This window comes from Acidovorax sp. BL-A-41-H1, from assembly GCF_051942715.1.
This window is the reverse complement of the sequence record NZ_JBPVJQ010000012.1, coordinates 1-115,343: the sequence shown is the minus strand read 5'-3', so window position 1 is coordinate 115,343 and position 115,343 is coordinate 1. Positions and strand designations below refer to the sequence as shown.

At 65.5% G+C, this 115,343-nt stretch carries 97 protein-coding genes, 1 tRNA gene and 1 pseudogene (1 of these 99 running past the window's edge); 51 read left to right on the top strand and 48 right to left on the bottom strand.

What is annotated here, in order from left to right; all coding sequences use genetic code 11:
- The 3 genes from ACTPOI_RS24980 to ACTPOI_RS24970 form a co-directional block, all read left to right on the top strand.
- A protein-coding gene (locus ACTPOI_RS24980) for a LytR/AlgR family response regulator transcription factor (RefSeq protein ID WP_440114135.1) crosses the window boundary here: on the top strand, nt 1–511 show its 3' portion. The gene continues 239 nt to the left of window position 1, outside the view; 511 of the gene's 750 nt are visible here — the last part of the coding sequence; its start codon lies beyond the left edge, outside the window; its stop codon occupies nt 509–511.
- Nucleotides 512–772: 261 nt separating this feature from the next.
- Nucleotides 773–1,828: a tripartite tricarboxylate transporter substrate-binding protein gene (locus ACTPOI_RS24975; RefSeq protein ID WP_440114132.1), complete on the top strand. Its 1,056-nt coding sequence runs from the start codon at nt 773–775 to the stop codon at nt 1,826–1,828.
- A gap of 62 nt (nt 1,829–1,890) precedes the next feature.
- On the top strand, nt 1,891–2,409 hold the full coding sequence (locus ACTPOI_RS24970; protein WP_440114129.1) for a hypothetical protein: 519 nt from the start codon (nt 1,891–1,893) through the stop codon (nt 2,407–2,409).
- 34 nt (nt 2,410–2,443) lie between these two features.
- Here ACTPOI_RS24970 and ACTPOI_RS24965 read toward each other — a convergent pair whose 3' ends face one another.
- Together ACTPOI_RS24965 and ACTPOI_RS24960 are read right to left on the bottom strand one after the other, a co-directional pair.
- The gene (locus ACTPOI_RS24965; protein ID WP_440114126.1) at nt 2,444–3,298 is read right to left on the bottom strand and encodes a ZIP family metal transporter; all 855 of its coding nucleotides are present in this window, start codon (nt 3,296–3,298) and stop codon (nt 2,444–2,446) included.
- A gap of 146 nt (nt 3,299–3,444) precedes the next feature.
- On the bottom strand, nt 3,445–4,341 hold the full coding sequence (locus tag ACTPOI_RS24960) for a dienelactone hydrolase family protein (protein WP_094285434.1): 897 nt from the start codon (nt 4,339–4,341) through the stop codon (nt 3,445–3,447).
- Nucleotides 4,342–4,630: 289 nt separating this feature from the next.
- Here ACTPOI_RS24960 and ACTPOI_RS24955 point away from each other — a divergent pair, with 289 nt between their 5' ends.
- Nucleotides 4,631–7,021: a PAS-domain containing protein gene (locus tag ACTPOI_RS24955; RefSeq protein WP_440114122.1), complete on the top strand. Its 2,391-nt coding sequence runs from the start codon at nt 4,631–4,633 to the stop codon at nt 7,019–7,021.
- A 67-nt stretch (nt 7,022–7,088) separates the two neighbouring features.
- On the opposite strand, the gene ACTPOI_RS24950 is transcribed toward ACTPOI_RS24955, so the two are convergent.
- Entirely contained in the window at nt 7,089–7,877 is a 789-nt protein-coding gene (locus ACTPOI_RS24950; RefSeq protein ID WP_440114119.1) for an aspartate/glutamate racemase family protein, read from the bottom strand.
- Nucleotides 7,878–7,889: 12 nt separating this feature from the next.
- On the bottom strand, nt 7,890–8,780 hold the full coding sequence (locus ACTPOI_RS24945) for an amino acid ABC transporter substrate-binding protein (protein ID WP_440114116.1): 891 nt from the start codon (nt 8,778–8,780) through the stop codon (nt 7,890–7,892).
- A 329-nt stretch (nt 8,781–9,109) separates the two neighbouring features.
- Here ACTPOI_RS24945 and ACTPOI_RS24940 point away from each other — a divergent pair, with 329 nt between their 5' ends.
- The gene (locus ACTPOI_RS24940; protein ID WP_440114113.1) at nt 9,110–10,324 is read left to right on the top strand and encodes a D-amino acid dehydrogenase; all 1,215 of its coding nucleotides are present in this window, start codon (nt 9,110–9,112) and stop codon (nt 10,322–10,324) included.
- Between the two features lie 27 nt (nt 10,325–10,351).
- Here ACTPOI_RS24940 and ACTPOI_RS24935 read toward each other — a convergent pair whose 3' ends face one another.
- From ACTPOI_RS24935 to ACTPOI_RS24920, 4 genes are all read right to left on the bottom strand, one after another.
- A complete protein-coding gene (locus tag ACTPOI_RS24935) occupies nt 10,352–11,278 on the bottom strand; it encodes a LysR family transcriptional regulator (protein ID WP_094285429.1) in 927 nt (308 codons plus the stop codon).
- Nucleotides 11,279–11,347: 69 nt separating this feature from the next.
- Entirely contained in the window at nt 11,348–11,980 is a 633-nt protein-coding gene (locus tag ACTPOI_RS24930) for a glutathione S-transferase family protein (protein WP_440114110.1), read from the bottom strand.
- 21 nt (nt 11,981–12,001) lie between these two features.
- Entirely contained in the window at nt 12,002–12,904 is a 903-nt protein-coding gene (gene yghU, locus ACTPOI_RS24925) for a glutathione-dependent disulfide-bond oxidoreductase (protein ID WP_440114107.1), read from the bottom strand.
- A gap of 256 nt (nt 12,905–13,160) precedes the next feature.
- Nucleotides 13,161–13,457, bottom strand: a complete 297-nt coding sequence (locus ACTPOI_RS24920; RefSeq protein WP_172727764.1) for an antibiotic biosynthesis monooxygenase — start codon at nt 13,455–13,457, stop codon at nt 13,161–13,163.
- Between the two features lie 288 nt (nt 13,458–13,745).
- On the opposite strand from ACTPOI_RS24920, the gene ACTPOI_RS24915 reads away from it, so the two are divergent.
- Both ACTPOI_RS24915 and ACTPOI_RS24910 read left to right on the top strand, forming a co-directional pair.
- Nucleotides 13,746–14,546, top strand: coding sequence for an isocitrate lyase/PEP mutase family protein (locus ACTPOI_RS24915; protein WP_440114103.1), 801 nt, complete (start codon nt 13,746–13,748; stop codon nt 14,544–14,546).
- An 89-nt stretch (nt 14,547–14,635) separates the two neighbouring features.
- Nucleotides 14,636–14,986, top strand: a complete 351-nt coding sequence (locus tag ACTPOI_RS24910) for an NIPSNAP family protein (protein ID WP_440114100.1) — start codon at nt 14,636–14,638, stop codon at nt 14,984–14,986.
- Nucleotides 14,987–14,996: 10 nt separating this feature from the next.
- Here the strand turns inward: ACTPOI_RS24910 and polA are convergent, their stop codons facing one another.
- The gene (gene polA / locus ACTPOI_RS24905) at nt 14,997–17,795 is read right to left on the bottom strand and encodes a DNA polymerase I (RefSeq protein WP_440114097.1); all 2,799 of its coding nucleotides are present in this window, start codon (nt 17,793–17,795) and stop codon (nt 14,997–14,999) included.
- A 64-nt stretch (nt 17,796–17,859) separates the two neighbouring features.
- Between polA and ACTPOI_RS24900 the strand changes: the two genes are divergently transcribed.
- From ACTPOI_RS24900 to ACTPOI_RS24885, 4 genes are all read left to right on the top strand, one after another.
- A complete protein-coding gene (locus ACTPOI_RS24900) occupies nt 17,860–18,219 on the top strand; it encodes a hypothetical protein (RefSeq protein WP_440114094.1) in 360 nt (119 codons plus the stop codon).
- 107 nt (nt 18,220–18,326) lie between these two features.
- Nucleotides 18,327–19,277 (top strand): homoserine kinase, encoded by a 951-nt coding sequence (locus ACTPOI_RS24895; RefSeq protein WP_440114091.1) that lies wholly within the window; start codon nt 18,327–18,329, stop codon nt 19,275–19,277.
- 191 nt (nt 19,278–19,468) lie between these two features.
- Nucleotides 19,469–20,317 carry a BPSS1780 family membrane protein gene (locus ACTPOI_RS24890; RefSeq protein WP_252657722.1) on the top strand — a complete coding sequence of 283 codons (849 nt, stop codon included), beginning with the start codon at nt 19,469–19,471 and terminating at the stop codon, nt 20,315–20,317.
- Nucleotides 20,271–21,155 carry an iron dicitrate transport regulator FecR gene (locus ACTPOI_RS24885; protein WP_440114088.1) on the top strand — a complete coding sequence of 295 codons (885 nt, stop codon included), beginning with the start codon at nt 20,271–20,273 and terminating at the stop codon, nt 21,153–21,155. Before ACTPOI_RS24890 ends, ACTPOI_RS24885 begins: the two co-directional genes overlap by 47 nt.
- A gap of 134 nt (nt 21,156–21,289) precedes the next feature.
- Here ACTPOI_RS24885 and ACTPOI_RS24880 read toward each other — a convergent pair.
- Nucleotides 21,290–23,508: pseudogene (locus ACTPOI_RS24880) on the bottom strand (PhoX family protein).
- A 325-nt stretch (nt 23,509–23,833) separates the two neighbouring features.
- Between ACTPOI_RS24880 and ACTPOI_RS24875 the strand changes: the two are divergent.
- From ACTPOI_RS24875 to ACTPOI_RS24860, 4 genes are read left to right on the top strand one after another with little or no spacing between them, the layout of a single operon-like run.
- Complete coding sequence (locus tag ACTPOI_RS24875; protein WP_440114085.1) at nt 23,834–25,048, top strand: imelysin family protein; 1,215 nt, start codon at nt 23,834–23,836, stop codon at nt 25,046–25,048.
- Nucleotides 25,049–25,050: 2 nt separating this feature from the next.
- Complete coding sequence (locus tag ACTPOI_RS24870; protein WP_440114082.1) at nt 25,051–26,532, top strand: di-heme oxidoreductase family protein; 1,482 nt, start codon at nt 25,051–25,053, stop codon at nt 26,530–26,532.
- Entirely contained in the window at nt 26,529–27,620 is a 1,092-nt protein-coding gene (locus tag ACTPOI_RS24865) for an imelysin family protein (protein WP_440114079.1), read from the top strand. The genes ACTPOI_RS24870 and ACTPOI_RS24865 overlap by 4 nt, the downstream gene beginning before the upstream one ends.
- Nucleotides 27,610–28,746, top strand: a complete 1,137-nt coding sequence (locus ACTPOI_RS24860) for a DUF1513 domain-containing protein (protein WP_440114076.1) — start codon at nt 27,610–27,612, stop codon at nt 28,744–28,746. The genes ACTPOI_RS24865 and ACTPOI_RS24860 overlap by 11 nt, the downstream gene beginning before the upstream one ends.
- Before the next feature lie 169 nt (nt 28,747–28,915).
- Here ACTPOI_RS24860 and ACTPOI_RS24855 read toward each other — a convergent pair whose 3' ends face one another.
- Both ACTPOI_RS24855 and ACTPOI_RS24850 read right to left on the bottom strand, forming a co-directional pair.
- The gene (locus ACTPOI_RS24855; RefSeq protein ID WP_440114073.1) at nt 28,916–29,461 is read right to left on the bottom strand and encodes an AAA family ATPase; all 546 of its coding nucleotides are present in this window, start codon (nt 29,459–29,461) and stop codon (nt 28,916–28,918) included.
- Nucleotides 29,462–31,915, bottom strand: coding sequence for a UvrD-helicase domain-containing protein (locus tag ACTPOI_RS24850; protein ID WP_440114070.1), 2,454 nt, complete (start codon nt 31,913–31,915; stop codon nt 29,462–29,464).
- 43 nt (nt 31,916–31,958) lie between these two features.
- Here ACTPOI_RS24850 and ACTPOI_RS24845 point away from each other — a divergent pair, with 43 nt between their 5' ends.
- Together ACTPOI_RS24845 and ACTPOI_RS24840 are read left to right on the top strand one after the other, a co-directional pair.
- On the top strand, nt 31,959–32,666 hold the full coding sequence (locus tag ACTPOI_RS24845; RefSeq protein WP_440114067.1) for a hypothetical protein: 708 nt from the start codon (nt 31,959–31,961) through the stop codon (nt 32,664–32,666).
- A 243-nt stretch (nt 32,667–32,909) separates the two neighbouring features.
- Nucleotides 32,910–33,887: a GMP reductase gene (locus tag ACTPOI_RS24840; protein WP_094285413.1), complete on the top strand. Its 978-nt coding sequence runs from the start codon at nt 32,910–32,912 to the stop codon at nt 33,885–33,887.
- A gap of 48 nt (nt 33,888–33,935) precedes the next feature.
- Here ACTPOI_RS24840 and ACTPOI_RS24835 read toward each other — a convergent pair whose 3' ends face one another.
- Nucleotides 33,936–34,817 carry an alpha/beta hydrolase gene (locus ACTPOI_RS24835; protein ID WP_440114063.1) on the bottom strand — a complete coding sequence of 294 codons (882 nt, stop codon included), beginning with the start codon at nt 34,815–34,817 and terminating at the stop codon, nt 33,936–33,938.
- 99 nt (nt 34,818–34,916) lie between these two features.
- Between ACTPOI_RS24835 and ACTPOI_RS24830 the strand changes: the two genes are divergently transcribed.
- The 11 genes from ACTPOI_RS24830 to ACTPOI_RS24780 all read left to right on the top strand — a co-directional run bounded on the left by ACTPOI_RS24830 (nt 34,917) and on the right by ACTPOI_RS24780 (nt 52,191).
- Complete coding sequence (locus tag ACTPOI_RS24830) at nt 34,917–35,846, top strand: NAD(P)-dependent oxidoreductase (protein ID WP_440114060.1); 930 nt, start codon at nt 34,917–34,919, stop codon at nt 35,844–35,846.
- 87 nt (nt 35,847–35,933) lie between these two features.
- Nucleotides 35,934–36,009, top strand: a tRNA-Lys gene (locus ACTPOI_RS24825).
- 469 nt (nt 36,010–36,478) lie between these two features.
- A complete protein-coding gene (gene bcsB, locus ACTPOI_RS24820; RefSeq protein WP_440114057.1) occupies nt 36,479–38,869 on the top strand; it encodes a cellulose biosynthesis cyclic di-GMP-binding regulatory protein BcsB in 2,391 nt (796 codons plus the stop codon).
- Nucleotides 38,862–40,019: a cellulose synthase complex periplasmic endoglucanase BcsZ gene (bcsZ, locus tag ACTPOI_RS24815; protein WP_440114054.1), complete on the top strand. Its 1,158-nt coding sequence runs from the start codon at nt 38,862–38,864 to the stop codon at nt 40,017–40,019. The genes bcsB and bcsZ overlap by 8 nt, the downstream gene beginning before the upstream one ends.
- On the top strand, nt 40,016–43,936 hold the full coding sequence (locus ACTPOI_RS24810) for a cellulose synthase subunit BcsC-related outer membrane protein (protein WP_440114051.1): 3,921 nt from the start codon (nt 40,016–40,018) through the stop codon (nt 43,934–43,936). Before bcsZ ends, ACTPOI_RS24810 begins: the two co-directional genes overlap by 4 nt.
- Before the next feature lie 118 nt (nt 43,937–44,054).
- Nucleotides 44,055–45,743, top strand: coding sequence for a cellulose biosynthesis protein BcsE (bcsE, locus tag ACTPOI_RS24805; protein ID WP_440114048.1), 1,689 nt, complete (start codon nt 44,055–44,057; stop codon nt 45,741–45,743).
- Entirely contained in the window at nt 45,740–45,919 is a 180-nt protein-coding gene (locus ACTPOI_RS24800; RefSeq protein WP_440114045.1) for a hypothetical protein, read from the top strand. The genes bcsE and ACTPOI_RS24800 overlap by 4 nt, the downstream gene beginning before the upstream one ends.
- A 25-nt stretch (nt 45,920–45,944) precedes the next feature.
- Nucleotides 45,945–46,733, top strand: coding sequence for a cellulose biosynthesis protein BcsQ (bcsQ, locus tag ACTPOI_RS24795; protein ID WP_440114042.1), 789 nt, complete (start codon nt 45,945–45,947; stop codon nt 46,731–46,733).
- An 89-nt stretch (nt 46,734–46,822) separates the two neighbouring features.
- Nucleotides 46,823–49,261: a UDP-forming cellulose synthase catalytic subunit gene (gene bcsA, locus ACTPOI_RS24790; protein ID WP_440114039.1), complete on the top strand. Its 2,439-nt coding sequence runs from the start codon at nt 46,823–46,825 to the stop codon at nt 49,259–49,261.
- Nucleotides 49,258–50,838 (top strand): cellulose biosynthesis protein BcsG, encoded by a 1,581-nt coding sequence (bcsG, locus tag ACTPOI_RS24785; protein ID WP_440114036.1) that lies wholly within the window; start codon nt 49,258–49,260, stop codon nt 50,836–50,838. Before bcsA ends, bcsG begins: the two co-directional genes overlap by 4 nt.
- A gap of 120 nt (nt 50,839–50,958) precedes the next feature.
- Nucleotides 50,959–52,191, top strand: a complete 1,233-nt coding sequence (locus ACTPOI_RS24780; RefSeq protein ID WP_252657653.1) for a multidrug effflux MFS transporter — start codon at nt 50,959–50,961, stop codon at nt 52,189–52,191.
- A gap of 102 nt (nt 52,192–52,293) precedes the next feature.
- Here the strand turns inward: ACTPOI_RS24780 and ACTPOI_RS24775 are convergent, their stop codons facing one another.
- From ACTPOI_RS24775 to orn, 3 genes are all read right to left on the bottom strand, one after another.
- Nucleotides 52,294–53,766, bottom strand: coding sequence for a sensor domain-containing diguanylate cyclase (locus ACTPOI_RS24775; RefSeq protein ID WP_205734069.1), 1,473 nt, complete (start codon nt 53,764–53,766; stop codon nt 52,294–52,296).
- Between the two features lie 147 nt (nt 53,767–53,913).
- Nucleotides 53,914–55,764, bottom strand: a complete 1,851-nt coding sequence (locus ACTPOI_RS24770) for a DEAD/DEAH box helicase (RefSeq protein WP_094285402.1) — start codon at nt 55,762–55,764, stop codon at nt 53,914–53,916.
- 397 nt (nt 55,765–56,161) lie between these two features.
- Nucleotides 56,162–56,755 (bottom strand): oligoribonuclease, encoded by a 594-nt coding sequence (gene orn / locus ACTPOI_RS24765; RefSeq protein WP_094285863.1) that lies wholly within the window; start codon nt 56,753–56,755, stop codon nt 56,162–56,164.
- A 37-nt stretch (nt 56,756–56,792) separates the two neighbouring features.
- Between orn and ACTPOI_RS24760 the strand changes: the two genes are divergently transcribed.
- Genes ACTPOI_RS24760 through rsgA form a run of 3 tightly spaced genes read left to right on the top strand, consistent with a single transcriptional unit; the run spans nt 56,793 to nt 59,398 of the window.
- Entirely contained in the window at nt 56,793–58,103 is a 1,311-nt protein-coding gene (locus ACTPOI_RS24760) for a M48 family metallopeptidase (protein WP_440114030.1), read from the top strand.
- Nucleotides 58,100–58,441 carry a 4a-hydroxytetrahydrobiopterin dehydratase gene (locus ACTPOI_RS24755; protein ID WP_440114027.1) on the top strand — a complete coding sequence of 114 codons (342 nt, stop codon included), beginning with the start codon at nt 58,100–58,102 and terminating at the stop codon, nt 58,439–58,441. The genes ACTPOI_RS24760 and ACTPOI_RS24755 overlap by 4 nt, the downstream gene beginning before the upstream one ends.
- Nucleotides 58,442–58,453: 12 nt before the next feature.
- Nucleotides 58,454–59,398, top strand: a complete 945-nt coding sequence (gene rsgA / locus ACTPOI_RS24750) for a ribosome small subunit-dependent GTPase A (RefSeq protein WP_440114024.1) — start codon at nt 58,454–58,456, stop codon at nt 59,396–59,398.
- A gap of 29 nt (nt 59,399–59,427) precedes the next feature.
- Here rsgA and ACTPOI_RS24745 read toward each other — a convergent pair whose 3' ends face one another.
- From ACTPOI_RS24745 to rpsP, 6 genes are all read right to left on the bottom strand, one after another.
- Nucleotides 59,428–60,414: a CobD/CbiB family protein gene (locus ACTPOI_RS24745; protein WP_094285399.1), complete on the bottom strand. Its 987-nt coding sequence runs from the start codon at nt 60,412–60,414 to the stop codon at nt 59,428–59,430.
- 55 nt (nt 60,415–60,469) lie between these two features.
- A complete protein-coding gene (locus ACTPOI_RS24740; protein WP_252657648.1) occupies nt 60,470–61,192 on the bottom strand; it encodes a CoA pyrophosphatase in 723 nt (240 codons plus the stop codon).
- A gap of 112 nt (nt 61,193–61,304) precedes the next feature.
- Nucleotides 61,305–61,688 carry a 50S ribosomal protein L19 gene (gene rplS / locus ACTPOI_RS24735; protein ID WP_056061081.1) on the bottom strand — a complete coding sequence of 128 codons (384 nt, stop codon included), beginning with the start codon at nt 61,686–61,688 and terminating at the stop codon, nt 61,305–61,307.
- 128 nt (nt 61,689–61,816) lie between these two features.
- Nucleotides 61,817–62,575: a tRNA (guanosine(37)-N1)-methyltransferase TrmD gene (trmD, locus tag ACTPOI_RS24730; protein ID WP_440114019.1), complete on the bottom strand. Its 759-nt coding sequence runs from the start codon at nt 62,573–62,575 to the stop codon at nt 61,817–61,819.
- A gap of 33 nt (nt 62,576–62,608) precedes the next feature.
- Nucleotides 62,609–63,181 carry a ribosome maturation factor RimM gene (gene rimM / locus ACTPOI_RS24725; protein WP_440114016.1) on the bottom strand — a complete coding sequence of 191 codons (573 nt, stop codon included), beginning with the start codon at nt 63,179–63,181 and terminating at the stop codon, nt 62,609–62,611.
- Nucleotides 63,182–63,257: 76 nt separating this feature from the next.
- Complete coding sequence (rpsP, locus tag ACTPOI_RS24720; protein WP_063461301.1) at nt 63,258–63,509, bottom strand: 30S ribosomal protein S16; 252 nt, start codon at nt 63,507–63,509, stop codon at nt 63,258–63,260.
- 146 nt (nt 63,510–63,655) lie between these two features.
- On the opposite strand from rpsP, the gene ACTPOI_RS24715 reads away from it, so the two are divergent.
- Entirely contained in the window at nt 63,656–64,177 is a 522-nt protein-coding gene (locus tag ACTPOI_RS24715) for an N-acetyltransferase family protein (protein WP_440114013.1), read from the top strand.
- Nucleotides 64,178–64,190: 13 nt separating this feature from the next.
- The gene (locus ACTPOI_RS24710) at nt 64,191–64,637 is read left to right on the top strand and encodes a TM2 domain-containing protein (RefSeq protein ID WP_063461303.1); all 447 of its coding nucleotides are present in this window, start codon (nt 64,191–64,193) and stop codon (nt 64,635–64,637) included.
- Between the two features lie 108 nt (nt 64,638–64,745).
- Here the strand turns inward: ACTPOI_RS24710 and ACTPOI_RS24705 are convergent, their stop codons facing one another.
- From ACTPOI_RS24705 to ACTPOI_RS24655, 11 genes are all read right to left on the bottom strand, one after another.
- Entirely contained in the window at nt 64,746–65,756 is a 1,011-nt protein-coding gene (locus ACTPOI_RS24705; RefSeq protein ID WP_094285395.1) for an inorganic phosphate transporter, read from the bottom strand.
- A gap of 19 nt (nt 65,757–65,775) precedes the next feature.
- Nucleotides 65,776–66,423, bottom strand: a complete 648-nt coding sequence (locus ACTPOI_RS24700) for a DUF47 domain-containing protein (RefSeq protein WP_055403060.1) — start codon at nt 66,421–66,423, stop codon at nt 65,776–65,778.
- Between the two features lie 165 nt (nt 66,424–66,588).
- A complete protein-coding gene (locus ACTPOI_RS24695; protein ID WP_094285394.1) occupies nt 66,589–66,951 on the bottom strand; it encodes a DMT family protein in 363 nt (120 codons plus the stop codon).
- A 232-nt stretch (nt 66,952–67,183) separates the two neighbouring features.
- A complete protein-coding gene (locus ACTPOI_RS24690) occupies nt 67,184–67,912 on the bottom strand; it encodes an ABC transporter ATP-binding protein (RefSeq protein WP_094285393.1) in 729 nt (242 codons plus the stop codon).
- Nucleotides 67,913–67,914: 2 nt separating this feature from the next.
- On the bottom strand, nt 67,915–68,697 hold the full coding sequence (locus tag ACTPOI_RS24685) for an ABC transporter ATP-binding protein (protein WP_015013097.1): 783 nt from the start codon (nt 68,695–68,697) through the stop codon (nt 67,915–67,917).
- Between the two features lie 25 nt (nt 68,698–68,722).
- On the bottom strand, nt 68,723–69,799 hold the full coding sequence (locus ACTPOI_RS24680; protein WP_094285859.1) for an ABC transporter permease subunit: 1,077 nt from the start codon (nt 69,797–69,799) through the stop codon (nt 68,723–68,725).
- Nucleotides 69,800–69,812: 13 nt separating this feature from the next.
- On the bottom strand, nt 69,813–70,742 hold the full coding sequence (locus tag ACTPOI_RS24675) for a branched-chain amino acid ABC transporter permease (protein WP_094285392.1): 930 nt from the start codon (nt 70,740–70,742) through the stop codon (nt 69,813–69,815).
- 327 nt (nt 70,743–71,069) lie between these two features.
- Nucleotides 71,070–72,419: a replication-associated recombination protein A gene (locus ACTPOI_RS24670; protein ID WP_440114004.1), complete on the bottom strand. Its 1,350-nt coding sequence runs from the start codon at nt 72,417–72,419 to the stop codon at nt 71,070–71,072.
- Between the two features lie 94 nt (nt 72,420–72,513).
- Nucleotides 72,514–73,146, bottom strand: coding sequence for an outer membrane lipoprotein chaperone LolA (lolA, locus tag ACTPOI_RS24665; RefSeq protein WP_440114001.1), 633 nt, complete (start codon nt 73,144–73,146; stop codon nt 72,514–72,516).
- 44 nt (nt 73,147–73,190) lie between these two features.
- Nucleotides 73,191–75,527 carry a DNA translocase FtsK gene (locus tag ACTPOI_RS24660; RefSeq protein WP_440113998.1) on the bottom strand — a complete coding sequence of 779 codons (2,337 nt, stop codon included), beginning with the start codon at nt 75,525–75,527 and terminating at the stop codon, nt 73,191–73,193.
- A 69-nt stretch (nt 75,528–75,596) separates the two neighbouring features.
- A complete protein-coding gene (locus ACTPOI_RS24655) occupies nt 75,597–76,274 on the bottom strand; it encodes a Crp/Fnr family transcriptional regulator (protein WP_063461312.1) in 678 nt (225 codons plus the stop codon).
- 186 nt (nt 76,275–76,460) lie between these two features.
- Between ACTPOI_RS24655 and trxB the strand changes: the two genes are divergently transcribed.
- From trxB to rpmG, 3 genes are all read left to right on the top strand, one after another.
- A complete protein-coding gene (trxB, locus tag ACTPOI_RS24650) occupies nt 76,461–77,414 on the top strand; it encodes a thioredoxin-disulfide reductase (protein ID WP_063461313.1) in 954 nt (317 codons plus the stop codon).
- A gap of 182 nt (nt 77,415–77,596) precedes the next feature.
- Nucleotides 77,597–77,830, top strand: a complete 234-nt coding sequence (gene rpmB, locus ACTPOI_RS24645) for a 50S ribosomal protein L28 (RefSeq protein ID WP_015013086.1) — start codon at nt 77,597–77,599, stop codon at nt 77,828–77,830.
- An 11-nt stretch (nt 77,831–77,841) separates the two neighbouring features.
- Nucleotides 77,842–78,012: a 50S ribosomal protein L33 gene (gene rpmG / locus ACTPOI_RS24640; RefSeq protein WP_063461314.1), complete on the top strand. Its 171-nt coding sequence runs from the start codon at nt 77,842–77,844 to the stop codon at nt 78,010–78,012.
- Between the two features lie 94 nt (nt 78,013–78,106).
- Here the strand turns inward: rpmG and ACTPOI_RS24635 are convergent, their stop codons facing one another.
- A complete protein-coding gene (locus ACTPOI_RS24635) occupies nt 78,107–79,612 on the bottom strand; it encodes a PLP-dependent aminotransferase family protein (RefSeq protein WP_440113993.1) in 1,506 nt (501 codons plus the stop codon).
- A 232-nt stretch (nt 79,613–79,844) separates the two neighbouring features.
- Here ACTPOI_RS24635 and ACTPOI_RS24630 point away from each other — a divergent pair, with 232 nt between their 5' ends.
- A complete protein-coding gene (locus ACTPOI_RS24630; protein ID WP_440113990.1) occupies nt 79,845–80,237 on the top strand; it encodes a hypothetical protein in 393 nt (130 codons plus the stop codon).
- A 67-nt stretch (nt 80,238–80,304) separates the two neighbouring features.
- On the opposite strand, the gene ACTPOI_RS24625 is transcribed toward ACTPOI_RS24630, so the two are convergent.
- The 3 genes from ACTPOI_RS24625 to ACTPOI_RS24615 form a co-directional block, all read right to left on the bottom strand.
- Complete coding sequence (locus ACTPOI_RS24625; RefSeq protein WP_094285386.1) at nt 80,305–81,519, bottom strand: DesA family fatty acid desaturase; 1,215 nt, start codon at nt 81,517–81,519, stop codon at nt 80,305–80,307.
- Nucleotides 81,520–81,699: 180 nt separating this feature from the next.
- Nucleotides 81,700–82,974, bottom strand: coding sequence for an RsmB/NOP family class I SAM-dependent RNA methyltransferase (locus tag ACTPOI_RS24620; RefSeq protein ID WP_440113987.1), 1,275 nt, complete (start codon nt 82,972–82,974; stop codon nt 81,700–81,702).
- A gap of 104 nt (nt 82,975–83,078) precedes the next feature.
- Nucleotides 83,079–84,932: a M48 family metalloprotease gene (locus tag ACTPOI_RS24615; RefSeq protein WP_440113984.1), complete on the bottom strand. Its 1,854-nt coding sequence runs from the start codon at nt 84,930–84,932 to the stop codon at nt 83,079–83,081.
- Nucleotides 84,933–85,002: 70 nt separating this feature from the next.
- Between ACTPOI_RS24615 and ACTPOI_RS24610 the strand changes: the two genes are divergently transcribed.
- Nucleotides 85,003–85,257 (top strand): DUF1653 domain-containing protein, encoded by a 255-nt coding sequence (locus ACTPOI_RS24610; protein ID WP_440113981.1) that lies wholly within the window; start codon nt 85,003–85,005, stop codon nt 85,255–85,257.
- A gap of 12 nt (nt 85,258–85,269) precedes the next feature.
- Here ACTPOI_RS24610 and ACTPOI_RS24605 read toward each other — a convergent pair whose 3' ends face one another.
- Entirely contained in the window at nt 85,270–86,394 is a 1,125-nt protein-coding gene (locus ACTPOI_RS24605; protein ID WP_440113979.1) for an ATP-binding protein, read from the bottom strand.
- On the bottom strand, nt 86,394–87,122 hold the full coding sequence (locus ACTPOI_RS24600; RefSeq protein WP_094285382.1) for a response regulator: 729 nt from the start codon (nt 87,120–87,122) through the stop codon (nt 86,394–86,396). The genes ACTPOI_RS24605 and ACTPOI_RS24600 overlap by 1 nt, the downstream gene beginning before the upstream one ends.
- Nucleotides 87,123–87,373: 251 nt before the next feature.
- Here ACTPOI_RS24600 and xopAW point away from each other — a divergent pair, with 251 nt between their 5' ends.
- Complete coding sequence (gene xopAW, locus ACTPOI_RS24595) at nt 87,374–88,357, top strand: XopAW family type III secretion system calcium-binding effector (protein WP_440113976.1); 984 nt, start codon at nt 87,374–87,376, stop codon at nt 88,355–88,357.
- Nucleotides 88,358–88,554: 197 nt separating this feature from the next.
- On the opposite strand, the gene purN is transcribed toward xopAW, so the two are convergent.
- Nucleotides 88,555–89,136 carry a phosphoribosylglycinamide formyltransferase gene (gene purN / locus ACTPOI_RS24590; RefSeq protein WP_094285380.1) on the bottom strand — a complete coding sequence of 194 codons (582 nt, stop codon included), beginning with the start codon at nt 89,134–89,136 and terminating at the stop codon, nt 88,555–88,557.
- Between the two features lie 24 nt (nt 89,137–89,160).
- Here purN and ACTPOI_RS24585 point away from each other — a divergent pair, with 24 nt between their 5' ends.
- The 4 genes from ACTPOI_RS24585 (at nt 89,161) to ACTPOI_RS24570 (ending at nt 93,705) form a co-directional block, all read left to right on the top strand.
- Nucleotides 89,161–89,865: a YceH family protein gene (locus tag ACTPOI_RS24585; RefSeq protein ID WP_440113973.1), complete on the top strand. Its 705-nt coding sequence runs from the start codon at nt 89,161–89,163 to the stop codon at nt 89,863–89,865.
- Between the two features lie 46 nt (nt 89,866–89,911).
- Nucleotides 89,912–91,093, top strand: coding sequence for an acyl-CoA dehydrogenase family protein (locus ACTPOI_RS24580; RefSeq protein WP_094285378.1), 1,182 nt, complete (start codon nt 89,912–89,914; stop codon nt 91,091–91,093).
- A 23-nt stretch (nt 91,094–91,116) separates the two neighbouring features.
- The gene (locus ACTPOI_RS24575; protein WP_440113970.1) at nt 91,117–92,232 is read left to right on the top strand and encodes an acyl-CoA dehydrogenase family protein; all 1,116 of its coding nucleotides are present in this window, start codon (nt 91,117–91,119) and stop codon (nt 92,230–92,232) included.
- Between the two features lie 78 nt (nt 92,233–92,310).
- Nucleotides 92,311–93,705: an alpha/beta fold hydrolase gene (locus ACTPOI_RS24570; protein ID WP_440113967.1), complete on the top strand. Its 1,395-nt coding sequence runs from the start codon at nt 92,311–92,313 to the stop codon at nt 93,703–93,705.
- 119 nt (nt 93,706–93,824) lie between these two features.
- Here ACTPOI_RS24570 and ACTPOI_RS24565 read toward each other — a convergent pair whose 3' ends face one another.
- The 3 genes from ACTPOI_RS24565 to ACTPOI_RS24555 form a co-directional block, all read right to left on the bottom strand.
- On the bottom strand, nt 93,825–94,379 hold the full coding sequence (locus ACTPOI_RS24565; protein ID WP_440113964.1) for a DUF3617 domain-containing protein: 555 nt from the start codon (nt 94,377–94,379) through the stop codon (nt 93,825–93,827).
- A 99-nt stretch (nt 94,380–94,478) separates the two neighbouring features.
- Nucleotides 94,479–96,695, bottom strand: coding sequence for an IPTL-CTERM sorting domain-containing protein (locus ACTPOI_RS24560; RefSeq protein ID WP_440113961.1), 2,217 nt, complete (start codon nt 96,693–96,695; stop codon nt 94,479–94,481).
- 366 nt (nt 96,696–97,061) lie between these two features.
- Nucleotides 97,062–97,745, bottom strand: a complete 684-nt coding sequence (locus ACTPOI_RS24555; RefSeq protein ID WP_094285853.1) for a response regulator transcription factor — start codon at nt 97,743–97,745, stop codon at nt 97,062–97,064.
- 70 nt (nt 97,746–97,815) lie between these two features.
- Between ACTPOI_RS24555 and ACTPOI_RS24550 the strand changes: the two genes are divergently transcribed.
- Nucleotides 97,816–99,876 carry an ATP-binding protein gene (locus tag ACTPOI_RS24550; protein WP_440113958.1) on the top strand — a complete coding sequence of 687 codons (2,061 nt, stop codon included), beginning with the start codon at nt 97,816–97,818 and terminating at the stop codon, nt 99,874–99,876.
- Nucleotides 99,877–100,013: 137 nt separating this feature from the next.
- On the top strand, nt 100,014–101,324 hold the full coding sequence (locus ACTPOI_RS24545) for a tetratricopeptide repeat protein (protein WP_440113955.1): 1,311 nt from the start codon (nt 100,014–100,016) through the stop codon (nt 101,322–101,324).
- Between the two features lie 56 nt (nt 101,325–101,380).
- On the opposite strand, the gene ACTPOI_RS24540 is transcribed toward ACTPOI_RS24545, so the two are convergent.
- A complete protein-coding gene (locus tag ACTPOI_RS24540) occupies nt 101,381–101,938 on the bottom strand; it encodes an HNH endonuclease (protein ID WP_094285371.1) in 558 nt (185 codons plus the stop codon).
- A 257-nt stretch (nt 101,939–102,195) separates the two neighbouring features.
- Here ACTPOI_RS24540 and ACTPOI_RS24535 point away from each other — a divergent pair, with 257 nt between their 5' ends.
- The 4 genes from ACTPOI_RS24535 to ACTPOI_RS24520 all read left to right on the top strand — a co-directional run bounded on the left by ACTPOI_RS24535 (nt 102,196) and on the right by ACTPOI_RS24520 (nt 108,761).
- Entirely contained in the window at nt 102,196–103,245 is a 1,050-nt protein-coding gene (locus tag ACTPOI_RS24535) for a bifunctional riboflavin kinase/FAD synthetase (protein WP_440113952.1), read from the top strand.
- 109 nt (nt 103,246–103,354) lie between these two features.
- The gene (gene ileS, locus ACTPOI_RS24530) at nt 103,355–106,234 is read left to right on the top strand and encodes an isoleucine--tRNA ligase (RefSeq protein WP_440113949.1); all 2,880 of its coding nucleotides are present in this window, start codon (nt 103,355–103,357) and stop codon (nt 106,232–106,234) included.
- The gene (lspA, locus tag ACTPOI_RS24525; protein ID WP_252657615.1) at nt 106,234–106,752 is read left to right on the top strand and encodes a signal peptidase II; all 519 of its coding nucleotides are present in this window, start codon (nt 106,234–106,236) and stop codon (nt 106,750–106,752) included. Before ileS ends, lspA begins: the two co-directional genes overlap by 1 nt.
- Nucleotides 106,753–107,105: 353 nt before the next feature.
- Complete coding sequence (locus ACTPOI_RS24520) at nt 107,106–108,761, top strand: Na/Pi cotransporter family protein (RefSeq protein WP_094285367.1); 1,656 nt, start codon at nt 107,106–107,108, stop codon at nt 108,759–108,761.
- 67 nt (nt 108,762–108,828) lie between these two features.
- Here ACTPOI_RS24520 and ACTPOI_RS24515 read toward each other — a convergent pair whose 3' ends face one another.
- The gene (locus ACTPOI_RS24515; RefSeq protein WP_440113944.1) at nt 108,829–110,316 is read right to left on the bottom strand and encodes a flagellin N-terminal helical domain-containing protein; all 1,488 of its coding nucleotides are present in this window, start codon (nt 110,314–110,316) and stop codon (nt 108,829–108,831) included.
- A 192-nt stretch (nt 110,317–110,508) separates the two neighbouring features.
- Nucleotides 110,509–111,438, bottom strand: a complete 930-nt coding sequence (locus ACTPOI_RS24510) for a LysR family transcriptional regulator (RefSeq protein ID WP_440113940.1) — start codon at nt 111,436–111,438, stop codon at nt 110,509–110,511.
- Between the two features lie 118 nt (nt 111,439–111,556).
- Here ACTPOI_RS24510 and ACTPOI_RS24505 point away from each other — a divergent pair, with 118 nt between their 5' ends.
- Nucleotides 111,557–112,597, top strand: a complete 1,041-nt coding sequence (locus ACTPOI_RS24505) for an NAD(P)H-binding protein (protein ID WP_440113937.1) — start codon at nt 111,557–111,559, stop codon at nt 112,595–112,597.
- Here the strand turns inward: ACTPOI_RS24505 and ACTPOI_RS24500 are convergent.
- Both ACTPOI_RS24500 and ACTPOI_RS24495 read right to left on the bottom strand, forming a co-directional pair.
- The gene (locus ACTPOI_RS24500) at nt 112,551–113,384 is read right to left on the bottom strand and encodes an NUDIX hydrolase (protein WP_440113934.1); all 834 of its coding nucleotides are present in this window, start codon (nt 113,382–113,384) and stop codon (nt 112,551–112,553) included. The two genes, ACTPOI_RS24505 and ACTPOI_RS24500, sit on opposite strands and share 47 nt — an antisense overlap.
- Nucleotides 113,381–114,364, bottom strand: a complete 984-nt coding sequence (locus ACTPOI_RS24495) for a quinone oxidoreductase family protein (RefSeq protein WP_440113931.1) — start codon at nt 114,362–114,364, stop codon at nt 113,381–113,383. Before ACTPOI_RS24495 ends, ACTPOI_RS24500 begins: the two co-directional genes overlap by 4 nt.
- 164 nt (nt 114,365–114,528) lie before the next feature.
- On the opposite strand from ACTPOI_RS24495, the gene ACTPOI_RS24490 reads away from it, so the two are divergent.
- The coding region (locus tag ACTPOI_RS24490) for a DMT family transporter (protein WP_440113928.1) at nt 114,529–115,343 on the top strand (815 nt) is incomplete at its 3' end.

The following is a 115,343-nucleotide window of genomic DNA, read 5'->3' as shown; positions in this document are numbered from 1 at the left end:
GGCGGTGGTGTTTGTGACGGCCCATGCCGACCACGCGGTGAGCGCGTTCGAACTGGACGCCGTGGACTACCTCACCAAGCCCGTGCGCCGTGAGCGCCTGCAGCAGGCGCTGGCCAAGGTGCAGCGCAATGCCCGCGCCCCGGTACCAGTGGCTGCGCCCAGCGTGCCCGAAGGCGAAACCCTGCTGATCCAGGACCGGGGCCGCACCGAGCGCCTGCCCCTGGCCGAGGTGCTGTACTTCAAGGCCGAACAAAAGTACGTGACGGTGCGCACCCCCACCCGCAGCTACATCATGGACGGCTCGCTCAGCGAGATCGAAGCCAAGTTCGCCCCCCGTTTCATGCGCATCCACCGCAACGCCCTGGTGGCCCGCCGCGCCGTGCGGGCGCTGGAGAAACACTACGACCCCGAGGAGGGCGAGGGCTGGGCCGTGCGCCTGCAAGGCTCCACCGAACTGCTGGCAGTGTCGCGCAGGCAGGTGGCGGCGGTGCGGGAAGAGCTGGCGCGCTGAACCAGCGCTGCTGGGCCTACACCGCACTTTTCTGCTGCGGCATGGGCAGCGCTCACGGAGCGCGCCCTCTGCACCACCCATGGCCTGCGCGCCTCGCCCAGAAGCCCTTGCGCAAATGGAGCACCACCGGCACGCTGCAGGCGCTGATTGGGGCACCAATTCAACACAAAGTGTGAATAACGACTTCACAGTCAGCAGATTGTTTCCGCAATACCTGAGCCAGATACTCCGGCGAACCTCTTCACCGTTCCAAGGAGCACCATGCGCAACCCCCTCCCCCGGCCCATTGCCCTCGCCGCAGGCGCCACCACAACTGCCGCCGTGCCGCAACGAGCGGCCTTCTTGCGGCACTGCGTCTTGGCGCTGGTGGCGGCCGTCGCGGCCGTGGGTTCCTTCGGCGCACATGCACAAGCTTTTCCTACCAAGCCCGTCACCTTGGTGATCCCGTTTGCGGCCGGTGGCCCGACGGACCTGTTGGGGCGCGCATTGGCGCAGTCCATGGGCGCAAGCCTGGGACAGACGGTGATCGTGGAAAACCGCGCAGGCGCAGGCGGAACGGTGGCATCTGCCTCGGTGGCGCGCGCTGCCAAGGACGGCTACACGCTGCTGTTGCACCACATCGGCATGTCCACTGCGCCCAGCCTCTACCGCAAACTGTCTTTCGACCCGCTGAAGGATTTCGAATACCTTGGCCAGGTGGCCGATGTGCCCATGACGGTCATCGGACGCCCCGACCTGCCCGCCAAAACCCCGCAGGAGTTGATCAGCTACCTCAAACGGGAAGGAAAGGCCGTCAACCTTTCACATGCAGGGCTGGGTGCTGCGTCGCAGTTGTGCGGCATGCTGTTGCAGCAGGCGGTGGGCGTCGAGAGCACGACCGTGCCTTTCCAGGGGACCGCGCCTGCGTTGACCGCCCTGATCGGCGGGCAGGTGGACCTCATGTGCGACCAGTCGATGCAGACGGTTCAGCACATCAAGTCGGGCAAGGTCAAGCTCTACGGCGTCACCACCCGCGAACGGCTCAAGCCCCTGCCGGATGCGCCGACGCTGCGCGAGGCCGGACTGAAAGACTTCGAGGTGGTGGTCTGGCACGGCCTCTATGCCCCCAAGGCCACACCCGCCCCGGTGCTGGCAACCCTCAACACGGCGCTGAAAGCCGCGTTGAAAGACCCTGCGCTCATCAAGCGGCTGGATGACGTGGGGGTGGTGGTCGTCAAACCAGAACTGCAAACGCCAGAGGGCCTGCGCACTCAGCTGTCTTCCGAGGTGGACCGCTGGGGCGCATTGATCCGGCAGGCAGGGACTTACGCTGACTGACCTGCATCACTCCCCCTGGCCCCAAGCACAAGAGCGTGCCAGCCACTGCGAACCTATTTGAAATGCAGCATCTCCCATCCACCAACCCCGGGCAGGCCGCCGCGAACCGCCGGTCCGCAGCTCCGCTGCAGCGCCATAGCGCCTGGTCATGGGCTTGCGCAGCCCTGGTGGGTCTGGTGGCCTGTGGCCAGCCCACCGTGTCTGACCGCATTGGCGAGCAGGCCCGCAACAGCGGCATGGTGGACATGGCCCGGGCGGCCGAATTTGCGTGGACGCAGGTGCGTATCTACACCCCCTACAGTGCCTGGCACGCTGTCTGCAAAGACCTGGGTGAATTGGCACCTGACTGCCTGCAAGAATCCCCCGCCAGCGTAGCGGAAGGCGAGTTTCTCCTCGTGTTCATCAACGAGGGGAAAGGGGCACGGTACGAATCACACCGCCGCAGCAATGGCCATTTTCTGCACCACACCGGCGTTCTGGCCTTGCAGCGCCACGCGGCCGTGCTGGATGTGGTGCCGTACAGATCGGCGCGTCAGGGCAGCGCCTTCTACCTCAAACCCAGGCGCCCCGCCCCACGCTAACGGGGGCTGCGCATTGCGCAGTGGCGATTCACCGTCAATGCGCATGCGCCGCCCCGCTCACCAGCGTGACGATCACCATGCCTGCGATCAGCCAGGCGATCTGCGCGATGGTCTCGCGTGCCGTGAGGCGCTTTTGCAGCTGGGGAATCAGGTCGGCCAGCGCAACATACACAAAACTGCTCGACGCCACAGCCAGGAAATACGGCAAGAAGTCCTGCAGCTGCCCCACCAGGAAGTAGCCCACCACCCCGCCCAGCGCCGTCACCGCGCCCGCCAGCGACACCTTGACCAAGGCCATGCGGCGGTTGGGGCTGGTCTGGCGCAGCACCACCAGGTCGCCCATGTGGTGCGGCACCTCGTGCGCCAGCACCGACACAGCAGCGATCACCCCCAGGCGGATGTCGGCCAGGAACGCCGAGGCGATGAGGATGCCGTCGCCAAAACAATGCACGCTGTCGCCGGTCAACACGGCCCAGCCGCCCGAGCGCGGGCCATGGTGGTGGTGCGCATGGCTATGGCCATGGTCATGGCCGTGGTGGGCATCGTCGGAATGCCCATGGCCGTGGGCATGGTCCTGCGCGGCAGGCGCAGAGTGGCTGTGCTCATGCCCGTGGTGCCACAGCTCGGCCTTGTCGAGCAAAAAGAAGAACACCACGCCCACCAGCAAGGTGGCAAACAGGTCGTGCGCGCCCGCCTGACTCTCGAACGCCTCGGGCAGCAGGTGCATGAAGGCCGTGGCCAGCAGGGCCCCCGCCGCCAGGCTGAGCAGGTGTTGCGGGCCCACACCATCGGCCCGACCGCCCAGGCCCAGCCGCATGAGCAGTGCGGCCAGCCACACGCTGCCAATGCCTGCGGCCAGCGTGGCCAGAATGATTGCTATCAAAGTCATAGCTTATTGCGCTTTATAGACAGGCGCCAGGGCCTATTTTCTTTCAAAAAACCATACCCGAAATCGCGATAAAAAAGCCGCCCCCGTTGGGGGGGCGGCTGCAGTCGGCCCACCGGCACAGGGCCGGATCCGGTCGCACAGGAGGGTCAGACCACGCCCTGCGCCTTGAACCAGGCCAGCGCGCGCTTCCAGCCATCCTCGGCCGCTTCCTTGCGATAGCTCGCGCGGTAGTCGGCATGGAAGGCATGGGGCGCGTCGGGGTACACCACAAATTCCGATGCCTTGGCCTGCGGCGAGCCACCGGCCAGGGCAGCTTTCATCTTATCAACCGTGTCAAGGGGGATGCCGGTGTCTTTTTCACCATACAGGCCCAGCACGGGCGCCTTGAGGATGGGGGCGATGTCCACAGGGTGCTTGGGCGTGAGTTCGCTCGCCTGGCCCACCAGGCGCCCGTACCAGGCCACACCAGCCCTGACGGGGCCATGCGCGGCATACAGCCAGGTGATGCGGCCGCCCCAGCAAAAACCGGTGATGCCCACCCGCGCAGCGTCGCCACCGTTGGCGGCGGCCCACTGCACGGCGCCGTCCAGGTCGGCCATCACCTGGGCGTCGGGCACCTTGGAAACCACCTCGGCCATGAGCTTGGCGATCTCGGTGTACTGCGAGGGGTCGCCCTGGCGCGCGTACAGCTGGGGCGCAATGGCCAGGTAGCCCGCCTTGGCGAACCGGCGGCAGGTGTCGGCAATGTATTCGTGCACACCAAAAATTTCCTGGATCACCAGCACCACCGGCAGGCCTGTCTTGCCCGCTGGTGCCGCGCGGTAGGCGGGCACCTTGAAGCCATTGACCGTGAAGCTCACCTCGCCCGCCGTCAGCCCATCGGCCGGTGTGGCAATGGCCGTCTGGGCCATGATGGGTGCGGCAGCAGCCGCGTAGCCCAGGCCCAGCGCCGCCTGCAGAGCGGTGCGGCGGGTGGCGCCCGCATCGGTGGTGCGGCCCGGCAGCAGGGCATGGGCGTCGGTGTGGAGGTCGTCATTGAGCATGGGGTTCTCCGAAAAAGGGGGGCCAAGAAAGGGACGAGCCCCGCAGTCTAGGGCTTGTTGCGGGGTTTTGCAGGCCGCCTGGCGGCAGCCCCCGGGGCGTGCCTGCGGGCTGCACCAACCGCCCCGCTGGGGTTTACCGCAGGGCGGCATTTTCGGGTATCGAAATTGGGGCAGCACTGCTAGACTTTCTTCGAACCGCCCGGCACCTGCCGCGTGCGCCCCCACCAACCCACCCCGTGCCCCCCCAGGTAGCCCAGCCCCTCAGCCCCTCGCCGCGACTGCCCACCGCATGCACCGCACCACGCCACCCACCCTGCCGCGCGGACACCTGCTGGCGTTGCTGGTGGCGGGGGTTTGTGGTGCTGGCGGCCTGGCCCTGCTGACCTGGGCACTGGCCAGCCGGTCCATGGACCTCGCAACCCGCATTGCATCCACGGCCGCCGGGGCCGGGCTGGTGGCCAGCGCATTGCTGTCATGGTGGCTGGTGCGGCAGGTGTTGGCACTGCGCGACACGGCCAGCGAGGCCCAGGCAGCCGCCCGGCGCGCCAGTACCCAGCTGTCGGCCACGCTCGACATCCTGCCGGACGGACTGGCCATCTACGACGCTGACGACCGCCTGGTGCTGTGCAACGCCCAGTACCGCGAGGTGAACACGGGCACCTCGATGGCCGTCGAATACGGCACGCTGTTCGAGGATGTGCTGCGCCGCGCCGCACGCTCGGGCCACATTGTGGACGCGCGGCCCGACGTGGACACCTGGCTTGCCCACCGCATGGCCCGCCATCGCGCCCCCGAGCTGCCTGAAGTGCAGGAGGTCGAGGGCGACCGCTGGATGCGGATCACCGAACGCCTCACCGAAGGAGGCGGCGTGGTGGTGCTGCGCGCCGACATCACCGATGTTGTGCACAAGGAGCGCGCCCTCAAGCAGGCGCTGCACGATGCCGAGCGCGCCGAACGCAGCCTGCGCGAGGCCGTCAATGCCATGCCCGCCGGGCTCGAAATCTACGACGAGAACGACCGCCTGGTGCTGTGCAACGACCAGATGGCACGCCTGCGCCCGCACCTGCCGGTGGCGGAGTCGCTGGGCAAGACCTACGAAGAGCTGCTGCGCGCGGGACTGCGCCATGGCATCCCCCAGGAGGCCAGCGGCCAGGAAGAGCTGTGGCTGGCGCACGAAATGGCGCTTCGTGGCCACCGGCCCGGCCCGGAGGTGCGCCACTACCCGAATGGAGCCTGGATGCACATGCACGAAAGCCGCACGCCCTCGGGCATGACGGTGGTGGTGCGTCTGGACATCAGCGACCTGATCGAGCAGCGCCACAAGGTCGATGCCGCCCGGCAAGAGAACCAGCGCATCCGGCAGCTGCTGGAGCGTGCGGTCGAGGCACTGCCCGTGAGCATCGAGATCTTTGACGAGCAGGACCGCCTGGTGCTTTTCAACCAGCAGCTCTCACGCATGTACCCGCACATGAACTACGCAGAGCATCTTGGCAAGAGCTTTGCCGACATCCTGCGCTACTCGGTGGAGCGGGGCCTGATCCCCTCGGCCCAGGGCCGCGAGGAAGCCTGGATCGCCGAGCGCCTGTCCGAGCACGGCAGCCGCACGTCCACCCTGGTGCAGCGCCTGGCCGACGGGCGCTGGATCAACATCTACGAAACCCGCACCCCCGAGAACTACGTGGTGGCGGTGCGCCTGGACATCACCGACCTCATTGAGCAGCGCCAGGCCCTGGAGAGCGCCCAGGAGGCCGCACAGCAGGCGCGCCAGCTGCTGCAGGACGCGGTGGAATCCCTGCCCGAAGGGTTCGCGCTGTTCGATGCCGACGACAGACTGGTGGTGTGCAACACACAGTACCGCAGGCTCTACCCCATCTCGGCGCCGGTGATCGTTCCGGGCAGCACGTTCGAGCAGATTGCTCGTTATGGCGCCGAGCGGGGCCAGTACCTGGACGCCGTGGGCAACGAAGAGAAATGGGTCGCCCAGCGCGTGGCTGACCACCGCGCGGCCAACCAGGCCGTGCTGCAGCGCCTGCCCGAGGGCCGCTGGCTGCAGGCCGATGAACGGCGCACGCCCCAGGGCGGCATTGCCGGTGTGCGCACCGACGTGACCCAGCTGGTGCGCAAGGAGCAGGAACTGGCCGCTGCCAACGCCAAGCTCGCCCTGCTGTCCACCACCGACGGCGTGACCGGCATCAGCAACCGGCGCCGCTTTGACGAACGGCTGGCCGCCGAGTGGATGCGCTGCGGCCGCCACCACCTGCCGCTGGCCGTGGTGCTGATCGACATCGACCATTTCAAGCTCTACAACGACCACTATGGCCACCTGGCGGGCGATGAATGCCTGCGCCGCGTGGCCCAGCTGCTGCAGGGCAACATCCGCCGCGCAGACGAAATTGCCGCCCGCTATGGCGGCGAAGAATTTGTGCTGCTGCTACCCGACGCCACCGTGGCCGACGCGGTGACGGCTGCCCAGCGCTGCATGGACAGCCTGCGCGAAGCCGCCCTGCAGCATCCCCGCTCGCCCACGGCGCCCATCGTCACGCTCAGCGCGGGCGTGGCCAGCATGGTGCCGCGCCCCGGAGCCCAGCCAGACAGCCTGGTGCAGGCCGCCGACGCAGCCCTGTACCACGCCAAACATGGCGGCCGCAACCGGCTGGAGGTGTTCGACGAGGCGGGCTGACACTGGGGGCCCAGTGCGCGAGACACGCCGCCTGCAGTGACTCTCAAGGCTCCCAGCCTGGAACTTTTCAGGCCTGGGCCATGCCCTCGGTGGGCATATCGCAGTAGGCATGCCGGGCCAGTGCCGAGGCCAGCACCACCGAGGGGTTCACCAGCGAGATCCCTTCCAGCCGGGGGTGCTCCGACAGCGCCAGCGGAATCTCGGTACAGCCCATGATCAGCGTGGACACGCTGTAGCGCTCCTGCAGCGCAATCGATACGGCTTCAAAGCGCTGGCGCGCCAGCGGGTAGTTGCCCGCTTTCACACCCTCGTAGATGCCCTGCATCAGCTGCTCGCGTTCATGGTCGTCGGGCACAGAGCAGGCAATGTGCGCCCGCTCCAGCTCACGCTGGTAAAGGCCTGCGTCGTAGGCGCCGCGCGTGGCCAGCAGCCCCACGCCCTGCACCTCGCGCGCCGACAGCTCGGCCACCACCTCCTGCACGCCGTGCAAGACCACCATCTGCGGAAACCGCTGCTGCAGGATGCCGTGCCACGCGTGGGCTGTGTTGCAGGCAATCGCCACCACCCGCGCCCCCAGCGCAGCCAGCCGCCCGGTGGCCTGCAGCATCGGGTCTGCGGGCTGGTGCGCGCCGGGGCGCGTGTCGTTCAGCGCGGCCGTGCGGTCCGGGATGGGCACCTGCGCCAGCCAGTGCTCGGGGTAGGCCTGATCACGCACCGGAATGCCCAGCACCTCCATGCGTGTTGTGCAGGCCTGCACGAACAGGCGCACAAAATCCGCCCCGGCAGCCGGGCCCATCCCGCCCAGAATGCCCACCACCTGCGGTGTGTGTGGGGGGCTTGCAGACACCAAAGACATGCGCGCTCCGGCTTACTGGGCGGGCTTGTCGCTCTGCGCCACCAGGTTCTCGCGCAGTTCCTTGCTCATGGCCAGGTTCAGGTTCTGGTTGCGCGGTGGCAAGGGCGACATGAACCACTTGGTATAGAGCTTGTCGAATTCGCCGGACTTCATCATCCCGCCGATCACGCCGTTGACCAGCGCCTGGAACTGCGGGTCGTCCTTGCGCAGCATGCAGGCGTAAGGCTCCACCTGCAACGAATCACCCACCACCGTCCAATCGGCCGGGTTGCGCTGGTTGCCCATCAGGCCAAACAGCAGGATGTCGTCCATCGCAAACGCCTCGGCCCGGCCACTGTCCACCAGCAGCACGGCATCGTCATGGTCCTTGCCCAGCACGATGTCCAGGTCCAGGTTGTTGTCGCGGCTGTACTTGCGGATCACCTGGGCATTGGTGGTGCCCGATGTGCTGGCCACCTTCTTCCTGGCCAGGTCGGCGTAGTTCTTGACACCCGAGGTCTTCTTGGTCAGCAGCCGGGTGCCGGTGTAGAAGTGGTTGATGGCGAACTGCACATCCTTGGCCCGTGCCGTGTTGTTGGTGGTGGAGCCACACTCCAGATCGATGGTGCCGTTGGTCAGCAGCGGAATGCGGTTCTGCGAGGTCACCGCCTGCAGCTCCACCTTGATGGCCGGGTTGTTCAGGCGCTTCTTCACCGCATCCACCACCGCGTTGGAAATATCCACCGAGAACCCCACGGGCACGCCCGGGCCCGCCAGGTAGCTGAAGGGCACCGACGACTCGCGGTAGGCCAGCGTGATCTTGCCCGTATCGGCAATCTTCTTGAGGGTGTCGGCACTGGCCACGGTGCAGGCCAGCAGGCCGACCGCCACCAGGGCAGCAGAAGTGACGGCGGAGAGCTTCATGGGGATCCCTTTGCAAAAAAGCAGGTAAACGGGTGAATGAAAAAGCAGAACGCAGGGGCACTGTAAAAACTCGCGGCGCCGTTGAACAATTCATTCGCGGGGGTGCGTCATGATGAAAAGTTATGGCCCTTTTGCGGTGCACAACACTGCACCAAATTGCTTCAGCGCGCACCATTTGCGCCATGCCTGCATGCAAGGGGCAGGCCTGGGGTGACTGGGGCTGAAGCACATAACTTACCGGCATAGGCAGGCACGGCATTGGCATTGTTCAAAGCGCAGCCCTCGCCCTACATTGGCCTGCCATCAGTCAACCATCCATTCCCCACAAGATGCAGGTATGTGTATTGGGCGCAGGCATCGTCGGCCTGGCCACGGCGTATGAACTCCAGCAGCGCGGCCTGCAAGTCACCGTCATCGACCAGGCCCAGCCGGGCACCGGCGCCAGCGGTGGCAACGGCGCCCAGCTCAGCTACAGCTACGTGCAGCCCCTGGCCGATGCCAGCATCTGGCGCCAGCTGCCCCGCCTGTTGCTGTCGCCCAGCTCCCCGCTCAAGCTGCGCCCGCAATGGGACACCCACCAATGGCACTGGGGCCTTGCGTTTCTGCGCGCCTGCAACCGACACACGTCCGAGCGCAGCACCGAGCGCCTGCTGGCCCTGGCCGCGCTGAGCCGCCACCGGCTTGAAGCCATGCTGCAGTCCGAATCCATCGACTGCGACTTCTCCCGCACCGGGAAGCTGGTGCTGTACGACACGCAAGCAGGCCTGGCATCCGCCCAGCGGCAGATGGAGCTGCAGCGGTCCTGGGGCAGCCAGCAGCAGGCCGTGTCGGCGGCGCGCTGTGCCGAGATCGAACCCGCCCTGCAGCACTACCAGCACCGGATCGCGGGCGCCATCTACACCCCCAGCGAATGCGCAGCCGATTGCCTCAAGCTGTGCCAGGGCCTGCAGGCCGTGCTCGCCGCACGCGGCGTGCGCTTTCTGCTGGGCACCCAGGTACAGGGCTTTGTGCGCCAGGGCCGGCGCATCGCCGCCGTGCGGACCAGCGCCGGTGCGGTTGAGGCCCAGCAGTTTGTGCTGGCCCTGGGCAGCCACAGCCACCCGGTGGCCCGCACGCTGGGGCTTCGCCTGCCGGTCTATCCACTCAAGGGCTACAGCATCACGCTCGACACCACCGAAGCGTCCGCAACCGTGCCCCGCGTCAACGTGACCGACGCCGCCCGCAAGGTGGTCTTTGCACGCATCGGCCACCGGCTGCGTGTGGCTGGCATGGCCGAGCTGGTGGGGCACGATGCCCGCATCCCCCCCGCACGCATTGAAAGCCTGTGCCAGGCCACGCGCGCTTTGTTCCCGGGCTGCAGCCAGTTTGAAGAACTGCGCCCCTGGACCGGCATGCGCCCCGCCACGCCCACTGGCCTGCCTGTGGTGGGCCCACACGCCAGCGGCCCCGCCAACCTGCTGCTCAATACGGGCCATGGCTCGCTGGGCTTCACGCTGGCGTTTGGCACGGCCGCGCAGGTCGCGGAGCTGCTGGCTCCCGCCTGAGCCACCGTGCAGCCTCGGCCCTGCGCGCTACTCCACGTCGGGCAAATCCACAGAGGCCATGGTCTCGCCCACGGCCTGGCGCATGCACTGCGTCATGGCACTGGCCAGCAGCGAGCTGGGCCGGTTCACGGTGCGCAATGACTTGATGGGCACGGCAATGTGGGGCGCCAGCGCCATCACGTCCACCTTGCTGCGGTCGGCCGATGCGGCCGTGCAGCTGTCCACCACCGCCACCGCATGGCCGTGGTGTGCCAAAGCCAGCGCAGCGTGGTAGGTCTGCACCGTGATCGCCGTCTGCAGCCCCACACCCGCTTCACGGCAGGCATGGTTGACCACCGTGCCGATGGGGTCGCGCACATCGAGCCGCACCACGGGCGTCTCCGCCAGGTCAGACAGGTGCACCACGCCCGCCGCCACCAGCGCAGCACCCAGCATGCCCTTGGGCGCCACACACACCATGCGCCCATCGGCCAGGTGCTCTTGCGTGAGCGCGGGGTGGGCAATGGCGCTGAACACAAAGCCCACATCCGCCTCCTGCAGCACCAGGGCCGAGACGATCTGGGGCGAGTGCAATGCATCGATGGTGACCTTCACATCCGGGTGCTTCTGCCGAAAGAACCGCAGCGCGCGCGGCAGCACCTCGTAGCTCAGTGCCAGCACGCTCAGGATGTGCAGTTCGCCCTCACGTTGGTCATTTTTGAGACTGTTGGCCAGGCGCTGCACATCGTCCAGCTGGGTGAACAGGCGCTCGATGTGCGGGTACAGGGTCTGTGCCTCGGTGGTGGGCACCAGCTTGCCCTTTAGCCGGTGGAACAACGGAAAGCCCAGCTGCAGTTCAGCATGCGCCAGGATGCGGCTGACCGCAGGCTGCGTGACGTTGATGAGGCGGGCCGCCGCGCTCACGCTGCCGGTGAGCATGACGGCGTTGAAAACTTCTATGTGGCGAAGGCGCATCAAATAACAATGCAAGGAACAGGCCCGATGCGCAATCCTTGCATCCACCCATTGCGACTCAAACGGGGATTAGAGCGACATCGACGGCCGCTGCGCCATGACCGCACGCCAGCGCAGCAAGTGCGGGTGCTGCTCGCCGGGCTTGTGCTTGACCACCCGCGCAAAGTCCACGGCCACCACGGCCGTGATGTCGGCCACGCTGAAGCGGTCGGTGGCAATGAAGTCGCGGCCTGCCAATCGATCATTCAACAGATTGAAAAACTGCCCCACACGCACCAGCCCGCGCTCCGCCAGCGCCGGGATCTGTGGGTAATCCACTGCGCCGGGCAGCGCCCGGTTGGCCATGGCGGGCGCGCTGTTGCGCAGCGCCTCGGCAATGGCCAACAGGCCCTCGAACTCCATGCGCCAGTTCCAGCTGGCGATCTCCGCCTTTTCTGCGGGCGTTTCGCCCAGCAGTGCGGGCTGCGGGTAGCGCGCTTCGAGATACGCCGCGATCGCCGCGTTGTCGGTCAGCAGCAAACCGTCGTCCGTGCGCAACGCAGGTACCGTGCACTGCGGGTTGATCTGGCGATACGCCTCGCCCAGTTGCTCGCCATTGCGCAGGTCCACCTGCACGGTGTCGTGGACCACACCCTTTTCTGCCAGCAGGATGCGCGCGCGGCGCGGGCTGGGCGCCGTGGCGCAGTCGTACAAAGTGATCATGGTGACGCCTTGCAAAAACACTCAACGTGCAGGCGAAGAAGCTGCTGCTGCAGCCTCGATCTTGTCCTGCGTCTTGGTGTCAAAGTCGCTGGCGTCATGCCGCTCACGCAATTGACTGGCCAGGTCGCCACTGACACGGTTGACCTTGCGCCCGCGCTGCACCGCCGGACGCTTGGCGATTTGCTCGGCCCAGCGCACCACATGCGTGTATTCATGCACCTGCAAAAACTCGCCTGCGTTGTAGGCCTGCCCCTTCACCATCAGGCCGTACCAGGGCCAGATCGCCATATCGGCCACCGTGTACTCATCGCCCGCCACGTACTCGGTCACGGCCAGGCGCTGGTTCAGCACATCGAGCTGGCGCTTCGCCTCCATGGCATAGCGGTCGATCGCGTACTCGATCTTGACCGGCGCATAGGCATAAAAATGCCCGAAGCCCCCGCCCACAAACGGCGCACTACCCATCTGCCAGAACAGCCACGACAGGCACTCGGCGCGCGCAGCGCCGTCTTTGGGCAAGAAGGCGCTACCGAACTTCTCGGCCAGGTACATCAGGATCGCGCCGGACTCGAACACCCGCACAGGGTTGGCGGGGTCGGTGCGGTCCAGCAGCGCAGGGATCTTGGAGTTGGGATTCACCGCAACAAACCCGCTGCCAAACTGCTCGCCCTCATTGATGCGGATCAGCCACGCGTCGTACTCCGCACCGCTGTGGCCCAGCGCCAGCAGCTCTTCCAGCATCACCGTCACCTTCACGCCATTGGGCGTGCCCAGCGAATAGAGCTGTAGCGGGTGCTTGCCCACGGGCAGCTCTTTATCGTGCGTAGCCCCGGCAACGGGCCGGTTGATGCTGGCGAAATGGCCGCCGTTTGCTTTGTTCCATTGCCAGATGGCGGGAGGGGTGTAGGGGGTGGAATCGGGCATGCACAGCTCCAGGCAAATGGGATGGAAAGTGGCGGGATCGCCAGCAGTTGCCTGGGGAGTTTAGCGACGCAATTTGTCCGTCGCTGGGCTGGGGCGAATACCACCGAAGCGCCTTGTCAAATTGCACCGCCAGTGCTCTGGCGATGCGACTAACCCCCAAAAGGCAAAAACCCCGAGTGGTCTCGAACCCGCATCAACCCGCCCAGCGCGGCACCCTGGAGAAGGTTGCTGAATAGAGCGCTCGGAGGTGCTGAATTCAAGGGCTCAGGACAGAACAGTGTTGGCGTGAGACCTTGGTGATCAACGGGCCTGCCTGCTCTTTGAACAGTGCCAAGCTGCCACCCGCATCGTGCGCCACCAGCGCCTCAGCGCTTGCATACAACTCGAACAGCACGACCGAATGGGTGTTTTCGGCAGGCGCTAGCACTTCAAACTGCAGGGTGCCCGGTTCATCTGCCAAGCAGCGCTGCTTGTGATCCAGCAAAGATTGCAGAAATGACGCTTTTGACTCAGGTTTGAATTCAATTGTTACGACGAGAGCGATTTTTTGCATGGGTTGCATTGATAGTTGATCGTCAACCTTTGACGGCTTGCCCAACGAGCCCTAGACCGCAAGCCGGCCCAGTACGCTGGGCCCGGCATGGTACGGTGAACATGCAATTGACTGGAAACAGCTTGCAACTTCGAGCTGCAGTCGTGGGGCTTCTCAACCATTGATGGGGCATGGCCCGCGAATGCACTTGCACCGGGTGCCGCCCCCTGAGGGACAGGTCCGGATCTGGCCAGACATCCCCGCCCGCACACCCTAGCCTAGGCAATCCCCAACTTTCAGGAACCCACAATGCCCAGCCCCCTGGCCGCCCACTTTCGAGACCTTCACCACCGGCATGAAGTCCTTTTATTGCCCAACGCCTGGGATGCAGCAAGCGCCCACATTCAGGCGAGGGCGGGGGCCAAGGCAGTCGCCACGTCCAGCGCGGCCCTTTGCTGGGCCTTGGGCTACCAGGATGGCGGCGCGCTGCCTGTGGGCGAACTCCTGTCTGCCATACGCCGCATCGTGCGGACATTGGCCGTGCCGCTGACCGTGGACATCGAGGATGGGTACAGCGACAGCCCCGAGGAGGTGGCAGAGCTGGCGGCCGAAGTCCTCCGATGCGGGGCTGTAGGCATCAACATTGAAGATGGCACTGCACCCAGCGAAATCCTTGCAGAAAAGATTCAGGCCATCCGGTCGCGGACCGGCGCTGCTGAATTGTTCATCAACGCCCGCACCGATGTTTACCTGCGCTCCCTCGCCCCAGAGGGACCCGAGGCGATGGCCATGGTCAAGGCGCGGACCAAAGACTATGCGAGCGCTGGCGCAGATGGGCTTTTTGTTCCGGGCTTGGTGCAAACAGCAGACATTGAACAGATCGCCTCAGCAGCGCGGCTGCCGCTCAACCTGATGCTGCTGCCGGGGCTGCCGGATGCAGAAAAGCTGGGGCGGGCAGGCATGCGTCGCCTCAGTGCAGGCCCGGCTGTGTTCCTGTCTGCCTACGCACAACTGGAGGCGGACACCACCGCGCTCATGGCGGGCGAAGGTGAGAGAATTTTCAGCCGTGCGCTCCCCTTTGCAAGCGTCAACGCTCTCTTTGCGCAATAGCGTGCACCTCCATGCGCTGTGGCAATGCACCAGCGCCGGGCTGTACACAAGCTGCACCGGCCCTTTTTTCACCCGCCTCCAACACACCCATGCGACTCGTCGAAATCCGCTCCTACCAACTCAAGGCCCACACTGCAAAGGCCTTCCACCAGCTTGTGAGCGAGCAGTCCGTCCCCTTGCTGAGGCAGTGGGGGACCGACGTGGTGGCATACGGTATTTCTGCACACGAAGAGAATGGCTACTTCCTCATCCGCGCATACCAGGATCGGGCCGACCTGCAGCAAAGCCAGGACCAGTTCTACGCGTCCGAGGCGTGGCGCAGCGGGCCGCGTGAAGAGATCGTGGCAAAGATCGAAAGCTCCCTGAGCACCCAGGTCTGGCTTTCTGCTGCCGGGGTCGAGGATCTGCGGGCCTCCAACACCGGTACGCAGGGGGCCTGATCCACGCGGCTCAGTGTGCCTTGTCCCAGTTCGGCCCCACCCCCACCTCGGCCAGTAGCGGCACCTTCAGCGCCGCCACGTCCGCCATCAGGCGCGGGATGTGGGTCTTGAGCCAGTCCACCTCGCTCTCGGGCAGCTCAAACACCAGTTCATCGTGCACCTGCATGATCATTTGGATGTTCGGCTTGTGGGCGTCCAACTCCTTCTGCACGGCCACCATGGCCAGCTTGATCAAGTCAGCCGCCGTGCCCTGCATGGGGGCATTGATGGCGGCGCGCTCGGCCCCGGCGCGGCGGGGGCCGTTGGGGGAGTTGATTTCGGGCAGGTACAGGCGGCGGCCAAACACGGTTTCGACATAGCCCATGGATTTGGCGGCGGCCTTGGTGTCGTCCATGTACTGCTTTACGCCGGGGTAGCGCTGAAAGTATTTGTCGATGTAGGCCGCAGCGGCCTTGGTCTCGATGCCCAGGTTCTTGGCCAAGCCAAAGCTGCTCATGCCGTAGATGAGGCCAAAGTTGATGACCTTGGCGTAGCGGCGTTGCTCGTTGGTGACCTGATCGACCTCCACCCCAAACACCTCGGCAGCGGTGGCGCGGTGCACGTCCAGCCCGGCGTGGAAGGCGTGCAGCAGCGAGTGGTCGCCGCTCAGGTGGGCCATGATGCGCAGCTCGATCTGGGAGTAGTCGGCACTGGCAATCACGCGGCCTGCGGGGGCCACAAAGGCCTCGCGCACGCGGCGGCCTTCGGGGGTGCGGATGGGGATGTTCTGCAGGTTGGGGTCGTTGCTGGACAAGCGGCCTGTGACGGCCACGGCCTGGGCGTAGTGGGTGTGCACGCGGCCGGTGCGTGGCAAGGCCAATTGCGCGAGCTTGTCGGTGTAGGTGCCTTTGAGCTTGACCAGGCCCCGGTGCTCCAGCAGCTTGGCGGGCAGGGGGTAGTCCTCGGCCAGCTTTTCAAGCACTTCTTCGTCGGTGCTGCGGGCGCCGGTGGCGGTCTTTTTGACCACGGGCATGCCCAGCTTGTCGAAGAAAATTTCGCCCAGTTGCTTGGGGCTGCTCAGGTTGAAGGGCTGGCCTGCAATCTCGTACGCCTCGGTTTCAAGCTGCAAGATGCGCTGGCCCAGCTCGTGGCTTTGTGCGGCCAGCGTGGGCGCGTCAATCAGCACGCCGTTGCGTTCGATGCGGTACAGGGCTTCGCTGCTCTGCATCTCCAGCTCGTAGATGAAGCGCAGTTTGTCGTCGGCCTGCAGCAAGGGCCACAGGGCGTTGTGCACATCCAGGGTCTGGTCGGAGTCTTCGCACGAGTAGGCGGCGGCTTTGTCCACCGGCACCTGCGCAAACGGAATCTGGTGCGCGCCTTTGCCGCACAGGTCTTCGTAGGTGATGCCTTTGCGGCCGGTGTGGCGCTCGGCCAGGCTGGTCAGGTTGTGGGGCTTGTGCACTTCCAGCACGTAGCTTTGCAGCATGGTGTCGTGCGCGTAGCCCTGCACCTCGATGCCGTGGTTGGCGAACACATGGCGGTCGTACTTGATGTGCTGGCCCAGCTTGTGGTGCTTGGGGTTTTCCAACCAGGGCTTCAGGCGAACGAGGACTTCGTCGATGGGCAGCTGCGCGGGCGCATCGGGGCCTTCGTGGCGCAGGGGGATATAGGCGGCTTCGCCGGGCTGCACGCTGAAGCTGATGCCGACGATTTGCGCGCGCATTTCGTCGAGGGAGTCTGTCTCGGTGTCGATGGCCGTGAGCGGGGCCTTGTGCAGGCGCTCCAGCCACTGGTCAAAGTCAGCCCAGTTGAGGATGGTGTCGTACACCACCGTGCGGTGCTGGGCTTCTTCGGCCACGGTGCTGGCGGAATGGTCGGCAAACAGGTCGCCACTTTGGCCGGGCATGGCAACGGTGGGGGCCGTAGCCGCCGGAGCCGATGCACCTCTGATGGCGGCGGCCAGGCCCTTGAAGCCGTACTTTTCGTAAAAGGGCAGCAGGCCCTCGTTGTCGGGCGCATCGAGCGTGATGTCGTCAAACGCGGGCAGGCCGGGGATGTAGTCGGCCAGCGCGCAGTCGGTCTTCATGGTGACGAGCTGGCGGCTCAGGGCCAGTTGGCCGCTGGCAATGGCCTCGCGCAGGTTGTTGCCTGCCACACCTTTGATGGCGTCGGCGTTGGCAATCAGGTTGTCGAGCGAGCCATATTCTTCCAGCCACTTGGCGGCGGTCTTGGGGCCCACCTTGGTCACGCCGGGCACGTTGTCCACGGTGTCGCCCACCAGGGCCTGGTAGTCCACCATCAGCGCGGGTGGCACGCCAAACTCGGCCGTCACGCCCGCCACATCGCGGCGCTTGCCGCTCATGGTGTCGATGATGGTGATGTGCTCGTTGACCAGCTGGCTCAGGTCTTTGTCGCCGCTGGACACAATGACCTCGATGCCCTGCGCCGCGGCCGTGTGGGCCAGGGTGGCGATCACGTCATCGGCCTCCACGCCGGGCACGGCCACCACCTTCCAGCCCAGCAGGTCCACCACCTGGTGGATGGGCTCGATCTGGCTGCGCAGATCGTCGGGCATGGGCGAGCGCGTGGCCTTGTATTCGGTGTACAGGGCATCGCGGAAGGTGGGGCCCGAGGCGTCGAACACGCAGACGGCGTAGTCGGCAGTCACCTCTTTGCGCAGCGCCTGCATCATGTTGATCATGCCGCGAATGGCACCGGTGGCAGGGCTGCCAGGGTCGCCCGGTACGGCCCGCAGGTCGGGCATGGCATGGAAGGCGCGGTAGAGGTAGCTGGAGCCGTCCACCAGCACCAGGGTCTTTTTGTCAGTCATGCGGCAATTGTGCACGGCCGGGCCAGGCTGCAGCGCCTGCCAGGCAGCGCTCTACAATCGCCCGATGCGCGCTCTTCACCTTCTCTTGCTGCTGGGCATGGCCTGCGGCACCGCCCTGGCCCAGAATACAAGCCCAAACGCCCCTTCTGGCGCAATTGATAAGCGTGAAACGCTATCAAATCAAGAGCAACCAGCGGACCGCACCAACCAGCGCACCGAGCGCATCCAGGTCGAAGACGCGGGCAGCCGCGTCGATGAGCTGCGTGTGGGTGGCCAGACACAGACCATTTCCGTACAGCCCAAGACCGGCAACATGCCCGGCTACGAAGTGCAGTCGCCCGATGGCGCCCGCAGCCGTGCGGGCAGCAACAGCGGCGCCGAAACCACCACTGCCCCGCGTGTCTGGAACGTGCTGAAGTTCTAAGCCTGCGGCGGCCTCGCCGCCTGCCTGCAGCGGCAGCAAGCCGCCTTGCTCTGCCCTGCGTACGCCCCGCCAACCCTTCCCTCCTCTTTTTCGATACCTTCCGAGCGATGGCCGTTTTTACCGAAGTCTCCAACACCGAGGCGCGCGAGCTGCTGCGCCGTTTGCAACTGGGTGAGCTGGTAGAGCTGCGCGGCATTGAGGGGGGCATCGAGAACACCAACTACTTCCTCACCAGCGACCAGGGCGAGTTTGTGCTCACGCTGTTCGAGCGCCTCACGGCCGAGCAGCTGCCGTTCTACCTGTACCTGATGAAGCACCTGGCGCACGGCGGTGTGCCCGTGCCCGACCCGCGTGCCGACAAGAACGGCGACATCCTGCACACCGTGTGTGGCAAGCCCGCTGCGGTGGTGAACAAGCTGCGCGGTAAGAGCCAGCTGGCGCCACAGGGCGCGCATTGCGCGGCCGTGGGCACCATGCTGGCGCGCATGCACCTGGCGGGGCGCGACTTTGAGCGGCGCCAGCCCAACCTGCGCGGCCTGCCCTGGTGGAACGAAACCGTGCCCGTGGTGCTGCCGCACATTGGCGAGGCGCAATCGGCCCTGCTGCGCGCCGAACTTGCTTACCAGAACCATGTGGCGGCCAGCTCGACCTACGCGGCCCTGCCCTGCGGCCCCGTACATGCCGACCTGTTCCGCGACAACGTGATGTTCGAGGGCGAGGAGCTGACCGGCTTCTTCGACTTTTATTTTGCGGGCGTGGACACCTGGCTGTTCGACCTGGCCGTGTGCCTGAACGACTGGTGCATCGACCTGCCCACCGGCGCACACGATGCCGAACGCGCCACGCGCATGCTGGATGCCTACCAAGCCGTGCGCCCCCTGACTGCCGCAGAGCGCGAGCTGCTGCCCGCCATGCTGCGCGCAGGCGCGCTGCGGTTCTGGATCTCGCGGCTGTGGGACTTTTACCTGCCGCGCGAGGCCTCCATGCTCAAGCCACACGACCCCACGCACTTCGAGCGCGTGCTGCGCCACCGTGTGGCGCATCCGGTGCACGCCTGACCCCATCCCCACCAGACCACGGGGCATGGCGATGACGCTGCCCCTGCGCCGTGGCTGGAATGGGCTCCTGGGGTAAATTCCTGCCCATTGCTTCTTGCCTGTTGCCCGCAGCGCACCGCGCCAAGCCAGCGCCCCCGGCGCGGCGCGGCGAAGGCGGCGTGAACCGGCCCACCCTCTCCTGCACCCATTCAATGAAACTCCACATCGTCCCCGCCCGCACCGGCATGGCCTGGGTCAAGCTTGGCATCCGGGCGTTCTGGCGGCAGCCCATGGCGCTGGCAGCGCTGTTCTTCATGACCATGGCCTCCATGTCGGTGGCCACCATGGTGCCCCTGGTGGGCCCAGCCATTGCGCTCGCGCTGCTGCCGTCGGCCACGCTGGCCATGATGGTGGCTGCGGCCGAGGCCACGCAGGGGCGGTTTCCGATGCCCACGGTGCTGCTGGTGGCGTTTCGCACCGGCCGCCAGCGGCTGCGCGACATGCTGGTGCTGGGCGCGCTGTATGCGGTGGGTTTCCTGGGGGTGATGGGCCTGTCGGCCCTGATCGACGGCGGGCAGTTTGCCCAGGTGTACCTGGGTGGCGCCAAGCTGACCCAGGAGGTGGCGCAGGACCCGGCCTTCCAGAGCGCCATGTGGCTATCCATGGTGCTGTATTTGCCGCTGTCACTGCTGTTCTGGCATGCGCCGGGGCTGGTGCACTGGCACGGCGTGCCGCCGGTCAAGGCGCTGTTCTTCAGCATCGTGGCCTGCGTGCGCAATTTTGGCGCGTTTCTGGTCTACGGGCTGGGCTGGCTGGGGGTGTTCCTGCTGGGGGGCCTGGTGGTCAGCATCGTTTCAGCGCTGCTCGCAGTGGCGGGGCTTGCCGGTGCGGCGGCCGGTGGCATCATGGTGGGGGCGGCCATGATGATGGCGGCCATGTTCTTCACGTCGGTGGTGTTCACCTTCCGTGACTGCTTCGACCCCCCATCCACGGCCACCGTGCACGAGGCGCCCCATGACGAGCCACCGCAACCACCCCCATCAACTCCTGGGCCGCTCTGAACAAGAGCTGGCCTGGTTCCAGCGGCGCAGCCTGCTGCAGGCTGCCGCCCTGTGGATCACATCCGGCGGCTGGGCGGCAGCCCATGCGCAGGGCCGCAGCAACATCGTGGAGCTGCGCGGTGACGTGCTGCGCAATGGCGAGCCGCTGACCGCCCAGCACACCATCACCGCCAACGACCGCATCGAGACCGGCCCGGGCTCGACCGCCGTGTTCACCGTGGGCGACAGCGCCTTCATGGTGCGCCAGAACTCACGTGTGGCGCTGGAGAGCGACACCCCCACCGCCGTCAAGGTGCTGCGCGTGCTGGGCGGCGCCGTGGCCAGCGTGTGGGGCAAGGGCGCCGACCGCCAGATCGTGCTGCCCACCGCCACGGCCGGGATCCGGGGCACCGGAGTCTATGCCGAAGTGTTCCCGGACCAGGCCCTGCGCGGCTATTTCTGCAACTGCTACGGCACCGTGGACCTGGCGGCAGGCAGCGAGAGCCTGGTGAGCCAGTCGTCCTACCACCAGGCCTTCTGGGCCGAGCCTGCCCCCCGCAATGGCCGGCTGCTGACGCCTGCAGGCGCCATCAACCACACCGACGAAGAGCTGGAGTTTCTGGCGGGCCTGGTGAACCAGCGCACGGCCTGGCAGGTGGCCGGGCGCAAGGGGGTGAAGGACGGGCGCGGGCAGATGGACTATTCAGCCCCACCGGGCAGCGCTGGCAACACTGGCAGTGGTGGCGGTGCTGGCAGCGGCGCAGAACCCCCGCCCCCACCAGCTCCGGCTCCTGCGGCCCCCTCACCGGCCCCCGCGTCCCGCCCCCGGCCCGCATCACCTTACGGCCCGGACTACTGAGCGCGGCGGCAAGCTGCCGCTGCGGCCCTCTGCGCCAGCCTTGCCAAGCCGCGCACGTTAACCGCCCCAAAAACAAAAAGGCCGGCTCAAGAGCCGGCCCATGAACCGTGGGAGGCAACCCTCCCACCGCCGCATCAGGTCCCGATGGTGCCGCCATCGTTCTTGGTGATCACGATCGTGGCCGAGCGGGGGCGCTTGCCCGCGCCGTAGCCCGCATTGGAGGGCCACTGGCTGGTGTACTTGGCGGGGTCGCCCAGATTGGCCAGCGCGGTGGTCTCACCCGGGTGCTGGATGTTCACGAAGATGGCCTTGCCGTCGGGCGTTTCGGCCACACCGGTGATCTCGCTGCCGCTAGGGCCTACCAGGAAGCGCTTGAGCGTGCTCTCGGTCGCGGCCTTGCCCACGGGGGTCACGATATCCATCTTGGAGCCGTCAGCCTTGGTGTAGCTCAGCGTCTTCTTGCCGCCGTCACCCACCTGGCCGGGCACGGCGGCCAGCATCATGCAGTTGGTCACGTCGGTGTAGGCGCCGTCGTCGGTCTGGATCCAGCAGATGCCTGTGGCCTTGCTGAAGGCCAGGCCGTCGGGGCTGGAGAAGTCCTGGTCGGCCGTGAGCGACGAGATGTTGACCATCGTCTTGTCAGCACCGGCTTCGGCACCGAACAGGTACACGTCCCAGGTGAACGCCGACACGGATGCACCTTCCTTCAGGCGCACCATGTGGCCGTTGGGGTTGCCATCCTGCTTGGCCGTGCCCTTCATGTCGGTGTAGGCGCGGGGGTTGGCCGCGTCGGGCAGGTACTGGCTGCCGGTGGGGTTCACACTCCGGTTGCTGTTGTTGGTCAACGTGAAGTACACCTCGCCATTGGCGGGGTTCACCGCATTCCACTCGGGGCGGTCCATCTTGGTGGCACCCACGGCGTCGGCTGCGATGCGGGTGTTGATGGCGATGTCGGCCGCGTCGGCAAACTTGTAGGCCGCGTAGCCGCTGATGGCGGTGTTGGCCAGCGACAGCTCGATCCAGCTGCCCGTGCCGTCGGCGTTGAACTTGGCCACATAGAGCTTGCCGCTGTCCAGGTACTTGTCGCCCACGGCCATGCGGTCGGCGGCGTTGGCGTCGGCCGCGTTCCACAGCGCGGTGGAGACAAACTTGTAGATGTATTCGCCGCGCGAGTCGTCGCCCATGTACACGCTCAGGGGCTTGCCCGCTTCCACCTTGCACAAACGCTGCGCTTTCGTGCGCCGAAGCGGCCCAGGCCCGTGCGCTTCTTGGCCATGCGGGTCTTGTCGTAGGCGTCGATCTCGACGATGTAGCCCATGCCGTTCATCTCATTGCGGTAGTCGTCGCTGCCGTCGGCCGAGGTGCCGGTCTTGCTGTTGTTCCAGCGCTGGTACTGGTCGGCAGTGCCGCCGCTTTCCCAGCCGTGGCGCGATGCGGCGCCCTGGTTGCGGCCATAGCGCTTGAGGGCCGTCACGCTCTTGTCGTTGCCGCGTGCGGCATCGTCGGCGGCGCTGCGGGTGAAGTAGCCAAACCAGTTTTCCTCACCGGTCAGGAATGTGCCCCAGGGCGTCTTGCCCGTGCCGCAGTTGTTCAGCGTGCCACGCGTGGTGGTGCCGGTGGGCGAATACTTGGTGACCAGCTGCGCATTGCCGCGTGCGGGGCCCGAGATTTCGATGGGGCTGAGCGCCGTCAGGCGGAAGTTCAGCGCGGAGTTGGGCGTGTAGGCCCACTTGCCCGCCGTCTTGGCCACCTCGATCACGGCGATGCCGTGGGCAGCGGTCTCCTTGTCGATTTCCGACGCAGGGCGGGGCAAGGTGGTGGTGCCGCCATTGGCGTGCAGAAAGTGCGACGACAGCTTTTCGTCGGTGGTGGCTTCGTGGTTGATGGCCAGCAGGCCGCGCTCGGTAGCGTTGTCGTTGCGCTTGCCATCGGCGCCCAGGCCAAACCACTCCATGCCGTCGTGGTGGTCACCCGCACGCTTGTCGAAGTCGCCATCGGTGCCGTCGTTCTTGTAGGCAGGCACGCCAGCGGCGATGGGGTCGCCCAGCGCGAACAGCACGCTGGCGGTGTAGCCCGCAGGCACGGTCACCACGTCGGCCAGGCTCTTGGGCACAGCGCTAAAACCCAGCAGCTTGGGGCCAGCAGGCACGGCATCGTCGCTACCACCACCACAGGCGCTCACACCAAACCCGGCCAGCATGGCCGTGCCCACGGTGCCCACGCTGCCACGCAGCAGGCCGCGGCGCGACAGACGAGCCCCCAGCACCGCGTCGAACGTGGGGTTGGCGGAGGTGTTGGCGTTTTCGTTGTTGAAATCGATGGCCTGCTCGGGCGCATCCACACGGTGGGTCATGGGGTTCCTCGGGGGTTGTTGGTTACAAAGCCTGTGGAGCGTAGAAAAACCGGGTGACACCGCCGTGAAGCTTTTGCGTCGGTTTCGTGACATGCGATTCCAGGCTGCGCCCGAGGGATTGAACAAATACGAATAACTATCATTTGTATAATCCTCACCGCCCCAGACCGCCCAGCCAATCTCCGCGCGCCCCAGCCTTCCCAAGGCCTGTGCGCGGCCCCCACCAGCCAGTGCGGCCCCTCCGTTCCCACCCCGTCATCGCGGCGCCCCGCCCAGCCCCCGGCTGTCGGTGCAGCAGCCTGCGTGCCCCTTTGGAGACCCCTGCATGACCTCGCCCTTCCTGAAGACATCGCTGCTGGCAGCGGCCCTGTGCGCCACCACCCTCGCCTGCAGCACCGGCGCCGCAGCACAGACCCCGACAGCAGCCGCCCCCCAGGCCCAGGCCGCACAAGCGGTGACCTCGCAGGCCGTGGCAGCGCACTACGCCACCCTGGTGCATGCAAACTACGCCGACACCCTGGCCAGCGCCCAGGCGCTGCGCGAGGCGGTGCTGGCCTTCACTGCCAAGCCTTCGGCCGAGACCCTGGCCGAAGCCCGCAAGAAGTGGCTGGCTGCGCGCGAGTTCTATGGCCAGACCGAGGCCTTCCGCTTTTACGGTGGCCCCATCGACAACGACAACGGCCCCGAAGGCCGCATCAACGCCTGGCCCATGGACGAATCCTTTGTGGACAGCGTGCAGGGCAAACCCAGCGCTGGCCTGGTCAACAACCGCAAGTTCGCCATCACCAAGAAGAACCTCTCGGCCCAGAACGAGCGCGGCGGCGAGGAGAACATTGCCACCGGCTGGCACGCCATCGAGTTCTTCCTGTGGGGGCAGGATCTGTCCGAGACGGGCCCAGGCAACCGCAACTTTGAAGACTTCGTGGACGGCAAGGCCCCCAACGCCGACCGCCGCCGCCAATACCTGAACGTGGTGACCGACCTGCTGATTGACGATCTCACCGCGCTGGTGAAGGCCTGGGCGCCCGATGCGAAGAACAACTACCGCGCCAAGTTCGTGCGCGGCGGCAACGAGTCGATCCGCAAGATGCTCGTGGGCCTGGGCTCACTCTCTCGTGGCGAGCTGGCGGGCGAGCGACTGGAAGTGGCCCTGAACAGCCAGGACCAGGAAGACGAACATTCGTGCTTCTCCGACAACACGCACCGCGACGCGGTGACCAACGCGAAGGGCATCCAGAACGTGTGGCTGGGCCAGTACCAGCGCGCGGACGGCAGCCTGGTGAAGGGCCCATCGCTGCGTGACCTGGTGGCCGCCAAGGACGCCGCGCTGGCCGACAAGACCACGCAGCAGATCGCGGCCTCGGTGGCAGCCGCCGAAGGCATCCAGGCACCGTTCGACCGCGAGATCATCGGCGGCAAGGATGCCCCAGGCCGCCAGCGCATCCAGAAAACCATCGACAGCCTCACGCAGCAAAGCAAGGACCTGGTGGCCGCAGCCAACGCCATCGGCATCACCAAACTCACGCTGGTGCAGCCCTGAACATGCAGATTCCGCAAGCCACACGCCGCCAACGCGCCCTGCGCCTGGCGGCAGCCAGCATCGGCGTGATCGCCCTGGGAGGTATCGGGTTCAGCGCCCTGACGGCCGCCCCCGCGCCCGACCCGCTGGGCGAGAAGACCGGCGGCGACACCACCGTGTTCGCCACCGGGCGCAATGCCTTCTCGTTCCCGGCGGCCAACCTGAGCGATGAAGAGCGCACGCGCTTTGTCATTGGCAACTCGTTCTTCCGCCGCAACTGGGTCGAGGCCCCCGCCTCCACCAAGGCGCGCGATGGCCTGGGCCCGCATTTCATTGCACGATCCTGCGGTGGCTGCCATGTGCAGGACGGGCGCGGCGAGCCGCCAGCCATCTTCAACCGCCTGGGCGAGACCAAAGACCCGACCGTGGCCTTGCTGATCCGCCTGTCGATCCCCGGCACCGACGCGCACGGCGGGCCCCGGCCCGACCCGGTGTACGGCGATCAGTTCAACAATGCGGCTATTCAGGGCGTCCAACCCGAAGGGCGCGTCACGCTGCGCTACGAAACGATCAACGGCAAATTTGCCGACGGCACGCCCTACAGCCTGCAAAAGCCCGTGTACGGCTTTGCCGACCTGGGCTACGGCCCCATGCACCCTCAGGTGATGATCAGCCCGCGCATCGCACCGCAGATCATCGGCGTGGGCCTGCTGGAAGCCATTGCCGAGGCCGACATCCTTGCCAACGCCGCCGACCAGGCCGCCACCCCCGGCCCCATCAAGGGCGTGCCCAACCAGGTGTGGGATGCGCCATCAGGCCGCATGATGCTCGGGCGCTTTGGCTGGAAGGCCAATGTGGCCACGATTGCGCACCAGACCGGCGGCGCCTTCCTGGGCGACATGGGCATCACCTCACGCCAATTTGCACAGGAGGCCTGCACGCCCGCGCAGAAGGACTGCCTGGCCGCACCCAGCGGTCAAAGTGGCGGCGACCAGGGCCAGCCCGGCGTAGAAATCGACGACAAGACCCTGGCCGACGTGGTCTTCTACCAGGCCACGCTGGCACCGCCCGCGCGCCGCAGCATCAACGATGCGCAGGTGCTGCGCGGCCAGGCCCTGTTTGCGCAAGCCCAGTGCGCCACCTGCCACCGGCCGAGCTACGTCACCCAGGGCGGCCCCTTCCCGCAACTCACCAGCAAGGCGCTGAGCGGCCAGCGCATCTGGCCCTACACCGACCTGCTGCTGCACGACATGGGCGAGCGCCTGGCCGACAACCGCCCCGACTTTGGCGCCAACGGCCGCCAGTGGAAGACCCCGCCGCTGTGGGGCACGGGCCTGATCAAGGACGTGAACGGCCACACCCGCCTGCTGCACGACGGGCGTGCACGCAGCGTGCTGGAAGCCGTGCTGTGGCACGGCGGCGAGGCCGAGGCAGCCAAGGACCAGGTGCTGAAAATGAAGAAGGCCGACCGGGATGCGCTGGTGAAATTCGTGGAGTCACTATGACCATTAGAACCCTTGCCGCGCTGCTGCTGGCCCTGCCCCTGGCGGCCCCGGCGCAAACTGCCACCCTCGCCTGGCAGCGCAATGCCGTGCCCTTCTACGACACGGTGCACGCCCTGCAAGGCATCTACGGCCACTGGGCCCTGCCGCGCGCACAGGACTTCGACCGCAGCGCACGCGCCCTGGTGCCCGCCGTGGCGACGCTGTGCGAAGCGCCTGCAGCAGGCGGCAAGGCGGCGCTCGAATCCGCACGCACCGCCTGGCAGGCCACAACCCGCGCGTGGGAGCAGCTGTCTGCCGTGTCCGTGGGCCCCATCATCGCCCGCCGCAGCCAGCGCGCCATCGACTTCACGCCCACGCGCCCGGCCCTGATCGACAAAGCCATCGCCGCCCAGCCCCAGGGCGCCAAGGCGTTCGAGCGCATCGGCACGCCCGCCAAGGGCCTGCCCGCGCTGGAATGGCTGCTGTGGACACGCCCCGCCCAGCCCGGCAGCCCTGCCTGCAGCTACGCCCACGAGGTGGCGCAGGACGTGGCCCGCGAGTCCGCCGCGCTCGAAAAAGCCTTTGCCGACGCCTCGGGCACCGACTGGGGCGCCGAGGATGAGCAGGAGCAGTCCACCCAGGCCATCAGCGAGTTTGTGAACCAGTGGGTGGGCGGCATCGAACGCCTGCGCTGGGCGCAGATGGACAAGCCGCTGCGCGCCGCCGGATCGGGATCTGGCGCGCGCACGCCGGATTACCCCCGCACCGCCAGCGGCAGCACGCTGCCCGCCTGGGCCGCCACCTGGGGCGGGCTGCGCAGCCTGACCACCCTGCCCGCCCACGCCCACATCCCCGCCGCTGGCGAGGCGCTGGTGCCACTGGAGATGTACCTGCGCGGCAAGGGCCTGAACCCGCTGGCCGACAAACTGCGCCTTGCCACCGACAAGGTGGACGCATCGATGGCGCAGGTGCAAAAAAACGGCTTGCAGAACAAGGCGGCCATCCAGCAGACCGCGCGTGATCTGGCCGCACTGAAGTTCCTGGCCGAATCCGAAGTGGCGCCCGCGCTGCAGGTGAGCATTGGTTTCTCGGACGCCGATGGCGACTGACCTGCACCGCCGCCATGCCCTGGCCGCTCTCGCGGGTCTGGGCGCCTGCGTGCTCGCCCCCGGCGCGGCCTTCGCCACCGCCGGTGACCGCGTGTACCTGGCCGCCGCGTGGGAACACCGGGGCAGTTTCCATATCGGCGTGCTGTCCACGCACGAAGGCGCCGGGCAGGCGCTGCAGGTTCACGCCACGCTGGAGGTGCCGACCCGCGCGCACGGCCTGTGTGTGTTGCCCGACGGGTCGGTCATCGCCACGGCCCGCCGCCCCGGCGACTGGCTGGTGCGCTGGCGGCCCGGCGCAGGCGGCGAGCCCCAGTGGCTGTGGCAAGACGGCGAGCGATCCTTCAACGGCCATGTGCTGGCCAGCACCGATGGCCAGCGGCTGTACACCACCGAAACCGATGCCGAGACGGGCGCGAGCTGGGTTGTGGTGCGCGATGCCCGCACGCTCGCTACCACCGCCGCATGGCCCACCCATGGCATCGATGCACACGAGCTGGCCTGGGACATCCGGGGACGCAATGGCGGCGCCCCCACCCTCATCGTTGCCAACGGCGGCGTGCCCACCGCGCCCGAAACCGGCCGCGTCAAGCGCGACCTGGGCGCCATGGACTCATCGCTCGTGCGGCTTGACGCCCACACGGGCCGCCTGCTCGGCCAATGGCGCCTGCTGGACCCGCGCCTGAGCCTGCGCCACCTGGCCTGGAGCCCCGACGGCGCCCTGCTGGGCATCGCGCTGCAGGCCGAACACGACGATGCCGCCATCAAGAATGCCGCCCCCGTGCTCGCGCTGTTTGACGGCACCGCGCTGCGCGGGGTGGCGGCGCCAGAACCAATTGCCCAGCGCCTGCACGGCTACGGCGGCAGCATGGCCGCCACCCCCACCGGCTGGGCCGTGAGCTGCCCGCGCGCCCATCGCATCGCCCTGTTCTCCTTGCAGGGCGACTGGCACGGCCTGGTGCCGCTGCCCGAGGCATGCCCGCTGGCCGTGCGCGGCGGCGCGCTGTGGGCGGGCGGCCTCGCAAGCAGCCTGCAGAACGCGCAGGCTGCGGCACCGTTGGCACATCCGCATGGTGCGGGGTTGCAAGGCGCGCGGCTGGACAACCACTGGGTGGTGTTGAAGGGCTGAAAATTCAAGAAAAAACAGGCTTCCCCGCGCTATAGATAAGCGCTTTTAGCTATCAAAAGAGAAGCAAAACCTATCCAGCGCAACGCCCCGTAGGTCGGGTGAGCGCAGCGTAACCCGACACCACCGCTACACGTCCCCCAGTGTTCCGCCGGGTTGCACCCTGGCGGGCTTACTCGCCGGACAGCTCAAGCTGGCGCTGCCGCAACACGGCCAACACCTCAGCGGCAATCTGCTCCGGCGCCATGCGCGCAGTGTCCACCACCCTCCGCGCGGTCTGCGATGCAGGCCAGGGCTGGTAGTCATGCTGCTGCACGGCGTGCCAGCTGGGCGGCGTGAGCCCGGGGACGTCGCTGCTGCGGCTCTCGACGCGGCGCCGGTGTTCTGCCGCGTCCGAGCAGACCACCTCCACATCCAGCCACGGCACCGGCACGCCACGGGCCACGCCGTGCCAGGCATCACGCGTCACCGGCAAGGGGTTCACACAGTCCACCAGCACCGGCAGGCCCTGCGCCAACTGAGTGCGCGCCAGCGCGTAGGCGACCCGATAGCCTGCGGTGCCGACCTCGGCTCCGGCATCGCGCAGCGCCTGTTCGATGGTGTCGATGCGCAGGTACACCGCCTGCCACTGCGCCAGCAGTGCGCGGGCCACGGTGCTCTTGCCCACGCCGGGCAGTCCACCCAGCACCACCAAGGCTGCGGCGCCGGGCCCGCCCATTCAGTCCACCACCGTGAGCTTGGCCACTGACAGCGCCAGCCACTTGGTGCCATGGCGCGGAAAGCTGACCTGGGCGCGTGCATCGTCGCCCGTGCCTTCGATGGCCAGCACCTTGCCTTCGCCAAACTTGGTGTGGAACACGGCGATGCCCACGCGCAGGCCGTGCGAGGGCGCGGCCTTCTGCACGGGCACCGGGGGGCTGGCGAAGGTCTCTGACTTCAAGCCAAAACTGCCTCTTCCGCCTGCTGCATATGGGTTTGCAGCTCCCATATTAGGAGCATACGAGCCAAACCCCTGCTGCTTGGGCGTGATCCACTTGAGCGCGGCCTCGGGCAGCTCGTCAAAAAACCGGCTCTTGATGTTGTAGCGGGTCTGGCCGTGCAGCATGCGCGTTTGTGAGTGGCTCAGGTACAGGCGCTTGCGCGCGCGGGTGATGGCCACGTACATCAGGCGGCGCTCTTCCTCCAGGCCGTCACGGTCGCTGGCGGAGTTCTCGTGCGGGAACAGGCCCTCTTCCATACCGCCGATGAACACGCAGTCAAACTCCAGGCCCTTGCTCGCGTGCACGGTCATGAGCTGCACGGCGTCCTGTCCGGCCTGGGCCTGGTTGTCGCCCGCCTCCAGCGCGGCGTGGGTGAGGAAGGCTGCCAGCGGCGAGAGGGTTTCGCCGGTGTCGGCGTCCACGATGCCGGGCACGGCGGGTTTCAGGGGCTCGTCCAGCACCGGCGCATTGGGGTCCAGCCCTTGGCTGACCATGCTCTGGGTGAGCGGCGTGCCGTGCTCGTCCAGCGGCAGGGCCACGGCGTCGCGGCCAAAGCCCTCTTGCGTGACAAAACTCTCGGCGGCGTTGACCAGTTCCTGCAAGTTCTCGATGCGGTCGGCGCCTTCCTTTTCGGTGCGAAAGTGCTCCACCAGGCCCGTGGATTCGAGCATCTGCTCGATGATGCCGCGCAGGTTCAGGCCCTGGGTCTGCTCACGCAGCACATCCACCATGGCCACAAACGCGCCCAGGTTGGCGCCCGCCTTGCCGGGCACGGCGCTCACCGCGTCGTGCAGCGAGCAACCGGCAGCGCGGGCCGCGTCCTGCAGCACCTCAATGCTGCGCGCGCCAATGCCACGCGGCGGAAAGTTGACGACCCGGGTGAAGCTGGTGTCGTCGTGTGGGTTCTCCAGCAGGCGCAGATAGGCCAGTGCGTGCTTGATTTCGGCGCGCTCAAAAAACCGCAGGCCGCCGTACACGCGGTAGGGCACGCTGGCATTGAACAGCGCCGATTCGATCACCCGGCTTTGCGCATTGCTGCGGTAGAGCACGGCGATTTCCTTGCGCTCGAAACCGTCGCTGCGCACCAGCTGCTTGATCTCGTCCACCATCCACTGCGCCTCGGCCAGGTCGGAGCTGGCCTCGTACACACGCACGGGCTCACCCGCGCCCTGCGTGGTGCGCAGGTTCTTGCCCAGGCGGCGGCTGTTGTGGCTGATGAGGTGGTTGGCCGAGTCGAGGATGTTGCTGTAGCTGCGGTAGTTCTGCTCCAGCTTGATCTGCTGCCTGACATCAAACTCGCGCACGAAGTCGGTCATGTTGCCGACGCGCGCGCCGCGAAACGCGTAGATGCTCTGGTCGTCGTCGCCCACGGCGATCACACTGCCCCGCGCCTCGTAGTGCCCGTTCACCTCATTGCCCGCCAGTTGCTTGAGCCAGGCGTACTGCAGCTTGTTCGTGTCCTGAAACTCATCCACCAGGATGTGCGCAAAGCGGCGCTGGTAGTGCTCGCGGATCGGATCGTTGTCGCGCAGCAGCTCATAAGAGCGCAGCATCAGCTCGCCAAAGTCCACCACGCCTTCGCGCTGGCACTGTTCCTCGTACAGCTGGTAGATCTCGACCTTCTTGCGGCTGTCGCTGTCGTGCGTGGGCACGTCGCCCGGGCGCATGCCCTCTTCCTTGCAGCTGGCGATGAAGTACGACAGCTGCTTGGGCGGAAAGCGCTCCTCGTCCACGTTGTGCTGCTTGCACAGGCGCTTGATGGCCGAGAGCTGGTCTTGCGTGTCGAGAATCTGGAACGACTGCGGCAGCCCCGCCGCCTTGTGGTGCGCGCGCAGCAGGCGGTTGCACAGGCCGTGGAAGGTGCCGATCCACATGCCGCGCACGTTCACGGGCAGCATGGCCGACAGGCGGGCCACCATCTCCTTGGCGGCCTTGTTGGTGAAGGTGACGGCCAGGATGCCGCCGGGTGTGGCGTGGCCGTTTTGCAGCAGCCAGGCAATGCGGGTGGTGAGCACGCGGGTCTTGCCCGACCCCGCGCCCGCCAGGATGAGCGCATGGCCTGCGGGCAGGGTGACGGCGGCCAATTGCTCGTCGTTCAGGTTCTGCAGCAGGGGGGACAAAGGCGCGGGGGCCGGGGCGGCACCGGCGGGGGAAGGCGACGGCGCACCCGAAAACAGGTCTTGTGGGAACATCCGGCCATTGTAGAAAGCGCCCCCGCCCCTGCCCCGCCCCCCCATGAAAAACATTGCTCCTACCCTGGCCGGCCTGCTGCTGGCACTTTCTTACACCCCCGGCGCCTGGGCCCAGGCCAGTTGCAGCAGCGACGGCGTGCCCCGGCCCGTGGCGGTGTTCGAGCGCTTCATCAACGCCGACTGCGAGGCCTGCTGGACCGACCCGGCCACCCCCGCCCCGTCCGCCCGAGGCCAGGCCGTGGTGCTGGACTGGATCGTGCCCGGCGCCCTGGGCGACGACGCGCCCCTGTCAGCCGCCGCCAACGGCGATGCCCTGGTGCGCCTGGACACGCTGGCCCGCCCCGTGCCTGCACGCACCGACGTGCACATCGCAGCCCTTGAATCAGCAGCCCCTGCGCAACTGCGCGTGGCACAGGGCCCGCCGTTCAACGACTACATGGGCGCCGCCATCACCTTCACGCCGGCCCGCGCCGCGCGCCAGCACGGCCCCTGGCGTTTTCACCTGGCGCTGGTCGAATCCCTGCCTGCCGGAACCGATGGCACTGCAGTGCCCAGAAATGTGGTCAGAAACATGCTTCTCGGCGCATGGGATAAAGGCAAAAAGCTATCAAAAACAGAGCAATTCAAGCAGCAGGAGATGCGCCCGGTGCGCATCCCCGAGGGGGCGAAGCCAGAGCACCTGCGCCTGGTGGGCTGGGTGCAGGACGCCCAGGGCCGCGTGGTGGCCGCTGCGCAGTCCCGCTGCCAGTGACACCGGCCGCATCGGCGGTGCCCGTGATACCGCTCATACCATCAGTGTTATAGGGTCTGCCGCACAGGCGGGTAGAATCAATCACCGGGCCCAAGTTTCTTGTCGCCCGGTTTTTTGTGCCCGCGCATTGCGGGGCTCGGAGTGGCCACCACGGCCCCGCCCACAAACCAAGCCGGTCCCAAGCCAAGCGCCCCACGCTGCTGAAATGGTTTGGCAGCGCCTTTCAAAGGAGCTTGGAATCTCATGGAAATCTTCGACTACGACAACATCCTTTTGCTGCCGCGCAAGTGCCGGGTGGAAAGCCGCTCGGAATGCGATGCCAGCGTGGAGCTGGGCGGGCGCTCGTTCCGCCTGCCCGTGGTGCCGTCCAACATGAAAACGGTGGTGGACGAAAAAATCTGCACCTGGATGGCGAAGAACGGCTACTTCTACGTGATGCACCGCTTTGACCTGGACAACGTCCAGTTCGTGAAGGACATGCACGCACAGGGCTGCTACGCATCCATTTCGCTGGGCGTGAAGCAGCCCGACTACGACACCGTGGACCAGCTGGTGGCCCTGGGCCTCACGCCCGAGTACATCACCATCGACATCGCCCACGGCCATGCCGACAGCGTGAAGAACATGATCGGCTACCTGAAGGACAAGCTGCCCAAGTCCTTCGTGATTGCAGGCAATGTGGCCACCCCCGAGGCCGTGATCGACCTGGAAAACTGGGGCGCCGATGCCACCAAGGTGGGCGTGGGCCCGGGCAAGGTGTGCATCACCAAGCTCAAGACCGGTTTTGGCACGGGCGGCTGGCAGCTGTCGGCCCTGAAGTGGTGTGCGCGCGTGGCCACCAAGCCCATCATTGCCGACGGCGGCATCCGCAGCCACGGCGACATCGCCAAGAGCATTCGCTTTGGTGCCAGCATGGTGATGATCGGCTCGCTGTTTGCAGGCCACGAGGAATCGCCCGGCAAGACGGTGGAAGTGGACGGCGCGCTGTTCAAGGAGTACTACGGCTCGGCCAGCGACTTCAACAAGGGCGAATACAAGCATGTCGAAGGCAAGCGCATCCTGGAGCCCATCAAGGGCCAGCTCGCCAACACGCTCATCGAGATGGAGCAGGACGTGCAAAGCTCCATCAGCTATGCCGGGGGCAAGAAGCTGATGGACATCCGCAAGGTGAACTATGTGATCCTGGGCGGCGACAACGCAGGCGAACACCTGCTGATGTAGAGCCCGCGCTGCCGGGCGCCGTGCACCATGCCACGGCCTCGCGGCAGGCTACATCCGCAGCAGGTTCTGCGCCATGTGGTGCAAGTCCTTGCCGGGCTGGGCCAGGGTGTCGAGGATGCTGAAGTGGTTCAGCCCCGGCAGCACCTGGCAGCGCGGCACCGAGTGAACACCCCAGGCCTGCTGCACCAGGCCATTCTGGCGGTGGAATTCTTCGCTCTCATCCCCGCCCGCCACACAGTAAAGAATGCCGTGCTCGGGTGCCAGCAGGCGCGCGGGGCTGTCCTGCAGCACATGCTGGTCGGTCAGGTGCAGCGCCTCTTGCAGAAAAGGGGTGTGCATCAAAGGCTCCAGGTCGTGCAGCCCCGAGATCGACAGCGCGTTGCGCACCAGCCCATCCGGCAGGCCTGCACCGATCAGCGGCCACACACTCGTCAGCAACATGGCCGCCAGATGCCCGCCCGCCGAATGCCCGGCCACGGTGATGCGCCGCGCATCCCCGCCATGGGCCTCGATGTTGCGCGCCACCCAGGCAACCGCTTTTTCCATCTGCCGCACGATGTGCGGAATCGTGACCGGCGCCTCGGGCGTGCCCGGGCACAGCGCGTAGTTCACCACCACCACACAGAAGCCCGCCTGGTTGAACGGGGGTGCGATGAAGGAATGGTCGGATTTGTCGAGGGCCCGCCAGTAACCGCCGTGGATGAACACCAGCACCGGCACCGGGGCGCCGGCGGGGCGCGTGGAGGGGAAAACATCCAGGGTTTCCCCAGCACCCGCGCCATACGCCACATCCAGCACACAGGGCACCTGGGCACGCACCTGCGCGGAATCCCGGGCCCAGCGCTGCAGGTAGTCCATGTGGTCGGGAACCAGCGCGCGGTTGTTGTACATGCGCTCCAGCCAGGCCGGGTCGTTCAGGGGCAAGCTCATGGGCGATGTCTCCTTGGGCAAAACAGCTTCGGGCATCATCTTTCCATTCGCTCCAAGCTGCAAGCTCCGTGACAGGCTGGTGCACCAAAAAGGCACATGATGGCAGCAGAGACAGCCTTTCATCTCAGCAAAAAGAAGTACGCCATGACCACTACACCCCTGCGCATCGCCGTTCTCGGCATTGGCATGATGGGCCTGCCCATGGCCCGCCGCCTGAGCGAAGCGGGCCACCCGGTGCGGGCCTGGAACCGCACCCGTGCGAAGGCAGAGCCGCTGGCCCTGTATGGTGTCACCGTGAGCAATACGCCCGCAGAAGCCGTGCAGGACGCCGACATCGTGATCAGCCTGCTCGAAAACGGCCCCGTGGTCGGCCATGTACTGTTTGACCAGGGCGCCGCCCGGGCCATGCGCAAAGGCAGCCTGTTCATCGACATGGCCTCCATCCAGCCCAGCGAAGCGCGTGACCATGCCGCGCGCCTGGGCGAGCTGGGCGTGGCGCACCTGGACGCGCCAGTCTCCGGCGGCACCGTGGGTGCCGAAGCGGGCACCCTGGCCATCATGGTCGGCGGCCGCCCCGAAGATTTTCAGCGCGCACTGCCCGTGTTTACCTCGCTGGGCCGCGCCACCCATGTGGGGCCCCATGGTGCGGGACAGCTCGCCAAACTGGCCAACCAGATGATCGTGGGCATCACGATTGGCGCCGTGGCCGAAGCGCTGCTGTTTGCGGCCAAGGGCGGGGCCGACATGGCCAAGGTCCGCGAGGCCATCAGCGGTGGCTTTGCCGACAGCCGCATCCTGCAACTGCATGGCCAGCGCATGGTGGAGCGCGACTTCGCCCCCCGGGGCCGCATGGCCGTGCAGCTCAAGGACATGCGCAACGCCATGGCCACCGCCCATGAGACAGGCTTTGATGCCCCCATCACCGCACTGTTCGAAGCCCTGTATGCCGACGGTGTCGAGCATGGCCTGGGCGATCTGGACCACAGCGGCCTCTTTGTGGAACTGGCCAGCCGCAACGCGATGCAGTGAAATTTTTTGGCCCGACTTGCTAACAACCAAAAAATTAGTGCATAATTCGAGGCTCTGCAGCAACGCAGACAGATTTTAAAAAGATTTGGGTTCTTAGCTCAGTTGGTAGAGCAGCGGACTCTTAATCCGTAGGTCGAGTGTTCGAGTCACTCAGGACCCACCAAATCGAAGCCGCAAGGCACAAAAAGCCTGCTACCTATAAGTAGCAGGCTTTTTTGTTTTCAGAACAACTGCCCCACTCTTGCAGCCAGTACGCGCGCACCGCCCGGAAGCCTGCTGGTGCAGGCTCTGACCTCCGGGCCACACGGCCTTGGTGTCCGCCCTCCTCAGGCGGCAACGAATGCGTCTCCCCAGACGGCCACCATCCCACGATCCACATTGCCACCGCCAAAGGCTGAGGCAGTGTGATGGCGCGTGGTTCTGGCGGCCATTTTTTGACCCATGAATCCAAACGCACACCCGCCTCGTACCCATGGCAGGAACGCTCCCACCAGGCCTGGCGGCGATTGCAAACAAATGTCTCCCGACCATTTGCGGACGAAACGCGTGGCTACACTTTGTCAAACACATGACACACCGGTGAAGTAAGCCCACGACGCCATCCTCACCCGGAACGAGACACCCAGAACACCGTGACATCCAGCCCCCAAAAAACCGGCGCGCCCTCCATCCTGCTCGCACTCATCGCCGTCGGCCTGATCTCGCTGCCCCACCCTGTTGCCAATGCACAGTCCTCCAAATCGCGTGACGCCGGGGCCAAGGATCGCAACCAGGCCAGGGCAGAACGCGATGTGGTGCGCAGCAAGGTGGCACCCGCAGACACAGGAGCCAGTGCAGCCCATGCAACAGTGGCAACGCCCTCGCCACTGCCCTCCCGGCAGTGGAGGGTCAGCCTCAAGGATCTTGGCGTGGCGCGCCCCATCGCCCTGCGCGGCGTGGAGAGCGAGGCCAGCGTGGGCGTGGGCGTGCGGCGCGACGAAGCGGTGGAATCGGCCCGGCTGCGCCTGACCTTCACGCTGTCGCCGGCCTTGATCCCGGTGCTGTCGCACCTCAAGGTGATGCTCAACGACGAAACGCTGCAAACCCTTGTCCTCGACAAAGAGCGTCTGGGCACACCACAGACCGTCGAACTCAACATCGACCCACGCTACTTCACCGACTACAACCGTTTCCGCTTCCAGTTCATCGGCCACTACACGATGGAATGCGAAACGCCCAACCATTCGAGCTTGTGGGCCACCATCAGCAACGAAAGCCAGCTCGAACTCTCGCTGCGCCAGATCCCGCTGCGCGACGATCTGGCCCTGCTGCCCGCACCGTTCTTCGACCCACGTGACAACCGGCCCGTCAACCTGCCTTTTGTGTACGGCGACAAGCCCAGCATGGGCACACTCAAGGCGTCGGGCTCCGTCGCAAGCTGGATCGGCATGCTGGCAGGCTACCGTGGCAACCAGTTTCCGGTGTTTGAAAACCAGCTGCCCCGCCAGCACGCCGTGGTGCTGGCCACCAACAACAACCGCCCCGCCTTCCTGCAGACCCTTCCAGCGGTGGAAGAACCCACGCTGTCCGTCGTGCCACACCCCGACATGCCCGGCGCCAAGCTGCTGCTGGTGCTGGGCAAGGACGATGCGCAGCTGCAGATGGCGGCCGACGCGCTGGCCCTGGGCAAGGCCGCGCTCTCGGGGCAGAGCATCACCGTCAAGTCGCTGGAGTACCCGGCCCTGGCCAAGCCGTACGACGCACCCCGGTGGATCACGACCCAACGGCCTGTGAAGCTGGCAGAACTGGTGTCCAGCGCTTCGGAGCTTCAGCTGCGCGGCGCGGTGCTCAACGACACGGTGAACGTCTACACCCGCATGGCGCCTGACCTGTTCACCTGGAACGCCAAGGGTGTGCCGCTGGACCTGACCTACCGCTACACGCCCAACAGTGTCTCGGACCATGGGGCGCTCAATATCTCGATCAACAACCAGTTCATCCAGTCCTACCCGCTGCAGTCGCGCGAAGACCGCACCAGTGGCAAGAGCACCATCATGCTGCCGCTGTTCGACGATGGCAGTGCCCAGACCCGTTCGGACCTGAAGATCCCGGCCTTCATGATCGGTGGCGACAACCAGCTGCAGTTTGCCTTCCAGATCCCTCCCAACGATCTTGGCCGCTGTCGCTCGGCACCGCCCACCGAGTTGTTCGCAGCCATCGACCCGCATTCCACCATCGACCTCACGGCTTTCCGCCACTACCTGGCCATGCCCAATCTGGCGGCCTATGCCAACAGCGGTTTCCCGTTCACGCGGGTGCCCGATCTGGCGCAGACGTCCATCATCCTGCCGAACCGGCCGACGCCATCCGACGTGGAAGTGTTTCTCACGGCCGTGGGCCGCATGAGCGCGTCCACCGGCTATCCCGGTACGCGCTTCAAGTTGCTCAGCGCGGCCGAGGCCGACAAGGCGGCCGACACCGACATCCTGGTCATTTCCCAGGGTGACAGCGACGGACTGCTTGAAAAATGGAAGAGCCACCTGCCAGCCCTGCTGGCAGCGGGCGCACGTTCGGTGCAACCGCTGGAACGCGCGATGGGTTCATTCTTCGATCTTTTCAACCTGGAGCCCCACCAGCGCCTGTCGGCTTCGGGGGGCCAGGCCGTGTTGCAGGGCAAAGGCCCGCTGGCAGCCGTGACGGGCTTCGAATCGCCCCTGAGCAGCGGGCGCAGCGTGGTAGCCCTTACCGCCACCGACAAGGATGCCATGTCCCTCTTGAGCCAGGGCCTGAATGACGCGGGCAAAATCAAGAGCCTGCGTGGCGACCTGGGACTGATGCGCGGCGACGCCATCGAAAGCTTCCGCATCAAGCCGGTGTACTACGTAGGTGACCTGCCCTGGTGGCAGCGCCTGTGGTTCCACATGCACAGCCATCCGCTGCTGCTGGCCCTCGTGGGCATTGGCACTGGCCTGCTGCTGACTTTCATCGTCTACGCAGCGCTGCGCAGCATGGCGCGGCGCCGACTGGCTGCACACCATGACTAAGCCCGTTCATCGCCGCGCCGCCTTGCAGACCTGCGCCAGTGCCGCCCTGCTGGCCTGCTTACCGAGCGCACAGGCCCAGCCAGCCGCAGCGGGCGGAGGCCGCACCGCCTGGCCCGCCTGGGACGCTTTCAAAGCCCAATTCATCAACGAAGGCGGCCGTGTGGTCTCTGACGATGATGGGGGTGGCCAGACCTATTCCGAAGGCCAGTCCTACGCACTTTTCTTTGCACTGGTGGCAAACGATCGGCCCATGTTCGACAAGCTGTTGCGCTGGACCGAGAACAACCTCTGCGAAGGCGACATGACCGCGCGCCTGCCTGCATGGCTCTGGGGCCGCCGCCCCGACGGCACATGGGGTGTGATCGACAGCAACGCCGCATCGGATGCCGACCTGTGGATTGCCTATGCGCTGGGCGAGGCCGGCCGACTGTGGAACGAGCGCAGCTACCGCGCCCTTTCGGCCCTGCTGGCCGCACGTGTGCTGCGGGAGGAAACCGCCGACATCCCGGGCCTGGGCCCCACACTGCTGCCCGCGCCCAAGGGGTTCGTGCAGCCCAACGGCCGCTGGCGCCTGAACCCCAGCTACATGCCCATGCACCTGATGCACTGGCTGGCCGCCAGTGACTACGACCCGCAATGGAAAAAGCTGGTGGACAGCTCGCTCAAAGTCATCCGTGGCGCATCGCCTAAGGGCTTTACCCCCGACTGGACGGTGTACGACGCCAAACAGGGCTTTCTGGTCGATACAGAAGGCAAGGAAAAAGGCCAGGGCACCTACAACGCCATCCGTGTCTACCTGTGGGCCGGTGTGATGCATGCCGACGCGCCCGGGCGCAAAGCGCTGCTCGACACCCTGGCGCCCATGGCCCGCTATGTGCGCGAGCAGGGCTATCCGCCCGAATCCATCGACATCCTGACTGGGCAGGCCTCGGGCCCTGCGCCCTCGGGCTTTTCGGCCGCGATACTGCCCTTTCTGCGTGCCATGGGGGACGACAAGGCACTGCAGTCGCAGCGCATGCGCCTGGAGGCACGCCCCCTGCGGCCCAAGGCCTACTATGAGCAGGTGCTGGCCCTGTTTGGCCAGGGTGCATTCGAGGGGCAGTACCGCTTCACAGCAACGGGCCAGCTCCTGGCGCGGTGGAAACCGTGACCCGAGCCCCCCGCCGCCCCCGCCATTGGCTGCCTTCCATCACCCTGCTGGCCGCAGCCTGCCTGCCCCCAGTCCAGGGCGTGCACGCCAGCACGCCGTCGGCCGTCGAGGCCGAGCTGCTCAGCGGTGCCCGCATGTGGGCCTCCAAGAACCGCCCTGACATGGCGCGCCAGCTGGTGGACAAGGTCCTGGCCATGGACCCCTATTCGCCGCAGGGACTGGGCACGCTCGGCGACCTGGCGCTGCGCGAGAAAAAAATGGATGAAGCCAAGCGCATCCTCGACACCCTGCGCAGCCGCCACCCTGGCCACGCGGTGACTCAGGAGCTGGAGACCCTGGTGCGGGTCTATGGCAGCGAACGTGAAAAACTCTCGCAAATGCGGCTCATGGCGCGTGCAGGCCGCAAGGCCGAGGCCGCCGACCTGGCGCGCGAGCTGTTCCCGCAAGGCCCCCCTACCTTGGGTGGACTGGCGCTGGAATACCACCAGATCCTCGGCTCCAGCACCAAGCGCAATGCCGACTCCCTGCGCCAGCTGGGCAAGCTGTACCAGGAGACCGGTGAATCGCGCTACCGCCTGGCGCAGCTCGAAATGCGCATGTACCAGGGCGAGAACCCCACTACCGTGGTGCAGGAAATCGAATCGCTGGCCAAGCAACCCGATGTCAACGCCCAACAATTGCAGGACCTGTGGCGCCGTGCCATGGACCGGCTGGCCAACACCTCCGCCAACCTGCCCCGCGTGCGTGCCTTTCTGCAGCGCTACCCCGGCGACCAGGCCATGGAAGATCGCCTGGCCGCCATGCAACAGGCCGTGGAGCGCGCCGCCCGGGCAGCCCGCGACCCCGCCAACCTGGCGCGCAATGCCGCACGGGCAGCTTTGGACCAGGGCAACACCGAACTGGCCGAAGAACAGCTCCAGGCTGCACTGGCCTTGCGCCCCAGCGACGGTGACAGCCTGGGCAACCTCGGGCTCATCCGTCTGCGCCAGGGTGAACACGCCCAGGCCCAGGAGCTGTTTGGCCAGGCCTATGCGCTGACCCGCCAGGACAAATGGAAAGAACTGCAGGAGACGGCCCGGTTCTGGGGCTTTCTGCGACAGGCAGACCGGGCCATCGAGAAGAACGAACTATCTACGGCCGCTAGCCTGGCCGAGCGGGCGCTGGCCCTGCAACCCGGCAACACAGAGGCGCTGACCACACTGGCCAGCATCCGCGACCTGCAGGGAGACCACGCGCTGGCCGAAAACCTGTATCTGGACGCGCTGCGGCATGAGGCCAACAGCAGCGCTGCCGTCAAGGGGCTGGCCGGGTTGTATGCCCGCACCCAGCGCTCAGGCAAGGCGCTGGCCTTGCTGGCCGAGGCCGCCACCCGCGACGCTGCCCTGGGCGCAAAGCTCGCAGGCACGCAGGCCGACATCTTGGTCGCCCAGGCCGAAGAGCACCTGCAGGCGCAGCGTCTGAGTGCTGCATTGCGCGCCCTTGAATCTGCCGTGGTGCTGGCACCGGGCGACGCCTGGGTGCGACATCGCCTGGCACGGTTGTACCTGCGGCTGAACCTGCCCAAGGAAGCACTCAATGTCATGGACGAAGGCATGGCACGCGCCACAGCCAACCCACCGGGAGTGGCCAGCAGTGCCATGCTGTACGCGCGGGCGCTGATCCGCTCTGCGGTGGATGACGACCAGGGGGCGCTGGCCGATCTGGCGCAGATTCCATCCGGCGAGCGCACCGAATCGATGCAGGCTCTGAGCCAACGCTCCACCGTCAATGCGCTGGTGGCGCAGGCAGCCGCCAGCCGCCAGCCCGCCGAAGCGCAGGCACTGCTTGCCCGGGCCGAGCAGACCGCAGGCAACGATGCCGAGTTGCTCTACACCGTGGCCAATGCCTGGTTCCGCCGGGCACAGCCCCTGCAAGGCGTGGCAGTGTTCAACCGGTTGGCGGCGCGCACGCCCCGCATGGAGCCACAGACGCAGCTCGACCATGCCCAGTTGCTCAACCGCGCACAGGACGATGCCGCACTGGCCGAACACCTGCCTCGCCTGTTGCAATCACCGGGCTGGAGCGTCGAGCAAGAAGCGCGCCTCGTAGCCCTCTACACCGCCCACCGCGAGCGGCTCATCGAACAGCAGCGCCAGGCCGGTAACCTGACCGAAGCCGTGCGCATGGCACGCCAGCCACTGCAGCTGCCAGCCCCGGCTGCTTCTCCCGACGCGGTCCAGCAGCGTGCGCAAACGCAGGCCCGCCTGTTGATGGCGGCAGGCGAGTATGCCGACGCAGCCCAGCTGCTTGCACCACTGGTCACAGCGCAGCCCGACGGCCTGGACCTGCGCATGTCCCTGGCGGATGCGCTATCGCGGCTGGGCGATGCAAGGGGCGCCACCGAACACGCCCTGTGGCTGCAAGACCATCTGCCCCCGAACGACGCCGGACAGCAGCTGGCGCTGCTGCGCATCTGGCAACGCGCCGGCCGCATGGAAGAGGCCCGGGCACTTTCCACACGTTTGCTGCAGGCGTTTCCACAGGACAGCGACGTCCTGCTGCACGCTGCGCGGCTGGAACGCGCCAACCGCAACTATGCGCAGGCGCTGGTGTTTTTCCGCAGCGCTCTGATGCTGGAGACACACGGCGCAGCCCCTGCGACAGCCGAACCTCCCCCCGTCAGGACGATAGATGCCGAGCCCCCGCTGGCGCTGCAAAAGAGCTACGCGCTCTCGCAGCCCGTAGACCCGGCCGTGGTCGCCAAGATCCAGGGCGAAATCGATGCCATCGAGGCTCGCCGACAGGTCTGGATCGAGGCCGCGCACACCGGGCTGCGAAAGAATTCCACCGAGGGAATCTCCAGCCTGCGCGGCTGGGAGCGCCCCCTCGTCGCCTGGATGCCACGCGGCTACGACGGGCACTATTTTCTGCATGTGGACCGGGTCAAGCTCAACGCAGGGGACTTGCCTGCCGATGGCTCGGACCTGCTGGACTTTGGCCAGATGGCCGCTCTGCCCCCAGGCTCGCCCCTGACCTCCCGCCGCCAGCGTGGCGCAGGCACCAACCTGGGCTTTGGTTTTGTGGGCGACGACATCCAATGGGACATTGGAGCCACCGGCGTGGGCTTCCCGGTGACCAACGTGGTGGGGGGGCTGACCAAAACCGGCACCCTGGGCCGCTACGGCTACAAGCTCGAAGCTTTCCGTCGCCCCATCACAGGCAGCCTGCTGTCCTATGCCGGTGCCCGCGATCCCGTCTCCGGCGAGACCTGGGGTGGCGTGGTGGCCACCGGCGCCGCGGCGCGCCTGTCCACCGACTTCGGTCCCTACAGCGGCTCGGTGAGCCTGAATCTCGCAGCCCTGACCGGCAAGAACGTGGAAAACAACACCCGCGCCCAACTGCGCGTGGCTGTGGACCGCGACGTCTGGCGCAGCAGCCACAGCGTGGTCAACATGGGCGTGGCGTTTTCCGCCTGGCACTACAGCAAAGACTTGTCGGAGTACAGCTTTGGCCACGGTGGCTACTACAGTCCACGCAGCTACGCTTCCCTTGCACTGCCTGTGGAATGGAGCGGTCGCCACGGGGCCCTCACCTGGCTGGCGCGGGGTTCGGTATCGGTATCGCGCAGCAGCAGCGCCGACAGCGATTACTTCCCGCAGAGCGCGCTACTGCAGGCGCTGGCGCGTGCGCGCCTGGCGGAAAGTGGCAATGTCCCGGTGTACCCAGGCAGTTCAGGCTCAGGGGTTGGCCGGTCGTTCCGGGGCGTGCTGGAGTACCAGGTCACACGCAATCTTTCGCTCGGTGCCCAGCTGGAGCTGGACCGCTCCGCCTACTACGCCCCCACCAACCTCATGGTGTACGGCCGTTATCGCTTTGACCCGGTGCTGGCGCCGCTGGAAAACCGCCCGCGCCCCGTCCAGCCTTATTCGAGTTTCTGAGATGTCCACCGCCTCTTCTCCCCCGCGCAAAAGCCTTCTGCCTCCAGGGCGGGCGCGCACCTGGCTCCGGCGCCTGCGCCTTTCCCCTGGCCGTGGGCCTGACGGTGGCGCAACCCCCATGCACATCGGTATCCAAGGTCTGCCCGATGGCGTGAGCCAGTTGCCTGCGCATGTCCCTGTCTCCCTGGTCGCAGCCGATGCGCCCAGTGCTGCGCTGTGGTACCCCGCACTGCTGGAGGACGCCCTCGCTGCAGGCTCCGTGGGCCTGGTCGCATCCGACACGTCATGGGTGGACGGGCTGCTGCGGCGCCCAGCCCTGCAGGCCGCCTACCGCGCCGGCGGCTTGCAGCTGTGGGTGCTCTCGCCCGGCCTGCAGGCCGAGGTGCGGCGCCATGGGCTCCTATCCTTGATGCAGGAACTGGAGCGCACCGGCCTGAGCGATGCACATGCGCTGTTTGTCTGTGACGCCCAGGGCCTGCTGGCAGGCCTCAGCGTGGCGGAGCTGGCCCGGGTAAGCCGCCAGCTCAGCGTCCTGTGCCGCGAGCGTGCACGCCCTGTGGTGCTGGGGTTCTTCCCGCCGCTGGAGCCTGAAGTGCTTCTGCCCGCCTTGCGCAATCTGTGCCAGATGTCCATGCACATTGCCACCTTGCGCACCGATGCGGACCGCTGGAGCCTGGGCCTGGAGCGCTGGAATACCGATAGCGGCGCGCTCTTCCAGACGGCGTTCGGGCTGCTGCGCGACGACACAACGGGCCGCCTGGCTGCCGACGGCACGCGCACGCGGGGGGCCGCGCGCGAACTGGTCGAAGCGGCGGACCAGTCCGAGGTCATCGCCACGCGTGCTTCCATCGAAGGCCAGCGTGGCGTGCCCGGCCACTGGCGCATCGTCGAGGGCCTCGCCGACCTGGAGATAGCGGCCGCCGCCAGTGTGGCTGCCACCGTGCTCCTGGATGCGGGCCAGGCGTCAGACTTCGAATCCCGTGCACGCCTGGTGCATCAGCTGCGCCTGTCGCGCCCGCTCACGCTCAAGATCGTGGTGCGGGAAAACCTGGGAAAGCTGCGCACACACAGCGAGCAGGCCCTGCTGCAACTGGGCGCCAGTGCCGTGGTCTACAAGGAGGTGGGGTTTTCGCGGCTCCTGCAGCTGCTGCAGGACATCAACGCCCAAAGCCACACCCGCAAGGTGCACCCGGACTACGAGCAGGCGCTGGGCAGCTTCATGCCTGCACGCGAGCGGGGCTACCAGCCGCCGGCGCAGTTCTGTGCACTGGTGCGCAGCATGCTGGACCGCACACATGCGATTGGCCTGTCGCACAGCCTGGTGCGACTGAACGTGCTGGCGCAGATCCCGCACCTGGATGCGCTGCGCGCCTGCCACACCGCACGCGACGGCGACCTCTTCACCGCCGACCATGAGGCGGTGTACGTCTTCCTGTTCGCCTGCCGTGAACCCGATGTGGGTCTGGCGCTGCACCGACTTTTTGCACTGCCCTTGACCCAGTTGTTCTCATCCGAAGCCACCGACTGCTCGGACACAGGCATCCGAGCCATGACCGGCCACCTTCAAGAGGCCTCGCGCAAGGGCTTGCCCGACTACAGTGCGCTGCTCGGCCACACGCCAGCGGCGCCGGCAGTCGCCACTGCTGCGCCAGCTTTCATACCCCCCCTTCCCTCGTCCACACGGCCTGCATTGCCCGCATTGCCTGCGGACACCGGCGCCGTGCATGTCGCGGCAGGCCCCAGCGTGCAGCGCTGCCCCATTGCACGGCGTGCCGTGCCGCACCCTGCCGGGAGGTCCGTGGCATGACGCTGTTGATGCTGCTGCTCTACATGCTGCTGGGAGCCCTGCTGGCCTGGCCCTGCTGGTTGCTGCTGCGCCGTGCGCAACGGGCACGCCAGCCACTGCGCTGCGTGAGGCCCTACCGGCCCGAACTACCGCAAACGGATGCGGCCGGTGCGCCAACGCCACCTTCCACACCTTGAGTGAACGAATGAACAGAGACTTTGCATGCGTGTGATTGCCGTTGTATCGCCACTCGGAGGAGTGGGGCGAACCACCCTGACGGCCCATCTGGCCACGCTCCTGGCGCGCCAGGGCCAGAGCAGCCTGGCGGTGGAGCTGTGCGCCCAAAACCTGCTGGCGCGGCATCTGGGCATGCGCGAGGCCAGCACCACTGGATGGGCTCGCGCAGCGGCCAACGGGCAATGGTGGGCTGAAAACGGATTTGACAACTCGGATGGCGTGCGAGTCCTGCCTTTTGGAGCGGCTTCCCTGGAAACCATCAGCACCCTGCACCAGCTGCTGCAGGCGCAGCCGCGCTGGCTGCAGGACCAGATCGAACTGCTGGACATCCCCTCTGATTGCACCGTGCTGCTGGACACCCCCTTGTGGCCCTCACCCTGGGCCCAAGCCGCACTGCACTGCGCCGACACCGTGCTGGTGGCACTGGAAGCCTCTGCCCGCGCCTGCGCGGCCCTGAGCAGTGTGCAGACCCTGCTGCGCAGCGCTGCAGCAGCCCCCGGTGAGCAGGGTGTGCTTGTCACGCGTTTCGATCCGCGCCGGGTCTCCCACCGCGAGGCCTTGCAGACCCTGCGCGAACAATGGGGAGAGCGCCTCATCCCCTATACCTTGCACGAAGATGAGAACATCGCGCGCGCACTGGCCCGCGCCATGTGTGTGGGCAGCCTGGCGCCCCAGGCACAGTCCGCCCACGACCTGCAGGGTGTGTGCAACTGGCTGGTGGGCCAGCGTGCGGCCCCCGCGTCCATGCTGGTGTCCGGCGCCGCCCTGCCATGACCTATCTGCACGATACGGGCGTGGCACCCCGCGCAAACGCGCCATCCCCCCCTCAAGCGCCTGCGAACGAGGGCTCCGAGCCAGACCACATGAGCCTCTGGATACGCTGGCTTGCGCGGCAGTTGGAAGTGGCACCCGGTGCACCATGGTGGATGTGGCTGTGGCGCTGCGTCGTGCTGCCCGCCACGCCCGAGCGTGCACTGCTGCCTTGGCTCCTTCAGCCGGGGCGCTGGCTGCTCGCAGGACTGGTGTTTGTGCTGCGCTGGGGCTGGAAAGGCCTGGCCCTGCTTCTGAACGGGGTGTTCTGGCCCATACGCCTCTTCCTGCGCGCCATGGACCGGTTGGCCACCCATGTCAGCGTGGAGAAGGGCATGCGCCTGGCCGACCAGGTGCTGTCTCCCCTCATGGAAATTCCCGGGCTCCGGTGGGTGGTGCTGGCCGTGGGCCTTCTGGCCGGGCTGGTCGTCATGACGACCCCCTTCAACTGGCTCGGGCAGACACTGTTCATGCTGCTTTGCTGGGGCCTGTCGCTGGTGCTGCGCCGCCTGCCAGGGCGCTACCCCTCGCTGGCACTGGCGGCCATCAGCCTGCTGGCCATGGGGCGCTATGCCTGGTGGCGGGTGACCTCGTCCATCGAGTTCGAATCGGCCATTGAATCCTTCCTGGGCTACGGCCTGCTGGCCGCCGAAGCCTACACGTGGCTGGTGGTGGTGCTCGGATTCATCCAGACCGCCTGGCCCCTGCACCGCCGCCCGGCCGACCTGCAGGGCCAGCCTGCCTCCTGGCCTACCGTCGATGTCTACATTCCCACCTACAACGAACCCCTGAGCGTGGTGCGGACCACCGTGCTGGCGTCCATGGCACTGGACTGGCCCAAGGACAAGGTGAAGGTCTTCATCCTGGACGATGGTCGGCGCGAGGAATTCCGCGAGTTCGCTGAGTCCATGGGCGTGGGTTACATCGTGCGCCCCGACAACAACCACGCCAAGGCTGGCAACCTGAACCACGCGCTGGGCAAAACCGACGGCGAGCTGATCGCCATTTTCGATTGCGACCACATCCCCACACGCTCATTCCTGACCACGGCCGTGGGCTGGTTCCAGCGCGACCCGAAGTGCGCCATGCTGCAGACGCCGCATCACTTCTTCTCGCCCGACCCGTTTGAACGCAACCTGGGCACCTTCCGCCGCGTGCCCAACGAGGGCGCACTGTTCTACGGGCTGATCCAGGATGGCAACGATTTCTGGAACGCCACCTTCTTCTGCGGCTCCTGCGCCGTGATCCGCCGTGGCCCGCTGCTGGAGGTGGGTGGCATCGCCGTGGAAACCGTGACCGAGGACGCACACACGGCCCTCAAGCTGCACCGGCGCGGCTACACCACGGCCTACATCAACGAAACCCAGGCCGCGGGCCTCGCCACCGAGAGCCTGTCGGCCCATGTGGGGCAACGCATCCGTTGGGCGCGCGGCATGGCACAGATCTTCCGCGTAGACAACCCCTTCCTCGGCAAGGGCCTCACGCTGTGGCAGCGCATTTGTTATGCCAATGCCATGGTGCACTTCTTCTTCGGACTGCCGCGGTTGGTGTTCCTCACCGCGCCCATGGCCTTCCTGTTCTTCGAGTGGCACATCATCAACGCGGGCGCGATCATGATCGCGCTGTACGTTCTGCCCTACATCCTGCAATCCAACATCGCCAACGCACACGTGCAAGGCGAGCACCGACACACATTCTGGGCCGAGGTCTATGAGACCGTGCTGGCTTGGTACGTGGCACTGCCCACCACGGTGGCGCTGATCAACCCGCGCCTGGGCAAGTTCAACGTGACAGCCAAGGGCGGACTGGTGGATGAGCCCTACTTCGACTGGGCCATCTCGCGCCCTTACACCGTGCTGGTGCTGCTGAACTTCGCAGCCTTTGGCATGGGGATCATGCGCCTGTTCTTCTGGAACACGGAAGAAACGGCCACCGTGCTGCTGAACCTGCTGTGGACCGTTTACAGCATCCTCATGCTGGGGGCAGCGCTGGGCGTGGCCTCCGAGGCGCGCCAGGTGCGCCGCATGCACCGTGTGGCAACCCGGCTGCAGGCCACGCTGTACCAGGACGACGGTACGGTGCTCCAGGCCGTCTGCATCGACTTCTCCATGACAGGAGTGGGCCTGGAGCTGCCCGAAGGCATCCGACCGGCAGTGGGGGACAAGGTAAAGGTGGGCCTGTGGCGCGGCCATTCCGAATGCACCTTCCCCGCCACCATCATGCTGCACCGGGGCCAGGGCGCCACGGGCCTGCAATTCGACCCCATGACCCGCGAACAACAGATCGACCTGGTGCAATGCACCTTTGCCCGCCCCGACACCTGGCGGCAATGGAACGACAGCCATGACATCGACCGCCCCTTGCATGGCCTGCAGGAGATCGCCCAGCTCGGCGTGCTCGGCTACCGCAAGTTCTGGGAATCGCTGCTCGACGCTGCCCACACCCGCTGGCCCACCGGGAGACAACGCAGACAACAGGGACTGGGCGCATGAGCTACTGGAACCTGTACTTCCTGGCCAAGGTCGGCCTGTACTTCACGGGCTACATCGGTTTTAGCTGGTGGCTGAACCTTCTGCTGTGGCTGGCGCTGCTGCCCCCCATCGGCCACCGAATGCTGAGACGCACCCGCACCGTGCTGGCCTGGCCAGCGGCGATTGCCCTGCTGTACTACGACTCCTACCTGCCCACCCTGGGACGCGTGTTATCCCAGCTCAAGGCCCTGGCGGGTTTCAGCGCCGACTACTGGATGGAGTTGGCCGGGCGGCTGGTCAACCCCACGGCTGTGGCGATGGCTGTGGCCGGTGTCTTTCTCTATGCAGCATTGGCGCGACGCGTACGCTTTGCCACCTTGGCCCTTGTTGGCATCTTGAGCGTGCCAGTGGTGGCAGCCCTCCAGGAGCGGGAGGCTCAGATCACCGATGCCGGAAATGCCCAGGCCAACACTGGCGATGGCTCCTCCGTGGCGGGCGCCGACGCGGCAGACCCCGACGCCCTCCTGCAAAAGTTCTATGCCAGCGAAAGCCAGAAACGGATGCAGTTCAGCACCGCAGGCGGACCGCCCCCCTTCGACATCATTCTGCTGCACGTATGCTCACTGTCCTGGGACGACATGGAGTTTGTGGGCCAGCGCAACCACCCGCTGCTCCAACGCTTTGACGTGCTGTTCACCAACTTCAACAGCGCCGCCAGCTATAGCGGGCCGGCTTCGCTGCGCGTGCTGCACGGCTCGTGCGGACAAACACCCCACAACAAGCTGTACGATGGCATCGATCCACAGTGTTACGTGTTTCCCAACCTGGAGAAGGTGGGCTACCAGACAGCGGCTCTGCTCAACCACGATGGCGTGTACGAAGAGTACGCCCATGCGCTGGAGCAGCGCGGCGGTTTGGCGGGCAAGCTGCAGCCCAACCAGAGTGCGCCAGTACACATGCAGAACTTCGATGGCTCGCCGATCTACAACGACCACGCGCTGCTGTCGCAGTGGTGGAAGAAGCGCAGCAGCGAGCGGGGTGCCGCCCCCGTGGCGCTGTACTACAACAGCATCTCACTGCACGACGGCAACCGCGTGCCCGGCATGACCTCCCGCAGCAGCCTGGACACCTACAAGCCTCGCCTGGTGCAATTGATGGCTGATTTCGACAAATTCATTACGGAATTGGAAACGGCGGGTAAACCGGTGGTGGTAGTGCTCGTGCCTGAACACGGCGCATCGCTGCGCGGCGACAAGATACAGATTTCGGGCATGCGCGAGATTCCAGGCCCACGCATCACACTGGTGCCTGCTGGCGTAAAGCTCGTGGGCATGAAGAAAAAAGACCCTGCGGCCGAGTCCACAGCGCCGGTGGTGGTGAACCAGCCCATGAGCTACCTGGGCCTGTTCACCTTGCTTGGCGACCTGCTGAGCGACAGTCCCTATGCCGACTCAGCCCGCCCACTGACCGATCGCCTCCAGGCACCGGAGACCACGCCCTTCGTCTCGGAAAACGCCGACGTGATCGTGATGCGCAACGCGGCCGGCAAGTATCTGATGAAGTCGGGCAACGGAGAGTGGATTCCTTACAGCTATTGATCCACGGCGTTGGACCAGGCAGCGGCCAGAAGCCGTGTCCCGCATAATCGGCTGCTGCGCCCGTGCACCGGGCCCTCGCCCGCCTGCGGCGTGCGCCCGTCAACCCCTTCCCCTCTTCGCATGAACCCACAAGCCCACCTGCTCTGGAAAGCGCCCCGCTGGGCCTTGGCGGTGTTGCTGGCGGTGCTGGGGATGCTGGGGCCGTTCTCCATCGACACCTACATCCCCGCGTTCTCGGGCATCGCCACAGCGCTGGGTGCTACGCCGGTGCAGATGCAGCAGACGCTGTCCGCCTACCTGTTCGGCTTCGCGTTCATGAGCCTTTTCCATGGAGCACTGGCCGACAGTTTTGGCCGCAGGCCGGTGATCCTGTGGGGCATCGCGGTGTTCACGCTGGCATCTGCGGGCTGCGCGTTGTCGCAGACTATCGGGCAATTGGTCTTTTTCCGGGCATTGCAGGGCCTGTCCACAGGGGCCGGCATCGTGGTGTCGCGCGCCGTGATCCGCGACATGTTCCCGCCCGCCCAGGCACAGAAAGTGATGAGCCAGGTCACCATCTACTTTGGCGTGGCCCCGGCGATTGCCCCCATCGTAGGGGGCTGGTTGTTCGTGCACCTGGGCTGGCACAGCATTTTCTGGTTCCTGACACTGGTGGGTGTGGCACTGTGGACCGCCAACTACCGCCTGTTGCCCGAAACCTTGCACCACGAGCACCGACAGCCCTTCAACGTGCGCCACCTGATGCGCGGCTATGTGCAGCTCGGGTCCAGTGCGCGGTTTGTGTTGCTGGCCCTGGCCAGTGGCGTGCCATTCAACGGCATGTTCCTCTACGTACTCTCCGCACCGGCTTTCCTGGGCGAGCATTTGTCGCTGGCACCCACGCAGTTCTTCTGGTTCTTCATCCTGACCATCTCGGGCATCATGGGCGGCGCCTGGCTTAGCGGGCGCCTGGCCGGGCGCATCCCACCCAAGCGGCAGATACGCCATGGGTTTCTCATCATGTGCACGGTGGCGGTGCTCAACCTCGCGGCCAACCTGCTGTTTCCGCCACACGCCTGGTGGGCCCTGCTGCCCATTGCCATCTTCTCGTTCGGCTGGGCACTGATGGTGCCGGTGGTCACGCTGCTGGTGCTGGACCTGCACCCGGAGCGCAGGGGCATGGCCTCGTCGATGCAAGCCTTTGTGGGCTCCAGCGCCAATGGCCTGGTGGCCGGTCTGATTGCCCCCCTGGTCATGCACTCCACGGTGCTGCTGGCGCTGGCCTCGCTGCTGATGATGGGCATAGGCCTCGCGGCCTGGATCTATCTGCACAACCGCTGGCCCGACATCGGACGCACACCCGTTCAGCTCTGAGCATCCGCCCTGGGTTCACCCAGGATCGCTCCTGGGGCCGCACTACCCTGCAGGACCATGGCCAACTGTCAGTGCAAGGTGCTCACCGGGCATGCATCCACCTCAGGTGTTGTGCGGCTGCCGACGGTCCACATTTTTCTGCTGGTAATAGCGGTTTTTCTCGGCGTACATGGCTTGGTCGGCCCGATTGATCGCCGCTTCCACCCCATCGCCGGAATGGCAACTGGCGATGCCCATGGCCAGACTCAAGTGCTGGCCGGGGTAGAACTGGTTGTTCAGCTCCAGCATCGAGATGATGCGCTCCTGCAACGCATAGGCCCCGCGCTCTTCAGTGCCAGGCAAAAGCACAGTGAATTCATCGCCGCCAATGCGCGCCGCGCAGGCCGGGGCATCCACGGCCTTGGCCAGCACCTCACCCACGCGCCGCAGCATCGAGTCGCCCGCCGCGTGGCCTTGCTCGTCATTGACCACCTTGAGCCCATTCAGGTCAATGGCGATGACGGACAGCGGCCAGGGCCCTTTGCGCGTGAGCCGGTTCAGCTCTTCGGCATAGAAGGCGCGGTTGCGCAGCTGGGTGAGTACATCGTGTTTGCCCAGGTATTCGAGGTAAGCCTCGGCCTTTTTTCGGGCCGTGATATCCACCAGCGACAGGAGCACCAGCCCCCAATCATGCCGATGGCTATCGAGCACCGAGAATTGCATGTGGATGTTCACCGCGTCGCCCGACAGTGAGTAGTTCACCACCTCGCGCTGCTGGAAGGTCTTCCCCTCCCACAGGTCCTGCAGCTGCTCTGCGAAGGACTCATGCATTTCGCCACGGAACACGCGGCCGATGTTGTTGAGCAGCATCTCCTTGCTGGCAGCACCGAACATGCGCAATGTCTGCTGGTTCACGTCGATAACGCGGATCTCCTGCATGCAGCGGCTCACGAAGTCGGGGTGTACCTTGAGGAAGGTCTTGAAGTCGCCAATGCCCTGGGCGCGCACGCCATCGAGCAGATTCTTCACGGCGCTGAAGTCTTCCACCCAGAGCGAGACCGGCGAATGCTCGAACAGGTCGCGCGCATACTGCTCGCTGCGCCGCAAGCGGCGCGCAGCCTCCAGTTGCTGGGTGTTGTCCTCCAGAGAGACTAGCACGCGGCTCCAGTCGGCCTCATGACCAGGCAGTATGCGCGCGCGGACCAGCACGTCCAGGCGCCGGCCGTCAAGCGCGTAGTTCACCGTCTGGTTGGCAAACTCCATCTGTCCGTCCCACAGCTGCGCAAGCTCATGCGCCGCAGTGTCGTGCCGGTCATCCCGAAAGACTTTGTCGAGGTTGGCTTCCAGATGCTGCTGGCTGTCGGCCGAGAACAACTCCAGCGTGCGCCGATTGACCTGCAGCACACGCAGCGACGCACTGCATTGGCGCAGGCGGGCCGGGTCTTCGGCCAGATGGGAGCGTATGTCGGTGACCCCTTGCGCACGCCAGCCATCGAACAGACGTTTGAGTTCGCTGAAATCCTCCAGCCAAAGCGACACGGGCGCCAGCTCGAACATGTGTTCGTAATCGGCCCCCGAGGAGAGAGAAGACACCACAACAAATTCCTCCGTGGGCAATTATTGACGACACGGCCCGCAAAAAGCAGGGGGCCCGCACTCCAGCCACAAAAAAGGGCTGGCACCTTGCGGTACCAGCCCTTGATCGGTGGGAGCGCTCAACACGCCCCCAGCCCTATTCATCAATCAGCGTGCGGGGCGCGCTGGGCGCTTGCGCGCATCGTGGGCCACAAAGGGCTTGCCACCACCACCCGCAGGCTTGGAGAACGCAGGCTTGCGCGGCGCGAAATCACCACGGGGTGCGCCGGCATCGCCACGGGGCGCAAAGCCACCGCGGCCCGCATCGCCAAAGCCCGGCTTGCGGCCATAGCCTTCGCCGTCGCGGCGAGGAGCAAAACCACGGTCAGCACCACGATCGTCACGACCACCGAAGCCGCCACCATCGCCTCGGGCTGGAGCACCACGGTTGTCACCACGGCCAGCAAAACCGCCGCCAAAACCACCACCGAAGCCGCCACGGGCAGGGCCACCGAACTTGCGGTCACGGCTGTCACGGTCATAGCCACCCGAGCGGCCACGGCCACCAAAATCACCGCCACGGGGCGCCTGGGGGGCGCGTTGGGCAGGCTCCATGCCAGGGATCACTTCGGCCTTGAACTGCTGGCGGCTGTACGACTCAATGTCGTAAATCTTGCGGCGGTCGCGGAACTCGGCAAAAGTGACGGCCAGGCCGTCGCGGCCCGCACGGCCGGTGCGGCCAATGCGGTGGGTGTAGTCCTCGGCCTTCATGGGCAAGCCGAAGTTGAACACGTGGGTGATGGTGGGCACGTCGATGCCACGGGCTGCGACATCGGTCGCCACCAGAATCTGCACCTGGCCGCTGCGCAGCGCCATCAGGCGGCGGTTGCGCAGGCCCTGGCTCAAGGCACCGTGCAGGGCGACAGCCGAGAAGCCGTCTTGCTGCAGGTCGTTGGCCAGACCATCGCACTCCACCTGGGTGCTGGCGAACACGATGGCTTGGTTGATCGTGGTGTCACGCAGCCAGTGGTCCAGCAGCTTGCGCTTGTGCTGGGCGTTGTCGGCCCAGTACAGCACCTGCTTGATGTTGGTGTGTTTCTCTTGCGGAGAGTCGATAGTCACCTTTTGCACGGACGAGCCACCGTCGTGCATCACACGCATGGCCAGCTGCTGGATGCGGGGCGCGAACGTGGCGCTGAACATCATGGTCTGCTTGCGCTGGCTGGTCAGCTGGTTCAGCTCGGCCAGGTCGTCCGAGAAGCCCAAGTCCAGCATGCGGTCGGCTTCGTCCACCACCAGGAACTGCACCTTGTCGAGCTTGATCTGCATGGAGCGCTGCAGGTCCAGCAGGCGGCCAGGGGTAGCAACCACCAGATCGGCGTTCTGCAGCTTGGCGATCTGCAGCTGGTAGGGCATGCCGCCCACCACATTGGCTACGCGCAGACCACGGCAGTGCTTGACCAGATCGATGGCGTCGTGCGCCACCTGCTGGGCCAGTTCACGGGTGGGGCACAGGATCAGCGCGCCCGGCGTGGCGGCCTTGAAATTGCGCGAGCTGGTGGGGTCCTTGCGCTTGGCACGCTTGGGGGCGGGCTCGCCACGGGCAGCCGCTTCGGCCACCGCACGCTCGAACGCGGCGCGCTCTTCAGCCTGGGCCACGGCCTGCTGCTGGATCAGCGTGTGCAGCACCGGTAGCAGGAAGGCGGCGGTCTTGCCGCTGCCCGTCTGGCTGGAGACCATCAGGTCGATGAACTTCGAGGCATCGCTGCCCATGGCCAGAGGAATGGCCTTGCGCTGCACGCTGGTGGGCTGTGTGTAGCCCAGGTCGGCCACGGCTTGCACCAGCTCGGGCGCCAGGCCCAGTTCGACGAACCCATTGGGCTCGGCGGTCACGGCGGCAGCATCTTCAATAGCGGCGGCCACCACGGAATCGAGGGAGGAGGACTGCACGGAAACGTCGGCAGCAAAGGAATTGTCAGCAGGCGCGAATTCGCCCTGCACCAAAGAGGTGTCGGTCATGAATTTTTCTCTCACGAAGACGGTCGCGGGCGCTGCCCACGATTGGCTTCGTCAAATGGTTAAAAAACATCAACCATCAAACGAAACCTGCGCTGGCTCTGGGGAATCAGGCCGATGCGGGTGGGCTGTTATTCGCCAGTCCTGCACTGCCGGCTTACATTTGCATGTGGGCAGTGGGCTGGCAAGCCCGGTGTGTGAGGGGAGATGCACAAACTGCGAGGCGGATTTCCTGCACAGCCCGCAATTATGACACGGTTAAGGGTTTCCCCGCAATACCCTTTCAATGCGCAGCCTCTCCAAGGCGTGCTCCGGGCGCACGCCCTCGCGCAATGGCCGCACCGCTGCGGGGGCGACCCATACCGCGCATGCGCCGAGGGCGCTCCTGACGCCCAGCGATTCAGGGGTTTTTCACTTCCACGGACAGCAGGTGCTGGCGGTAGTGCGCCAGCTCATCGATGGACTCGTGCACATCAGCCAGCGCCGTGTGCTTTTGCGCCTTCTTGAAGCTGGTGTAGGCCTCGGGCTTCCAGCGTTTGGCCAGCTCCTTCAAGGTGCTGACATCGACGTTGCGGTAGTGGAAGAACTTCTCCAGCTTGGGCATGTAGCGCACCAGAAAACGGCGGTCCTGCCCGATGCTGTTGCCACACATGGGGGCTGTGCCCTTGGGTACATACTGGCTCAGGAAGGCAATGATCTGTTGCTCGGCCTCCTCCTCGGTCACCGTCGAGGCCTTCACCTTGTCGATCAGGCCGCTGCGGCCGTGGGTCCCCTTGTTCCAGGCATCCATCTTGTTCAGCAATTCGTCCGACTGGTGGATGGCAAACACCGGGCCTTCGACACGGGGTTCCAGACCAGGGCCCGTCACGACCACGGCGATTTCCAGCAGGCGGTCCGTATCCGGCTCCAGGCCGGTCATTTCGCAATCGAGCCAGACCAGGTTCTGGTCGGATTTGGCAAGCGTGGCAGGGGTGGGGTTGTTGGCTTCTGACATGGCGCGCATTGTCGCCGATGGCCTAAACTCGCCGCACATGCCCACCCCCGACGACTTCTCCCCCTCCATGCTGCTCACGCTGGCCTTTGCGACTGCACTGGTCCTGGGCCTTGCGCTCAAGTTCTGGCTGGCCACCCGCCAGGTGCGGCATATCGCCCGCCACCGCGCCGCCGTGCCTGCACCGTTTGCCGAGCGCATCTCCCTGGCAGCCCACCAGAAGGCCGCCGACTACACCATCACCAAGGCCCGCCTGGGGCTGCTGGAGATGGCCCTGGGCTGCGTGGTGCTGCTGGGCTGGACCTTGCTGGGCGGCCTGGACGCACTGAACCGCACCCTGCTGGACACCATGGGGCCCGGCATGGCGCAACAGCTGGCGCTGCTGGTGGCCTTCGCCGCCATCGCTGGCCTGATCGACCTGCCCTTGTCGCTGTACCAGACCTTGGTGATCGAAGAGCGTTTTGGCTTCAACAAGATGACCTGGCGCCTGTGGCTGGCCGACGCGGCCAAGGGCCTGCTGGTGGGTGCGGTCATCGGCCTGCCGATTGCCGCGCTCATCCTGTGGCTCATGGGCGCGGCCGGCCCGCTGTGGTGGCTCTGGGCCTGGTGCTTCTGGATGGGCTTCAACCTGCTCTTGATGGTGATCTACCCCACCTTCATCGCGCCCCTGTTCAACAAATTCCAGCCGCTCGAAGACGAATCGCTCAAGGCCCGCGTCACGGCCCTGATGCAGCGCTGCGGCTTCTCGGCCAAGGGCCTGTTTGTGATGGATGGAAGCCGCCGCAGTGCCCATGCCAATGCCTATTTCACGGGCTTTGGCGCGGCCAAACGCGTGGTGTTCTACGACACGCTGCTGAAGCAGCTGGCCCCGGGTGAAGTCGAGGCCGTGCTGGCGCATGAGCTGGGCCACTTCAAGCACCGCCATATCATCCAGCGCATCGTGGTCATGTTTGGCCTCAGTCTGGCCGGTTTTGCGCTGCTGGGATGGCTCTCCAACCAGGTGTGGTTCTATACGGGCCTGGGCGTGCGCCCCAACATCTCGTTGGACCCCACCATAGCGGCCGCGCCCAACGACGCCTTGGCGCTGCTGCTGTTCATGCTGGTGGTGCCCGTATTCACCTTCTTCATCTCGCCGCTGTTCTCGCAACAGTCGCGCAGGCACGAGTTTCAGGCAGATGCCTACGCCATGGCCCAGGCCAGCGGCGCCGATCTGGCTTCGGCCCTGCTCAAGCTGTACGAAGACAATGCCTCCACGCTCACACCCGACCCGGTGTACGTGAAGTTCTACTACTCGCACCCGCCCGCCACCGAACGGCTGGCACGCATGCTCCCCACCCCTGTCTACCCATGACCACCACCATGTTGAAGAAAAAAGACTGGTCTGCGCTTTCCCGCCGTGCGCTGACCGCTACTGAAGTTGTAGCAAATCTGGCCAAACTCGAAGGCTGGAGCCTGAGCGGCGACGGCGCAAACGTCGCCATCGAGAAGACCTATCGCTTCGCCAACTACTACGAGACCATCTCGTTCGTGAATGCGCTGGCCTTCGTCGCCAATGCGCAAGACCACCACCCCGACCTCTCGGTGCACTACAACCGCTGCGTGGTGCGCCTGAACACCCACGATGTGCACGGCATCTCCTCGACCGACTTCGAGTGCGCCACCCAGTTCGACGCATTGGTCGCGCTGTGACACAGGCCCCCCATGGCTGAACGCAGCGCCCTCATGGAAGGCACCGTGGTGGCCAGCCATGGGCGCCACTGCATGGTTGAAACCGCCGACGGCGAGCGCCGCATCTGCCACCCTCGGGGCAAAAAAAGCCACGCCGTGGTGGGCGACCGGGTGCTGTGGCAAGCCCCCCCGCCCGGCCAGGGCGACGAAGGCACCATCGAGAAAGTGCTGGAGCGGCGCAACCTGTTTTACCGCCAGGACGAGATCCGCACCAAGTCGTTTGCGGCCAACCTGGATCAGGTGCTGATCCTGATCGCGGCAGAACCCGTGTTCTCCGAAAGCCAGCTCGCCCGCGCCCTGATCGCAGCCGAGGCCGAAGGCATCAAACCCCTGATCGGCCTCAACAAAAGCGATCTGGTGGAGCCCTTTGCCCGCGCCTGGGAACGGCTGCTGCCGTACCGCCACATGGGGGCAGGCACGCACTATGGCGTGCTGCCCTTGTCGCTGGCGCTGTCCAGCGATGTGGACCGCGCGCTGCTGATGGAACACCTGCGCGGCAAGACCACGCTGGTGCTGGGCCCCTCGGGCTCGGGCAAAAGCACACTGATCAACCTGCTGGTGCCAGGCGCTACCGTGCAGACCGGCGAGATATCGCAAGCGCTGAACTCCGGCAAGCACACCACCACCAGCACCCACTGGTACTGGATGGATGCGGAGCGCACCACGGCGCTCATCGACTCACCAGGGTTCCAGGAATTCGGTCTGCACCATGTGGCGCCCATGCAGCTCGCCGCCTGCATGCCGGACATCGCAGAACATGCCAGCCACTGCAAGTTCTACAACTGCACCCACCTGCATGAGCCCGGTTGTGGTGTTCTGGATGCGGTTAAAAACGGCTCTTCCGCGCACGGGATAAGCCCAAATCGCTATAAAATTTATAGCGATTTATTTGAAGAGCTGAGCCACACCCGCTATTGACGCGAGCCCTGCACCGCGGGTGCCCAGCCCTACCCCAGCAGGCGGGCCAGCGTGAGCAGCGCCAGCAGCAGCATCCAGACCACCACTGATCGCCACACAAGCCCCACCACACTGCGCAGGTGGCCCACTTCGGGCTCCCGGCCGGGAGTGGAGTCGCTGTCGCCCATGTCGGCGTCGATCTCCAGCCCTTGGGGGGCCTGCGTTTCGGTGCGAGCCTTCAGGGCCTCGCCCCCCAGGCGCACATTGATCGCGCCCGCTGTGGCAGCCAGTACCACGCCATCGTTGTCGTTGGGGAACCGCTGCGCATGAAAACGCCAGCCCTCGATCGCTTCCTCAAAACTCCCGACCACGGCAAAGCTGAGTGCCGTGAGCCGCGCCGGCAGCCAGTCCACCACAGTCCAGGCCTGGGCACAGGCCTGCTGCAGCGAGGCACTGGCGGGCTGCGTGCCCGCGCGTTGCCGGTAGTGCCAGTAGCGTGAAACAAATTCGGCCAGACGGTACAACACCGCCCCCGTGGGCCCCAGCCCCAGCGCCGCCAGCACCGAGAACCAGGCCAGCACCCCAAACACATGGCGGTGCGCGGCGAGCACCGAATACTCGATCACATGGCGCACGATCTCGCTGCGGGGCAAGGCCCCCACATCCACCTGCTGCCAATGTGCAAGGCGCTCGCGGGCCGCATCTTCATCGCCTTCTTCGAGCGCATCGCGGATGCCCGTGAAATGGTGGCTGAACTGGCGAAAGCCCAGCGTGACATACAGCACCGCCACGCTCCAGAGCACCGCAAACGGCCAGCCCAGACCCCACAGCAGCGCCCAATGGATGGCCAGCGTGATCAGGGCCGGGAGCAGCACCGCCAGGCTCCAGGCCACCCAGCCATGGTGGGGCTTGCCTGCGTCGAAGTTGCGACTCACGGACAGCGCCCACGCCCGCAGACCCGCATGAATGGGGTTGCTGCGAGCCAGGGGGCGGGCCTGCTCGATCAGCAGAGCGAACAGGATGGCGAAGAAACTCATGGGGGGCAATGATACTGGCGCTTCGCCCCCGTGCACCCTTTATGTGCGAGGCGGTTCAGGCCTGCATGAAGCGGTAGAAATTGCGCAGCATACCCGCCGTCGCACCCCAGATGAAATGGTTCTTGCGGCTGTCCTGGTAGGGCATGGAGAACCACTCGCGGTGCACACCGTCCCGGTCGAACACATGGCGCCGGTGGTTGGCGGGGTCCAGCAGAAACGCCAGCGGCACCTCGAACAGGTCCGCCACCTCGTAGGGATTGGGCTGCAGCACGCAGTCTGGCCGCACCAGCGCCACCACTGGCGTGATGATGAAGGACGAGCCGGTGACGTAGGTTGGCAAGGTGCCCAGCACCTCGACGAACTCGGGCGCGAGCCCGACTTCTTCCTGTGCCTCGCGCAAAGCCGTGTCGGCAGCCGTGGCGTCGCCAGGGTCGGCCCGCCCGCCCGGGAAAGCCACCTGCCCCGAGTGCGTGGACAGGTGGGCCGTGCGCTCGGTGAGCAGCACCGTGGGCTGCTCGCGCAGCATGATCGCCAGCAGCACGGATGCGTGGGCTGGCTCGCGGTTCATGAACTTCTTCTCCAGCAGCACCTCGGGCTCCCAGCGGGGCGGGTGCGCAAACCGCGCGCGCAGCGCCTCGGGCGTCTGCGCCGCCGCCGGCACAGCGGGCAGGTGCGCATCCACGCCCACCACCGGCACCAGGCGGGGGTCGAAATCAGGCAGGCTGGACAGCGGCGCAACGACGGACGAAACGGCGGGGGCGGGAGAAGAGGCGTTCACTCAAGAAATTCGGTTCGGGTTCAGGTTCGGATTCAACAGGCCAAAAAAACAAAAAGCCGCTACAGGCTGATGCTGTAGCGGCTTGTCAGGGCAGGCCCTCGCCTTGCTTGGATTAAGCGGCGGTGGCAGCAGCCTTGACGCGCGAAGGCAGCTTTTCCTTGATACGTGCCGACTTGCCGCTGCGGTCACGCAGGTAGTACAGCTTGGCACGGCGCACGTCACCACGGCGCTTGACTTCGATGCTGGCGATCAGCGGGCTGTAGGTCTGGAACGTACGTTCCACGCCTTCGCCGCTGGAGATCTTGCGCACGGTGAAGCCGCTGTTCAGGCCGCGATTGCGCTTGGCAATCACAACACCTTCGTAGGCCTGCACGCGCTTGCGGGTACCTTCCACCACGTTCACGCTCACGATGACGGTGTCACCGGGGGCGAATTCGGGGATGGTCTTGTTCAAGCGGGCGATTTCTTCCGCTTCCAGGGTCTGGATCAGGTTCATGTTTGATGTCCAACGATCTTGTCCGCGCCAAAAGTGGCTGCGTCGGGATTGACGGTTCAGTGTTTTGCGGGAGGAAACCCTGTCAAAACGGCCGGCCAGAGGATCGAAAAGCCTTTGATTATAACAATTCAGGCGAGCTTGGCCAATACCGCCTCATCGGCCGGGGCCAGACGCCCCGCCTGGCGCGCCGCGTCAATGAGATCGGGGCGGTGGCGGGCCGTGATGGCCAGCCGCTGGTCGCGCCGCCAGCGCTCGATCTGCGCATGGTGCCCGGACATCAGCGCCGCGGGCACCTGCTGCCCCGCCCACTCCTCCGGCCGCGTGTAGTGCGGGCAGTCGAGCAGACCGTCGAGCGCGGGGTTGAAGCTGTCGAGCTGGTGGCTGCCTTCGTCGTTGAGCACGCCGGGTTGCAGACGGGCGACCGCATCCAGCAAGGCCATGGCGGCTATTTCACCGCCCGAGAGCACAAAATCCCCCAGACTCATCTGCACATCCACATGTGCGTCGATGAATCGCTGGTCAATGCCTTCATAGCGGCCACACAGCAGCACGGCGCCTGCGCTGGCAGACCAGCGCTCCACAGCAGCATGGTTGAGCGGCGACCCGATGGGTGAAAAGAGCACCAGCGGCGCCCTGCCCTCCTCCGGCTCGGCCCGCTCCGCTCGGATAGCTGCGAGGCACCGCTGCAGCGGCTCGGCCATCATCACCATGCCGGGGCCGCCGCCAAAGGGCCGGTCGTCCACGCGGCGGTAGTTGCCTTCGGCATGGTCACGCGGGTTCCACAGGCGCACATCGACCTGGCCGCTGGCATAAGCGCGGCGGGTCACACCGCTCGCCAGGAAAGGCGCGAACAGCTCAGGGAACAGGGTGATGATGTCAAAGCGCATGGTGCGTGCAGGGCGCAGGAGAGCGGCATCCGCTCAGTAGTCGGGCTGCCAATCGACCGTGATGCGCTTTTCAGGCAGATCCACCTTGTCCACAAAAGCCGAGACAAAAGGAATCATCCGCTCGCGGGCCTTGCCATCTTCCTCATAAGCCAGCACCAGCACGGTCTGGGAGCCGGTGGACATCAGCTCCTGCACCTGCCCCAGCGCCACGCCTTCCCGGTTGACGACCGCGAGGCCAATCAGATCCACCCAGTAGAACTCGTCCTCCGAGGTGGACGGAAAACTCGACCGGGGCACAAAAATGCGCGCACCGCGCAGGGCCTCGGCGGCATTGCGGTCATCAACGCCCTGCGCCCAGGCCACCACGGTGTCTGAATGGTCCTTGGCCTGGCGGATGGACAGCAGCACCGTGCCGGTAAATGCCTTGGCACCCCGCTCGGACGGCTGCAGGTACCAGCGCTTGGACGCGAACAGCGCCTCGGGGCTGCTGCTGTGGGACAGCACCTTGAACCAGCCCTTGACGCCCCAGGCATCGGCAATGCGCCCCACTTCAACGGCATCGGGCGGCAGCTCTGCGGGTTCGAGGGTCAGGGGAGTGGTGGCCATGGCGGGGGGATTCCAGAATAGGAAAAGGGCGGGTTCCGCCAGACTAGCCGACGGAACCCGCCCTTTTCAGGGAGCTTTAAGCAGCCTTCTTGGCGGCTTGCTTGATCAGGCGGTCCACCGTGGGGGAGGACTGGGCACCAACGCCCACCCAGTAAGCCAGACGGTCTTGCACGATGCGCAGGCCTTCTTCGGTTTCCTTGGCGGTGGGGTTGTAGAAGCCGATGCGCTCGATGAAGCGGCCGTCACGGCGCACGCGCTTGTCAGCAACGACGATGTTGAAGAAAGGACGGCCCTTGGAGCCGCCGCGGGAGAGTCGAATGACGACCATGATTTATCCTTCGGGTGGTGAACTCCGGCAACATTTGCCGTAAGCCACAGTGTTCGCAACCATATTCGCAACGCTTGAGACACGCGACATGGCCACCCGGCCAGCGACACGCTGCAAAGCCCGCGATTATATCCATTTCCTCCAAAATGCCCACCATCCGTCCCAGTACCGACAGCGATATCCCTGCCATTACCGCCATTTACCAACACCACGTGCTCCACGGCACGGGCACCTTCGAGATCGATCCCCCGTCTGAAGCCGACATGGCGGGCCGCCGCGCCGACGTGCTGGCGCGTGGCCTGCCCTGGCTGGTGGCCGAGCAGGACGGGCAGGTGCTGGGGTTTGCCTACGCCAACTGGTTCAAGCCGCGCCCGGCCTACCGTTTTTCGGCCGAAGACTCGATTTACGTGGCCGACAGCGCCCGTGGCATGGGCCTGGGCCGCAAGCTGCTGGCCGAGCTGGCCGTGCAGGCCGAAGCCGTGGGCGTGCGCAAGCTGCTGGCGGTGATTGGCGACTCGGCCAACGCGGGCTCCATCGGGGTGCACCGGGCGCTGGGGTTCACTGATGTGGGCATCATGCGCTCAGTGGGCTGGAAGTTTGGCGCCTGGCGCGACATCGTGCTGATGGAGAAGACCCTGGGCGCGGGCGACACCACCTCCCCCGAATGACACGATGCCCCGCATGAAGAACAAGACCCTGGCGGCCTGGCTCGCTTTTCTAGGCGGGCCGCTGGGCCTGCACCGCTTCTACCTGCACGGCATGTGGGACCTGATTGGCTGGCTGCTGCCGCTGCCCACGGCACTGGGGGTCTACGGCATCCAGCGTGTGCAGCAGTTTGGCCAGGACGATCACACCAGCTGGATGCTGATCCCGCTGCTGGGCTTCACCATCGCGGGCTGCGCGCTGCAGGCCATCCTGTTTGCCCTGAAGACGCCCGAAGCCTGGAACGCCCGCTACAACCCCCACGCTGCGCCCGACGCAGCACCCGGCCGCACGGGCTGGATCACCATTGCCGCCATCGTGGCGTCGCTGATGATTGGCACGGCGGTGCTGATGGCTAGCATCGCGTTCAGCTTTCAGCGCTACTTCGAGCACCAGATCGAGGAGGCCCGCAAAATTTCCCAATGAAATCGGGGCCTTGCGCTTGATGGGCGAGCGCAATTAGCTATAAAAAATATAGCGACTGACAATTGGCAACCCACCATCCGCTGACTCCCAGCGGATGGTGGCGGGCCGTCAGAAGATCTGCAGGCTGATCCAGTAAGCCACTGCGGCCACAAACGCGCTGGCCGGGATGGTCAGAATCCACGCCCAGACGATGTTGCCCGCCACGCCCCAGCGCACGGCGCTGGCGCGCTGCGTGGAGCCCACGCCCACGATGGCGCCGGTGATGGTGTGGGTGGTGGACACCGGAATGCCCAGCGTGGTCGCCAAGAACAGCGTAAGCGCCCCGCCCGTTTCGGCGCAGAAACCCCCCACGGGCTTGAGCTTGGTGATCTTCTGGCCCATGGTCTTGACGATGCGCCAGCCGCCGAACATGGTGCCAAGGCCAATGGCCACGTAGCAGCTCACGATGGTCCAGGTGGGAGGCGAGGCTTCCGTGGCCGAGGTGTAGCCCGTGGCGATCAGCAGCAGCCAGATGATGCCGATGGTCTTTTGCGCATCATTCCCACCGTGGCCCAGGCTGTAGGCCCCGGCAGACACCAGCTGCAGGCGGCGGAACCACTTGTCCACCTTGCTCGGGCGCGTGCGCCGGAAGATATGCGCCACCGCCACCATCATGATGGAGCCCAGCATGAAGCCGAGCAGCGGCGAGACGAAGATGAAGGCCACCGTCTTGAGGATGCCGGTGGAGATCAGCGCGCCCGCACCGGCCTTGGCGATCACCGCACCCACGATACCGCCGATGAGCGCGTGCGACGAGCTGCTGGGGATGCCGTAGTACCAGGTGATCACGTTCCAGGTGATGGCGCCCACCAGGGCGCCAAACACCACATGGGTGTCCACGATGCCGGGCTGCACGATGCCCTTGCCCACCGTGGCCGCCACGCTCAGGTGGAACACGAAAATCGCGATGAAGTTGAAGAACGCCGCGAACAGCACCGCCTGCGCGGGCTTGAGCACGCCGGTGGAGACCACCGTGGCGATCGAATTGGCGGCGTCGTGGAACCCGTTCATGAAGTCGAACAGGAGCGCCAACGCCACGAGCAGAACCACAACCCACAGGGCCGTCTGTATGGTTTCCATGCTGGTCAGCCTGCGGGGTTCAGGAGTTTTCGAGGACGATGCCCTCGATGCAGTTGGCCACGTCCTCGCACTTGTCGGTGATCGTTTCCAGCAGCTCATAGATGGCCTTGAGCTTGATCACCTCGCGCACATCGGGCTCTTCGCGGAACAACTTGCTCATGGCGCTGCGCATCACGCGGTCGGCATCGGATTCGAGCTTGTCGATTTCCTCGCAGGTCTTGAGCGCGGCCTCGGCCACGGCCGGGTCGGCGATCTTGTCGAGCAGCTTCACGGCATCACGCAGGCGCTCGCAGCACTTGAGGCTCAGGTCCGTGAGGCGCGTGATCTCCTCCGTCATGTGGCGCACGTCGTACAGCGCCATGGTCTCGGCCGAGTCCTGGATCAGGTCGGCCACGTCATCCATGGTGTTGATCAGCGTGTGGATCTGCTCGCGGTCGATGGGGGTGATGAAGGTCTTGTGGATCGCCTTGTTCACCTCGTGGGTCACGCGGTCGGCGGCGCGCTCGGCGTTGTCCACATCCTGGTTGTACTTGTCGCGCAGGTGCGGATCACTGTAATTGGCCACCAGCTGCGAAAAGGCCCGTGCCGCCTCGACGATGCGGTCCGCATGCTGGTTGAACATTTCGAAAAAATTGCCTTCGCGTGGCAACAGCTTGGCAAACAGCATGGGAGAGGCTCCTGGAACGGGATCGAATTTTGAAAAAAGGCAAAGCCATGACAGAACCATGACTTTTTCGTGACCCGGGGAGTTTAACCGTCCACCCCCAACGGGCCGATGCCTGCGCAGCATGCGGTCATGCGCCGGGGCAAGCCCCTGGCGCGCGCGTGCGGCTCAGGCGCCGCGGAAGATGAAGTACACCGCACCGACCAGGCACAGCCCCGCCCAGAGGTAGTCCCATTTGAGCGGCTGGCCCATATAGAACACCGCAAACGGCACAAACACCCCCAGCGTGATCACCTCCTGCATGATCTTGAGCTGCCCCACGTTGAACTGCGTGTAGCCGATGCGGTTCGCAGGCACCTGCAGCAGGTACTCGAACAGCGCGATGCCCCAGCTCACCAGCGCGGCGGTGTACCAGGGCGAAGACGCCAGGCTCTTGAGGTGCCCATACCACGCAAAGGTCATGAAGACGTTGCTGGCAATGAGCAGCAACACGGTCTGGAGCGAAACGGGCAGGGATTGGAGGGTGGACATCGACGGCCTCGGCCAGGAGGGGCTGAACAAGGGCTGGATTATGAACAAAAATGGCACTCTGCGCGCGACAGGTAAGCGCTTTAAGCTATAAATTAAATAGCAAACATCTGCTTTCCTGCCTGCAGAGGCCAAAAAAAAGCACCGCCCGAGGGGGCAGTGCCTTGTTGTCTGCCCCAGTTCCTGCGCCCTTTGGCAGGCGGCAGGCGGGGCACATCGGGGCGAATGGTGCGGGTTACTCGCCCAGGTAGGCAGCACGCACCTTGGGGTCGTTCAGCAGCTGCTGGCCTGGGCCAGTCATGGTGATCAGGCCCGACTCCATCACGTAGCCACGGTCGGCAATGGCCAGCGCACGGCTCGCGTTCTGCTCCACCAGCACGATGGTCACGCCCAGGGCGTACACGTCGCGCACCACCTCGAAGATCTTGTCCACCATGATGGGCGACAGACCCATGGAGGGCTCATCCAGCAGCAGCACCTTGGGCTGGCTCATCAGCGCACGGCCCATGGCCAGCATCTGCTGTTCGCCACCGGACATGGTGCCCGCCAGCTGGTCCTTGCGCTCGCGCAGGCGCGGGAAGATGGTGAACATCTTCTCGATGTCGGCCAGGATGCCCGCCTTGTCCTTGCGGATGTAGGCGCCCATCTGCAGGTTTTCGGTGATGGTCATGCGCGCGAACACGCCACGGCCTTCCGGCACCATCACCAGACCTTCCTTGACCAGGTCCCAGGCGCCCTTGCCCTTGATGCTCTTGCCCAGGTATTCGATGTCGCCATCGTTCATGCCCAGGGTGCCAGTGATGGCCTTCATGGTGGTGGTCTTGCCCGCACCGTTGGAGCCGATCAGCGAGACCAGTTCGCCTTCGCGCACTTCGAAGTCCACGCCCTTGACGGCCTGGATACCGCCGTAGGCCACCTTCAGGCCCTTGACCTGCAGCAGTACCTTGTTGGATTTTTCGGCCATTCTCAATGTCCTCCGGTGCCCAGATAGGCCTCAATCACTTTTTCGTTCTTCTGCACTTCGGCAGGGTTGCCTTCGGCGATCTGCTTGCCGTAGTCGAGCACCGTCACACGGTCGCACAGGCCCATCACCAGCTTCACGTCGTGCTCGATGAGCAGGATGGTGCGGTTGTCGTTGCGGATGCGGTCGATCAGCTCGCGCAGCTGCACCTTCTCGGTGGCGTTCATGCCGGCGGCGGGCTCGTCCAGCGCAATGAGCTGCGGGTCGGTGGCCAGCGCACGGGCAATTTCGAGGCGACGCTGGTCGCCGTACGACAGCGTGCGCGCCTTGTAGTCGGCAAACTTGCCGATACCCACGTAGTCCAGCAGCTCCTGGGCACGCTTGGCAATCGCGGCTTCTTCTTCCTTGAAGCCCTTGGTGCGCAGCACCGCGCCCAGCAGGCCGGACTTGGTACGGATGTGGCGGCCCACCATCACGTTCTCGAGCGCCGTCATTTCGGCGAACAGGCGGATGTTCTGGAAGGTGCGCGCAATACCGGCCTTGGCCACTTCGTGCACTGCCGTCGGCTCGTAGGGCTTGCCGGCCAGCTCGAAGGTGCCCGCGTCGGGCGTGTACAGGCCGGTGATCACGTTGAAGAACGTGGTCTTGCCTGCGCCGTTGGGGCCGATCAGGCCATAGACCTGGCCGCGCTGGATGGTGATGCCCACGTCGGACAGGGCCTGCAGGCCGCCGAAGCGCTTGGAAATACCGGCGACCTTCAGCACCACTTCATTGGATTTCTCTGTCATTGCTAACTTTCGGTGGTGTTCTGCTTCAGGTCTTCTGCGTCAGGCTCTTGCCGTGCTCAGGCGACGGCCACAGGCCACGGGGGCGCAGCAGCATGATGATGATCATGGCCAGGGCGATCAGCAGCTGGCGCAGGATGGCGGAGTCCAGACGGCCGTCCGTCATGGCCTGCAGCGGGCCGGCCACGTAGCGCAGCACTTCGGGCAGGGCCGACAGCAGCACGGCACCCAGGATCACGCCGGGGATGTGGCCGATACCACCCAGCACCACCATGGCAACGATCATGACCGACTCCATCAGGCTGAAGGACTCGGGCGACACGAAGCCCTGAAAGGCGCCGAACATCGCACCCGACACACCACCAAACGAAGCGCCCATGCCAAAAGCCAGCAGCTTCATGTTGCGGGTGTTGATGCCCATGGCCTTGGCGGCGATTTCGTCTTCACGGATGGCCATCCAGGCGCGGCCGATGCGCGAATCCTGCAGGCGGTAGCAGATCACGATGGAGACCACCACCAGCACCAGGAACAGGTAGTAGTACAGGGTGACGGAGTTGATGTCGAAGCCGAACAGCTCCAGGCGCTTGCCCAGGTCCAGACCAAAGATCTTGACCGAGTCGATCTGGCCCAGGCCCTTGGGGCCGTTGGTCAGGTTGACGGGGTGGTCCAGGTTGTTCAGGAAGATGCGGATGATTTCGCCGAAGCCCAGCGTCACGATGGCGAGATAGTCCCCACGCAGCTTGAGCGTGGGCGCCCCGAGCAACGCCCCGAAGAACGCCGCCAGTAACGCCGCCACCGGTATCACGAGCCACAGCGAGGTGTGCAGCCCGTTGGGGAACATGGCGGCAAACGCCGCAAAGTTGTCCGCGAGGTGCGGCGAGGCCATCAAGGCAAACAGGTAGGCGCCCACGGCGTAGAACGCCACGTAGCCCAGGTCGAGCAGACCGGCGTAGCCGACCACGATGTTCAGGCCCAAGGCCAGCAGCACATACAGCAGGGCCAGGTCGGCAATGCGCACCCAAGCGTTGCCGAAGGATTGCAGGATCAGCGGCAGCACCAGCAGCGCGACGGCGCCGATGATCCAGTTGGTTTTGGTGTTCTTCATGGTGTGAGGCTCCTCAGGCGCGATCCGCCACACGCTCACCCAGCAGGCCCGAGGGGCGCAGCGTCAGGATGATGATGAGCACGATGAACGCAAAGATGTCGGTGTAGTGGCTGCCCAGCAGGCCGCCCGTGAGCGTGCCGATGTAGCCAGAGCCGATGGCTTCGATGAGGCCCAGCAAAATGCCGCCCACCACCGCGCCGGCCAGGTTGCCGATGCCGCCGAACACGGCCGCCGTGAAGGCCTTGAGGCCCGGCAGGAAGCCCATGGTGTGCTGGGCCGTACCGTAGTTGGACGCGTACATCATGCCGGCGATGGCCGCCAGAACGGCGCCGATGATGAAGGTGGCCGAGATCACCATGTCGGGCTTCACGCCCATAAGGGACGCCACGCGGGGGTTCTCTGCGGTGGCGCGCATGGCACGGCCGAGGTTGGTGTGGTTGACCAGATAGACCAGCGAGGCCAGGGCCACGGCCGTCACACCCAGGATCAGGATCTGCGTGGGGGTGATGAAAGCGCCACCGATCTGGAAAGGCGAGCTGGGCAGCAGCGTGGGATACGGCTTGTAGTTGGGCTTCCAGATGATCATCGCCAGCGTCTGCAGCAGGATCGACATGCCGATGGCGGTGATCAGGGGCGCCAGCCGCGGGCTGTTGCGCAGCGGCTTATAGGCAATTTTCTCGATCGTGAAGTTCAAGGTGGCAGCGACCACACACGCAATGATGGTGGCCAGCAGCAGGATCATCCAGCCCGGCGCGCCCGGCATGGCGGCCTGCATCATTCCAATACAGCTCCAGCTGGTCAGGGCGCCGATCATGAGCACCTCGCCGTGGGCAAAATTGATGAGTTGAATAATGCCGTACACCATGGTGTAGCCCAAGGCTATCAAGGCGTACATGCTGCCGAGTACCAGACCGTTGATGATCTGTTGCAGCAAAATGTCCATAAGAGAAGTCCTTCGTTTGTGACGCACCCACCGCTCAGGCACCGGAATCGGTACAGCCTTGTGGGCCCGACTGCCATCTAGCAAAAAACCCGCCAGGAGTACTACTGTGCGGGTTTGTGGACGGGATTGTAGCGAGTAGTCCTCTCCGTCCCCATCCGCGCCGGGCGGGGTTTTCCCTCGGGTTTTCGTCCCATCAGCGCGCCACGCACTGTATAAGGAAAAATGATCCACGCAGGATCATTGATGTGCAAACTTATTACCTACAGTATGCAGAATCAGCATAACGCGGCAAATGGGATCACAAGACGCTCTCTCTGAACCCCTGCTTTATTCGCCTTCGCCGGGGTCTGTACCCGCACCTGCCGACGCGTTGCGCGCACGCAGTTCACGCAATTTCTGTGCAATCTTGATTTCGAGCCCACGCTCCACCGGCTGGTAGAAACCGGGCTCCGGCATGCCCTCGGGCAGGTAGTTTTCGCCCGCGGCAAAGCCACCCTCCTCGTCGTGCGCGTAGCGGTAGCCCTTGCCGTAGTCGAGCTGCTTCATGAGCTGTGTTGGTGCGTTGCGCAGGTGCATGGGCACGGGCCGGGTGCCGTCCTGCTTCACCCACGCGCGCGCCGCGTTGTAGGCCTTGTAGACCGCGTTGGATTTGGGCGCCACGGCCAGGTACACCACACACTCGGCCAGCGCCAGCTCGCCCTCGGGGCTGCCCAGGCGCTCGTAGACCTCGCTCGCGTCCAGCGCCAGGCGCAGGGCGCGCGGGTCGGCCAGGCCAATGTCCTCGCTGGCCATGCGCACCAGGCGGCGGGCCATGTAGCGCGGGTCGGCACCGCCGTCCAGCATGCGCACCAGCCAGTACAGCGCGGCATCGGGGTCGGAGCCGCGCACGGACTTGTGCAGCGCGCTGATGGTGTCGTAGAACTGCTCGCCACCCTTGTCATAGCGGCGCATGCGCTCGCCCAGCACCTTGAGGAGCCACACGTCGGTGATCTCGGCAAGCCTTTCCTGCGCGGCCGCCATGGCCAGCGTTTCCAGTGTGTTGAGCAGGCGGCGCGCATCGCCGTCGGCATAGGCCACCAGGCGGTCAATTGCTACGTTTTCAATAGCTGGCAGCGCTTGTTCCGCCTGCGCCAGGGCCACAATTTGCTTCAAATCCTCTTCGGACAAGGGCTGCAGCACATAGACCGCCGCACGCGACAGCAGCGCGGAGTTGACCTCAAACGAAGGGTTCTCGGTCGTGGCACCGATGAAGGTGAACAGGCCCGACTCGACATGGGGCAGAAAGGCGTCCTGCTGGCTTTTGTTGAAGCGGTGCACCTCGTCCACAAACACGATCGTGCGCTGCTGCATCAGCCCGTCGCGCGCGGCCTGGGCCTGCTCCACGGCCTCGCGGATGTCCTTGACCCCGCCCAGCACGGCGCTGATGCTGATGAACTGGGCATCAAAGGCATCGGCCATGAGCCGTGCAATGGTGGTTTTGCCCACGCCCGGCGGGCCCCACAGGATGCAGCTGTGCGGGCGACCGGATTCAAACGCGAGCCTGAGCGGCATGCCCGGACCCAGCACATGCTGCTGGCCAATCACCTCGCCCAACGTGCGGGGCCGCAGGCGCTCGGCCAGGGGCTGGTGGGTCGAGGCCTGCGCCGCTGGGGAGGTGGAGGCACTGCGTGTGGCCATGGTGAAGTCGGTCCTGTCTACATCACGCTTATCGAGCAAAGGTGCTCTTTGCGCCTGACCAGCATGCGCTGGAAGCTATATTATTTATAGCAAATCACTGCTTCACCACATCCGCCCCGGCAGGCGGCTTGAACTGGAAGCTGCTGGCGGGCAGCGCTGCATTGGCCTGCATGCCGGTAAAGCGGATCAGCGAGCGCTGGCCAAAGCTGTCCAGGATGTCGAGCGCCGCCAGCTGTTCGCCCGCAAAACCCACGCGCACGCTCTTGAGCTGGCCGTCCTTGGCCTTGGGGCTGGCCAACACCCACTGCAGGCCATCGGCATCGGGGGCGGCCTCCAGCGTGAATTCGGCCTTGAGCGCCGACAGATCGGGCGCCGACGCCAGCAGCGCAGCGGGCGTACTGCCCAGCGCCTGCGACTGAGAGCGCTGCGTGACCTGATTCAAATCCACGTCATACAACCACAGCGTCTGGCCATCGGCCACGATGGTTTGCTCGAACGGCTTTTTGTAGACAAACTTGAAGCGCCCGGGGCGCTGGAATTCAAAGCTGCCGCTCGACTGTTTGGTGCGCGCAGCCTGCCCTTCTTTCGGGGGCGAGGTCACGGTCTGGGTGAAATCCGCCTTGCCCGTCTGCGTGCCCTTCATGAAGGATTCCAGGCTTTTCAGGCCGTCAGCGCTTGCTGCGCTTGCCGCAGCAGCTATCAAAATTGCAGTGGCGATCTTTTTCAACAGAAACTCCTGTGGGGTGCGGGCCGGGCGCGCAGCCCGGTCCATCATTCGCTGCGGTTAGGCACCAGCACTTCGCGCTGGCCGCTGGCGGTGAGGCCGCTGACCAAGCCAGCTTTCTCCATGTCTTCCAGCAGCCGCGCCGAGCGGTTGTAGCCAATGCGCAGCTTGCGCTGCACGTACGAGATGCTCGCCTTGCGGTCCTTGAGCACCACTTCGACGGCCTGGTCGTACATGGGGTCCTTCTCGCCCCCTTCGCCACCGCCGCCGTCCCCTGACAGATCGCCGTCGCCATCCACAGTTCCGCCTTCGAGCACACCCTCGATGTAGTCCGGCTCCCCTTGTTCCTTGAGGTAACTGACGACACGGTGCACTTCTTCGTCCGACACAAAGGCGCCATGCACCCGGATCGGCAGACCCGTGCCACTGGCCATATAGAGCATGTCGCCCATGCCCAGCAGGGCTTCGGCGCCCATCTGGTCGAGGATGGTGCGGCTGTCGATCTTGGAGCCCACCGAGAACGCGATGCGGGTGGGAATGTTGGCCTTGATCAGGCCGGTGATCACGTCCACGCTGGGGCGCTGCGTGGCCAGAATCAGGTGGATACCCGCAGCGCGCGCCTTCTGCGCCAGGCGGGCGATGAGTTCTTCGATCTTCTTGCCCACCACCATCATCAGGTCGGCCAGCTCGTCGATGATGACCACGATGTGCGGCAGGCGCTGCAGCGGCTCAGGCTCTTCGGGTGTGAGGCTGAAGGGGTTGTAGATGAACTCTTCCTTGGCCTTGGCCTCGTCGATCTTGGTGTTGTAGCCCGCGAGGTTGCGCACACCCAGCTTGGACATGAGCTTGTAGCGGCGCTCCATCTCGGCCACACACCAGTTCAGACCATGCGCCGCCTGCTTCATGTCGGTGACCACGGGCGCCAGCAGGTGCGGAATGCCTTCGTACACCGACATTTCCAGCATCTTGGGGTCGATCATCAACAGGCGCACATCGCGCGCCTCGGCCTTGTACAAGAGCGACAGGATCATCGCGTTGATGCCCACCGACTTGCCCGAGCCCGTGGTACCCGCCACCAGCACATGAGGCATCTTGGCCAGGTCGGCCACCACCGGGTTGCCCACGATGTCCTTGCCCAGGCCCATGGTGAGCATGCTCTTGGCCTCGTGGTAGACCTGCGAGCCGAGGATCTCGGACAGGCGAATGGACTGGCGCTTGGCATTGGGCAGCTCCAGCGCCATGTAGTTCTTGCCGGGGATGGTCTCCACCACGCGGATGGACACCAGGCTGAGCGAGCGCGCCAGGTCCTTGGCCAGGCCCACGATCTGCGAGCCCTTCACGCCGGTGGCGGGCTCGATCTCGTACCGCGTGATCACCGGGCCGGGCATGGCCGCGACCACGCGCACTTCCACGCCAAAGTCCTTGAGCTTTTTCTCGATGAGGCGGCTGGTCATCTCCAGCGTCTCGGGCGCCACGGTTTCCTGGCGCTGCTGCGGGCCATCGAGCAGGTCCACCAGGGGCAGCTTGCTGTCGGGCATCTCGGTGAACAGGGGCTTTTGCCGCTCTTTCACCACACGCGCGCTTTGGGGCACCTCCACCAACACGGGTTCGATGATCTGAATGGGTTCGGGGTGGTGCACCTCGCTCTCGGTGCGCTCCTCCAGCACCACCACTTCGCGCTCGCGCGCGGCCTTGCGGCCCACGGCCACATCCTTGGCCACCTCGCGTTTTGCCAGGCGAGACTGCACCAGCGCATCAATGCGCGCCCCCAGAAACTCCGCCACATGACCCCACGAAAAGCGGAACACCAGCGCCGCACCCAGCACGGCCAGCACAATGGCCAGCAGCCCCGAGCCGGTGAAACCCAGCCATTTCACGCTGGCGGGCCCCGTGAGGTACCCCAGCACACCACCGGCATGGCCCGGCAGGAAAGATTCAAAACGGTACAACCGCGACCACTCCAGGGCCGTGCTGGCACACAGCAACACCACTAGGCCCAGCCAGAACGTGGCCCGGCGCACCAGCGGGCTGGCCGCCCCGGCCACGGCTTCGCCCCCGCGCATCCAGCGCGCCAGCGAAGACAGCCAGGCGCGCACGCCCGCCGCTACACACAGCCACACCGAAAAGCCCATCGCAAAATAGCTGCCGTCAGCCAGCCAGGCCCCCAGCCGACCCGCCCAATTGGCCACCGCGCGCGCATCCCGCGCGCCCGAGGTGGACCAGGCCGCGTCCTGGGCCGAATAGCTGACCAGCGCCAGCAGCCAGAAAACCAGGGCCAGCAGGCCCACCAGCAGGCCAATCTCATGGCCAAAACGGGCCGCGCCCGTGCGGGGCGGCGACTTGGCCGCTGCCGATGCATTCAAGGTATTGAGGGAATAGGTCATAAGCGTGCCGGGCGAGCTTACCCCAAGCATCCCAGGACCGTGGGCTTGCCCCGCCGCAGGGCGGTACCGTCAGCCCAGCGCGTTCAGCCGGTCGCGCAGCAGCGTGGCGCCGCTCGGGAGCACTTCGATGAAGCCACGCTCTTCCAGGTCCTTCATCACGCGGCTGACCATCTCGCGCGAGGCGCCCACCATCTTGGCCAGGTCCTGGCGCGATATCTTGTCCTTGATCACCTGCTGGCCCTGGGCATCGGGCACGGCAAAGTCCAGCAGGGCATGGGCCACACGGCCGTACACATCCAGTAACGCCAGTGACTCAATCTTGCGATCGGCATGGCGCAGGCGCTTGACCAAGCCACGCATCACCACCAGCGACATGGAGGCGTTCTCGGTCAGGCAACGGGCGAACTCGGTGCGGCCCAGCATCAGCACGTCGGTCTGCACCTCGGCCCGCACCGTGGCCGAGTGGGGTTCGTTGTCGATGATGCTCATCTCGCCCAGGTAGTCGCCCTGCGCCAGGGTCGCCAGGATCACTTCGCGCCCCCGGCTGTCCGAGGTCATCACCCGGGCCCGGCCCGTGAGCAGAATGAACAGGGCATTGGATTTCTGCCCCTGCTCCACCAGGGCCTCGCCACGCTTGAAACGGCGCTTGATCACCGCGCCGCTGATCACCTCGGCCTGCGCCACCGTCAGCAGCGAGAACAAGGGCACCCGGCGCAGCAGGTCCAGGTTGGACAACATCGTGGACATGCAGACATCTCCTTTCAGGGGTGCGGCTCAACCGGCGCCGCAACGGGTTATCAATCGCTTCTTACAATCGCCGTGATTGAAAAACGGGCTGCGTGCAGCCGCATCCGCCGGTTGATACTCGGCGACTCAACCCCCAGCTTTCCCAACAGCGCCCCGTGTAGCGGGCGCAAAACACAGGCTTTTACCATGTCCACCACCCAACACGCGAAAGTTCTGATTCTCGGCTCGGGCCCTGCGGGCTACACGGCGGCGGTCTATGCCGCCCGCGCCAACCTGAACCCGGTGCTCATCACCGGCATGGCCCAGGGCGGCCAGCTGATGACCACGACCGAGGTGGACAACTGGCCTGCCGACGTGCACGGCGTGCAGGGCCCTGACCTCATGCAGCGCTTTCTGGAGCACGCCGAGCGCTTCAAGACGCAAATCATCTTCGACCACATCAACAAGGTCGATTTCAGCAAGCGCCCCTTTACCCTCACCGGCGACAGCGGCACCTACACCTGTGACGCGCTGATCCTGGCAACGGGCGCATCGGCCAAATACCTGGGCCTGCCTTCGGAAGAAGCCTTCATGGGCAAGGGCGTGTCGGGCTGCGCCACCTGCGACGGTTTCTTCTATCGCGAGCAGGACGTGTGCGTGGTCGGCGGTGGCAACACCGCCGTGGAAGAAGCTCTTTACCTGTCGAACATTGCCCGCAAGGTCACGCTGGTGCACCGCCGCGACAAGTTCAAGGCCGAGCCCATCCTGGTGGACAAGCTGCATGAGAAGGTCGCTGCGGGCAAGATCGAGCTCAAGCTGTTCAACACGCTGGACGAAGTGCTGGGCGACAACACTGGGGTGACCGGTATCCGCATCAAGAGCACCAAGGATGGCAGCACGGAAGACATCAAGCTGCAAGGCTGCTTCATCGCCATCGGCCATGCCCCCAACACCGAGATCTTCCAGGGCCAGCTGGAGATGGAGAACGGCTACATCATCACCCAGGGTGGACTCAAGGGTTTTGCCACCCAGACCAGCGTGCCCGGCGTGTTTGCCGCTGGCGATGTGCAGGACCATGTGTACCGCCAGGCCATCACCAGCGCAGGCACGGGCTGCATGGCCGCGCTGGACGCGCAGCGCTTCCTCGAACAAGAAGCTTGATCAAAAACTGGGCAACAGGCTATAATCTGCGGCTTTGCTGAATTCGGCCCGTTTTTTGCGGCACCTGAAACCAAGCAAATCGGGTTACCGCCACCCTTTCTGGCGAGGTGAGGCCGCAAGCCAACCCGGGAAATTGATCCCGGGGCCCAGCAAACGGCCGTTAAAAGTATCGGAGTGTCCTCATGGCACGCGTCTGCGACGTAACGGGCAAGAAGCCCATGACCGGGAACAATGTTTCCCACGCCAATAACAAAACCAAGCGCCGGTTCCTGCCGAACCTGCAATACCGCCGTTTCTGGGTCGAGAGCGAAAACCGCTGGGTTCGCCTGCGTGTTTCGAGCGCTGCCCTGCGTTTGATCGACAAGAACGGTATCGACTCGGTGCTCGCAGACCTGCGTGCCCGTGGCCAGGCTTAAGGAGTAGCACCATGGCAAGCAAAGGCGGACGCGACAAGATCAAGCTGGTGTCCTCGGCGGACACCGGTCACTTCTACACCACCACCAAGAACAAGAAGACGATGCCTGAAAAGATGTCGATCATGAAGTTCGACCCCAAGGCTCGCAAGCACGTCGAGTACAAGGAAGCCAAGCTGAAGTAATTCGGCGCCGCTCCCTCAAAAAGCCGCCCTCCAGGGCGGTTTTTTTATGCCTGCGGCACAACGGACCGCCAAAAGGCGGACGACCTCAGCGGCCTCAGGCCACCTTGCGCGGCACAGGCAGCTCCGCCATCTGGGCAGCCAGCAAGCCACCCAGGGTGCGGTAGCCCGCCTCCACCTCGGCGGTGAACTGCATGCCGCAACTCAGCCGCAGGAAATGCTCATACCGCCCCGTGTTGGAGAACATGGGGCCCGGGGCCACACGGATGCCGTTCTGCAACGCTTCGTCGTACAAGCGTGTCGAGGAAATGCCGACAGGCAGCTCCAGCCACAGGCTCAACCCACCCGGCGGCAAGCTCAGGCGCGTGCCCGCGGGGAAGTAGCGCGCCACGGCCCGCGCCGCCTGTTCGCGCTGGATGCGCAGTTGCGCCCGCATGCGGCGCATGTGGCGCTCGTAGGCTGGGGAATCCACGCTGCGCGCGGCCAGCAGCTGCGACCAGGTCTGCATGTTGCGCGTGCGCGCGAACTTGATCATCTGCACCCGCGCCTGCCAGCGGCCGGCACTCATCCAGCCCTGGCGCAGGCCAGGCGCAAAGCTCTTGCTGAGCGATGCACAGTAAATCACCTGGCCCGCATCGCCCGGGCGGTCCCAGGCCTTGGCAGGGCGCAGCACGCGGGGAGACTCCACAAACTCCCGGTAGATATCGTCCTCGATGAGCGCCAGCCCGTGCTCCACACACAGGGCCACCAGGCGTTCCTTGTGGGCGTCCGGCATCACGCTGCCCAGGGGCATCTGCAGGTGGGGCACCACCACCACCCCCCGGAGCCGGGGCTCATTGCGTGCGGCCAGTTCCAGCGCCTCCAGCGACATGCCGGTGTGTGGACTGCTCGGAATCTCCAGCGCACGCAGCCCCCGCACCTCGATGGCCTGCAGGATGCCAAAAAACGTGGGCGATTCCACGGCAATCACATCGCCCGGCTCGGCCACCGCATCCAGTGCAAGGTTCACAGCTTCAGAGTTGCCATGTGTCGCGCCAATGTCGGCAGGCGCCACGCACACGCCAAAGGTGAGCGCATGGCGCGCCATGGCCTGCTGGAACTCCGGGTGCGTGGTCGGCGCCGAGGGGCCATACACCAGGATATCGGGCTGCTCCCGCAGCAGGCCATGGGCCAGCCGGTTGAGCGCGGCCGCATCGAACAGACTGGGCGCAGGCATGGCGCTGCCCAGGTCCAGCGGCAAAGGGCCGGCCCGGCGCGCCTTCTCCAGAAAGCCTGAAATACGCTCGTTGATGCCAGCGAAGACACGCGGATCCTGGGCCAGGGGCTCATGCAGGTCGGGCTCGCGCGCCCCGGGCAGCGCCACGCCACCCAGCTCCCGCACAAAGTAACCCACCCGTTCCCGGGCCTCCACACACCCCTGGGATTCAAGCTGGCGCAGCACCTGGAGCGCCGTCGTCAGGCTCACCTGGTGCCGCTGGCACAGCTCGCGCACCGAAGGCATGCGCATGCCGGGTGTGAGGCTGCCTGCGGCGATCGCCTGCTCGTACAAGGCCGCCAGCTGGCGGTAGATCGGGACTTCCCGGGGCTCGGAGGAATGTGACATGGCGTGGTGCGCAGCCGTGGGACGGGCTCGGCAGCGGCTCCGTGCATCGTGCCTGAACACCGCTGGCGGGTACAGATACAGGAAAGGGGATCAAGGACCATAACAGCATTCAAGAAATCAACACTGTTCTACCCTTCTGCGCCGGTGCGTGTACCTGTTGAACCGAAGCGGCTTTTCCTACGCTATGGCCCTCACTGCAGCCTTTCCTTTGTTCACCCGGAGCCCCTGCACCATGTCCCTGCACACCAGCACGCCCCCCTTCACCCAGCATCTCACCCCCGGCCAGGGGATCTGGATTTGCCTGGCCCCTGGCAGCACACTGCGCACCACGCGGGGTGATGTGGCTGTCCACTGGCCCCCTCAAGCCTGCGGACAAGGATTGCAGACACCACCTCCCACCTGGCTGGAGGCCGGGCAGCATCTGCCGTGGAACGGGCAGGCGCAGGCCGTCTGGCTTCGGCTGCACAACCCCCGGCAACACCCCGCCGAAATCCAGCTCACGGAAGCCGCGCCTGCGCCAGGGCTATGGCAGCAGATCTGGCGCGGCCTGCGCACCACCCTCCAAAGCCCTCGGAAAGCCGCCAAGGGCTCAGGCCATGGCGGCGCCTTGCACGCTGCGCGGTAAACAAGAACCCAAAAATGAAAAAGCCTTGCCAAGCGGCAAGGCTTTTGTGTGGTCAGGGCAAACCGCTTCAGGCCTGCGCCGCCCGCAGCCGCAGCGAGAACTCGCGCAGTGCGGAAATCCCGCTTTCTTCCGCCCGGCGGCACCAGGCTTGCAGGTCGGCCGTGAGCTGCTCACGCGATTGCGAGGTGTTCAGCCACAGCTGGCGCAGTTCTTCGCGCATGGTCACCATCTTGTCGAGCGCAGGGTGCGCCGCGCGGGCCTGGGCCAGTTGTGGCAGCGCGATGGCCGGGATTTTTTCGGCATCGCGGGGCAGCCAGCGCTTGGCAGCCTTCAGCACCGAGACATCCGCCTGGCGTGCCTTGAGCGCAGCAATCTCTTCCTTGCACGCCTGGCGTACCCCTCGGGCATAACCGGCCATGACCTCATAGCGGTTGGCGATCAAGGCCTCCAGGGTTTTCTCATCGGCCACGGCTTTCACATCACCCAGCTGCAGCTTGGGCGGCACCTTCTTGACCGTGGCCCAACCCACCTTTTTCATCAGGCTGATGTAGACCCAGCCAATGTCGAACTCATAGGGCTTGACCGAGAACTTGGCCGACGTGGGGTAGGTGTGGTGGTTGTTGTGCAGTTCTTCACCGCCAATGATGACGCCCCAGGGCGAGAGGTTGGTGCTGGCGTCCTGCGCCTCGAAGTTGCGGTAGCCCCAGTAGTGGCCCACGCCGTTGACCACACCGGCTGCCCAGAACGGAATCCAGAGCATCTGCACCGCCCACACAGCAGCGCCGATGGCGCCGAACAGGGCCAGATCGAGCACCAGCATCAGGCCCACGCCCTGCCAGCCGAAGCGGGTGTACACATTGCGCTCCATCCAGTCATCCGGTGTGCCATGACCGAACTTCTTGATGGTTTCCATGTTCTTGGACTCGGCACGGTACAGCTCGGCACCACGCCACATCACGGTATCCAGGCCACGCGTCTGCGGGCTGTGGGGGTCGTCCACGGTTTCACACTTGGCGTGGTGCTTGCGGTGGATGGCCACCCATTCCTTGGTGACCATGCCCGTGCCGATCCACAGCCAGAAGCGGAAGAAGTGCGAAGGAATGGCGTGCAGGTCGAGCGCGCGGTGCGCCTGAGCGCGGTGCAGAAAAATCGTGACCGCCGCAATGGTGATGTGGGTCGTCGCCAGGGTGTACAGCACGATTTGCCACCAGGCCAGGTTCCACAACCCATGACCCAGCCAGTCAATGGCAGCGTTCAGCACAGCCCAATCGGGTAACAGCATATTCAACAAAAGCCTTACTACAAAGAGCCCGCTCACCAGCGAAGCAGGTCGCCCATTTTAAAGTGACACCCCTTTGAAAAACCGGGGACATCCATAGGATTTACGCTGATTTAGAGGGCATTCTCAGCGCATCTGTCGCCAACTGGTCATATCCCCAAGTTGGTGCAGACGAGCTGTCCCTCAGCGCTTGCGGGTCCAGACGGCTGCGAAGAAACCGTCGGTCTGGTGCAAATGGGGCCACAGGCGCAGATAACCACTGCCGGATGCGCCTCCACTGCACAGCCCCTGGGCACCTTCAACCTTGAGCTGCGCCAGCAGTTCACCCGCATCGACCAGCTCAAAATCCGGGTGTGCGGCGCTGAAGGCTTCGGCGATCGCCTCGTTCTCCTCGGGCAGGATGCTGCAGGTGGCATACACCAGCCGCCCGCCCGGCTTGAGCAGGCGCGCCGCGCTGGCCAGTATCGAGGCCTGCTTGGCGGTCAGCTCCTCCACCGCCTTGGGGGTTTGGCGCCATTTGAGGTCGGGGTTGCGGCGCAGCGTGCCCAGGCCGGAGCACGGCGCATCCACCAGCACGCGGTCGATCTTGCCGGCCAGGCGCTTGACGCGCTCATCGCGCTCGTGCGCGATCGCAGCCGGGTGCACGTTCGAGAGGCCACTGCGCGCCAAGCGGGGCTTGAGCGCGTCCAGCCGGTGGCCCGACACGTCAAAGGCATACAGCCGCCCCGTATTGCGCATGCTGGCGCCAATGGCCAGCGTCTTGCCACCTGCACCAGCGCAAAAATCCACCACCATCTCGCCCCGTTTGGCATCGAGCAGCAGGGCCAGCAGCTGCGAGCCTTCGTCCTGCACCTCGATGGCCCCGCGCGTGAACGCATCCAGCTTGGTCAATGCGGGCTTGTCGTCAATGCGCAGGCCCCAGGGCGAATACGGCGTGGGCTGGGCCTTGATGCCGGCCTTGGCCAGCTCTTTTTGCACATCGGCGCGCTTGTCCTTGAGCGCATTGACGCGCAGGTCCAGCGGCGCGCTCTGGGCCAGGCTGCCCACCAAGGGCCAAAAGCCAGCGCCCAGCTGGTCCTTGAGGGGCTTGACCAGCCATTCGGGCAGGTTGTGGCGGTGGCGCTCCATCAGGTCATCCACCGTCACGGCATCGCACTGGTCCAGCCAGTTCTTTTCCTGCTCGGTCAGCGCTGCCTTGAGGAAATCGCGCGGCCCATGAAAGCCCAGGATGGCCAGGCGCCGCTCCTTGGGGCCCGAGCCCGAGGGCGCCATGTGGTCAAACAGCAGCTTCTTGCGCAGCACGGTGTAGACCGTTTCGGCCAGCGTTGCGCGCTCGCGGGGCCCCAGGCCCCGGTTGTCACGGAAAAAACGCGACACCACCGCATCGGCGGGGTGTTCAAACGTGAGGGTGAGCCTGACCAGTTCGGCGCAGGCGTCGAGAAGAACTTTGGGATGCATCCCCCGATTGTCCCATTCCCCGCCGTGTTGACTGCCTCCGACGTCCCGGCCCAGTGCCCGGCAAGGAGGGAGATGACAACGCTGCTGTGTGCGGGGCTTCTACGTCAACGGGTGTAGATGGGCTCGAACGCCGAGCGCTGGATCTCCTGCAGCGTCGGCGATTCGCCTGCCCACAGCACCAGTGCGGGGCCGGGCAGGCTCAGGTTGCGTTCCAGCGCACGGCACAGGTGGTAGCGGCTTTCGTCGTCCATGCCCGGCAGTTCCACAAACACCAGGTAGGCCCTGCGCTGTGGGTGTTCGCGCAGGTTCTTGCGCACCAGCCAGCAGCGGGCCAGGGGGGCGCAGCGGGCCAGTTCCGACTGCAGTTCGGCCAGCTCGAAAGAACTCAGGTCATTGCGCGTGGTCTGGCTGAAGAACGAGGTGCCCGACAGCTCCTCCCAGGCACGCTCTTCCGACTCCTGGGCGCGTTCCAGGCGCTTGCGCCACTGCTTGAAGGCGGCGGCGTCGTGGTCCAGTCCCAGGCGTGGGGTTTCCAGCTCGGCCAGCGCCGTGCGTGCGGCCCAATAGCGGTCACTGCTGCCGGCTTCCCACACCCGGTTCAACAGCTGCAGCTTGGCTTCGCGGTCGCCTTCGGGCAGGCAAGGCACCAGCCCGCGCAGCGCGGCCGGGTAATCGGTGCTGCGCTCCAGCGCCAGTTCGTACAGGGCACGCACTTCGGCATGCGGGTCCAGGTGGCGCTTCAGGCGCGCCAGCTCCACCAGATCAGCGGCACTGCTCTGCGCCGTGGAGGCACCCAGTGCCTCGGCGCGGGCACGCACGCGCCCCAGCCAGGCGTGGTGTTGCTTCCACTCGGTGGCGTTGTCGCGGCACCATTGCTTGTCGAAATGCGTCACCCAGCGTTTGGCGTCGGGGCCCAGCAGGGCCAGGGCATTCCCACGCGACCAGTCCGGCACGGTGGGCGTCGCATCCAGCGCCTCGATGCGGTCGCGCAGGCCGGGGTGGGTGTCGTCCACGCTGCTCAGGCGCTTGAGGGCCTGGCGCAACGCATCGTTGGCAAACACGGCGTCGGGGGCCTTGGCCAGCTGGCGACGCATGCTGCGGTAGGGGCCCACCGGCACCGGGTTGTCGGCCGCCACACACCAGTGGTTGCCCCAGAACTCCGCCTGCAGCCAGGAGCCCCGGATCTCGATCTCGGCCAGCGCAGCGGCTGTCACATCGCGGCCCAGCAGCTTGCCCGCGATGCGGTCGGCCTCGTATTCGTCCTGGCGGGCCAACGCAAAGGTCTTGGCAGAAAAGCGCGGAAAGTACCAGCGCATGAAGGCCTGGGTGGCAGCCGCCACCGGGCCTTCGTCGTCCGCCAGGCTGTGGTTCAGGCGCATCCACGACAGGCGCGTCCGGTAGATCCAGGCGGCAAACCGGCCGTGGTCGCCGCGCAGATGCCCATATTCATGGGCCAGCACGGCCAGGAAACGCGGCCGGTCCAGCGCCATCAACAGGGGCAGGCCGATGCTCAGGTGGTTGACGGCGCCGCCCAGCAGGCCAAAACGCGGCAGTTGCTGGATGCTGGCGTTGAATTCGTCGGTGAGCGTGACCTTGTGGATGGGCGGCCCCTTGATCTTGCGGCGGATGCGCGCCAGAGCCTCGAACAGGTCAGGAGCGTCCAGCGCCGTGATCTCCACCCCGGCAGGCTCATCAAACCGCACCCACAGGGCCCGCAGGCTGACCCAGAGCAGCCCACCCGCCCCGAGCAGCGCCCAAACCAACGCCAAACGAAAGCGGCCGTGCAGCAGCTGCGGCACCACCCACATCAAAATACCCACGGCCAACGCCAGGCACCCCAGCACCCACGCGTAGCCCAGCGCCGCAAACGCCGCCACACTGCGGCGGTACGCTCGGCTGTTGTCGGCACTGGCATGCTCGCTCATGCGCACCAGATGCACAAAATCTGCCTGATCCACGGACGTCCCTCACTCTTGCTTGATTTTTATCAGCCGCCATCCTAACCACTTGAGCCCCCGCCCCACCACCATGACCGACGACGACCTGCCCGCACTCATCCGCACGCCCCCGGGGCTGTACCGCCACTACAAGGGCATGCTTTACGAGGTGATCGACACCGTGCGCCACAGCGAGACGCTGGAGCCCATGACGCTGTACCGCGCGCTGTATGGCCAGCGCGGCCTGTGGGTGCGCCCCGCCGCCATGTTTGAAGAGCAGATGCTCATCGATGGCGTGCTGCGGCCCCGTTTTGAGAAATGCGACGACGCCGCCGAAGCGGGCTGAGACCAGCCCTCTTCAAGCCGCCTTGCGCGGAAAGGTGGCCGCCGCCACCAGCCCGCCACCTGCGGCATTGCGCAACACCAGCTGCCCGCCATGGCGGCGCGCAATATCGCTGGCAATGGTGAGCCCCAGCCCCGCTCCGCCGCTCTGGCGGTTGCGCGAGGCCTCGACACGGTAGAACGGCTCCATGACGCGCTCCAGTTCCTCCGGCGGCAAACCGGGGCCATGGTCGCGCACCTCGACGGTCAGCGCATCGGCCGCATCGTGCAGCGTGATCTCCGCACTGCCGCCGTAGCGGATCGCGTTGCCCACCAGGTTGTCCAGGCAGCGCCTCAGCGCCACGGCCTGTGCACGCAGCGGGGCCGCCTGCCCGGCCACCGAGACCCGGTGGCCCAGGGCCAGCTGGTCGTCGGCCAGGCTGTCGGCCAGCGCCCGCACATCCAGCAGCGCCCAGGCCTCGGCGCCCGCCACGCCGCGCAGGTAGTCCAGCGTGGAGGTGATCATGGCGTCCATCTCGGCAATGTCGCGGCGAAACAGCTGCTGCGCACGGGCATCGCCCAGGCTTTCGGTGCGCAGGCGCAGCCGGGTCAGCGGTGTGCGCAGGTCGTGCGACACCGCCGCCACAAACCGGTCGCGCTCGGCCAGTTGCTGGCGGATGCGCGCCTGCATCTGGTTGAACACCCGGCTGGCGTCGCGGCACTCCAGCGTGCCGTCCTCGGGCAGCGGGGGGCGGTTGATGTCGCGGCCCAGCTGCTGCGCGGCCGTGGCCAGCCGGTGCATGGGGCGCGACAGCCAGCGTGCCGCCCACCAGGCCACGGCCACCAGCGCGGCCAGGCGCACGCCGATGTCGAGCAGCAGGCCTAGCTGCAGCGACGGCGGCGCATTCCAGAAACCGGGCCGTTCGCCATGGGGCGGCTGGTCCGGGGGTGGCAGGGGGCGTCCCTCGGCCACACCCCAATGCGGTGGCGGGCCCGGCGGGCGTTCGGGGTGTGCCGGGCGCAGTTCAAACATGAGCGTGAGCGCCAGCACATGGCTCGCGATCACCGTCACGATGAGCAGCAGCGCGAGCCGTCCAAACAAGGTGTTTGGCAACCAGCGCTGCAGCGCCACACGCCCGCGTGCCGCCATCCATGAGGCCATCAGTGGGGCCACCCCACCTGCCCCTGCAGCGACTGCACGTTGAACAGATAGCCCGCGCCACGCACGGTGCGGATCATCGAGGGCGAACGCGGGTCGTCCGACAGCTTGCTGCGCAGGCGCGAGACCAGCAGGTCGATGCTGCGCTCGAACGCATCCATGGCCCGGCCCCGGGCCTGCTCCATGAGCTGGTCGCGGCTGAAGACGCGGCGTGGCATGCGCAAAAAGGTGCAGAGCAGGCGGAATTCGGCGTTGGACAGCGGCACCACCACGCCCTGGGGGGACACCAGGTGCCGCTCGATGCTGTGCAGCGTCCAGCCGTCAAAACGCACCACCTCGTCCGGCCCCTGCCGGGCCGGAGCCGTGTCGCCCGCGACGCGGCGCAGCACGGTCTGGATGCGGGCCACCAGCTCGCGCGGCTCGAAGGGTTTGCCCATGTAGTCGTCGGCCCCCATTTCCAGGCCCAGCACACAGTCATAGGGGTTGGCGCGGGCGGTGAGCATGATGATCGGCACCCGGGAGCGCTCGCGCAGCTCCCGCGCCAGGGTGATGCCGTCGGTGCCGGGCAGCATCACGTCCAGCACCACCAGGCCGATGGGGTGCGCGGCCATCTGGGCCCGCATCGACAGCGCATCACCCGCTGCGTGGGCGGCATAGCCAAAGCGGGCGAGGTATTCGGTGAGCAATGTGGTGATCTCCACATCGTCGTCCACCACCAGGATGTGTTGCATGGGCGGGCACAGGCGCAAAAACGCCTCCAAAAGATCGTCCCAAGTTTAGGCAGCCGCCCCCGCGCCCTCTGGGCAATCTGGCGGGCATTTGCCCCCCTGTTCGGAGCTTGCAGGCGCCCTTTGTACCGGCCTTGGTACAAAGCAGACAAACCCCGGAGACATGCCCGCCCAAGAATGGACGCGGGCCATGGCTGAGGGCTTCCGCTGTGGGGGACCAGGCACCGACCCGCCTTTGGAAGAAAGGAACAACGATGACGACCATCAGTAGCGTCAGCAGTGCCTGGTCCAGTGCCAGCGTGCAGCGGGCATCGCGCCCGCCGCCCTCGCCAGAGCGGCTGCTGTCCAAAATCGATGCCGACGGCAGCGGCGGCGTGAGCGACACCGAACTCCAGGGCCTGCTGGACGATGTGGCCAAAAAGACCGGCATGAGCAGCCAGGCCAGCGCGGCCGACCTGGTCAAGCAGTACGACGCCAACGGCGATGGCAGCCTCAATGCCGACGAGCTGGGCAAGACGATGCAAAACGTGCTGCCCCCGCCCCCCTCGACCATGGCGTTTGCCCAGTCGCGCAGCGGGGACAGCAGCACCAGCGCGGCCGCCACCGGCGAGGCAGGTGACGACCTGTTTGGCAAGGTGGACAGCGACGGTGATGGCAGCGTGAGCCAAACCGAGCTGCAGGCCCTGCTGGAAGCCATGTCCGGCGGCACGGCCAGCAAGACGGGCGTGAGCAGCGACGAAATCTTCAGCCAGCTGGACGCGGATGGCGACGGCAGCCTGAGCGAAGCCGAATTCGACGCGGGCCGCCCTTCGGGCGTGGGGGGAGAAGCAGGAGGCATGCAGGCCATGGGCGGCATGCCGCCGCCTCCCGGGGGGCCGGGTGGTGCTGGGGGCAGCAACTCGGCCGCCAGCTACGACCCGCTGGACACCAACGAGGACGGCACGGTCTCGGCCGCCGAGCGCTTGGCAGGCAGCACCAGCAGCGTGGCGCAGGACGCAATCACCGCGCTGTTCAACGCCATCGACACCGATGGCGACGCCAGCATCAGCACCAGCGAGTCCCAGGCCTTCATCGACCAGCTGACCCGCCAGGCCCAGTCAGCGACCACCGGCAGCGAATCCGGCGGCCGCACCGACCTGGCGCGGCTGGCCGACTTTGCGCGGCAGCAGTACGCGCTGGCCGCCAATGGCTGGAGCGCCGCATCGTCCAGCACCAGCAGCCTGAGCGCGGTGGCCTGACGCGGCCGGGGAGACACGCGCAGCCCCTGGAAGGGGGCGGACGGAGCCTCTTCCAGCCCCTTGGCACGCGCAGTGCGATTCGCCCGTCAGTTGACGAGCTGCGCGCGCCAGTGGGTTTCAGGCAAAAAACAGGCCTCTGCGCGCGGCCATATTGCCTTTAAAGCTATTGTTTTTATAGCATTGACATCACAAGGGCACTACAGCGCCTGCACCAGCGCCCGCACGGCGCGGGGGTAGATCACATGCTCCTGGGTCAGCACCCGCGCCGCCAGCGTCTCGGCCGTATCGCCAGGCAGCACCGGCACCACGGCCTGGTCCAGGATGGGGCCCACGTCCAGTTCGGCCGTCACCTGGTGCACGGTCACGCCCGCAAACTTGCAGCCTGCATCAATCGCGCGCTGGTGCGTGTGCAGCCCGGTAAAGGCGGGCAGCAGCGAGGGGTGGATATTGATGAGCCGCCCCGCGTAGTGCGCCACAAACCCGGGCGTCAGGATGCGCATGAACCCGGCCAGCACCACCAGCGCGGGCTGGTGGCGGTCGATGGTGGCGGCCAGTTCGGCATCAAACGCCTCGCGGCTGGCAAAGGCCTTGTGGTCCAGCGCCTCCGTCGCAATGCCCTGCTCCCGCGCAAAAGCAAGCCCTGCAGCATCCGGTTTGTTGCTGATGACGGCCGCCACGCGGGCGCCGTAGCGCTGCTCCCAGTGCTCCTGCTGCGCAGTCCGGACGATAGTGGCCATGTTGGAGCCGCCGCCAGAGATCAGAATGACGATGTTCTTCATAAATTGCCCCGGATTATCCCAGCCATGCCTTTTGATCCTGCGACCCGCCCCCTCACCCCCAGCGAAGCCCGCGTACTTGCCACCCTGATGGAGAAGGCGCGCACCGTGCCCGACAGCTACCCCATGTCGCTCAACGGCCTGGTCACCGGCTGCAACCAGAAAACCAGCCGCGATCCGGTGATGAACCTGAGCGATGCCGAGGCGCAGGAGGCGCTGGATTCGCTCAAGCTGCTGACCCTGGCGTTTGAGAGCAGCGGCAACCGCACCACGCGCTGGGAGCACAACTTCCAGCGTGGCGTGGGCGTGCCCGAACAATCGGCCGTGTTGCTGGGCCTGCTGATGCTGCGCGGCCCGCAGACGGCGGGCGAGCTGCGCATCAACGCCGAGCGCTGGTACCGGTTTGCCGACATTTCCTCGGTCGAGGCGTTTCTGGACGAGTTGCAGGAACGCAGCGCCGAAAAAGGCGGCCCGCTGGTGGTGCAGCTGCCCCGCGCACCCGGCGCGCGCGAGCAGCGCTGGGCGCACCTGATGTGCGGGCCGGTGGACACCAGCAGCAGCCATGCCCCCCAGCCAGGCACCGGCGCAGCGGGGCCATCCCCCGCCCTGCAGGCCCGCGTGGACGCGCTGGAGGCCGAGGTGGCCAGCCTGCGCGCCACCGTGCAACGGCTGTGTGCAGAGCTGGGCATGGCCGCAGACGCCGCGCCGATGTCGCCACCCGGACAGGAATAAAACGAACGACCGTGCTACAAACAGGACTTCTCAGGAGACAAGCCGCATGGATCTCGCATTCACCCCCGAAGAACAGGCCTTCCGCGACGAAGTTCGCGCATGGGTTCACGCCAACCTGCCCAAGGAAATCTCGCACAAAGTGCACAACGCCCTGCGCCTGACCCGTGCAGACATGCAGGGCTGGGCCAAGATCCTGGGCAAAAAAGGCTGGCTCGGTTTTGGCTGGCCCAAGGAATTTGGTGGCCCCGGCTGGACGGCCGTGCAAAAGCACCTGTTTGAAGAAGAGTGCGCGCTGGCTGGCGCGCCCCGCATCGTGCCCTTCGGCCCGGTGATGGTGGCCCCGGTGATCATGGCGTTTGGCAATGCCGAGCAGCAAAAGCGCTTTTTGCCCGGCATCGCCAGCGGCGAAGTCTGGTGGAGCCAGGGCTACAGCGAACCCGGTTCGGGCTCGGACCTGGCCAGCGTCAAGACCCGCGCCGAGCGTGTGGGCGACAAGTACATCGTCAACGGCCAGAAAACCTGGACCACGCTGGGCCAGCATGGCGACTGGATGTTCAACCTGGTGCGCACCAGCAACGAAGGCAAGCCGCAGACCGGCATCTCCTTCCTGCTGCTGGACATGAAGTCCAAGGGCGTCACCGTGCGCCCCATCAAGCTGCTGGACGGCGAGTGCGAAGTGAATGAAGTGTTCTTCGACAACGTCGAAGTGCCCGCAGAGAACCTGATCGGTGAAGAGAACAAGGGCTGGACCTACGCCAAGCACCTGCTGAGCCACGAGCGCACCAACATCGCCGACGTGAACCGCAGCAAGCGCGAGCTGGAACGCTTGAAGCGCATTGCCAAGACCGAAGGTGTGTGGGATGACCAGCGCTTCCGTGACCAGATCGCGCTGCTCGAAGTGGACATCGTGGCGCTGGAAATGCTGGTGCTGCGCGTGCTGTCGGCCGAGAAGTCGGGCAAGAACTCGCTCGACATCGCGGGTCTGCTCAAGATCAAGGGCAGCGAGATCCAGCAGCGCTACGCCGAGCTGATGATGCTGGCCGCCGGCCCGTTCAGCCTGCCCTTCATCGAAGAGGCCATGGAGGCGGGCTGGCAGGGCAACTTCCCCGGCGGCGTCACCGCCAACGCACCACTGGCATCCACCTACTTCAACCTGCGCAAGACCACCATCTACGGCGGCTCGAACGAGGTCCAACGCAACATCGTGGCTCAGACCGTACTCGGCTGAACCCCAGTCCAGGAGACAAGAACATGGATTTCGATTTTTCTGACGACCAGGAACAACTGCGCGACGCCGTGCGCAAGTGGGTGGACAAGGGCTACACGTTCGAGCGCCGTCGCGCCACCGTGGCCGCAGGCGGTTTTGACCGCGCCGCCTGGGGCGAGCTGGCGGAACTGGGCCTGACCGCGCTGACCGTGCCCGAAGCCCACGACGGCATGGGCCAGGGCGCGATCGACGCCATGGTGGTGGCCGAGGAACTGGGCCGTGGCATGGTGCTGGAGCCCATCGCCCAGGCCTTCATCGCCAGCAGCGTGCTGTCACACTACGCACCCGCCGACGTGCAAGGCGCCTGGCTGCCCCGCGTGGCCAGCGGTGAAGCGCTGGTGGTGCTGGCCTACCAGGAGCGCAAGGCACGCTACCGCCTGGATGTTTGCGAGGCAAAAGCGGCCTCTGCGCCCGCTGGATATGCCGTAACAGCTACAAAAAGCATAGTAGCCGCTGGCGACCAGGCCGATGCCTTCATCGTGCCTGCGCAGCTGGACGGAAAAATCGCTCTCTTCCTCGTGGAACGCTCGGCCGCTGGTGTCACCACGCGCGGCTACGTCACGCAAGACGGCAGCCGCGCCGCCGAAGTGCAACTGGCCAACACCCCCGCCACGCTCATCACCACCGACGGCCTGGCCGCGCTGGAGCTGGCCGTGGACACCGGCATTGCCGCCACCTGCGCCGAAGCCGTGGGCGTGATGGACAAGACCGTGGCGCTCACCGTCGAATACATGAACCAGCGCAAGCAGTTCGGCGTGTTCATCGCCAGCTTCCAGGCACTGCGCCACCGTGTGGCCGACATGAAGATGCAGCTGGAACTGGCCCGCTCGATGAGCTACTACGCCAGCCTCAAGCTCGGCGCCCCTGCGGCCGAACGCCGCGCTGCCATGGCCCGCGCCAAGGTGCAGCTGGGCCAATCGATGCGCTTTGTGGGCCAGCAATCGGTGCAATTGCACGGTGGCATCGGCGTGACCGATGAGTACATCGGCAGCCACTATTTCAAGAAGCTCACGCAGCTGGAAATGACCTTTGGCGACACCCTGCACCACCTGGGCGAGGTGTCGGCCCGCATGCAGGACACCGCTGGCGTTTTTGCATAAACCGGAGCTGTCACGCACTTGTGCAATGCTCGTGGGCTGACCGGCTCACGGGCATTTTTTCTTTCAGGAGACCTTCCGATGAACACGCTGTGGCTGCAACGCCGATCCCTCCTCCTCGCCACCGCTGCTGCGGCAGCCACCCTGGCCCTGGCTGGTTGTGCCACCCAGAGCCCCGGCCTGGCCGAGGCCCCGCCCATCGTTTTTGTGCACGGCAATGGCGACACCGCCGCGCTGTGGCAGACCACCGTGTGGCGCTTCGAATCCAACGGCTGGCCGCGCGAGCGCCTGCACGCGATCGACCTGCCCTACCCACTCGCGCGCGATGAAGATGCCAAGCCCCAGCCAGGCCGCACATCAGCCGCAGAGCACATGGCCTACCTCCAGGCCGAAGTGGACAAGGTGCTCAAAACCACCGGTGCCCGCCAGGTCGTGCTGGTGGGCAATTCGCGCGGCGGCAACGCCATCCGCAACTACATCTACAACGGCGGGGGTGAAAAAACCGTGAGCCACGCCATTCTGGGCGGTACACCCAACCACGGCGTGTGGGCCATTCCGGGGTTCCGCGAAGGCAACGAGTTCTCGGGCACGGGCCCTTTTCTCAAAGCACTGAACGCGCCCAAAAATGCGGCAGGCGACGAGGTGAGCGGCCCCGTGAAATGGCTGACCATCCGCTCGGACAACAACGACAAGTTCGCCCAGCCCGATGGTCTGTGGATCGGCCAGAAGGGCACCGCCACCAACGTGACCGCCGCGGGGCCCGAGCTCAAAGGCGCCACCAATGTGGTGATCCCGCGCATCGACCACCGCGAGACCTCGTACTCGCCCGCCGCGTTTGAAGCCACCTACCGCTTCATCACCGGCAAGGCTCCGCAGGCCACCACCATCGCGGCAGAAAAGCAGGTGGTGCTGAATGGCAAGGTCACCGGCCTCGGTGTAGACCCGGCCGACGCGAAGACCGGCAACTTCAGCAACAACCTGCCACTGGCAGGCGCCCAGCTGGAGGTCTATGCCACCGACGCCGCCACCGGCGCCCGCAGTGGCCCGCCACTGCTGCGCAAGACCGTGGGGGCCGATGGCGTGTGGGGGCCGTTGAGCATCCCGCCTGGCACCCCCACCGAGTTCGTGATTTCAGCGCCCGGCTACGCCACCACCCACATCTACCGCAGCGGCTTTCCCCGCAGCAGCAACCTCATCCACCTGCGCGCAGAACGCATGGCCGACGCGGACAAGGCTGCAGAGTCCATCGTCACCCTCACCCGCCCCCGGGGCTACCTGGACCCGGCGCGCGACAAGATGCTGCTGGATGGTGCGGCACCGGCAGGTGTGCCCGCTGGCGCGGGCGTGGCGACAGCCAAGGTCAAGCCCTCGGGCGGGCAGCGCACGATTGCAGCCGAGTTCAACGGCGAACGCGTGGTGGGCCAGACCTGGCCTGCCTCGCAGGGGCGTCTGGTGATGCTGGAAATCAGCCAGTAGCCCAGACCAAAGCCGAAGGCTGCGCATTGCCGCGCAGCCTTGGCCTGCCTCTCATGCGGAGGGCAAAGGACGAAGGACGAAGCTGGCGCCCGCGCAATACCCCCTTGTGCACTACACCTTCAGTGTTTGTGCCCTTCATGCCCCTGGTGCCCGTGGGCCTCGGCACGTTTGCGGTCGTCCACCACGTTCACCGTTGCGCCGTTGGGCAGCAACATGTCTCCCGCGCGCTGGCCTGCCTTGCACGCCCCCAACCAGCGCCCCTCAAACTCTGTCCGGCCAGGGTTGAAGCGCACCGGCTTGGAGTACTTCACCTCAAAGACGCCCCGATAAGCGGCCTGCAAGTCTCCCGACAGTTCCACAGCGGCTTCCACCCGGTTGTCGTGCACGTAGCACATGGTGCGTATTTCATGCCCCTTCCCTGACTTCTTCACGGCCACGTCATGGCAGTGTTCCTGGCCAGGAACCACGGACAGCAGCATGATGGATTCGAACTCTTCATTGGTGCACTGCAGCACCTTCTGTTGCCGCATCATGGAATCGCCCGCGCCCCGGATCGTGACCTCCCACAGTCCGGCTTTTCTCACCGGCAGCGACTGCGTCTGGGCAAACACAGGCCCCGCTGCAAACGCCAAAATCCCCAGGCCAGCCACCCACGGTGCGCAAATCCTGTGCATCGCTCGATTCATCGCTCTACCCTTCAAAACAAAAAAGAAAAGGGTTCGGCGGCAGATGGCGCCGCCGAACCCGATTCATCGCATCGGGCTGAAGTCAGCTCAGCGCATCTGGCGTCGGTGCATGCCCACAAAGAACAGCGCCATCAAGGCCGACAGGATCAGCAGGCCCCATTCCGACAAGGTAGGAATGGACGTCGGCACCATCACAAACGAAAACGCCACCGTGCAAGACGCATTGACCGGATTGGTTGTATAGGTGTTGCCCACCAGGTTGCCACCACAGGCGCTGCCCCCCGAAGCGACCCGCGCGGTATAGCCCGGGCTGGGTGTCACGGTGTACACCACGGTATTGCCGGGCGCCGCAACGTTGGTCACCCCCAAGGGCGTCACGGTTCCGTTGGGGCCTGCACTGGCCGTCACGGCCAAGGCCGCAAAGCTGAAGGCCACGTTGCAATCCGCAGTCACAGGATTGATCGTGTAGGTGTTGCCTGCGAGCACGCCATTGCACGTGCCGCTCGCGCTGGGGATGTTCCCCGCACCGGGTGTCAGCGTATAGGTCACGGAACCGCCCACAGCCACTGTGCGCGAGGTTCCGGGCGACACGGTCCCACCGGCACCGGATGTCATGGTGACGGTAGCTGACAACGCGAAGTTGGCAGTCACGGCCGCGTCGGCCGTCATGGCCGGCACGGTACATGGGTTGGCCGCTCCAGTGCACGCACCCGACCAGCCCGTAAAAATGCTACCCGCCGCTGCCGTCGCCGTGAGGATGGCCTGGCCACCATTGGCCACGGGCATGGCGCAGGTGGCGCCGCAGCTCATGCCAGCAGGAACACTGACCACCGTTCCACTGCCCGCCCCCGACTTCGTCAGGGTCAGGTTATGCAAGGTTGCAGCCGCCGAGTTGGTGTCACCCGCCGTGTTGTTGGCCGTGTTGCTGTCTGTGACACCTGCCGGGGGCGCGATGTTGAAAACTGTGGACGCGGACGTGGGGCCCGTCACCGTTGCTCCAAACGTGAGGGTGACGCTGCCGCCCACAGGGACATCCAGCAAGACGCCGCCACCAGGCAATGCGCCTGCAGCAGGAGCACCTGCCTGGCAGGCACCGCCGCCCGCACCGCTGCAGGTCCAGCTTCCTACGGTCAGGCCCGAAACGGTGGGCTGGGTCAGGGTGGCGCCGATCACGGGCGAGGGACCATTGTTGGTCACCACCACCGTGTAGGTGGACGTGCTGCCCACTGCACTGGCCGATGCACCGTCGGTCACGGTCACCACCAGGTCCGTGAGCGTGGCACCGCTCACCACCTGCGTCTGCACCATGGGGCCCAGCACCGTGCTGGCGCCCGTGGCGGACATGGAGTACGTACCGTGATTCAGCGAGTTGTTCGGACTGGTCGTGCTCGCATTGGCAGGAATGCCCCAGACGATCTGGAAGGTACCGCTCTGGTGATCGACCAAGGAACCGAAGTCGCAGGTCACGGTACCGGCAGACCCCACGGCCGGCGTGGTGCAAGACGCTCCCGCAGGCACACTCACCGACTGGAAGACGGCATCAATGGTCGCGGTGTTGGTGCTGTTGCGAATCTGTGGGCTGGTGGCGCTGACCTGGCTGTTGAAAACCATCACCCCGCTGTTGTTGCTGTAGGTGTAGGTGTAGGTCACGTTGTCGCTGGGCTGCGCCGTAGTCGGCCCGGTTGCAGACACCAGAAGACCCGCGAAGAACGGCCCGATCGAGTCCACATAGACTTCACCCGAGTGGCCGCCTGCGCTACAGCCTGAGGCGATGATTTCCACCTCCACGGTGTCACCCACGTCCAGCAAACCACTGCCAGGCGCCACATCAATTGCCTGCCATCCCGTGTACTGGTAGCCGCCCACGGTCTGCCAGGGCACACCCGGCTGGGCTGCGAAATTGAACGTGTAGAAGAGGCGCGTGCCCTTGGTGACATTCCGCACTTCTACATAGAAATAGGCTTGACCATCGGGAGCATGGCCACCGTCTTGAATCACCGGCGCGACCGCCATGCGCAGGTGCACCTTGCCATCGACAGGGTCAACGTCGCCGAGCACCATCTGCGCGGACTGATGGATGCCACTGGCCCGATTGTTGTTGCCACGCGCGTTCACGCGCGCGCTGTAGGTGCCCTGAAAGGGAATACTCAAAGCCTGGCCAGGAGCGTCCGGTGCGTTGGCGGGCGTACCCGATGCCGTGCTCACCACCTGGGTCACAGGCGCCTGGCCAGGCGGCTGCAAGTTCAGATGGCTTTTCTGGGTAGGAGGGAAGGTAGCAATACCGATGTTCTGGTAGTGCGTCACCGTCCAACCCGTGAAATCCCCGGTTTCAAAATTGCCATTGACAACACCTGCTTGTGCAACGGAAGTCGCCAGCAACGCGCCAGCACCAGCCGCAAGCACGCTTCGCAGGCACTGACGCGCCAATGCCCGCGCCACTTTCCACATACTCATTGTTTTCAACACATTCCCCCTCTTGGTAGATAAGCTGCCGACGCACTTGCGAACGCAGGCAGATACAAAACGAACACACACTTCACGCAAAAACGGCGCACGCAGACGAAGCCACCCCTCGGCGGCCTTCTGGTCACCGATGCAAGGATTTCTTAGGTGGGGTATGAGGGGGATCCAGCACCGGATGAATCGATGCCCTCCCCGGCAGACAGTCGTTTAAGGCACGAAGACAAGCCCTTTGCCAAACACCGCCCGCACCGGCAAAGGCGTGCCGGTGGCTTCGAGGGTCTTGCGGCGCAGCCGCGTCAGAGCAGACTCGATGCGATGGAAATCGTCATCCAGCGCGCGCCCCCCCACGGCCTGGACCAGGGCCTGTTTGCTCACCACCGCGCCCCGTGTCTGCATGAGGCAGGACAGAAGCTCCAGCTCCCGGGTCGTGAGGGCCACGGTCTGCTGATTGGGGGCCCGCAAAGTTGCGCTGGCAGAGTCCAGTTGCCACGGCACGGCTGCCACCGCTTCGCCGCCGCCATGCAATTGCTTGTTGCGCAACTGGGACCGAATGCCTGCAACCAGTTCCTGCATATCGACCGGCTTGACGAAATACTGCAAGGCACCGGCCTCCAGCCCCTTGATCCGGCTGTCCAGATCCGCGCGGGCCGTCATCAGCACGGTAGGCACACCCTGCGCAGCCAATCGGGTCAGCAGGCTCAAGCCATCCTCGCCGGGCAATCCGATGTCAATGACCACCAGATCGGCACGGCTGCGCAGTAGGCGGACATAAAAATCCTCCGCGGAATCTGCCCCCCAGGACTGGAAACCCGAGCGCCCGAGAAACCGGCACACATTGCTGCGGATGTCTTCGTCGTCCTCTACGACTGCGATGATCGGTTCTGCAGACATGACAGGAATAGATGGTGGGTCCGAAACATTTGGCTACGTACCATTGTGTCAGCGCATCGACGAGCCAGCCATGCACAACAACTCACGAAAACTCACAGCCAACCCACCTCCAATCCAATCTCATACGGCGTGCTGCTGGCTGGCTGCGCTGTGGGTCTGCCTGCTTGTGGTGATCGCCTTGTGGCCTGCAACAGCCCGGTCCTCCACGCTGTTCGCCACCGCCCAGCTAGGCTGGGACATTCCCATGGACAGACTGGATGACCCACTCGGTCATCTCGGGCCCGATGCCGTGGCTGCCACCGAGACGAGTGCCATGACATCCCGGCTGAGCACCCCCTTGAACGCAGGGTATCTGGGCCATACCGTATGGCTTCGGTTTGAGGTGCCTGCCCCCACCCTGGGCCCCGGCCAGGAAGGCCTCTGGCTACTCGCCCAACCCACTTATCTCGACTTCGTGACCCTCTACCAGAAGGGTGTGAACGGGGAGTGGCTGGAGCAAACCAGCGGCGACTTGGTTCCGCCGAACCAAAAAGTCGGCATCCGGCAACACCTCTTTCGCCTGGTACCCGGCCAAACGGCCTTGGTTCGAATCCAGACCACCAGCGCCATACAGTTCCAGGCGGAGGTGCTCACCACAGAGGCGCTAGCGGTAGAACTTGCCCGATCCGAGCGCGGCATGGGGTTGTACTTTGGTGCCATGGCGATCTTGCTCGTCTGTATTTGGGCGGCGACTGCCATCTTCCGCACGCGCGCGCTGTTCTCGCTGGCTGTGCTGGGAACCGTCAGCACCATCCACATCTTCAATGTGCGCGGCTACGGGAGCCTCTGGTCGCCGGACGAATTCACGGTGTGGGCCAGCCACGCCGTGGGCATAGGGGCATTTCTGCTGCCCGCCATGCTGGCTTGGCAGATCAAAGAACAGCTGACGCGCGGAACCCGCTACCGCAGGACAGACAGGCTCCTCACATTCCTGATCGCACTGAACTTGCTCGGTACCTTGAGCGTGCCGCTGGGGTTTTACCCGGCCGTGGCGTGGGTCAACCTGGTCTCCCTGCTCGCCGCCGACGTGGCGGGCGTGGTCCTGTGCTTGCTGACATTGCGACGGCGAGATCGCATCGCTGCGCATGCGCTGCTGCTCGCTGCCTATGGCCTGCACGGCTTGGGCGGGGTCCCCATCGCCATCCTCATGACAGGACTGGTCCCATTGAGGATAGATGCAACCTCGCTCTGGCAACTGGAAGCCATCGCCTTCACCAGTTTGCTCGCCATCGCTGTTTTTGTCGGCATGGTGGCACGGTACCGACAGGCGCAACTGGCCAAGGACCGGGCTATCGAGCGGCTAGCCCTGTCCGAGCATTCTCTGGAGGAGCGCATCGAGCAGCGCACCGCTCAGCTCACGGAGGCACAAACTGCGTTGGGCCAGGCCCTGGAGAACGAACGAACTCTGCGGGATGAGCAAAAGCAGTTCTTTCACATGATCAGCCATGAGTTCAGAACCCCTCTGGCCGTTATAGATAGCGCAGCAGCGGAACAACAGGCCTTTCCTTCGCCCGATCTTCCATCCCAAACTGACCGTGCAGCACAGATCCGCAGGGCCTGCAGGCGCCTCACATCATTGGTAGACAGTTGCCTGATCAATGAAAGATTGGATAGCGCGGGATTCTCGCTACAGGCGTCGCCCACCAGAGTGAGCGATCTGCTGCAGCACGCGGCACAGTTGGTGCACTGGTCTCCACGCCACCACTTGCAGTTGTTCACCGACGCCGCACCCGAGGAGTGGGTGTGCGATGCAACGCTGGTACACATCGCGCTGTCCAACCTGGTGGACAACGCCGTGAAGTACGCCGCAGCGGGGGAGATTTTCATCGCGGCACGCAGAGGGGAATCAGGGCTTCTGGAAATTTCGGTGGCGGATGAAGGCTCCGGCATGTCACTCGATGTCATGAACCGGATCTTTGAACGGTTTGAACGGGGTGACCGCACCGACCAAAGCAGAGGGTTTGGCCTGGGACTTTGGGTGGCGCGCAGGGTGGCGCGCCTGCATGGTGGCGACATCACCGTCGAATCCACAGTGGGAGAAGGCACCTGTTTCACGCTGTCCCTGCAAGCCCAGCGCATCGGCCAGGGCTGAGGCGCCGCGCAGCCGTTGCCTACCCCCAAGGGCCTGCGGCAGGAATCCTGGATAATTCAGCATCCATTCCTTATCGATACGGGCTCGCAGAGCCTGGCAGACCGCACAGCGGCCCGTTTGCAACCATCCAGCACCCCATGAGCGCCACAGCGACCGACCCCAATCTCCAATATCTGACCAAGGCCCGCGAACAAATTGCCCAGGGCGACCTCAAGAATGCGGCTCAGACGCTCAACAAGGCCAACGCCCAATGGCCGCAAGACGCGCGCGTTTTCATGCTGGGTGGCCTGTTGGCAGAAAAGGCTGGCAATGTGAAGGGCGCGCTTGAAGCCCTGCGCAAGTCGGTGTCGCTGGCCCCGGACTGGGGCCCTGGCCTGCTGGAACTGGCGCTGTTGCTCGCCCGCCAGAACCAGTTCAAGGAGGCGGTAGAAACCGCTGAAAAGGTTGCACTGATCGAACCGCAGAACCTGCAGGTTCTGGCCGGCGTGGTGGACATTGCCCACCGTGCAGGCCATACCGAAATGGCGATCCGCCACCTTCGTCGAGGCCTGGAACTGGTACCCGGCGACGTGATGCTTCGGCGCCTGCTGGCCGCCGACCTGAGCGGCCAGGGTCAGCACGCGGAGTCCCTGGCAGTGTGGAGCGCACTCGTCGCAGAGAGCCCTCAGGATTCCCAGGCCCTGATTGGACGTGTGCAGGCCTGCATTGCTGCCGGCAAGCCCGCCGAAGCAGAACAAGACACCGCAGCCCTGCTGAATCTGGCGCCGGACGACGTGGTCTATCAGTACTACGCACAGCTCGCGCGCGGCGAAACACCCAGGCAGCAACCTGCTGAGCTGACACGCCCGATGTTTGACAACATGGCGGAGTTCTACGACCTGCACATGGTGCGGGGCCTCAAGTACCAGTTGCCCAAGCAGGTGGGTGACCAGATCCTGGCGCGCCACCCAGAAAAGAAAATCAATGTGCTGGATCTGGGTTGCGGCACCGGCCTGCTGGGTGTGTGCCTGGGCCGCCTGGACGGCGCACTGGTGGGCGTGGACCCGTCAATGAAGATGATCGAGCAGGCGGCGCGCCACAACGTGTACGACCGTTTCCACACCGTGAACCTGCACGATGCCCTGCGCGAGACACCCGATGGCCTCTACCAGGTGATCGCGGCGCTCGACGTGTTCATCTACGCCGGTGACGTGACCGAGGCAATTCCCAATGCTCTGCGTGTGCTGGTGCCGGGCGGCATGATGGTCTTTTCATTCGAGACTGCACCCGAGCAAGGCGCCGACCTGGTGCTACAGCCCTCTGGCCGCTACGCCCACAAACGCAGCCACATCGAGGCCCTGTGCAAAGCCGCAGGCTTTGCTTCGGTGGAAGTGCGTGACACCGAACTGCGCGAGGAAAACCACCAACCCGTGAACGGGTTCGTAGTGACCGCCTGCAAGGCCGCCTGAGGCCTTCACGCTTCAAAAATCCCTGACCACCCCGCGCCCAGCCGGGTGTCAGGGCGTCAGGCCAGCAGGCGTGACGACTTGGGTACATGCGCCATCAGAAAATCCATCTGATCCGCCAGGATGCGGCGGTTGCGCAGGATGAAGTCCTCCCACAGGCTGGGCACGTAGGGCGTGTACAGCAGCGGCATGTGCGCCTGCTCGGGTGTGCGCGGGCCCTTGCGATGGTTGCAGGGACGGCAGGCCGTCACCACGTTCATCCAGTGGTCCTGCCCGTTGCGGGCAAAGGGCACGATGTGTTCGCGCGTGAGGTGTTCCTCGTGGAAGTGGCCGCCGCAGTAGGCGCACACATTGCGGTCGCGAGCGAAGAGCTTGCTGTTGGTGAGGCTAGGCTTGAGATCGAACGGGTTGATGCTGGGCACGCCCTTGGTGCCGATGATGCTGTTGATGGCAATCACCGATTGTTCACCCGTGATGGCGTTGTGCCCACCCCGGAACCGGGCGATCTGGCCGCCGGATTCCCAGCGCACCTCCCCGGCGGCGTAATGAATCACCGCCTGTTCAAGCGAAATCCACGATTGGGGCAGCCCTTGGGCTGACAGCTTCAAGACCTTCAAAACACGCCTCCTGGAACACAAAGTACACAAGGACATGACTTACGCAAAACAGGACTCTGGCAAGCGGTTCGCCCCAAGGAGAAGGCGGTTGTTGCATCCCGGTTTGCGCAAGTCCTAAAGGATTCTGAACGCAGATGTCTCGCGGGCAGCCCTGCGCGAGGCCAGCCGTGGGTCACAATATACTCCGTTTTCATGACAAATTGGCGTCCTGCGCTTGATGGACCTGCGCATGGTGCTATCAAAAAGATAACAAACCGATGAAGATCTTTCGCGGCTTCCACCACCCTGGCATTGCCAATGCCTGTGCGCTGACCATCGGCAATTTCGATGGCGTGCACCGGGGCCACCAGGCCATGCTGGCCCTGCTCAACAGCGAGGCCGCGCACCGGGGCGTAGAAAGCTGCGTGCTGACGTTCGAGCCGCACCCGAGGGACTACTTTGCCGGGGTTCACAGCAAGCCGGAACTCGCCCCCGCGCGCGTGGGCACGCTGCGCGACAAGCTGACCGAGCTGGCACGCTGCGGTGTGCAGCAGACCGTGGTGCTGCCTTTTGACGCCCGGCTGGCCGCCCAATCGCCCGACGCTTTCATCGACGAGGTACTGGTGCGCGGCCTGGGCGCCCGCTATGTGCTGGTGGGCGACGATTTCCGCTTTGGCCGCCAGCGCGCGGGCGACTACGCCATGCTGGATGCCGCCGGGCAAGCCAAGGGCTTCGACGTAGCGCGCATGAACAGCTACGAGGTGCATGGGTTGCGGGTATCGAGTTCCGCCGTGCGCCAGGCCCTGGCCGCAGGCGACATGGAAGCAGCAGCCCGCCTGCTGGGGCGGCCCTACACCATCAGCGGCCATGTGGTGCATGGCCGCAAGCTGGGCCGCGAGCTGGGCGCCACGTCCGCCGGTGCGGGCAACGGTTTTCGCACCCTGAACCTGCGGTTCGCGCACTGGAAACCCGCCGCCAGCGGCATCTTTGCGGTGCTTGTGCATGGCCTCTCGGCCGAGCCTTTGCCGGGGGTGGCCAACCTGGGCGTGCGCCCCTCGCTGGACCCGAACGACGTCAATGGCGGCCGTGTGCTGCTGGAAACCCATTGCCTGCAGTGGCCCGCCGATCTGGGGCCCGAGGGGGCGTACGGTAAAATCGTGCGCGTGGAACTGCTACACAAACTGCACGACGAGCTGAAGTACGACGGTCTGGACGCCCTGACGAAGGGCATCGCCAAAGACTGCGCCGACGCGCGTGCCTACTTTGCCTCGGCCCAGGCACCCAACCACACCGAAACCCGGCGCCAGACCACCCGCGACCGAATTTGAGGGAGCTGCTTCTCGCAGCGCCCGCCTGACGGGCCCGTCATTTTTAGCGCTCCAACCCCGTTCTTGCTCCGGGCCCTGCCCCGGAATGCCCCGTTTTTAAGGCTCCCTCATGTCCGACGACAACGCCAGCACTCCCTCCACGGATTACCGCAGCACCCTGAACCTGCCCGATACCCCCTTCCCCATGCGCGGCGACCTGCCCAAGCGCGAGCCGGGCTGGGTCAAGGACTGGGAAGACAAAGGCATCTACAAGCGCCTGCGCGACGCCCGCCGGGGAGCCCCCAAGTTCATCCTGCATGACGGCCCGCCCTATGCCAACGGACAGATCCACATGGGCCATGCGGTCAACAAGATCCTCAAGGACATGATCACCAAGGCGCGCCAACTCGAAGGCTTTGACGCGCTGTACGTGCCGGGCTGGGACTGCCACGGCCTGCCGATCGAGAACGCCATCGAGAAGAAACACGGCCGTAACCTGAGCCGCGACGACATGCAGGCCAAGAGCCGCGCGTTCGCCACCGAGCAGATCGCGCAGCAGATGGTGGACTTCAAGCGCCTGGGCGTTCTGGGCGAATGGGACAACCCCTACAAGACCATGAACCCCGCCAACGAGGCGGGCGAGATCCGCGCCTTCAAGCGCGTGATGGAACGCGGCTTTGTGTACCGGGGCCTCAAGCCCGTGTACTGGTGCTTTGACTGCGGCTCGTCGCTGGCCGAGTTCGAGATCGAGTACCAGGACAAGAAGAGCACCACGCTGGACGTGGCCTTCAAATCGCATGAGCCAGCCAAGCTCGCCGCCGCCTTCGGGCTGCCCGCACTGGCCAAGGACGCGTTTGTGGTCATCTGGACCACCACCGCCTGGACCATCCCTGCCAACCAGGCGCTGAACCTGAACCCCGAGATCAGCTATGCGCTGGTGGACGCAGGCGAGCGCATCCTGCTCGTGGCCGAGCCGCTGGTGGCCTCGTGCCTGGAGCGCTACGGCCTCACCGGCAGCGTGCTGGCCACCACCTTGGGCAAGAACCTGGGCGGGCTGGAATTTGAGCACCCGCTGTACGACGTGGCCAGCGAAGACGGAAGCTTTGGCTACCGCCGTCTGTCGCCCGTGTACCTGGCCGACTACGCCACGGCCGATGACGGCACGGGTATCGTGCACTCCTCGCCCGCCTACGGCCTGGAAGACTTCAACTCCTGCCGCGCACACGGCATGGCGCTGGATGAGATCCTGAACCCCGTGCAGGGCAACGGCACCTATGCGGCCGACTTCCCGCTGTTTGGCGGCCAGCACATCTGGAAGGCTGTACCCGTCATCATCGAGGCCCTGCGCAACGCGGGCCGCCTGATGACCACCAAGGACATCACACACAGCTACCCGCACTGCTGGCGCCACAAGACGCCGGTGATCTACCGCGCCGCCGCGCAGTGGTTCATTCGCATGGACGAAGGCGAAGGCGTGTTCACAAAGCCTGGCATGAAGCCCGCCAAGACGCTGCGCCAGATCGCGCTCGATGCGATCGAGCACACCAGCTTCTACCCCGAGAACGGCAAGGCCCGCCTGCACGACATGATTGCCGGACGGCCGGACTGGTGCATCTCGCGCCAGCGCAGCTGGGGCGTGCCCATCCCGTTCTTCCTGCACAAGGATTCGGGCGAACTGCACCCGCGGACCATGGAAATCATGGACCAGGCCGCAGACATCGTCGAAAAGGGCGGTATCGAGGCCTGGAGCCGCGTGACGACCGAAGAAATCCTGGGTGCGGCTGACGCGCCCCACTACACCAAGAGCACCGACATCCTCGAAGTGTGGTTCGACTCCGGCTCGACCTTCAGCCATGTGCTGCGCGGCACGCACCCCGAGGTGCACCACGACACCGGCCCCGAGGCCGACCTGTACCTCGAAGGCCATGACCAGCACCGCGGCTGGTTCCACAGCTCGCTGCTGCTGGCCTCGGCGCTGGAAGGCCGCGCGCCGTATCGCGGCCTGCTGACCCACGGCTTCACTGTGGACAGCCAGGGCCGCAAGATGAGCAAGTCGCTGGGCAACGGCATCGACCCGCAGGAGATCAACAAGAAGCTGGGCGCCGAAATCATCCGCCTGTGGGTGGCCGCCAGCGACTACTCGGGCGACATCGCGGGCGATGAGAAGATCCTGGCGCGCGTGGTGGACGCCTACCGCCGCATCCGCAACACGCTGCGCTTCCTGCTGGCCAACGTGAGCGACTTCGACCCGGCCAAGGATGCCGTGCCGTTTGACCAGATGCTGGAGATCGACCGCTACGCGCTCACCCGCGCGTCCGAGTTCCAGGCCGAAGTGCTGGCGCACTACAAGGTGTATGAGTTCCACCCTGTGGTCGCCAAGCTGCAGCTGTACTGCTCGGAAGACCTGGGCGGCTTCTACCTGGACGTGCTCAAGGACCGCCTCTACACCACGACGCCCAAGAGCCTGGCCCGCCGCAGCGCGCAGACCGCGCTCTACAACATCACGCACGCCATGCTGCGCTGGATGGCACCGTTTCTGTCGTTCACGGCAGAAGAGGCCTGGAAGGTGTTCGGCAATTCCGACTCCATCTTCCTGGAGACCTACGGCAACGTGGCAGGCGTGGGTGCCGGTGCCGACGAAGGCCTGCTGGCCAAGTGGTCGCGCATCCGCGAGATCCGCGATGCGGTGAACAAGGAGATCGAAACCCTGCGCGCCGATGGCAAGGTGGGCTCATCCCTGCAGGCCACCGTTTCGCTGACGGCAGCTCCCGAAGACCACGCGCTGCTGGCCAGCCTGGGCGACGACCTGAAGTTTGTATTCATCACATCCGCTATCGAATTAATAGCTGGAAGCGAGCTACAGATCCGCGTGAACCCCAGTTCTGACGCCAAATGCGAGCGCTGCTGGCACTACCGTAGTGACGTGGGCAGCGATGCCGCGCATCCCACCATCTGCGGCCGCTGCACCAGCAACCTGTTCGGCAGCGGCGAGAGCCGGGCCCACGCGTGATGGCGAGCACCACCGCACGCAACGGCCCGCGCATCTGGGTCTGGCTGGCGTGGGCCGCGTTCCTGATGGTGGCCGACCAGATCACCAAGACACTGATCCTGAACCACTACCAGCTGGGCGACTCCACGGTCATCACCGGCTTCTTCAACATCGTGCGGGCGCACAACACGGGCGCGGCGTTCTCGTTTCTGGCCAATGCCGGGGGCTGGCAGCGCTGGCTGTTCACAGGCATCGGCGCAGTGGCCACGGTCTTCATCGTGTGGCAGCTGCGCGCGCACCCCGGGCAAAAGCTGTTCTGCTTCTCGCTCGCCAGCATCCTGGGCGGCGCGGTGGGCAACGTGGTGGACCGCCTGATGCACGGCTACGTGGTGGATTTCCTGGACTTCCACTGGGACTTCCTCTCCGGCATCTTCCACGGCGGGCATTTCCCGGCCTTCAATCTGGCGGACATGGCCATCAGCGTGGGCGCGGTCTGCCTGATTCTGGACGAGTTGCTGCGGATGCGGCGCGAGCGCTGACGCCGGGCCCCCAACCCGGCACACACACCACGGCCCGCAGCACGCGGGCCGTCTTGTTTCTGCTCTTGTTTTGCGCCACTGCACTGCGGGCGTGCCAATACAACGCCCCCCTGTCCCAGCATGGACATCTGCGCCGACGCTATGGAATCAGGAGTATGCTTATATGTCAGTTTTGTGACAAACCAGCGTGTGCAGTTCTTGCATGTTGCGTGGGGACCGACAGCCGCACGGGCCAACGGGGCACCGCAACCGCGTCTACGCGCCGCACAATGGAGTCATGAACGCAGCACCGGCTCCGAGGGAGCCGGGCAGAAGTCTGCGCAGGTCACAAGAAGAAGAAACAACGGGTTTTCATGAAGCATCTCCTCAATCTCCTGGCAGCCGTGGCGCTGCTGATCTGGGGCACCCACCTGGTGCGCACCGGCATTCTGCGGGTCTTCGGCGCCAACCTGCGGCAGCTCATTGCGCACAGCGTCAGCAGCCGGTTCACGGCGGTCTTGTCAGGCATCGGCGTGACGGCCGTGGTGCAGTCCAGCACGGCCACCGCACTCATCGTGTCGTCTTTTGTGGGCCAGGGCCTGGTGGGCCTGCCTGCCGCGCTGGCCGTGATGCTGGGGGCCGACGTGGGCACCAGCGTGATGGCGGTGGTGTTCTCGATGGACCTGTCGTGGCTCTCACCGCTGTTCATCTTTGTGGGCGTGGTGCTGTTCATCTCGCGCAAGGACACGGCCGTGGGCCGCGTGGGCCGCGTGCTCATCGGCCTGGGGCTGATGCTGCTCGCGCTGCGGCTCATCACCGAATCCACCACCGTGCTCACCCAGTCGCCCACCGTGCGCACGCTGCTGGGGGCCCTCACCAGCGACCTGCTGCTGGAGATTTTCACCGGTGCAGTGCTGGCCATCGTGGCCTATTCGAGCCTGGCCACGGTGCTGCTCACGGCGGCTCTGGCGGGCTCGGGCGGTATTCCCGCCGACGTGGCCCTAGGCCTGGTACTGGGCGCCAACCTGGGCAGCGGCGTGCTGGCCGTGCTGACCACCATGAAGGCCAATGTGCAGACGCGCCAGGTGCCGCTGGGCAACCTGTTCTTCAAAATCATTGGCGTCATCATCATGACGCCGCTGACCGGACTGTGGCTGCAGCATGTGCGACCCTATGTGCCGGAAACCGCCGCACTGGTGGTGCTGTTCCACCTGGCGTTCAACGTGGTCGTGGGCATTGTCTGCATTGGCCTCACTGGCACCGTGGCACGCACTGTGCAGCGGCTGCTGCCCACCGAAAAAACCCAGGCCGCCGCTGGCACCCGGCCCCAGCACCTGGACCCTTCGGCCCTGGCCACGCCCTCGCTGGCCATCTCCTGCGCAGCGCGCGAAGCGCTGCACCAGGCGGATGTGGTCGAGTCCATGCTGCTCGGTCTGCAGAAGGTGATCCAGACCGACGACCTGCAACTGGCCGAAGACCTGCGCAAGCTCGACGACGAGGTGGACGGGCTGTACTCAGCCATCAAGTACTACATGACCAAGATCTCGCGCGAAGCCCTGGACGAGCGCGAGGGCCGACGCTGGGCCGACATCATCAGCTTCACGATCAATATGGAGCAGATCGGCGACATCATCGAGCGGGTGCTGATCGACATCGAGGACAAGAAGATCAAGAAGGGCCGCCAGTTTTCCGAGGCGGGCATGGAAGAGATCAACGAGCTGCACGCGCGCCTGATCGACAACTTGCGGCTGGCGATGAGCGTGTTCTTGAACGGCAGCGTACGCGATGCGCAAAAGCTGCTGGAGGAAAAAGCACGATTCCGCGACCTGGAGCATGCGTACTCGGCCACCCATCTGGCGCGCCTGTCGGACAACACGGTGCCCAGCATCGAGACCAGTTCGCTGCACATCGACCTGATCAGCGAACTCAAGCGCATCAACTCGCTGCTGTGCTCGGTGGCCTACCCCATCCTCGAATCGGCCGGGGCGCTGGCGCCCAGCCGACTCAAGACGATGGTGGACCAGGGCTGAGAGAAGAGAGGCAGTACAGCGGCCAACACCCGCCGCACATGGCGGGCAGCAAGGCCGCGCCAGCGCTCTAACGCAGCAGAGCCAGCACACCCTGCGGCAGCTGGTTTGCTTGCGCCACCATGGCCGTTCCGGCCTGCTGCAGGATCTGTGAACGCGAGAGGTTGGCCGTTTCTGCCGCAAAGTCGGCGTCGAGGATGCGGCTGCGTGAGGCCGACAGGTTTTCCGACGTCACCTGCAGGTTGCTGATCGAGGTTTCGAAGCGCGACTGCAGGGCACCGAGCTTGGCGCGTTCGCTGTTGATAAAGGCCAGGGCCGAATCCACGGTCTTGAGCGCGTTGGTGGCATTGGCGAACGTGGTGACATCCAGATTGGCGACCGTCTGCAGCGTGGATCCTGCGCTGGTGAGCTGATTGCTGGCCGAGGTGATGGCGAAGGATTTTTCCGAGTCCAGCGTGATGTAACCACCGGTAGTCACCTTCCAATCGACACCTGGGGTAATCATTGTTTCTGTTGCACCAAATGCAACTCCGGCAGCGTTGTAGGCCTGCACGCTGGTGTTGCCCGCGTTGTCTGCGGAACTTTCACCCACAGTGATGTTATTGCCCGTGGTGTTCGTCAAAATCACCTGGGTTCCATCCGCACTAAGGGCTGCATTGATGCCGGTTTTGGCCGATTGATCATTGATGGCCGATACCGCCGCTGACAATCGGTCAGTCCCCGTGGCCGACGTCAACGTAAATGAGACCGTACGTGGCGACCCCACGTTGTCACCCTCGATGAAATAGGTATAGGAGCCCACTGCGGCCATACCTGACATACGCACCTCCGTGCGCGCCGTAGCGGTAACTCCGGTGGTGGACTTGAGCGCATTGATTTGATCGGCCGTGGCCTTTGCTGTTGCTTGCGAGGCCACGGAAAGTGTGCCTGTGCCCAAGTAGCCGCTGATGGATACCGCACCGGATGTCACGCCATTGACACTGGCACTTATCAAACTCGTGCCCACCGCCCCAAAGCCTGCGCCGTTGGCAGCCAGATTTTGATTGTTTCCGTACACACTGGTGCGCAGGTTGCCCGTGGCCGCCACGATGGTCTGGTTGGCATTGGCACCCACCTGGAACTGTTGCGTCCCGAACGTGCCGTCCAGCAGCTTGGAGCCATTGAATTCCGTGGTTTGCGAAATGCGGTCCAGTTCGGACACCAGCTGGCCCACTTCCTGTTGCAGGGCTTGGCGGTCGCCAGCGCTGTTGGACGCATTGGCCGACTGCACGGCCAACTCGCGCACCCGCTGCAGGATGTCGCCAGAAGCCTTGAGTGCGCCTTCCGCCGTCTGCGCCAGCGAGATACCGTCGTTGGCATTGCGCACCGCCTGGTTCAGACCCCGGATCTGGCTGGTGAAACGCTCGGAAATGGCCAAACCAGCAGCATCGTCCTTGGCACTGTTGATGCGCAGACCCGACGACAGGCGCTGGATGGAGGTGTTCAGCGAGGTCTGGCTCATGCCCAGGTTGCGCTGGGCCGTCAGCGATGACACGTTGGTATTGATTGTTGAAGCCATGTCGATTGCCCGCCCGGTCCGCTCGCTAGAGTTTTCGTTTTGTTGCGTGGCGCGGCACAGGCAGCGCTTGACCATGTTTCGGCCAGGCCAGAGCGAACTTGAGGCGCTTTTCGCGGCGCTGCGGGTATCCCCGGCCCCCGCATCTCGCGAAATACGGGGCCTTGGTACGTGGGCCCCGCAGAGAAAAAGCTGTCAGGCCACCACACCCACCCCCTCCTCCGCCAGCCCCGTGTACTGCAGCAGCCCCGCCACCAAAGCATCAAACGTATGCCTGCAGCGCGGGCTGTTGCGCAGGTCTTCGTGCATCACCACCCAGGTGTCCAGCGCGGCATTGAACTGCTGTGGCAGCACCCGCACCAGCTGCGGCGTGCGCCGCGCCAGTTCCACCTGGCATATGCCAATGCCGCCGCCCGCGCGGATCAGTGCCAGCTGGGCCAGGTCGCTGTCGCTGCGCAGGGCAAAACCTTCGCGGCGCCACGGGGGCAGCGCCTTGCGGGCGGCGCGGATGAACGGGGTTTCCTGGTCAAAACCGATCAGCCGGTGGTGCGCCAGGTCGGCCAGCGACGTGGGTGTGCCCTGCGCCTGCAGGTAGCTGGCATGGGCGTGCAGGCCCAGTGCCACCACGCCCACGCGGCGGGCGATGAGCGCCTCCTGGCGGGGTTCGGTCATGCGGATGGCGATGTCGGCCTCGCGGTGGAGCAAGTCTTGCACGCGGTTGCTCAGTGCCAGCTCCACCGTCAGCCCGGGGTGCCGGGCCTGCAACTGGGCCAGCAGCGGGGGCAGCACCTCGACGCCAATCACCTCACTGGCCGTGACACGCACGGTGCCGCGCACGCCCTCGCCATGGCCGCTGGCCGCCCGTGCCAGGGCGGCGGCCGAATGCTGCATGGCCTGGGCGTAGGGGTGCAGCTCCAGCGCGGCCTCGGTAGGCAGCAGACCCTGCTGCGAACGGGTGAACAGGGTGAGCCCCAGGGCGTGCTCCAGTGCGGCGATGTGGCGGCCCACCGTGGGCTGGGTCACGCCCAGAGCCCGGGCGGCGCCCGACAGCGAACCTTCGCTGAGCACCCCCAGGTAGGAGCGGTACAGCTCCCAGCCAATCGATTCTGCAGAGGGTTGAGTCATACATAAATGTATAGCCTCACCTCTATTTTCAGCAATTTCTTTTTGACGGGCCGCGCTCCACACTGGCACCCATCAACACGGCAACGGCCACATCCACGGCCACACAAGGAGCAGTTTCATGGCACAAGGCAACAAGGTTCTGGTTCTGGGCGCCACCGGCGGCATTGGCGGCGAGGTGGCGCGCCAGCTGCGCGACCGGGGGTGGGAGGTGCATGCGCTGCACCGGGGTGTGGCGCAGGCCCGCGAGCAGCGCGACGGCATGACCTGGGTGCGTGGCGACGCGATGCGGCGTGAGGACGTGGTGGCCGCTGCCGCAGGCTGCGACGTGATCGTGCACGCGGTCAACCCACCCGGCTACCGGCGCTGGGGCGAGCTGGTGCTGCCGATGATCGACAACACCATTGCGGCGGCCGCAGCCACCGGGGCCACGGTGGTGCTGCCCGGCACGGTCTACAACTATGGGCCCGATGCCTTCCCGGTGCTGCGCGAGGATGCACCGCAACAGCCCCACACCCGCAAGGGCACCGTGCGTGTAGAGCTGGAGCGCCGCCTCCAGCAGGCCACCCAGCCCCACCCGCTGGGCCCGGGCACCTGCCGCGTGATCATCGTGCGGGCGGGCGACTACTTTGGCCCCCAGGTGGGCAACAGCTGGTTTGCCCAGGGCCTGGTGCAACCGGGCCAGCCCGTGGCCAGCGTCAAGCAGCCCGGCCGCCCCGGCGTGGGCCACCAGTGGTCTTACCTGCCCGATGTGGCGCGCACCATGGTGCTGCTGCTGGAGCGGCGCGCCGAGCTGCCCGCGTTTGCGCCTTTCCACATGGCCGGGCACTGGGATGCCGACGGCACGCAGATGGCTGATGCCATCTGCCGCGCCGTGGTGCGCAGCGGCGGTGCGGCGCCCCGGGTGCAGGCGTTTCCGTGGTGGCTGGTCACGCTGGCATCGCCGTTTGTGGCGACCTTGCGCGAGCTGCGCGAAATGCGCTACCTGTGGCAGCAGCCCGTGCGCATGGCCAACGACCGCCTGCTGGCGGTGCTGGGCAGCGAGCCCCACACCCCGCTGGATGTGGCGGTGCAGGCCACGCTGCAGGGGCTGGGCTGCCTGCCCACAGAGCGGCTCACTGCCCCAGGTAGCCCGCAATCACCAGGCCAGCTTCCAGCGTGAACAGGCCCTGGGCCACCTGCGTGCGCAGACCTTCCAGCGGCAGCAGGTCAAAACGCTCGACCTCGCCATCCTGGTTGCTGGGCTCCATGCCCTCGGGAACCTGGGCGCAGAACCAGTCGATGCGCTCGTGCATGTAGCCCGCGCCGCCGCCCTCGCGGCTCGGGCGGCTGAAATCCACATGACCGCCGTGGCGCAGGCCGTGCAAGGCCTCCACCCGCAGGCCAGCCTCTTCCCAGGTCTCGCGCGCCAGGGCCTGGGGCAGCGAATCGGCGGCAGAGACCATGCCGCCCATCAGCGTGTCCCAGAGGCCGGGGTTGTTGGGTTTGGTCATGGAGCGCTTTTGCACCCACATGCGGCCGTCGGGGGCCAGGCCCACCAGGTGCACAGCGCGGGTGGTGATGCCCAGCACCCGCACGGCGCCACGCTCCACCGTGGCCACCACCTCACCGGCGGGGTTGCACACGGCCAGTTGCTCGTTGCGCCAAGGGCCACACAGGTCTGCATCACGCAGAGCCGCAGCCAGGGTGTTGAGCGCCTCCGTGGCCGCGCCCGTCGGCACATCCAGGTGCCAGGCAGGCGCACCAGAATGCTCACTATTTGATAGCTTAAAGCGCTTATCCAGCAGGCGGTAGAGGCCGATTTTGTTCAGAAAATCCTCCGCCACCGACCCCACCACCTGCCCGGCCACCAGCAACGGCTGGCGCGGCAGCTTCGGGGGTTGCTGCGCCGACGCGCGTGCGCCCGCCAGCCAGTGCTCGAACGAGGGGTTCTGCACGCGGGCGCTCACAGCGTGAGGATGGTGCAGCCCGTGGTCTTGCGCGCCTCCAGATCCCGGTGCGCCTGCTGCACCTCGGCCAGCGGGTAGCGCTGGTCGATGTGGATCTTCACCTGCCCGCTGGCCACCACGGCGAACAGGTCGTCGGCCATGGTCTGTGTGGCTTCGCGTGTGGCGATGTGGGTGAACAGCGTCTGCCGCGTGACGTAGAGCGAGCCCTTGGCGCCCAGACTGCCCGGCGCAAACGGCGGCACGGGGCCGGAGGCATTGCCGAAGCTGGCCATCAGGCCGAAGGGCCGCAGGCACTCCAGCGACTTGTCCCAGGTGTCCTTGCCCACCGAGTCATAAACCACCTTCACGCCCTTGCCGCCGGTGATCTCTTTCACACGCGCCGCGAAGTCCTCTTGCTGATAGTTGATCGCGTGCGCCGCACCGTTGGCCAGGGCCAGCTGGCACTTGGCATCCGACCCCGCCGTGCCGATGAGCTGCAGGCCCAGGGCCTTGGCCCACTGGCTGGCGATCAGGCCCACGCCACCGGCGGCTGCGTGGAACAGCACAAAATCGCCGGGCTCCAGCCCTTCCACCGGGCGTGTCTTTTTCAGCAGGTACTGCGCCGTCAGGCCCTTGAGCATCATGGCCGCACCGGTCTCGAAGCTGATGGCGTCTGGCAGCTTGCACACGCACTTGGCGGGCATCACGCGCACCTCGCAATAGGCGCCCGGCGGATTGCTGGCATAGGCGGCGCGGTCGCCCACCTGCAGGTGTGTGACGCCCTCGCCAACGGCCTCGATCACGCCTGCGCCTTCCATGCCAATGGTGGCGGGCATAGTGAGCGGGTACAGGCCGGTGCGGTGGTACACGTCGATGAAGTTCAGGCCGATGGCGTGGTGGCGGATGCGGACTTCGCCGGGGCCGGGGTTGCCCACGGTCACATCAACCACCTGGAGTTCTTCGGGGCCGCCGTGCTGGCGGATCTGGACGGCAAGGCTCATGGCAAACGGTCTCCTCAAACAAACGGGAAATGGGGGTGAGAACGGCGGCCATCCTGCCACGATTCATGCGGGCGTGCCGCGTGTGGCAGCAGCGCCGATGGCGGCCTGGGGCCTTGTGGCCTTCCGCCAGCGGGGCACGGCATGCACCGTTACAGTGCAGCCCCATGACTCACAAACTCACACCCGGCACGGCCGTGCTGCTGGTGATTCCGCCCCTGCTGTGGGCTGGCAACGCCGTCACGGGGCGGCTGGTGCATGACCTGATTTCCCCCGCCGCCCTCAATTTCATCCGCTGGGTGCTGGCCTTCTTCATCCTGCTGCCGCTGGCGCATGGTGTGCTGCGCAAAAACAGCCCGCTGTGGCCGCACTGGCGCCGCTATGCGCTGCTGGGGCTGCTGGGCATTGGCCTGTACAACGCGCTGCAGTACATGGCGCTGCAGACGTCCACGCCCATCAACGCAACGCTGGTGGGTTCGAGCATGCCGGTGTGGATGCTGGCCGTGGGAGCACTGTTTTTTGGCGCGGCCGTGACGCGGCGCCAGGTGGTGGGTGCGCTGCTGTCGGTGTGTGGCGTGCTGCTGGTGCTGAGCCGGGGCGAATGGGCGCAGCTGCTCGCGTTCCGCCTGGTGCCGGGCGATCTGTTCATGCTGCTGGCCACCATCTCGTGGGCGTTCTACAGCTGGCTGCTGGCGCGCACCAGCGAGCCGGGCAGCATCCGGGGCGACTGGGCGGCCTTCCTGATGGCACAGATGGTGTTCGGCCTGGCCTGGTCGGGCAGTTTTGCCGGGGCCGAATGGGCCACCGGCCACGCGCACACCACCTGGGGCTGGCCGCTGGTGGCCGCGCTGGCCTTCATTGCCGTGGGCCCTGCGGTGCTGGCCTACCGCTGCTGGGGTGTGGGCGTGCAGCGGGCGGGGCCTGCGGTGGCGGGCTTTTTTGTCAACCTCACGCCCCTGTTTGCCGGGCTGCTGTCGGCCGC

Coding starts and splice junctions, on each gene's coding strand:
- ACTPOI_RS24915 (WP_440114103.1), top strand. CDS start 13,746: ATGCCCAGCCCCCTGGCCGCCCACTTTCGAGACCTTCACCACCGGCAT.
- ACTPOI_RS24770 (WP_094285402.1), bottom strand. CDS start 55,764: ATGACCGACACCTCTTTGGTGCAGGGCGAATTCGCGCCTGCTGACAAT.
- rsgA (WP_440114024.1), top strand. CDS start 58,454: ATGGCTGAACGCAGCGCCCTCATGGAAGGCACCGTGGTGGCCAGCCAT.
- ACTPOI_RS24755 (WP_440114027.1), top strand. CDS start 58,100: ATGACCACCACCATGTTGAAGAAAAAAGACTGGTCTGCGCTTTCCCGC.
- rimM (WP_440114016.1), bottom strand. CDS start 63,181: ATGGCCACCACTCCCCTGACCCTCGAACCCGCAGAGCTGCCGCCCGAT.
- bcsE (WP_440114048.1), top strand. CDS start 44,055: ATGCACATCGGTATCCAAGGTCTGCCCGATGGCGTGAGCCAGTTGCCT.
- xopAW (WP_440113976.1), top strand. CDS start 87,374: ATGACGACCATCAGTAGCGTCAGCAGTGCCTGGTCCAGTGCCAGCGTG.
- ACTPOI_RS24780 (WP_252657653.1), top strand. CDS start 50,959: ATGAACCCACAAGCCCACCTGCTCTGGAAAGCGCCCCGCTGGGCCTTG.
- ACTPOI_RS24800 (WP_440114045.1), top strand. CDS start 45,740: ATGACGCTGTTGATGCTGCTGCTCTACATGCTGCTGGGAGCCCTGCTG.
- ACTPOI_RS24965 (WP_440114126.1), bottom strand. CDS start 3,298: ATGACTTTGATAGCAATCATTCTGGCCACGCTGGCCGCAGGCATTGGC.
- ACTPOI_RS24670 (WP_440114004.1), bottom strand. CDS start 72,419: ATGGCCACACGCAGTGCCTCCACCTCCCCAGCGGCGCAGGCCTCGACC.
- ACTPOI_RS24580 (WP_094285378.1), top strand. CDS start 89,912: ATGGATCTCGCATTCACCCCCGAAGAACAGGCCTTCCGCGACGAAGTT.
- trmD (WP_440114019.1), bottom strand. CDS start 62,575: ATGCGCTTTGACATCATCACCCTGTTCCCTGAGCTGTTCGCGCCTTTC.
- rpmB (WP_015013086.1), top strand. CDS start 77,597: ATGGCACGCGTCTGCGACGTAACGGGCAAGAAGCCCATGACCGGGAAC.
- ACTPOI_RS24535 (WP_440113952.1), top strand. CDS start 102,196: ATGAAGATCTTTCGCGGCTTCCACCACCCTGGCATTGCCAATGCCTGT.
- ACTPOI_RS24545 (WP_440113955.1), top strand. CDS start 100,014: ATGAGCGCCACAGCGACCGACCCCAATCTCCAATATCTGACCAAGGCC.
- ACTPOI_RS24910 (WP_440114100.1), top strand. CDS start 14,636: ATGCGACTCGTCGAAATCCGCTCCTACCAACTCAAGGCCCACACTGCA.
- ACTPOI_RS24950 (WP_440114119.1), bottom strand. CDS start 7,877: ATGTCTTTGGTGTCTGCAAGCCCCCCACACACACCGCAGGTGGTGGGC.
- lspA (WP_252657615.1), top strand. CDS start 106,234: ATGGCGAGCACCACCGCACGCAACGGCCCGCGCATCTGGGTCTGGCTG.
- ACTPOI_RS24970 (WP_440114129.1), top strand. CDS start 1,891: ATGCAGCATCTCCCATCCACCAACCCCGGGCAGGCCGCCGCGAACCGC.
- ACTPOI_RS24745 (WP_094285399.1), bottom strand. CDS start 60,414: ATGAGTTTCTTCGCCATCCTGTTCGCTCTGCTGATCGAGCAGGCCCGC.
- ACTPOI_RS24710 (WP_063461303.1), top strand. CDS start 64,191: ATGAAGAACAAGACCCTGGCGGCCTGGCTCGCTTTTCTAGGCGGGCCG.
- ACTPOI_RS24680 (WP_094285859.1), bottom strand. CDS start 69,799: ATGAAGAACACCAAAACCAACTGGATCATCGGCGCCGTCGCGCTGCTG.
- bcsA (WP_440114039.1), top strand. CDS start 46,823: ATGAGCCTCTGGATACGCTGGCTTGCGCGGCAGTTGGAAGTGGCACCC.
- ACTPOI_RS24845 (WP_440114067.1), top strand. CDS start 31,959: ATGAAAAACATTGCTCCTACCCTGGCCGGCCTGCTGCTGGCACTTTCT.
- ACTPOI_RS24495 (WP_440113931.1), bottom strand. CDS start 114,364: ATGAGCCTTGCCGTCCAGATCCGCCAGCACGGCGGCCCCGAAGAACTC.
- ACTPOI_RS24660 (WP_440113998.1), bottom strand. CDS start 75,527: ATGACCTATTCCCTCAATACCTTGAATGCATCGGCAGCGGCCAAGTCG.
- ACTPOI_RS24865 (WP_440114079.1), top strand. CDS start 26,529: ATGACCATTAGAACCCTTGCCGCGCTGCTGCTGGCCCTGCCCCTGGCG.
- ACTPOI_RS24690 (WP_094285393.1), bottom strand. CDS start 67,912: ATGGCCGAAAAATCCAACAAGGTACTGCTGCAGGTCAAGGGCCTGAAG.
- ACTPOI_RS24585 (WP_440113973.1), top strand. CDS start 89,161: ATGCCTTTTGATCCTGCGACCCGCCCCCTCACCCCCAGCGAAGCCCGC.
- ACTPOI_RS24835 (WP_440114063.1), bottom strand. CDS start 34,817: ATGAGCTTGCCCCTGAACGACCCGGCCTGGCTGGAGCGCATGTACAAC.
- ACTPOI_RS24940 (WP_440114113.1), top strand. CDS start 9,110: ATGCAGGTATGTGTATTGGGCGCAGGCATCGTCGGCCTGGCCACGGCG.
- ACTPOI_RS24685 (WP_015013097.1), bottom strand. CDS start 68,697: ATGACAGAGAAATCCAATGAAGTGGTGCTGAAGGTCGCCGGTATTTCC.
- ACTPOI_RS24860 (WP_440114076.1), top strand. CDS start 27,610: ATGGCGACTGACCTGCACCGCCGCCATGCCCTGGCCGCTCTCGCGGGT.
- rplS (WP_056061081.1), bottom strand. CDS start 61,688: ATGAACCTGATCCAGACCCTGGAAGCGGAAGAAATCGCCCGCTTGAAC.
- ACTPOI_RS24885 (WP_440114088.1), top strand. CDS start 20,271: ATGACGAGCCACCGCAACCACCCCCATCAACTCCTGGGCCGCTCTGAA.
- ACTPOI_RS24875 (WP_440114085.1), top strand. CDS start 23,834: ATGACCTCGCCCTTCCTGAAGACATCGCTGCTGGCAGCGGCCCTGTGC.
- polA (WP_440114097.1), bottom strand. CDS start 17,795: ATGACTGACAAAAAGACCCTGGTGCTGGTGGACGGCTCCAGCTACCTC.
- bcsQ (WP_440114042.1), top strand. CDS start 45,945: ATGCGTGTGATTGCCGTTGTATCGCCACTCGGAGGAGTGGGGCGAACC.
- ACTPOI_RS24930 (WP_440114110.1), bottom strand. CDS start 11,980: ATGATCACTTTGTACGACTGCGCCACGGCGCCCAGCCCGCGCCGCGCG.
- ACTPOI_RS24705 (WP_094285395.1), bottom strand. CDS start 65,756: ATGGAAACCATACAGACGGCCCTGTGGGTTGTGGTTCTGCTCGTGGCG.
- ACTPOI_RS24555 (WP_094285853.1), bottom strand. CDS start 97,745: ATGTCTGCAGAACCGATCATCGCAGTCGTAGAGGACGACGAAGACATC.
- trxB (WP_063461313.1), top strand. CDS start 76,461: ATGTCCACCACCCAACACGCGAAAGTTCTGATTCTCGGCTCGGGCCCT.
- ACTPOI_RS24520 (WP_094285367.1), top strand. CDS start 107,106: ATGAAGCATCTCCTCAATCTCCTGGCAGCCGTGGCGCTGCTGATCTGG.
- ileS (WP_440113949.1), top strand. CDS start 103,355: ATGTCCGACGACAACGCCAGCACTCCCTCCACGGATTACCGCAGCACC.
- ACTPOI_RS24510 (WP_440113940.1), bottom strand. CDS start 111,438: ATGACTCAACCCTCTGCAGAATCGATTGGCTGGGAGCTGTACCGCTCC.
- ACTPOI_RS24890 (WP_252657722.1), top strand. CDS start 19,469: ATGAAACTCCACATCGTCCCCGCCCGCACCGGCATGGCCTGGGTCAAG.
- ACTPOI_RS24625 (WP_094285386.1), bottom strand. CDS start 81,519: ATGCTGTTACCCGATTGGGCTGTGCTGAACGCTGCCATTGACTGGCTG.
- ACTPOI_RS24575 (WP_440113970.1), top strand. CDS start 91,117: ATGGATTTCGATTTTTCTGACGACCAGGAACAACTGCGCGACGCCGTG.
- ACTPOI_RS24920 (WP_172727764.1), bottom strand. CDS start 13,457: ATGCAAAAAATCGCTCTCGTCGTAACAATTGAATTCAAACCTGAGTCA.
- ACTPOI_RS24675 (WP_094285392.1), bottom strand. CDS start 70,742: ATGGACATTTTGCTGCAACAGATCATCAACGGTCTGGTACTCGGCAGC.
- rpsP (WP_063461301.1), bottom strand. CDS start 63,509: ATGGTCGTCATTCGACTCTCCCGCGGCGGCTCCAAGGGCCGTCCTTTC.
- ACTPOI_RS24850 (WP_440114070.1), bottom strand. CDS start 31,915: ATGTTCCCACAAGACCTGTTTTCGGGTGCGCCGTCGCCTTCCCCCGCC.
- bcsG (WP_440114036.1), top strand. CDS start 49,258: ATGAGCTACTGGAACCTGTACTTCCTGGCCAAGGTCGGCCTGTACTTC.
- orn (WP_094285863.1), bottom strand. CDS start 56,755: ATGTCAGAAGCCAACAACCCCACCCCTGCCACGCTTGCCAAATCCGAC.
- ACTPOI_RS24565 (WP_440113964.1), bottom strand. CDS start 94,379: ATGCACAGGATTTGCGCACCGTGGGTGGCTGGCCTGGGGATTTTGGCG.
- ACTPOI_RS24895 (WP_440114091.1), top strand. CDS start 18,327: ATGGCCGTTTTTACCGAAGTCTCCAACACCGAGGCGCGCGAGCTGCTG.
- ACTPOI_RS24700 (WP_055403060.1), bottom strand. CDS start 66,423: ATGCTGTTTGCCAAGCTGTTGCCACGCGAAGGCAATTTTTTCGAAATG.
- ACTPOI_RS24955 (WP_440114122.1), top strand. CDS start 4,631: ATGCACCGCACCACGCCACCCACCCTGCCGCGCGGACACCTGCTGGCG.
- ACTPOI_RS24715 (WP_440114013.1), top strand. CDS start 63,656: ATGCCCACCATCCGTCCCAGTACCGACAGCGATATCCCTGCCATTACC.
- bcsZ (WP_440114054.1), top strand. CDS start 38,862: ATGACTAAGCCCGTTCATCGCCGCGCCGCCTTGCAGACCTGCGCCAGT.
- ACTPOI_RS24870 (WP_440114082.1), top strand. CDS start 25,051: ATGCAGATTCCGCAAGCCACACGCCGCCAACGCGCCCTGCGCCTGGCG.
- ACTPOI_RS24610 (WP_440113981.1), top strand. CDS start 85,003: ATGACCGACGACGACCTGCCCGCACTCATCCGCACGCCCCCGGGGCTG.
- ACTPOI_RS24935 (WP_094285429.1), bottom strand. CDS start 11,278: ATGCGCCTTCGCCACATAGAAGTTTTCAACGCCGTCATGCTCACCGGC.
- ACTPOI_RS24620 (WP_440113987.1), bottom strand. CDS start 82,974: ATGCATCCCAAAGTTCTTCTCGACGCCTGCGCCGAACTGGTCAGGCTC.
- ACTPOI_RS24975 (WP_440114132.1), top strand. CDS start 773: ATGCGCAACCCCCTCCCCCGGCCCATTGCCCTCGCCGCAGGCGCCACC.
- ACTPOI_RS24635 (WP_440113993.1), bottom strand. CDS start 79,612: ATGTCACATTCCTCCGAGCCCCGGGAAGTCCCGATCTACCGCCAGCTG.
- ACTPOI_RS24550 (WP_440113958.1), top strand. CDS start 97,816: ATGCACAACAACTCACGAAAACTCACAGCCAACCCACCTCCAATCCAA.
- ACTPOI_RS24945 (WP_440114116.1), bottom strand. CDS start 8,780: ATGAAGCTCTCCGCCGTCACTTCTGCTGCCCTGGTGGCGGTCGGCCTG.
- ACTPOI_RS24695 (WP_094285394.1), bottom strand. CDS start 66,951: ATGTCCACCCTCCAATCCCTGCCCGTTTCGCTCCAGACCGTGTTGCTG.
- ACTPOI_RS24960 (WP_094285434.1), bottom strand. CDS start 4,341: ATGCTCAATGACGACCTCCACACCGACGCCCATGCCCTGCTGCCGGGC.
- rpmG (WP_063461314.1), top strand. CDS start 77,842: ATGGCAAGCAAAGGCGGACGCGACAAGATCAAGCTGGTGTCCTCGGCG.
- yghU (WP_440114107.1), bottom strand. CDS start 12,904: ATGCCCGATTCCACCCCCTACACCCCTCCCGCCATCTGGCAATGGAAC.
- ACTPOI_RS24900 (WP_440114094.1), top strand. CDS start 17,860: ATGCGCGCTCTTCACCTTCTCTTGCTGCTGGGCATGGCCTGCGGCACC.
- purN (WP_094285380.1), bottom strand. CDS start 89,136: ATGAAGAACATCGTCATTCTGATCTCTGGCGGCGGCTCCAACATGGCC.
- ACTPOI_RS24840 (WP_094285413.1), top strand. CDS start 32,910: ATGGAAATCTTCGACTACGACAACATCCTTTTGCTGCCGCGCAAGTGC.
- ACTPOI_RS24630 (WP_440113990.1), top strand. CDS start 79,845: ATGTCCCTGCACACCAGCACGCCCCCCTTCACCCAGCATCTCACCCCC.
- ACTPOI_RS24505 (WP_440113937.1), top strand. CDS start 111,557: ATGGCACAAGGCAACAAGGTTCTGGTTCTGGGCGCCACCGGCGGCATT.
- ACTPOI_RS24605 (WP_440113979.1), bottom strand. CDS start 86,394: ATGGCCTCATGGATGGCGGCACGCGGGCGTGTGGCGCTGCAGCGCTGG.
- ACTPOI_RS24830 (WP_440114060.1), top strand. CDS start 34,917: ATGGCAGCAGAGACAGCCTTTCATCTCAGCAAAAAGAAGTACGCCATG.
- ACTPOI_RS24655 (WP_063461312.1), bottom strand. CDS start 76,274: ATGTCCACGATGTTGTCCAACCTGGACCTGCTGCGCCGGGTGCCCTTG.
- ACTPOI_RS24570 (WP_440113967.1), top strand. CDS start 92,311: ATGAACACGCTGTGGCTGCAACGCCGATCCCTCCTCCTCGCCACCGCT.
- ACTPOI_RS24855 (WP_440114073.1), bottom strand. CDS start 29,461: ATGGGCGGGCCCGGCGCCGCAGCCTTGGTGGTGCTGGGTGGACTGCCC.
- ACTPOI_RS24515 (WP_440113944.1), bottom strand. CDS start 110,316: ATGGCTTCAACAATCAATACCAACGTGTCATCGCTGACGGCCCAGCGC.
- ACTPOI_RS24600 (WP_094285382.1), bottom strand. CDS start 87,122: ATGCAACACATCCTGGTGGTGGACGACGATGTGGAGATCACCACATTG.
- ACTPOI_RS24760 (WP_440114030.1), top strand. CDS start 56,793: ATGCCCACCCCCGACGACTTCTCCCCCTCCATGCTGCTCACGCTGGCC.